General features: G+C 63.2%; 113 protein-coding genes, 1 tRNA gene and 1 pseudogene (1 of these 115 cut by a window edge). 35 read left to right on the top strand and 80 right to left on the bottom strand.

Features of this window, described 5'->3' with window-relative positions; genetic code table 11:
• Window positions 1–166: 166 nt before the first annotated feature.
• Window positions 167–2,230: a sodium:solute symporter family protein gene (locus tag ACS7SF_RS16260; RefSeq protein WP_439890713.1), complete on the bottom strand. Its 2,064-nt coding sequence runs from the start codon at window positions 2,228–2,230 to the stop codon at window positions 167–169.
• Between the two features lie 15 nt (window positions 2,231–2,245).
• Complete coding sequence (gene acs / locus ACS7SF_RS16255; protein ID WP_439890712.1) at window positions 2,246–4,228, bottom strand: acetate--CoA ligase; 1,983 nt, start codon at window positions 4,226–4,228, stop codon at window positions 2,246–2,248.
• 216 nt (window positions 4,229–4,444) lie between these two features.
• Between acs and ACS7SF_RS16250 the strand changes: the two genes are divergently transcribed.
• The 5 genes from ACS7SF_RS16250 (at window position 4,445) to murI (ending at window position 9,182) form a co-directional block, all read left to right on the top strand.
• Window positions 4,445–5,404 (top strand): DMT family transporter, encoded by a 960-nt coding sequence (locus ACS7SF_RS16250; RefSeq protein WP_439890711.1) that lies wholly within the window; start codon window positions 4,445–4,447, stop codon window positions 5,402–5,404.
• A 9-nt stretch (window positions 5,405–5,413) separates the two neighbouring features.
• Complete coding sequence (locus ACS7SF_RS16245; RefSeq protein ID WP_439890710.1) at window positions 5,414–5,962, top strand: hypothetical protein; 549 nt, start codon at window positions 5,414–5,416, stop codon at window positions 5,960–5,962.
• Window positions 5,963–6,068: 106 nt separating this feature from the next.
• The gene (locus tag ACS7SF_RS16240; protein WP_439890709.1) at window positions 6,069–6,608 is read left to right on the top strand and encodes a TIGR00645 family protein; all 540 of its coding nucleotides are present in this window, start codon (window positions 6,069–6,071) and stop codon (window positions 6,606–6,608) included.
• Window positions 6,609–6,799: 191 nt separating this feature from the next.
• Complete coding sequence (locus ACS7SF_RS16235; protein ID WP_296223172.1) at window positions 6,800–8,323, top strand: fumarate hydratase; 1,524 nt, start codon at window positions 6,800–6,802, stop codon at window positions 8,321–8,323.
• A 7-nt stretch (window positions 8,324–8,330) separates the two neighbouring features.
• Entirely contained in the window at window positions 8,331–9,182 is an 852-nt protein-coding gene (murI, locus tag ACS7SF_RS16230; RefSeq protein WP_439890708.1) for a glutamate racemase, read from the top strand.
• A 40-nt stretch (window positions 9,183–9,222) separates the two neighbouring features.
• On the opposite strand, the gene ACS7SF_RS16225 is transcribed toward murI, so the two are convergent.
• Together ACS7SF_RS16225 and ACS7SF_RS16220 are read right to left on the bottom strand one after the other, a co-directional pair.
• Entirely contained in the window at window positions 9,223–10,500 is a 1,278-nt protein-coding gene (locus ACS7SF_RS16225) for a dicarboxylate/amino acid:cation symporter (RefSeq protein WP_439890707.1), read from the bottom strand.
• A gap of 347 nt (window positions 10,501–10,847) precedes the next feature.
• Window positions 10,848–13,175: an AAA family ATPase gene (locus ACS7SF_RS16220; RefSeq protein ID WP_439890706.1), complete on the bottom strand. Its 2,328-nt coding sequence runs from the start codon at window positions 13,173–13,175 to the stop codon at window positions 10,848–10,850.
• Between the two features lie 509 nt (window positions 13,176–13,684).
• Between ACS7SF_RS16220 and ACS7SF_RS16215 the strand changes: the two genes are divergently transcribed.
• The 5 genes from ACS7SF_RS16215 (at window position 13,685) to hemP (ending at window position 18,111) form a co-directional block, all read left to right on the top strand.
• Window positions 13,685–14,344, top strand: a complete 660-nt coding sequence (locus ACS7SF_RS16215; RefSeq protein ID WP_439890705.1) for a TonB family protein — start codon at window positions 13,685–13,687, stop codon at window positions 14,342–14,344.
• A 33-nt stretch (window positions 14,345–14,377) separates the two neighbouring features.
• Window positions 14,378–15,106 (top strand): MotA/TolQ/ExbB proton channel family protein, encoded by a 729-nt coding sequence (locus tag ACS7SF_RS16210; protein ID WP_439890704.1) that lies wholly within the window; start codon window positions 14,378–14,380, stop codon window positions 15,104–15,106.
• Window positions 15,107–15,115: 9 nt separating this feature from the next.
• On the top strand, window positions 15,116–15,529 hold the full coding sequence (locus ACS7SF_RS16205) for an ExbD/TolR family protein (RefSeq protein ID WP_426398081.1): 414 nt from the start codon (window positions 15,116–15,118) through the stop codon (window positions 15,527–15,529).
• Between the two features lie 152 nt (window positions 15,530–15,681).
• Entirely contained in the window at window positions 15,682–17,697 is a 2,016-nt protein-coding gene (locus ACS7SF_RS16200; protein WP_439890703.1) for a BCCT family transporter, read from the top strand.
• Between the two features lie 153 nt (window positions 17,698–17,850).
• A complete protein-coding gene (gene hemP / locus ACS7SF_RS16195; protein ID WP_426398077.1) occupies window positions 17,851–18,111 on the top strand; it encodes a hemin uptake protein HemP in 261 nt (86 codons plus the stop codon).
• Window positions 18,112–18,356: 245 nt separating this feature from the next.
• On the opposite strand, the gene ACS7SF_RS16190 is transcribed toward hemP, so the two are convergent.
• The 5 genes from ACS7SF_RS16190 to ACS7SF_RS16170 form a co-directional block, all read right to left on the bottom strand.
• A complete protein-coding gene (locus ACS7SF_RS16190) occupies window positions 18,357–18,770 on the bottom strand; it encodes a GlcG/HbpS family heme-binding protein (RefSeq protein ID WP_439890702.1) in 414 nt (137 codons plus the stop codon).
• Between the two features lie 264 nt (window positions 18,771–19,034).
• Entirely contained in the window at window positions 19,035–19,304 is a 270-nt protein-coding gene (locus tag ACS7SF_RS16185; protein WP_439890701.1) for a hypothetical protein, read from the bottom strand.
• 244 nt (window positions 19,305–19,548) lie between these two features.
• Entirely contained in the window at window positions 19,549–19,893 is a 345-nt protein-coding gene (locus ACS7SF_RS16180; protein WP_439890700.1) for a hypothetical protein, read from the bottom strand.
• A 148-nt stretch (window positions 19,894–20,041) separates the two neighbouring features.
• The gene (locus tag ACS7SF_RS16175; RefSeq protein WP_439890699.1) at window positions 20,042–20,281 is read right to left on the bottom strand and encodes a hypothetical protein; all 240 of its coding nucleotides are present in this window, start codon (window positions 20,279–20,281) and stop codon (window positions 20,042–20,044) included.
• A gap of 264 nt (window positions 20,282–20,545) precedes the next feature.
• Entirely contained in the window at window positions 20,546–21,043 is a 498-nt protein-coding gene (locus ACS7SF_RS16170; protein WP_439890698.1) for a phasin family protein, read from the bottom strand.
• A 190-nt stretch (window positions 21,044–21,233) separates the two neighbouring features.
• Here ACS7SF_RS16170 and ACS7SF_RS16165 point away from each other — a divergent pair, with 190 nt between their 5' ends.
• From ACS7SF_RS16165 to ACS7SF_RS16150, 4 genes are all read left to right on the top strand, one after another.
• Window positions 21,234–21,653, top strand: a complete 420-nt coding sequence (locus tag ACS7SF_RS16165) for a PRC-barrel domain-containing protein (protein WP_439890697.1) — start codon at window positions 21,234–21,236, stop codon at window positions 21,651–21,653.
• 140 nt (window positions 21,654–21,793) lie between these two features.
• On the top strand, window positions 21,794–21,994 hold the full coding sequence (locus ACS7SF_RS16160) for a glycine zipper 2TM domain-containing protein (protein WP_439890696.1): 201 nt from the start codon (window positions 21,794–21,796) through the stop codon (window positions 21,992–21,994).
• Window positions 21,995–22,156: 162 nt separating this feature from the next.
• Window positions 22,157–23,119, top strand: coding sequence for a nodulation factor ABC transporter ATP-binding protein NodI (gene nodI, locus ACS7SF_RS16155; protein WP_439890695.1), 963 nt, complete (start codon window positions 22,157–22,159; stop codon window positions 23,117–23,119).
• A gap of 22 nt (window positions 23,120–23,141) precedes the next feature.
• Window positions 23,142–23,963, top strand: coding sequence for an ABC transporter permease (locus ACS7SF_RS16150; RefSeq protein WP_439890694.1), 822 nt, complete (start codon window positions 23,142–23,144; stop codon window positions 23,961–23,963).
• Window positions 23,964–24,030: 67 nt separating this feature from the next.
• Here ACS7SF_RS16150 and purF read toward each other — a convergent pair whose 3' ends face one another.
• From purF to ACS7SF_RS16035, 23 genes are all read right to left on the bottom strand, one after another.
• Window positions 24,031–25,566, bottom strand: coding sequence for an amidophosphoribosyltransferase (gene purF / locus ACS7SF_RS16145; protein WP_439892781.1), 1,536 nt, complete (start codon window positions 25,564–25,566; stop codon window positions 24,031–24,033).
• 104 nt (window positions 25,567–25,670) lie between these two features.
• Entirely contained in the window at window positions 25,671–26,168 is a 498-nt protein-coding gene (locus tag ACS7SF_RS16140) for a CvpA family protein (RefSeq protein WP_426398061.1), read from the bottom strand.
• Between the two features lie 81 nt (window positions 26,169–26,249).
• Window positions 26,250–27,080, bottom strand: a complete 831-nt coding sequence (locus ACS7SF_RS16135) for an SPOR domain-containing protein (protein WP_439890693.1) — start codon at window positions 27,078–27,080, stop codon at window positions 26,250–26,252.
• Window positions 27,081–27,093: 13 nt separating this feature from the next.
• Window positions 27,094–28,392: a bifunctional tetrahydrofolate synthase/dihydrofolate synthase gene (gene folC / locus ACS7SF_RS16130; protein WP_439890692.1), complete on the bottom strand. Its 1,299-nt coding sequence runs from the start codon at window positions 28,390–28,392 to the stop codon at window positions 27,094–27,096.
• A 93-nt stretch (window positions 28,393–28,485) separates the two neighbouring features.
• On the bottom strand, window positions 28,486–29,358 hold the full coding sequence (accD, locus tag ACS7SF_RS16125; RefSeq protein WP_426398056.1) for an acetyl-CoA carboxylase, carboxyltransferase subunit beta: 873 nt from the start codon (window positions 29,356–29,358) through the stop codon (window positions 28,486–28,488).
• Between the two features lie 30 nt (window positions 29,359–29,388).
• Window positions 29,389–30,186: a tryptophan synthase subunit alpha gene (gene trpA / locus ACS7SF_RS16120; protein WP_439890691.1), complete on the bottom strand. Its 798-nt coding sequence runs from the start codon at window positions 30,184–30,186 to the stop codon at window positions 29,389–29,391.
• A gap of 14 nt (window positions 30,187–30,200) precedes the next feature.
• Window positions 30,201–31,022 (bottom strand): DNA-methyltransferase, encoded by an 822-nt coding sequence (locus tag ACS7SF_RS16115; protein WP_439890690.1) that lies wholly within the window; start codon window positions 31,020–31,022, stop codon window positions 30,201–30,203.
• A gap of 15 nt (window positions 31,023–31,037) precedes the next feature.
• A complete protein-coding gene (gene trpB, locus ACS7SF_RS16110; RefSeq protein WP_439890689.1) occupies window positions 31,038–32,231 on the bottom strand; it encodes a tryptophan synthase subunit beta in 1,194 nt (397 codons plus the stop codon).
• Window positions 32,232–32,325: 94 nt separating this feature from the next.
• A complete protein-coding gene (locus ACS7SF_RS16105; protein ID WP_439890688.1) occupies window positions 32,326–33,027 on the bottom strand; it encodes a phosphoribosylanthranilate isomerase in 702 nt (233 codons plus the stop codon).
• A gap of 8 nt (window positions 33,028–33,035) precedes the next feature.
• On the bottom strand, window positions 33,036–33,869 hold the full coding sequence (truA, locus tag ACS7SF_RS16100) for a tRNA pseudouridine(38-40) synthase TruA (protein ID WP_439890687.1): 834 nt from the start codon (window positions 33,867–33,869) through the stop codon (window positions 33,036–33,038).
• A gap of 102 nt (window positions 33,870–33,971) precedes the next feature.
• Window positions 33,972–36,869: a FimV/HubP family polar landmark-like protein TapV gene (tapV, locus tag ACS7SF_RS16095; protein WP_439890686.1), complete on the bottom strand. Its 2,898-nt coding sequence runs from the start codon at window positions 36,867–36,869 to the stop codon at window positions 33,972–33,974.
• Between the two features lie 400 nt (window positions 36,870–37,269).
• Window positions 37,270–38,373 carry an aspartate-semialdehyde dehydrogenase gene (gene asd, locus ACS7SF_RS16090; RefSeq protein ID WP_439890685.1) on the bottom strand — a complete coding sequence of 368 codons (1,104 nt, stop codon included), beginning with the start codon at window positions 38,371–38,373 and terminating at the stop codon, window positions 37,270–37,272.
• An 81-nt stretch (window positions 38,374–38,454) separates the two neighbouring features.
• Window positions 38,455–38,622, bottom strand: coding sequence for a hypothetical protein (locus ACS7SF_RS16085; protein ID WP_426398041.1), 168 nt, complete (start codon window positions 38,620–38,622; stop codon window positions 38,455–38,457).
• Window positions 38,623–38,701: 79 nt separating this feature from the next.
• On the bottom strand, window positions 38,702–39,772 hold the full coding sequence (leuB, locus tag ACS7SF_RS16080) for a 3-isopropylmalate dehydrogenase (protein ID WP_439890684.1): 1,071 nt from the start codon (window positions 39,770–39,772) through the stop codon (window positions 38,702–38,704).
• A 29-nt stretch (window positions 39,773–39,801) separates the two neighbouring features.
• Window positions 39,802–40,452: a 3-isopropylmalate dehydratase small subunit gene (gene leuD / locus ACS7SF_RS16075; protein ID WP_439890683.1), complete on the bottom strand. Its 651-nt coding sequence runs from the start codon at window positions 40,450–40,452 to the stop codon at window positions 39,802–39,804.
• A gap of 25 nt (window positions 40,453–40,477) precedes the next feature.
• Window positions 40,478–41,887, bottom strand: a complete 1,410-nt coding sequence (leuC, locus tag ACS7SF_RS16070) for a 3-isopropylmalate dehydratase large subunit (protein ID WP_439890682.1) — start codon at window positions 41,885–41,887, stop codon at window positions 40,478–40,480.
• A 211-nt stretch (window positions 41,888–42,098) separates the two neighbouring features.
• Window positions 42,099–43,400 carry a citrate synthase gene (gene gltA, locus ACS7SF_RS16065; RefSeq protein ID WP_439890681.1) on the bottom strand — a complete coding sequence of 434 codons (1,302 nt, stop codon included), beginning with the start codon at window positions 43,398–43,400 and terminating at the stop codon, window positions 42,099–42,101.
• Window positions 43,401–43,538: 138 nt separating this feature from the next.
• Complete coding sequence (locus ACS7SF_RS16060; protein ID WP_426398033.1) at window positions 43,539–43,826, bottom strand: succinate dehydrogenase assembly factor 2; 288 nt, start codon at window positions 43,824–43,826, stop codon at window positions 43,539–43,541.
• Window positions 43,827–43,896: 70 nt separating this feature from the next.
• On the bottom strand, window positions 43,897–44,598 hold the full coding sequence (locus tag ACS7SF_RS16055) for a succinate dehydrogenase iron-sulfur subunit (RefSeq protein WP_426398032.1): 702 nt from the start codon (window positions 44,596–44,598) through the stop codon (window positions 43,897–43,899).
• 18 nt (window positions 44,599–44,616) lie between these two features.
• Complete coding sequence (sdhA, locus tag ACS7SF_RS16050; protein WP_439890680.1) at window positions 44,617–46,395, bottom strand: succinate dehydrogenase flavoprotein subunit; 1,779 nt, start codon at window positions 46,393–46,395, stop codon at window positions 44,617–44,619.
• Window positions 46,396–46,398: 3 nt separating this feature from the next.
• On the bottom strand, window positions 46,399–46,764 hold the full coding sequence (gene sdhD / locus ACS7SF_RS16045) for a succinate dehydrogenase, hydrophobic membrane anchor protein (RefSeq protein WP_426398028.1): 366 nt from the start codon (window positions 46,762–46,764) through the stop codon (window positions 46,399–46,401).
• Window positions 46,765–46,774: 10 nt separating this feature from the next.
• On the bottom strand, window positions 46,775–47,185 hold the full coding sequence (sdhC, locus tag ACS7SF_RS16040) for a succinate dehydrogenase, cytochrome b556 subunit (protein ID WP_439890679.1): 411 nt from the start codon (window positions 47,183–47,185) through the stop codon (window positions 46,775–46,777).
• Window positions 47,186–47,444: 259 nt separating this feature from the next.
• Window positions 47,445–48,257: a GntR family transcriptional regulator gene (locus ACS7SF_RS16035; protein WP_439890678.1), complete on the bottom strand. Its 813-nt coding sequence runs from the start codon at window positions 48,255–48,257 to the stop codon at window positions 47,445–47,447.
• A gap of 366 nt (window positions 48,258–48,623) precedes the next feature.
• Here ACS7SF_RS16035 and ACS7SF_RS16030 point away from each other — a divergent pair, with 366 nt between their 5' ends.
• The 9 genes and pseudogenes from ACS7SF_RS16030 to ACS7SF_RS15990 all read left to right on the top strand — a co-directional run bounded on the left by ACS7SF_RS16030 (window position 48,624) and on the right by ACS7SF_RS15990 (window position 59,132).
• Window positions 48,624–49,610 (top strand): malate dehydrogenase, encoded by a 987-nt coding sequence (locus ACS7SF_RS16030; protein WP_439890677.1) that lies wholly within the window; start codon window positions 48,624–48,626, stop codon window positions 49,608–49,610.
• A gap of 87 nt (window positions 49,611–49,697) precedes the next feature.
• A pseudogene (locus tag ACS7SF_RS16025) lies at window positions 49,698–50,679 on the top strand (HpcH/HpaI aldolase/citrate lyase family protein).
• A 263-nt stretch (window positions 50,680–50,942) separates the two neighbouring features.
• On the top strand, window positions 50,943–51,494 hold the full coding sequence (locus ACS7SF_RS16020; RefSeq protein WP_439890676.1) for a hypothetical protein: 552 nt from the start codon (window positions 50,943–50,945) through the stop codon (window positions 51,492–51,494).
• Window positions 51,495–51,529: 35 nt separating this feature from the next.
• Window positions 51,530–51,844: a hypothetical protein gene (locus ACS7SF_RS16015; protein WP_439890675.1), complete on the top strand. Its 315-nt coding sequence runs from the start codon at window positions 51,530–51,532 to the stop codon at window positions 51,842–51,844.
• Window positions 51,845–51,906: 62 nt separating this feature from the next.
• On the top strand, window positions 51,907–54,612 hold the full coding sequence (acnA, locus tag ACS7SF_RS16010) for an aconitate hydratase AcnA (RefSeq protein WP_439890674.1): 2,706 nt from the start codon (window positions 51,907–51,909) through the stop codon (window positions 54,610–54,612).
• 195 nt (window positions 54,613–54,807) lie between these two features.
• The gene (locus ACS7SF_RS16005) at window positions 54,808–55,104 is read left to right on the top strand and encodes a hypothetical protein (protein WP_439890673.1); all 297 of its coding nucleotides are present in this window, start codon (window positions 54,808–54,810) and stop codon (window positions 55,102–55,104) included.
• A gap of 83 nt (window positions 55,105–55,187) precedes the next feature.
• Window positions 55,188–56,399 (top strand): DUF2863 family protein, encoded by a 1,212-nt coding sequence (locus tag ACS7SF_RS16000; protein ID WP_439890672.1) that lies wholly within the window; start codon window positions 55,188–55,190, stop codon window positions 56,397–56,399.
• 160 nt (window positions 56,400–56,559) lie between these two features.
• The gene (locus tag ACS7SF_RS15995) at window positions 56,560–58,155 is read left to right on the top strand and encodes an ABC transporter substrate-binding protein (protein ID WP_439890671.1); all 1,596 of its coding nucleotides are present in this window, start codon (window positions 56,560–56,562) and stop codon (window positions 58,153–58,155) included.
• A 152-nt stretch (window positions 58,156–58,307) separates the two neighbouring features.
• Complete coding sequence (locus tag ACS7SF_RS15990) at window positions 58,308–59,132, top strand: BspC domain-containing protein (RefSeq protein WP_439890670.1); 825 nt, start codon at window positions 58,308–58,310, stop codon at window positions 59,130–59,132.
• A 60-nt stretch (window positions 59,133–59,192) separates the two neighbouring features.
• Here ACS7SF_RS15990 and ACS7SF_RS15985 read toward each other — a convergent pair whose 3' ends face one another.
• Entirely contained in the window at window positions 59,193–60,338 is a 1,146-nt protein-coding gene (locus ACS7SF_RS15985; RefSeq protein WP_439890669.1) for a M14 family metallopeptidase, read from the bottom strand.
• Window positions 60,339–60,352: 14 nt separating this feature from the next.
• Entirely contained in the window at window positions 60,353–61,126 is a 774-nt protein-coding gene (gene yaaA / locus ACS7SF_RS15980; protein ID WP_439890668.1) for a peroxide stress protein YaaA, read from the bottom strand.
• 37 nt (window positions 61,127–61,163) lie between these two features.
• Between yaaA and ACS7SF_RS15975 the strand changes: the two genes are divergently transcribed.
• Both ACS7SF_RS15975 and ACS7SF_RS15970 read left to right on the top strand, forming a co-directional pair.
• A complete protein-coding gene (locus tag ACS7SF_RS15975; RefSeq protein ID WP_439890667.1) occupies window positions 61,164–61,676 on the top strand; it encodes a putative toxin-antitoxin system toxin component, PIN family in 513 nt (170 codons plus the stop codon).
• A 12-nt stretch (window positions 61,677–61,688) separates the two neighbouring features.
• Complete coding sequence (locus tag ACS7SF_RS15970; RefSeq protein WP_439890666.1) at window positions 61,689–62,873, top strand: pyridoxal phosphate-dependent aminotransferase; 1,185 nt, start codon at window positions 61,689–61,691, stop codon at window positions 62,871–62,873.
• 189 nt (window positions 62,874–63,062) lie between these two features.
• Here ACS7SF_RS15970 and lysA read toward each other — a convergent pair whose 3' ends face one another.
• A complete protein-coding gene (lysA, locus tag ACS7SF_RS15965; RefSeq protein WP_439892780.1) occupies window positions 63,063–64,307 on the bottom strand; it encodes a diaminopimelate decarboxylase in 1,245 nt (414 codons plus the stop codon).
• Between the two features lie 103 nt (window positions 64,308–64,410).
• On the opposite strand from lysA, the gene ACS7SF_RS15960 reads away from it, so the two are divergent.
• Window positions 64,411–65,361 carry a LysR family transcriptional regulator gene (locus tag ACS7SF_RS15960; RefSeq protein WP_439890665.1) on the top strand — a complete coding sequence of 317 codons (951 nt, stop codon included), beginning with the start codon at window positions 64,411–64,413 and terminating at the stop codon, window positions 65,359–65,361.
• 188 nt (window positions 65,362–65,549) lie between these two features.
• On the opposite strand, the gene ACS7SF_RS15955 is transcribed toward ACS7SF_RS15960, so the two are convergent.
• Window positions 65,550–66,203, bottom strand: a complete 654-nt coding sequence (locus ACS7SF_RS15955) for a glutathione S-transferase (RefSeq protein WP_439890664.1) — start codon at window positions 66,201–66,203, stop codon at window positions 65,550–65,552.
• Window positions 66,204–66,325: 122 nt separating this feature from the next.
• On the opposite strand from ACS7SF_RS15955, the gene ACS7SF_RS15950 reads away from it, so the two are divergent.
• Genes ACS7SF_RS15950 through ACS7SF_RS15935 form a run of 4 tightly spaced genes read left to right on the top strand, consistent with a single transcriptional unit; the run spans window position 66,326 to window position 70,514 of the window.
• Window positions 66,326–67,834: a 3-hydroxyacyl-CoA dehydrogenase gene (locus tag ACS7SF_RS15950; RefSeq protein WP_439890663.1), complete on the top strand. Its 1,509-nt coding sequence runs from the start codon at window positions 66,326–66,328 to the stop codon at window positions 67,832–67,834.
• Between the two features lie 29 nt (window positions 67,835–67,863).
• Window positions 67,864–68,643, top strand: a complete 780-nt coding sequence (locus ACS7SF_RS15945) for an oxepin-CoA hydrolase, alternative type (protein ID WP_439890662.1) — start codon at window positions 67,864–67,866, stop codon at window positions 68,641–68,643.
• A 12-nt stretch (window positions 68,644–68,655) separates the two neighbouring features.
• Window positions 68,656–69,390 (top strand): histidine phosphatase family protein, encoded by a 735-nt coding sequence (locus tag ACS7SF_RS15940; RefSeq protein WP_439890661.1) that lies wholly within the window; start codon window positions 68,656–68,658, stop codon window positions 69,388–69,390.
• 38 nt (window positions 69,391–69,428) lie between these two features.
• Window positions 69,429–70,514: a phosphotransferase gene (locus ACS7SF_RS15935; RefSeq protein ID WP_439890660.1), complete on the top strand. Its 1,086-nt coding sequence runs from the start codon at window positions 69,429–69,431 to the stop codon at window positions 70,512–70,514.
• Window positions 70,515–70,523: 9 nt separating this feature from the next.
• Here ACS7SF_RS15935 and ACS7SF_RS15930 read toward each other — a convergent pair whose 3' ends face one another.
• A complete protein-coding gene (locus tag ACS7SF_RS15930; RefSeq protein WP_439890659.1) occupies window positions 70,524–70,928 on the bottom strand; it encodes a glyoxalase in 405 nt (134 codons plus the stop codon).
• Entirely contained in the window at window positions 70,925–71,629 is a 705-nt protein-coding gene (locus ACS7SF_RS15925) for an SDR family oxidoreductase (RefSeq protein ID WP_439890658.1), read from the bottom strand. The genes ACS7SF_RS15930 and ACS7SF_RS15925 overlap by 4 nt, the downstream gene beginning before the upstream one ends.
• Before the next feature lie 119 nt (window positions 71,630–71,748).
• Here ACS7SF_RS15925 and ACS7SF_RS15920 point away from each other — a divergent pair, with 119 nt between their 5' ends.
• The gene (locus tag ACS7SF_RS15920; RefSeq protein WP_439890657.1) at window positions 71,749–72,717 is read left to right on the top strand and encodes a LysR family transcriptional regulator; all 969 of its coding nucleotides are present in this window, start codon (window positions 71,749–71,751) and stop codon (window positions 72,715–72,717) included.
• Here ACS7SF_RS15920 and ACS7SF_RS15915 read toward each other — a convergent pair.
• On the bottom strand, window positions 72,645–73,592 hold the full coding sequence (locus tag ACS7SF_RS15915) for a LysR family transcriptional regulator (RefSeq protein WP_426397987.1): 948 nt from the start codon (window positions 73,590–73,592) through the stop codon (window positions 72,645–72,647). The two genes, ACS7SF_RS15920 and ACS7SF_RS15915, sit on opposite strands and share 73 nt — an antisense overlap.
• A gap of 67 nt (window positions 73,593–73,659) precedes the next feature.
• Between ACS7SF_RS15915 and ACS7SF_RS15910 the strand changes: the two genes are divergently transcribed.
• From ACS7SF_RS15910 to ACS7SF_RS15895, 4 genes are all read left to right on the top strand, one after another.
• Window positions 73,660–74,112, top strand: a complete 453-nt coding sequence (locus ACS7SF_RS15910) for a PaaI family thioesterase (protein WP_439890656.1) — start codon at window positions 73,660–73,662, stop codon at window positions 74,110–74,112.
• A gap of 26 nt (window positions 74,113–74,138) precedes the next feature.
• A complete protein-coding gene (locus ACS7SF_RS15905) occupies window positions 74,139–75,398 on the top strand; it encodes an acyl-CoA dehydrogenase family protein (protein WP_439890655.1) in 1,260 nt (419 codons plus the stop codon).
• A 139-nt stretch (window positions 75,399–75,537) separates the two neighbouring features.
• Window positions 75,538–76,230, top strand: coding sequence for a glutathione S-transferase N-terminal domain-containing protein (locus ACS7SF_RS15900; RefSeq protein ID WP_439890654.1), 693 nt, complete (start codon window positions 75,538–75,540; stop codon window positions 76,228–76,230).
• A gap of 120 nt (window positions 76,231–76,350) precedes the next feature.
• Window positions 76,351–77,010 (top strand): methyltransferase family protein, encoded by a 660-nt coding sequence (locus tag ACS7SF_RS15895; protein WP_439890653.1) that lies wholly within the window; start codon window positions 76,351–76,353, stop codon window positions 77,008–77,010.
• A gap of 13 nt (window positions 77,011–77,023) precedes the next feature.
• Here the strand turns inward: ACS7SF_RS15895 and ACS7SF_RS15890 are convergent, their stop codons facing one another.
• The 41 genes from ACS7SF_RS15890 to pnp all read right to left on the bottom strand — a co-directional run.
• Entirely contained in the window at window positions 77,024–77,332 is a 309-nt protein-coding gene (locus ACS7SF_RS15890; protein WP_426397980.1) for a hypothetical protein, read from the bottom strand.
• A 74-nt stretch (window positions 77,333–77,406) separates the two neighbouring features.
• Window positions 77,407–78,027, bottom strand: coding sequence for an urease accessory protein UreG (gene ureG / locus ACS7SF_RS15885; RefSeq protein ID WP_439890652.1), 621 nt, complete (start codon window positions 78,025–78,027; stop codon window positions 77,407–77,409).
• Window positions 78,028–78,038: 11 nt separating this feature from the next.
• The gene (locus ACS7SF_RS15880) at window positions 78,039–78,728 is read right to left on the bottom strand and encodes an urease accessory protein UreF (protein WP_439892779.1); all 690 of its coding nucleotides are present in this window, start codon (window positions 78,726–78,728) and stop codon (window positions 78,039–78,041) included.
• Window positions 78,721–79,371, bottom strand: coding sequence for an urease accessory protein UreE (gene ureE, locus ACS7SF_RS15875; RefSeq protein WP_439890651.1), 651 nt, complete (start codon window positions 79,369–79,371; stop codon window positions 78,721–78,723). The genes ACS7SF_RS15880 and ureE overlap by 8 nt, the downstream gene beginning before the upstream one ends.
• Window positions 79,372–79,999: 628 nt before the next feature.
• Entirely contained in the window at window positions 80,000–81,718 is a 1,719-nt protein-coding gene (gene ureC / locus ACS7SF_RS15870) for an urease subunit alpha (protein WP_439890650.1), read from the bottom strand.
• A gap of 22 nt (window positions 81,719–81,740) precedes the next feature.
• Entirely contained in the window at window positions 81,741–82,046 is a 306-nt protein-coding gene (locus tag ACS7SF_RS15865) for an urease subunit beta (RefSeq protein ID WP_439890649.1), read from the bottom strand.
• Between the two features lie 15 nt (window positions 82,047–82,061).
• The gene (locus ACS7SF_RS15860; RefSeq protein ID WP_439890648.1) at window positions 82,062–82,679 is read right to left on the bottom strand and encodes a HupE/UreJ family protein; all 618 of its coding nucleotides are present in this window, start codon (window positions 82,677–82,679) and stop codon (window positions 82,062–82,064) included.
• 24 nt (window positions 82,680–82,703) lie between these two features.
• Complete coding sequence (gene ureA, locus ACS7SF_RS15855; protein WP_045787191.1) at window positions 82,704–83,006, bottom strand: urease subunit gamma; 303 nt, start codon at window positions 83,004–83,006, stop codon at window positions 82,704–82,706.
• Window positions 83,007–83,058: 52 nt separating this feature from the next.
• A complete protein-coding gene (locus tag ACS7SF_RS15850; RefSeq protein ID WP_439890647.1) occupies window positions 83,059–83,946 on the bottom strand; it encodes an urease accessory protein UreD in 888 nt (295 codons plus the stop codon).
• Between the two features lie 99 nt (window positions 83,947–84,045).
• Window positions 84,046–84,738 carry an urea ABC transporter ATP-binding subunit UrtE gene (gene urtE, locus ACS7SF_RS15845; protein WP_439890646.1) on the bottom strand — a complete coding sequence of 231 codons (693 nt, stop codon included), beginning with the start codon at window positions 84,736–84,738 and terminating at the stop codon, window positions 84,046–84,048.
• A gap of 11 nt (window positions 84,739–84,749) precedes the next feature.
• Complete coding sequence (gene urtD, locus ACS7SF_RS15840; protein ID WP_439890645.1) at window positions 84,750–85,601, bottom strand: urea ABC transporter ATP-binding protein UrtD; 852 nt, start codon at window positions 85,599–85,601, stop codon at window positions 84,750–84,752.
• On the bottom strand, window positions 85,598–86,782 hold the full coding sequence (urtC, locus tag ACS7SF_RS15835) for an urea ABC transporter permease subunit UrtC (RefSeq protein WP_439890644.1): 1,185 nt from the start codon (window positions 86,780–86,782) through the stop codon (window positions 85,598–85,600). Before urtC ends, urtD begins: the two co-directional genes overlap by 4 nt.
• Window positions 86,783–86,785: 3 nt before the next feature.
• A complete protein-coding gene (gene urtB, locus ACS7SF_RS15830) occupies window positions 86,786–88,438 on the bottom strand; it encodes an urea ABC transporter permease subunit UrtB (protein WP_439890643.1) in 1,653 nt (550 codons plus the stop codon).
• A 101-nt stretch (window positions 88,439–88,539) separates the two neighbouring features.
• On the bottom strand, window positions 88,540–89,796 hold the full coding sequence (gene urtA / locus ACS7SF_RS15825; protein ID WP_439890642.1) for an urea ABC transporter substrate-binding protein: 1,257 nt from the start codon (window positions 89,794–89,796) through the stop codon (window positions 88,540–88,542).
• 253 nt (window positions 89,797–90,049) lie between these two features.
• Window positions 90,050–90,529: a MaoC family dehydratase gene (locus ACS7SF_RS15820; protein ID WP_439890641.1), complete on the bottom strand. Its 480-nt coding sequence runs from the start codon at window positions 90,527–90,529 to the stop codon at window positions 90,050–90,052.
• A gap of 47 nt (window positions 90,530–90,576) precedes the next feature.
• Entirely contained in the window at window positions 90,577–91,047 is a 471-nt protein-coding gene (locus tag ACS7SF_RS15815; RefSeq protein ID WP_439890640.1) for a MaoC family dehydratase, read from the bottom strand.
• Window positions 91,048–91,111: 64 nt separating this feature from the next.
• A complete protein-coding gene (locus tag ACS7SF_RS15810) occupies window positions 91,112–92,242 on the bottom strand; it encodes an acyl-CoA dehydrogenase family protein (protein ID WP_439890639.1) in 1,131 nt (376 codons plus the stop codon).
• A 25-nt stretch (window positions 92,243–92,267) separates the two neighbouring features.
• Window positions 92,268–93,464 (bottom strand): acyl-CoA dehydrogenase family protein, encoded by a 1,197-nt coding sequence (locus ACS7SF_RS15805; protein WP_439890638.1) that lies wholly within the window; start codon window positions 93,462–93,464, stop codon window positions 92,268–92,270.
• An 85-nt stretch (window positions 93,465–93,549) separates the two neighbouring features.
• Window positions 93,550–94,011 carry a DUF1178 family protein gene (locus ACS7SF_RS15800; protein WP_439890637.1) on the bottom strand — a complete coding sequence of 154 codons (462 nt, stop codon included), beginning with the start codon at window positions 94,009–94,011 and terminating at the stop codon, window positions 93,550–93,552.
• A 136-nt stretch (window positions 94,012–94,147) separates the two neighbouring features.
• Window positions 94,148–94,777 (bottom strand): NUDIX domain-containing protein, encoded by a 630-nt coding sequence (locus tag ACS7SF_RS15795; RefSeq protein WP_439890636.1) that lies wholly within the window; start codon window positions 94,775–94,777, stop codon window positions 94,148–94,150.
• A 44-nt stretch (window positions 94,778–94,821) separates the two neighbouring features.
• The gene (locus ACS7SF_RS15790) at window positions 94,822–95,136 is read right to left on the bottom strand and encodes a DUF2818 family protein (protein ID WP_439892778.1); all 315 of its coding nucleotides are present in this window, start codon (window positions 95,134–95,136) and stop codon (window positions 94,822–94,824) included.
• A gap of 24 nt (window positions 95,137–95,160) precedes the next feature.
• Window positions 95,161–96,636 (bottom strand): NADH-quinone oxidoreductase subunit NuoN, encoded by a 1,476-nt coding sequence (nuoN, locus tag ACS7SF_RS15785; protein WP_439890635.1) that lies wholly within the window; start codon window positions 96,634–96,636, stop codon window positions 95,161–95,163.
• A 16-nt stretch (window positions 96,637–96,652) separates the two neighbouring features.
• Window positions 96,653–98,119 carry an NADH-quinone oxidoreductase subunit M gene (locus ACS7SF_RS15780; RefSeq protein ID WP_439890634.1) on the bottom strand — a complete coding sequence of 489 codons (1,467 nt, stop codon included), beginning with the start codon at window positions 98,117–98,119 and terminating at the stop codon, window positions 96,653–96,655.
• A gap of 12 nt (window positions 98,120–98,131) precedes the next feature.
• A complete protein-coding gene (nuoL, locus tag ACS7SF_RS15775) occupies window positions 98,132–100,192 on the bottom strand; it encodes an NADH-quinone oxidoreductase subunit L (protein WP_439890633.1) in 2,061 nt (686 codons plus the stop codon).
• A gap of 28 nt (window positions 100,193–100,220) precedes the next feature.
• Window positions 100,221–100,532 carry an NADH-quinone oxidoreductase subunit NuoK gene (gene nuoK, locus ACS7SF_RS15770; protein ID WP_021194982.1) on the bottom strand — a complete coding sequence of 104 codons (312 nt, stop codon included), beginning with the start codon at window positions 100,530–100,532 and terminating at the stop codon, window positions 100,221–100,223.
• Window positions 100,533–100,549: 17 nt separating this feature from the next.
• Entirely contained in the window at window positions 100,550–101,182 is a 633-nt protein-coding gene (locus tag ACS7SF_RS15765; protein WP_439890632.1) for an NADH-quinone oxidoreductase subunit J, read from the bottom strand.
• 146 nt (window positions 101,183–101,328) lie between these two features.
• Window positions 101,329–101,820 (bottom strand): NADH-quinone oxidoreductase subunit NuoI, encoded by a 492-nt coding sequence (gene nuoI, locus ACS7SF_RS15760; protein WP_003261939.1) that lies wholly within the window; start codon window positions 101,818–101,820, stop codon window positions 101,329–101,331.
• A 20-nt stretch (window positions 101,821–101,840) separates the two neighbouring features.
• A complete protein-coding gene (nuoH, locus tag ACS7SF_RS15755; protein WP_439890631.1) occupies window positions 101,841–102,905 on the bottom strand; it encodes an NADH-quinone oxidoreductase subunit NuoH in 1,065 nt (354 codons plus the stop codon).
• Window positions 102,906–102,913: 8 nt separating this feature from the next.
• On the bottom strand, window positions 102,914–105,265 hold the full coding sequence (nuoG, locus tag ACS7SF_RS15750; RefSeq protein ID WP_439890630.1) for an NADH-quinone oxidoreductase subunit NuoG: 2,352 nt from the start codon (window positions 105,263–105,265) through the stop codon (window positions 102,914–102,916).
• Between the two features lie 12 nt (window positions 105,266–105,277).
• Entirely contained in the window at window positions 105,278–106,573 is a 1,296-nt protein-coding gene (gene nuoF / locus ACS7SF_RS15745; protein WP_021194986.1) for an NADH-quinone oxidoreductase subunit NuoF, read from the bottom strand.
• Window positions 106,574–107,074: an NADH-quinone oxidoreductase subunit NuoE gene (gene nuoE, locus ACS7SF_RS15740; protein WP_426397925.1), complete on the bottom strand. Its 501-nt coding sequence runs from the start codon at window positions 107,072–107,074 to the stop codon at window positions 106,574–106,576.
• Between the two features lie 115 nt (window positions 107,075–107,189).
• The gene (locus tag ACS7SF_RS15735; RefSeq protein WP_426397923.1) at window positions 107,190–108,443 is read right to left on the bottom strand and encodes an NADH-quinone oxidoreductase subunit D; all 1,254 of its coding nucleotides are present in this window, start codon (window positions 108,441–108,443) and stop codon (window positions 107,190–107,192) included.
• Between the two features lie 13 nt (window positions 108,444–108,456).
• A complete protein-coding gene (locus ACS7SF_RS15730; protein ID WP_439890629.1) occupies window positions 108,457–109,059 on the bottom strand; it encodes an NADH-quinone oxidoreductase subunit C in 603 nt (200 codons plus the stop codon).
• A gap of 1 nt (window position 109,060) precedes the next feature.
• Window positions 109,061–109,543, bottom strand: a complete 483-nt coding sequence (locus ACS7SF_RS15725; protein ID WP_004630808.1) for a NuoB/complex I 20 kDa subunit family protein — start codon at window positions 109,541–109,543, stop codon at window positions 109,061–109,063.
• Between the two features lie 6 nt (window positions 109,544–109,549).
• Window positions 109,550–109,909, bottom strand: coding sequence for an NADH-quinone oxidoreductase subunit A (locus ACS7SF_RS15720; protein WP_426397919.1), 360 nt, complete (start codon window positions 109,907–109,909; stop codon window positions 109,550–109,552).
• Window positions 109,910–110,075: 166 nt separating this feature from the next.
• A tRNA-Leu gene (locus ACS7SF_RS15715) sits at window positions 110,076–110,160 on the bottom strand.
• A gap of 179 nt (window positions 110,161–110,339) precedes the next feature.
• Window positions 110,340–110,699: a preprotein translocase subunit SecG gene (gene secG, locus ACS7SF_RS15710; RefSeq protein ID WP_439890628.1), complete on the bottom strand. Its 360-nt coding sequence runs from the start codon at window positions 110,697–110,699 to the stop codon at window positions 110,340–110,342.
• Window positions 110,700–110,764: 65 nt separating this feature from the next.
• Window positions 110,765–111,511 (bottom strand): triose-phosphate isomerase, encoded by a 747-nt coding sequence (gene tpiA / locus ACS7SF_RS15705; protein WP_439890627.1) that lies wholly within the window; start codon window positions 111,509–111,511, stop codon window positions 110,765–110,767.
• Window positions 111,512–111,591: 80 nt separating this feature from the next.
• Window positions 111,592–112,596: an NAD(P)H-quinone oxidoreductase gene (locus tag ACS7SF_RS15700; RefSeq protein WP_439890626.1), complete on the bottom strand. Its 1,005-nt coding sequence runs from the start codon at window positions 112,594–112,596 to the stop codon at window positions 111,592–111,594.
• A 20-nt stretch (window positions 112,597–112,616) separates the two neighbouring features.
• A complete protein-coding gene (locus ACS7SF_RS15695) occupies window positions 112,617–113,564 on the bottom strand; it encodes an HAD family hydrolase (RefSeq protein WP_439890625.1) in 948 nt (315 codons plus the stop codon).
• 91 nt (window positions 113,565–113,655) lie between these two features.
• Window positions 113,656–113,711, bottom strand: partial view of a polyribonucleotide nucleotidyltransferase gene (gene pnp / locus ACS7SF_RS15690; protein WP_439890624.1) — the end only. The gene runs 2,119 nt beyond the window's last position; only the last 56 of its 2,175 coding nucleotides appear in the window; its start codon lies beyond the right edge, outside the window; its stop codon occupies window positions 113,656–113,658.

The raw sequence follows: 113,711 nt of genomic DNA, 5'->3' as shown, positions 1-113,711 counted from the left end.
AGGAGAACGCGTTGTCATGTGTAAATCCTAAGCCAGCAGCGGGCCACCGCGAGTTTATGGGCCGCTCCGAAGCTGCCGTTCTCGACCGGCAGCAAATGGCCAAACTCGGCCCATCGGTCCGCCCTTGGGTTCTTCCCCGGGAATCGGCGATGAACCGTCTTTTTTCCTAGACCGGATCGCGGATGTAGCCGACCAGCTTGTCGACCACCGGCCGATTCGGCTTGGTGAGCAGGCTAACGACGATGGCGGCAGCAAACCCGGCGGGCACGCCAAACGCGCCCGAGGCGATCGGGTCCACACCAAACCACGGCTGGCCAAGCACGCCCGTCATGCGCGTGAAGAACGGATAGTTGGCGATGATGTAGTACACGCTCACCGCCAAGCCGCTCACCATGCCCGCAATGGCGCCGGCGCGGTTGGTGCGCTTCCAGAACACCCCCAGCACCAGCACGGGAAAGAAGCACGACGCCGCCAATGAGAACGCCGCCCCCACCAGGAACAGGATGTTGCCCGGCTTCAACGACGTCACATAGGCCGCGAGCAACGCCACGCCCAGCAGTACGACCTTGGCACTCGTCACGCGCCGCTGATGGCTGGCCGTGTTGTCGATCATGTGGAAGTACACGTCATGCGACAGCGCGTTGGCGATGGTCAGCAGCAGGCCGTCGGCGGTGGACAGCGCAGCCGCCAGCGCCCCTGCCGCAATCAACCCAGAGATCACATAGGGCAGTCCGGCGATCTCCGGTGCCGCCAGCACAACCATGTCTGGCTGCATCATCACCTCGGCCCATTGCACGATGCCGTCGCCATTGATGTCGTGCAGTGCAAACACAGGTGGATCGACCTTGCGCCAGGGCACGATCCATTGCGGCAAATCCGCGAATGGCGCGCCCACCAGATGCTGCAACAAGTCGAGCTTGACCAACGCCGCCAACGCCGGCGCCGAGACGTAGAGCAGCGCGACGAAGAACAACGTCCAACTGACGGAATTGCGTGTCTCGCGCACCGACGGCGTGGTGTGAAAGCGCGTGAGGATGTGCGGCAGACTCGCTGTGCCCACCATCAGGCAGAACACCAGCAGGACGAAGTTCAGCCGCTCGGTGCCGCGCTCGTTTTCCGAGGTGGAGGGAAACGGCTCGGCCGAGGGTGGCGGCAGTTGACTCCGCGCCAGCGCGTCTTCACGTTGCTGATTCCACACCATCGACGCGGTTGCGGCATCGGCGGGAAAGTCTTCCCGGGCCCGCTCCAGCGCCTTGATTTCGCGCAGCGGCGCGTTGCGCTCGCGGGCGAGCTTCAGTTGCGTGTTTAGCGCCTCGCGCGCTTCCACAAACGACTGCGGCAGTTGCGCAATGCGCTCTTGCAGCGCGCGGGCTTCGTTCAGGAAGTGGTCACGCACGCGCTGTTCAGCCGGGTCATGGGCAATGCGCTGCTCCTCCTTCTGAATCTGCAGCAGCAGGCGACCCGTCGAGAGCTGCGGCAACGGATCGTGATACCGCTGCCAGCCGATCAGCCCCACCACGCCCAGAAACGACACGATCATGATGATGTACTGCGCCACCTGGGTCCACGTGACGGCGCGCATGCCCCCCAGGAACGAGCACACCAGAATGCCCGCCAGCCCGAAGAACACCCCCACCGAAAACTCCACGCCGATAAAGCGCGTGACCACCAGCCCCACACCCTGAATCTGCGCGACGAGGTAGACGAACGAGCACAGCGTTGCGCCCAGCACGGCAATGCCGCGCACCACGGAGCTGCCGCCACGCTCCCCATTGCCATAGCGCGTGGCGAGGAAGTCCGGCACCGTGTAGCCGCCGAATTTGCGCAGATAGGGTGCGAGCAGAAACGCCACGAGGCAATAGCCGCCTGTCCAGCCCATCACGTAGGCCAAGCCTTCATAGCCGGAAGCGAATACGATGCCGGCCAAGCCGATGAACGACGCAGCGCTCATCCAGTCCGCCGCGGTGGCCATGCCGTTGAAGAACGCCGGCACGCGGCGCCCGGCCACGTAGTACTCGGTCAGATCGGCCGTGCGGCAGATCAACCCGATACACGCATAGATGGCGATGGTGACGAACAGGAACACATAGCCCAGCCACACGCCGGGCCCGCGTACGCGCTCAATCGCCCCCATCATGACGATGAAGAGCAGCAGCCCTACGGTGTAGAGCCCGTAATAGAGAAACAGCCGCTTGCGAAAGCGGCTGTCTTGTTGTGGATCCGAAGCCAAGATGGGCGGCCCGTGTTAGCGCGCGTCCTTCAGCTGATCCAGGATCGCCGGGTTCTCCAGCGTGGACGTGTCTTGCGTGATGTCCTCGCCCTTGGCCAGCGAGCGCAGCAACCGGCGCATGATCTTGCCCGAGCGCGTCTTGGGCAGGTTGTCGCCAAAGCGGATGTCCTTCGGCTTGGCGATCGGGCCGATCTCCTTGCCCACCCAGTTGCGCAGTTCGGTGGCGATCTGCTTGGCTTCATCGCCCTCGGGACGCGAGCGCTTGAGCACCACGAATGCGCAGATGGCCTCGCCGGTCATGTCATCGGGGCGGCCCACCACGGCAGCCTCGGCCACCAGCGGGTTCGCCACCAGTGCCGATTCGATCTCCATCGTGCCCATGCGGTGGCCCGACACGTTCAGCACATCATCGATGCGGCCCATGATGGTGAAGTAGCCGGTGTCCTTGTCGCGGATCGAACCATCGCCCGCCAGGTACAGCTTGCCGCCCAGCTCTTCCGGGAAGTAGCTCTTCTTGAAGCGCTCCGGGTCACCCCAGATGGTGCGGATCATCGACGGCCACGGGCGCTTGACGACCAGGATGCCGCCCTGCCCGTTCGGCACATCCTGGCCGGTTTCATCGACGATGGCGGCCATGATGCCCGGCAGCGGCAGCGTGCACGAGCCCGGCACCAGCGGCGTAGCGCCCGGCAGCGGCGTGATCATGTGGCCGCCGGTTTCGGTCTGCCAGAACGTGTCGACGATCGGGCAACGGCCGCCGCCCACGTTCGTGTGGTACCACATCCAGGCTTCCGGGTTGATCGGCTCGCCCACGGTGCCGAGCAGGCGCAGGCTGGAAAGATCGTATTGCTTCGGGTGGATCTTTTCGTCGGCTTCAGCGGCCTTGATCAACGAGCGGATTGCCGTCGGCGCGGTGTAGAACGTGTTGACCTTGTGGCGCTGGATCATGTCCCAGAAGCGGCCGGCGTTCGGGTACGTCGGCACGCCTTCGAACACCACTTGCGTGGCACCAGCCGCCAGCGGCCCATACGTGATGTAGCTATGCCCCGTGACCCAGCCGATGTCGGCCGTGCACCAGAAGACATCGTCGGGCTTGAGGTCGAAGGTCCACTGCATGGTCAGCAGCGTCCACAGCAGGTAGCCGCCCGTGCTGTGCTGCACGCCCTTCGGCTTGCCGGTCGAACCCGAGGTGTAGAGGATGAACAGCGGGTGTTCCGCGCTGACCGGCGTGACTTCACAGGTGTCAGGCTGGCCCGCTTCGACCTCGTCCATCGCGCGGTCGCGGCCTTCCACCCAGTTCACGTTGCCGTTGGTGCGGCGATAGACGATCACGTGCTTGACCGCCTCGGTGCCTTCCATGGCCAGGGCTTCATCGGCGATGGCCTTGAGCGGCAACGCCTTGCCGCCGCGCATTTGTTCATCGGCGGTGATGAGCGCCACGGCGCCCACGTCGACGATGCGCTCCTGCAGCGATTTGGCCGAGAACCCGCCGAACACCACCGAGTGCGTCGCCCCGATGCGCGCACAGGCCTGCATGGCAACGATGCCTTCAATCGACATCGGCATGTAGATCACCACACGGTCGCCCTTCTTGATGCCCAGGGCCTTCAGGCCGTTGGCGAAGCGGCAGACGCGTGCGTGCAGTTCGCGGTAGGTGACGCGCGAGACCTTGGCGTCGTCGGTTTCGAAAATGATGGCGACCTTGTCGGCGTTGCCGTTCTCAAGGTTGCGCTCGAGGCAGTTGTACGAGGCGTTGATCTCGCCGTCTTCAAACCACTTGTAGAACGGTGCGTTGGATTCATCCAGCACCTTGGTAAAGGGCTTGTGCCACACGAGGTGCTCGTGTGCCAGGCGTGCCCAGAAGCCCTCGTAGTCTTGTTCGGCCTCCGCGCACAGGGCACGGTATGCATCCATGCCGGCGATGTTTGCCTGTTTGACAAAGGACGCGGGTGGGTCAAAAACGCGCGTTTCCTGCAGGACAGATTCAATGCCAGCCATGATGTCTCCTGATAGCGATGTCTGTGATCGTTTTGCGGCGAATCTAAGCGGCTGACCTGACTCCAGCCTTACGTATTCTGACGCCGCGCTTGGACCACGATTGGACACGAAGGGCATTACTATAATGCGTCACTTCGTCTGACGGCTCGCATCGCAGTGCAGCATGACCGGCCCGAGAGCCGCGCCGCGCGCCGTTTTCCACCCCATTCATTCATCGTGTCCATCCACGCCCTCTTCCTGATTGCTGCCATGGCATTGGTGGGCAGCAACGTCGGTTTCGGCAAATCGATTGTTGCCGTCATGCCGGTGATGCTGTTTGCGCTGCTGCGGTTTTTGATCGCCATCGCATGCATGGCGCCGTGGTACAAGCCCACCCGCATGCGCCGCGTGACGCGCACCGAGTGGACCAACCTCTTCCTGCAGGCGTTCTTCGGCACGTTCGGTTTTACGCTGCTGATGCTCAACGGCGTCAAGCTGACGTCGGCGCTGGCAGCCGGCATCATCACCAGCACGATTCCGGCCACGGTGGCGCTGCTGTCGTGGCTGGTGCTGCGCGAAAAGCCGTCGCGGCGGACCTTTGTGTCGGTCGTGCTGGCGGTGGCGGGCGTAGCCATCCTGAACGCTTATCGTGGCGGCGAATCCTCCGGCGCGGCACCCGCAGATGCATCACAAGCGCTGCTCGGCAATGCGCTGGTCATGGGCGCAGTGCTGTGCGAATCGATCTACGTGATCCTCTCGCGGCGCCTCACGCAAACGCTGCCTGCCATCGAGATCTGCGCGTACACGCATTTGATCGGTGGCCTGCTGATGCTGCCGCTGGGGCTGGTGCCGCTGCTGACGTTCGATGTGTCGAGCGTACCGGCATCCATCTGGGGCTTGGTGATCTGGTATGCGCTATCGGCGAGCATCTTTTCGTTCTGGCTGTGGATGAAGGGCATCCGCCACGTGCCGGCACATCTGGCGGGTGTGTTCACTTCCGTGCTGCCGATTGCGGCGGCCACGTACGGCGTCGTCGCACTGGGCGAGACGCCTGGCTGGCCGCATGCCGTGGCACTGGCGTGCGTGGTGGTCGGCATTCTGGTCGCTAGTTGGCCCGCACGCCAGCGCCAGCCGGTGCGCCGTGGGCGCGTCGTCGATCCGCTGGACCCGCTCGACCCTTCGCTTGATCACGAATAACAACGCTGCATGAAACGCTACTTTCGCCTTCGCAATCTGCGCATCTTCGGCGCGCCGGTCTATGTCCACTGGACGGTCCTGGCCGGCTCGGCAGTGCTGCTAGCGCTCTCATTCAAAACACCGTTCACCGCGCTGGCCACCCTGTGTTCGTACCTCAGCATGATCCTGTTGCATGAGGCCGGACATGCGTACTTGGCGCGACGGGCCAGCGCCCGCGTTGAAGCAATCCACCTCGGCCTCTTTCACGGCCTGTGCGTGTACGAAGCACCGCCACGCGAACGGGACATCTACGTGATTGCCTGGGGCGGTGCGCTGGCGCAGTTGGCCGTGGCCCTGCCCTTGATCCTGCTGGCCAACGTCACGCCCATCGTGCGCTGGCCGGTCCTGGGTGAAGTGGTGCTGTACCTCGGTTATGTCAGCCTGTTCTGGGCCATCGTCAACCTGATCCCGGCGCCCGGCCTGGATGGTGAGTACGCGTGGCGCCTGCTGCGCTGGCCCGGCAAATGGCGCTCGGGCACCAAACCCGCGCGTGCCCGGCATCTGCGCCGCGTGAAATAGCGCGCACGGGCCGCAAACGTAGGCAGATCCTAAGCCGGCCCGCATCGTCCTGACGCCACAAGCCGCTACAATCGCGCGGTTTTTCGTCCACCGCCCTTTCTGTCACATGAAGTCGCCCATCGCTCCGCTGCGCCCGATTCCGCGCCTGATCTTCTTTTCCCGCTGGCTGCAATTGCCGTTGTATCTGGGGCTGATCGTCGCCCAGGCGGCGTATGTGTACCTGTTCGTCGTCGAGGTGTGGCACCTGGTTTCGCATTTGAGCGACATGGACGAAACCAAGATCATGCTCGCCGTGCTGGGGCTGATCGACGTGGTCATGATCTCCAACCTGCTAATCATGGTGGTCATTGGCGGGTACGACATCTTCGTGTCCAAGCTCGGTATCGAGGGGCATGAGGATGAGCCCGAGTGGCTCGACCACGTCAACGCAGGCGTGCTGAAGGTGAAGCTCTCGATGGCGCTGATCAGCATCTCGTCGATCCACCTGCTCAAGACGTTTATCGACGCCGGCCAGAAAGACACGCATACGATCCTGTGGCAGGTGGCGATTCACCTGGCCTTCCTGGTATCTGCGCTGGTGATGGCCTGGGTGGACAAGATCGTTTCGCACGCCCACCCGCACGACGAGACCGCCGAGGCACATTGACGTAGCACGTTGTCGGCGCGCCGATTCCGACGAATCCGCTCGGACAATCCGCGCCCGACATTGGGTGTATGATCTGCGGCTGTTCTGAACCGGCGGCGCCCGCTGCCGGTGCACCGCGCAAATGTGCAGACCACTGCGCCTCTGCCGCATCCAGCACCCGGTTTCTCATTCCTACATCGTTGGTCCCCACCATGACCGTCATTCGTCAAGAAGACCTCATCCAGAGCGTCGCCGACGCGCTGCAGTACATCAGCTACTACCACCCGATGGACTACATCACTGCTCTGGGCCGCGCCTATGAGCAGGAGCAGAGCCCGGCAGCCAAGGATGCCATCGCGCAGATCCTGACCAACAGCCGCATGTGCGCAGAGGGCAAGCGCCCGATCTGCCAGGACACCGGCATCGTCACCGTGTTCCTGAAGGTGGGCATGAACGTGCGCTGGGACGGCGCCACGATGAGCCTGGAAGACATGGTCAACGAAGGCGTGCGCCGCGCGTACAACGACGTCGACAACAAGCTGCGCGCCAGCGTGCTGGCTGACCCGGCCGGCAAGCGCACCAACACGAAGGACAACACCCCGGCCGTGATCAACATGTCGATCGTGCCGGGCGATACGGTGGACGTGATCGTTGCAGCCAAGGGCGGCGGCTCGGAAGCCAAGTCGAAGTTCGTGATGCTGAATCCGTCGGATTCGATCGTTGATTGGGTGCTCAAGACCGTGCCGACCATGGGCGCCGGCTGGTGCCCGCCGGGCATGCTGGGCATCGGCATTGGCGGCACGGCAGAAAAGGCCATGCTGCTGGCCAAGGAAGCCCTGATGGAGCCGATCGACATTCAAGACCTGATCGCCCGTGGCCCGAGCAACCGCGCAGAAGAACTACGCATCGAGCTGTACGAGAAGGTCAACGCGCTGGGCATCGGCGCGCAGGGCCTGGGCGGCCTGGCCACCGTGCTCGACGTGAAGATCCTCGACTACCCGACGCACGCGGCCAACCTGCCTGTGGCGATGATCCCGAACTGCGCAGCAACCCGCCACGCGCACTTCACGCTGGACGGCAGCGGCGTTGCCAAGCTGGAAGCACCGGACCTGTCGCAATGGCCGAAGGTCGAGTGGGCACCGAACACCGAAACGTCGAAGCGCGTCGATCTGAACGCGCTCACGCCGGAAGAAGTGGCCTCGTGGAAGCCGGGCCAGACGCTGCTGCTCAACGGCAAGATGCTCACCGGCCGCGACGCCGCGCACAAGCGCATCGCCGACATGCTGGCCAAGGGCGAGAAGCTGCCGATCGACTTCACCAACCGCGTGATCTACTACGTCGGCCCGGTCGATCCGGTGCGCGATGAAGTGGTTGGCCCGGCAGGCCCGACCACCGCCACCCGCATGGACAAGTTCACCGAAACGATGCTCGCCCAGACGGGCCTGATCGCCATGGTGGGCAAGGCCGAGCGCGGCCCGGTCGCCATTGAATCCATCAAGAAGCACAAGTCGGCTTACCTGATGGCCGTGGGCGGCGCGGCCTACTTGGTGTCGAAGGCCATCCGCGGCTCGAAGGTGCTGGCGTTCGAAGACCTGGGCATGGAAGCCATCTACGAATTCGACGTGAAGGACATGCCTGTCACCGTCGCCGTGGATAGCTCGGGGACGTCGGTCCACAAGACTGGCCCGGCGGAATGGCAAGCGAAGATCGGCAAGATCCCCGTCGCTGCTGCTTGATTCTCCGATGACGACACGCGCGCAGGCACCGGTCGGGGTCTTCGACTCCGGCCTCGGAGGCCTCTCCGTCCTGCGCGCGATTCGCGCCGAATTGCCGGCCGAATCGCTTCTCTATCTGGCGGACTCCCGCCATGCCCCATACGGGGAAAAATCTCCCGAAGTCATTGCCGATCGCACGCTGCGTGTGTGCGAGTGGCTGGTCGACCAAGGCTGCAAGGCGCTGGTGATCGCGTGCAACACGGCCACGGCACAAGCCGTGCATGTGCTGCGTGAAAAGCTGGCGGTGCCGGTGATTGGCGTCGAGCCGGGCCTGAAGCCGGCAGTCGCCATCTCGAAGAGCCGCGTGGTGGGTGTGCTCGCAACCGAAAGCACACTGCGCAGCGAGAAATTTGCACGCCTGTTGGCAGCCGTCTCTGGCGATTGCACGGTGCTGAGCCAGCCCGGCTACGGCCTTGTCCCCCTGATTGAGCGCGGCGAGACGTACTCCCCCGCCGTGCTGGAACTGCTGCAGGCCTATCTGCAGCCGATGCTCGATGCCGGCGCCGACACGCTGGTCCACGGCTGTACGCACTACCCGTTTCTGGAAGACGCCATCCGCGAGATTGCGGGCGATCGGCTGACGCTGATCGATACCGGCCATGCCGTTGCACGGCATCTCGGCCGTACGCTGGCCGCCGCGCAATTGCAGGCCACAGGCAACGCCGCGTCACCGCGCTTCATGAGCACCGGCGATGTGCTGCCGCTGCAAGCCATGGTGGCTGCCTTGCTGGGCGAGGCGCCCATGGCGCAGCACGTGGACATTGGCGACGCGCCGCTCAGCCCTGCTACGACCTCACTCGCTGCTTCGCAAGCTGAATAAAAAAACGCCACCTGGGTAGGTGGCGTTTTTACTTTGGGTTTCAGCCGAGGTTCGGCTGCGCGGCAGGCTCAGCCACTTCGGCTTCGCTATCCTCTTCAGCCGGCTCGTACTTCGCCACCACGGCAGTGGCCAGGCTATTGCCGATCACGTTGGTGGCCGTGCGGCCCATGTCGAAGAACTGGTCGATACCGATGATCAGCAGCAGACCGGCTTCGGGCAGGTGGAACATCGGCAGCGTGGCCGCCACCACCACCAGCGAAGCACGTGCCACGCCAGCCATGCCTTTGCTCGTGAGCATCAGCACCAGCAGCAGCGTGACTTGCTGCGTAAAGCTCATCTGGATGTTGTAGGCCTGGGCGATGAACATCACCGCAAACGCCTGGTACATCATCGAGCCATCGAGGTTGAACGAATACCCCAGCGGCAGCACGAAGCTTGCCACACGCTTGGGCACGCCAAACTTCTCCAGCGCTTCCATCGTCTTCGGGTAGGCCGATTCACTGCTGGCCGTGGCAAACGCCAGCATGGTCGGTTCACGAATCAAGCCCAGCAAACGACCGAGCGAACGACCCAGCAGCACATAGCCGACGAAGAATAGGATCGCCCACAGCAGCGCCAGGCCCAGGTAGAACTCGCCGATCAGCTTGCCGTACGTCCAAAGCACACCCACGCCTTCCACCGTGATGGCCGCAGCCATGGCGGCGAACACGCCCAGCGGCGCGAAGCGCATGACGTAGTCGGTAATGCGGAACATCAGCTTGGTCAGCTCTTCCAGGCCACGGCCGATCACGCTTTCCATCGGGTTCTTCATCGTCGACAGCGCAGCGCCGAAGAACAGCGAGAACACCAGGATCTGCAGGATTTCGTTGGTGGCCATCGCCTCCACGATGCTGCGCGGGAACACGTGCGTGATGAAGGCCTTGAGGGTGAAGTCACCCGTCTTCAGGCCCGACGTGGCGGCAGCATCGGGCAGCGGCAGGTTCATGTGCACGCCCGGCTGGAAGAAGTTGACCAGCACCATGCCCAGCGCCAGCGACGTGGCCGATGCGCACACAAACCAGATCATCGCGCGCAGGCCGACACGGCCGACCGCGTTGCCACCGCTCATGCTCGCCAGGCCCGTCACCAGGGTCGAGAACACCAGCGGCGCAATGATCATCTTGATCATGCGCAGGAAGATGTCCGTGATGATGCTGAAGTACGAAGCGATGTCCTTGGCCGCCGCAGCGTCCTTGGCGTATTCGTGGCAGCCCCAGCCGACGGCAATGCCCAGCACCATGGCAATGCCAATGTGGGAGGTCAGACGTTTGGTGTTCAAGACTTTCTCCAAGGAATACCCGTGGCCGGAGGGCGGCACAGGCAGGCGCGGATCTTATGGGGACCAGGGCGGCCCAATTTCGTCACGCTTTGTAAAAAGCGACGATATTAGACAAGCGGATGGCCATCGTTATGTCGATGTTGCATAGCACCATGCAATTTCTGCATACATTGACGCGCGGCCATCAACCGCCTGCTGCAATGCCGCACGGGGCTTGGAACGACACGGAATCGACGGGAAAATTGAGGCGCGCGCAATGTCGTGGCAGAGCATCTGCCAAGCGCTTTTGTCGACACATGGAATGCGACGCCCAGGCCACTGTGACCCTTGTGGCTGGGCAATCGCAATCAGCGCGGCGGCGTGAATCCGATCGACCGCCGCTCACGCAGCTCCGGCTTGATCGAATGCTCCTGCCGCAGTTGCGCCAGAAACGCCTCGGGGTCCAGCGCCTCGCCTAGCAGCACGGATTGCTGCTTCACCACCGCAAAGTCCCCCGGCGTGAGCATGTCGAGCGAGGCAAGGATCTCGCGCCACACCGGTTTGAGCGCGTCGGCGTTCCCGCCCAGCGCTTCGGTAATGAACATCTGCTCGCGCTGCGGCCGCATCAGGGGTTTGAAGCGGATCTTGAACGCAAAGCGCCGTAGCGCGGCCTCGTCAATGCGGTCAAACAGGTTCGTGGTGCAAACGAAGATGCCGTCAAAGCGCTCCATGCCCTGCAGCATCTCGTTGACTTCCGACACCTCGTAGTTGCGCACGGCGGCCTGGCGGCTCTGCATGAAGCTATCGGCCTCGTCGAGCAGCAGCAACGCCCGCTCCTCTTCTGCACGCGAGAACATCGCGGCAATCTGCTGCTCGGTTTCACCCACGTACTTGCTCATCAGGTCGGACGCACGCTTGATCATCAGCGGTACGTCGAGCTGGCTGGCGATGTGTTCGGCCAGCACCGTCTTGCCCGTGCCCGGTGGGCCGTAGAAGCACAGCGTGCCGCGCTTGCGGGCGCGCAGCGCATCGATGATGCGGTCGACAGAGAACCGCGTCTCCACGTTCAGGTAATCGAGCTTGTATTCGGTGACGACGCGGTGTGCCTGCACGTCTGGGCGCAGGCCCATGGCCTGGTCCGCATGGTCAAGCTGGCGCACGATGAGCGATTCGGCAGACTCCTCCATTGCCGGCTGCGTCAGGCGAGCGAAGCGCGCCGCGGAGTCGATCTGCGCGGGCGTGAGTGTCTTGCGCGCCGCCAGCTTGGCCATGAATGCATCCGACACATCCAGCCCCTCCAGATGCTTGCGGATGATGCTCTCGCGCACCGTCGGCGGCGGCACCTTGAGTTCCAGATGGAACTGGAAGCGGCGCAGATACGCCGGATCGATCTGGCGGATGGAGTTCGACACCCAGATCACCGGCACCGGATTCTGCTCCAGCGTCTGGTTGACCCACGCCTTGCCGTTGACCGAGCCGCGCGGCTCTTCGTGGCCAAACAGGCTCATCAACTCGCGCGTCGGGCCGGGGAACACATCCTCCACTTCATCGAACAACAGCACCGCGCCGGGCCGCCCGCGCAGGAAGGCTTGCGACACCTGCAGCGAGCGATAGCGGTCTTTGCCGGTGAGGCTGTTGCCGTCCTTGTCGAGGCAATCCACTTCATACAGTTCGCAGCCGGCATCGCGCGCCAGCACGCGTGCGAGTTCGGTTTTGCCGGTACCGGGTGCACCGTAGAGCAGGATGTTCACGCCCATTGCGCGCGTCTGCGAGGCGTTCTCCAGCAGCGCGGTCAGATAACGCGCGTCGGTTTCAACGTGCGGATAGTCGGATTGCGAGAGCGTGGTCGGCGGTGCCGGGCGCGTGAAGACCGCCATCATGTCCGCTTCGGTGGGGTAATCGCCCAGCAGCACGTGCAGGAGGCGGTCGGAGATGCGCATCAGATCGCCCAGGTCGGTGACGCTGTTCTCCGGCAGCGGCGGCTCGATCAGGCCCAACGTTTCCAGCCGCGAGCCGGGCCGCAAGGAGGCCGCCACCTCGGCGGTGCTCGCGCCAGCCAGACCCGCCAGCAATTGGAATGCCTCTTGGCTGTGCGCGACCTTGCAATCGACCATCACCGCGCGCAGGTCGCGCTTGTACTTCACCAGCGAGGCAAACAGCAGCAGCGCGCGCTCGTGCGGCGGCAGGCCCAGCACGCGCGCCAGCATGTCGATATTGCCGACCAGCAGCACACGCTCGTTGGAGAGCCGCTCGCCCAGCGCATCGCACGAGGCACCGAAGACGGTGAACATGTCCTTGGCGTGGTGCTTGACGTACTCGTCCAGGTAATAGAACAGCGAGCTCTCGTCGAAGGCGCTGCTCCACTGGCCGTGGCGGTCCATGAAGGTGGGGAGGTCCAGCTTGCCGACCGCGCGCCAGCCCGGCATGTCGGCACAGCGCGCAGCCAGGAAGCGCTGCAGACGCTGGATGACCGTCACTGGCCAGATCAACTCCAGCGCGCAGACGGTGAGGATGTCGTTGATATTCGTGCGCAGATTGAAGCGCAAGCCCATCGCGCAGACGGTACGCAGCGCGAATTGCGCGCACATGGAATCCAGTGACGATAGCAGCGATTGCGGCTGCCTTCCGCCGGTGGGGACGAACGTCCCGTCGTCATCGCCGTCGGCGCCGTCCAGGCTGAGGTTGGCTTCGTCCATGGTCGCCCCCTGTTCCCACTTCCCCGTTCACGGTTGGCCGGCCGGTCACCGTGTTTGAATGTGTTTCATCCTAGCGCGTTCGCGCACACAGCGTACCCGGGTGATCCCCGTGTTTTGCAAATTGCGCGCCTGCACCTGCCGCGCGCGCAAGCCGCCTGGGCAACCGCTTCTCCGCCATCCGCCATCTGGACGGCGGCCACACCCCACGAATGAGAGGGAATCCTTACAAATAGGAATCATTATCATTTATACTTTGCCAATCGGCACAATAGGCTGACCCTGGGGTTAGGCTGACTTATCGCAACACGGTTGCATATTGCAGGCCTACAATACCTGTCATGCTGGCGGCGATCCCGCTGGCTCCAACGCTAGGCGCCATGGAACTGCTCCTCAGTCTGCTCATCAGCATCGGGGTGTCATTGATCGTCTTTGGCAAGCGCTGAAGCCTTCGTCCTGCTGCATACCTTGCTGCGTCGCCAACTTTTTCCGCTTTCGATTCCCGGTCGTTGATGATTCACCCTCGTACTCTCAAGATCCTGGTGGTCGTGCTGCTGTTGCACGCGGGCGTGCTGATGCTGATCCAGCTGGGCCTGATCCAACCGCCGCTGAGCAAGGAAGAACCGCCTGAACTGCAGGTGAACCTGATTCCCGCCGCCCAGCCCGAGCCCATCAAACAGCCCGAGCCACCCAAGCAGCCGCCGGTCAAGCAGGAGGCGCCCAAGCAGGTCAACATCGTCAAGCCGGTGCCGCAACCCAAGCCGACACCCATGCCGACGCCTGCGCTGCCGCCGTCTAACAACGCACCCGTCGTGCCCGCCGCACCGCCTGCTCCGCCGACGCCACCGGCTGAACCCGCGCCCGCGCCGGCTCCGGTGTCGTCGGGCCCGATCAGTGTTGGCATCAACGATATCCAATGCAGCGATCCGCAACCGGTCTATCCGTCGATGTCGCAGAAGATGGGTGAGGAAGGCCGCGCCATGGTTAAGCTCTCCATTGGCACGGGTGGCGAAGTCACCAACGTGGCGCTCACATCGCCCTCGGGCTCCCCTCGCCTGGACCGCGCAGCCATGGAAGCCGCACGCTCCATCAAGTGCACCCCATACAAGCAGAACGGCCATGCCGTGCCCGTGGTGGCCAGCAAGCCGTACGTTTTCAAGCTCGATAATTAACCCGATCCGTCTCTCGAAATCAGGACTTCCATCATGCAGGAACTCGGTCTTTCCCATCTCTGGACACAAGGCGACATCGTGACGCGCGCCACGGCGATTCTGCTGCTGCTCATGTCGCTCGCTTCGTGGATCGTCATCCTCACCAAGGCGTGGGACATCGTGCGCCTGAAGACGATGGCGCAAGGCGCCGAAAAGCGCTTCTGGCACTCGGATGATTTCGACCACGCCATGCAGACGCTCGGCAATCCGAAGGACAACCCCTTCTACACGCTCGCGCAGACGGGCCGCGAAGCCGCGCAGCACCATCGCGCCAGCCAGCCACAACTGCACGATGTGATGGACATCTCCGACTGGCTCACGCGTTCGCTCAAGAGCGCAATTGACGAGTCCGTCGGTCAGATGCAATCGGGCCTGGCGGTGCTGGCATCCGTGGGCTCGACTGCACCGTTCGTCGGGCTGTTCGGCACGGTGTGGGGCATCTATCACGCGCTGCTGGGTATCGGCGCGGTGGGCGTGCCGACCATCGACAAGGTGGCCGGCCCCGTGGGCGAATCGCTGATCATGACGGCCTTCGGCCTGGCCGTGGCCATTCCGGCCGTGCTCGGCTACAACGCGCTCACGCGCGGCAACAAGGCCATCATCGCCAAGCTCAACCGCTTTGCGCACGACCTGCACGCCTACTTCGTGACCGGTGCTCGCCTGCGCCCGGGTGCCGCACGCGATGAAGCCGGTGTGCGCCTGGCCGCAGTCAAGCCGCAATAAGGAACGGCCATGGCTTTCGGTTCTTTCGACAACGACGACGAGGTGATGAGCGAGATCAACATGACGCCGCTGGTCGACGTCATGCTGGTGCTGCTGATCATCTTCATCATCACCATTCCGGTGATCAACCACGCGGTGAAGATCGACCTGCCGCGCGCCTCCAACAAACCCGACGACGCCAAGCCGCAAAGCGTGAACGTGGAGATCGACGCGCAAGGCCAGGTGTTCTGGAACAACCAGCCGGTCGATGAGGCCACGCTGCAAGCCGACATTGAAAAGGCCGCGCAGCAACAGCCGCAGCCGGAAATGCATCTGCGTGCCGACCGTAGCGTGCGCTACGAGCGCGTGGCACAGGTGATGGCCGCGATCCAGCGTGGCGGCCTGGCGCGGATCGGCTTCGTGACGGAGCCCCAACGTAACTAAGGCAACGGACGCCGCATCACCCTCCGCCCCGAAACCCCCGTCTCCGTACGGGGGTTTGTCGTTTCTGGCACCGTAGATTTGCAATGGGGATGGGCTACTTGTACTTTTGTGACCATCTCCTTACTCCTGCGACAGGATCGTCCAACGCGCGCATGTCCCATTCCTCTTCCAACTCTGCCGTCGCCGCACGACGCACGACCCTTGTGCCTCAAGTGGTCGTGCCGGCATTAGGCGTTCTTGTCTTGCTGCTCGTGCTCTGCACCGTCCGCCCTGAACTGGCGGGCAACGTCTTCGGCATCGCCCAGCGCTGGGTGACCGGACGTTTCGACTGGTTCTACATGCTGGCCGTCACGGGCTTCCTGGGCTTCCTCGTCATCGTGGCGGCCAGCCGCTTCGGCGACATCCGCCTGGGGCCCGATGAGGCGGAACCCGAGTTCAGCTTCGTCTCCTGGACGGCGATGCTGTTTGCGGCCGGCATGGGCATCGGCCTGATGTACTTCGGCGTGGGCGAGCCCATGCAGCACTACCTGCAGCCGCCGACCGCCACGCCGCAAACCGCCCTCGCCGCACGCGAGGCCATGCTCACCACGTTCTTCCACTGGGGCCTGCATGCGTGGGCGATCTACGGTGTGATGGGGTTGGCTCTGGCGTATTTCGCATTCCGCTACAACCTGCCGTTGACCATGCGCTCGGGCCTGTATCCGCTGCTGCGTGAGCGCATCAATGGTGCGCTTGGCCATGGCGTGGATGCCTTCGCCTTGATCGGCACCATCGCCGGCATTGCAACGACACTCGGCTACGGCGTCCTGCAGCTTGGTGCCGGCCTGCATCAGGTGGGCGGCTGGCAGACCGATTCGGATACCTTCCGCGTGGCACTGATCTGCGCCGTGGTGGTGCTCGCCGGCATCTCGGCAGCGTCGGGGCTGGGCAATGGCGTGCGGCGGCTCTCGGAGCTGAACCTCACGCTGGCCTTCCTGCTGCTGGCCTTCGTCATCATCGCGGGGCCCACGGTGTTCGTGCTGCAGGCCTTCAGCGAGAACGTCGGCAACTACATCGCCAACCTCGTCAGCCTGTCGTTCCGCACGTTTGCCTATACCCCGGCCAACTCGGCGGACTGGTTCGGCGGCTGGACGATCCAGTACTGGGCATGGTGGGTGTCGTGGTCGCCGTTCGTGGGGATGTTCATTGCGCGCATTTCGCGCGGTCGCACGGTGCGGCAGTTCGTGATCGGCGTGCTGATCGTCCCGACGGTGTTCAACCTGCTGTGGATGACGGCTTTCGGCAACAGCGCCATCTGGCTCGACGCACACCAAGCCGCGGGCGGCCTCGCACAGACCGCCACCAACGTCGACGCGCTGCTGTTCCGCTTCTTCGATTTCTTCCCCGGCACCACGGCGCTGTCGTGGCTGGCGATCGTGCTGATTGCCGTGTTCTTCGTCACCTCGGCCGATTCGGGTGCGTTCGTGATCGACACGATCGCCTCACGCGGCGCCGTGCAATCGCCGGTATGGCAGCGGTTGTTCTGGGCGGCCGTACTTGGGGCCACGGCGGCCATCCTGATGCTGGCCGGTGGGCTGAAGGCGCTGCAGGCGATGACGCTGGTGGCCGCCCTGCCGGTGGCCGTCATCATGGTGCTGCTGTGCTATGGGCTGTGGCGCGGCATGTCAGCCGACCGCGCACACTATTCGCGGGAACTAGCCCCCGCAACGTCATTCTGGAGCGGCCAGCGCTGGCGGCAACGCCTTGCGCAGATGGTGAGCCCATCGACCCAAGCCGACGTGCGTATCTTCCTCGCCAAGCAGGTGCGGCCGGCCATGAACGATGTGGTCAACGAATTGAGCCGGCGCGGCATCAGGGCACACGTGCTCGACACCGACGACAGCGTGCGCTTGGTCATCCCAGACCCATCGGATCGGGACTTCGTCTACGGCGTGCGCAACGCAAGCAAGCCGCTGCCCGTGGCCACCCCCAGCCAGGCCGCCGAGCCGGAAGCCGCGCAGGTCTACGAGCCCGTCACCTTCTTTGAAGACGGCCGCGAGGGCTACGACATCGAATACCTGCGCGGCGAAGAGATCATCGCCGACATCCTGCGCCACTACGAGCGCTATCGCGCCCAACGCGCCGACGAGCGCACCAGCCTGCTGCGCGAGGCGCCGGGCCACACCTGATGCACGACCGGGCCACGCGCCCGGTTTTTGTTGGCGAGCAGCGATCAGCACATCGTCAGTCGCAACTTGAAATGATAACGATTCTCATTTATTCTGGGAGACATTCGCTGAAGACCCTTATCAGTCCACGCTTTTACGCCCATCAGGCCCGCCATGAATACTGCCGAACACCCAGACGCAGGACGCACCATCACCCGCCGCCGCCAGATCATCGTGGCCCGCAAACGGCCGGTGTCCGCTGATGCAGCACCGACAACCCCATCCACCGAACCCGCTGCCGTGACGATCGGCGACACGCGGGTCATGACTTCCGAACAACTCTTTGCGGGCCAGAACGCCGTAGCAATTCATCACAACGGCGCGGTGTACACCCTGCGCGTGACCCGCTTCGGCAAGCTGATCCTGACCAAGTAAGCCGCACCACGTACCGACTTTTGTGGGGACGTCTCTCAGGAGACATTCGGCCGTAGCCAGCCTGTCGTCATTCGCGTGGGCAGAGACCAGACCCCTCTGCCAGACAACCGCCAGCCAAGCCGCTCTTTCGCATCCACGTGCGGTCCAAGCAAAAGGGCGCGACCTGCGCCGCGCCCTTCCCTGCTACTTGTCTGATCCGCCTGATCTGCCGGCATTGGCAGATTGCGACGATTGCGATTCGCGCCTCAGCAGATCACGTGCACCGAGGCGATGCCCGCCTTGGCGATCTGCACATCCTCCGCCGATTTCACACCTGACACGCCCACCGCGCCGGCACACACGCCTTCCACCAGAATAGGCACACCGCCTTCCAACATGCCCTGCAAATGCGGCGCGGACAGGAACGACGTGCGGCCGTTGTTGATGATGTCTTCGTAGACCTTCGATTCACGGCGGCCCAACGCGGCCGTCTTCGCCTTTTCCGGCGCGATGTACGACGAAATGACCGCGCAGCCGTCCATGCGGCGCAGCCCCATGAGGTGGCCGCCATCGTCCACCACGGCGATCGTCACGGCCCATTGATGCGCACGCGCTTCTTTCTCGGCGGCATCCAGGATCTTGGTGACATCGTCCTGGCACAGGCAGGGCTTGGTTTTCATGACGTTCTCCTTTGTCGTGGTGATGCAAATGCGCGAGTGCCGCGCGAAGCGAAAGTATGCCACCGTCATGGGTCGCGACCGTAGCGTAATCCTGGCCTTGTAACGCAACTGAGCCGATACATTCCTGCGTCTTCAGTATCGTCGTGCACGCGCCGCTTTCCAGCCTTTCTTGTTGCTCACGTTAACACCCCACGCATCGATTGAAGATGCACAAAGAAAAAGCCCGGGTATCGCCCGGGCTTGATGTTGCGATGCGGCAGCGCGTCAGGCGCCGTCGGTATAGGTGTCTCGACGGTCAACGCGAGCGCCGTCCGTATACGGGTCTGGGCTGCCCACCTTGGCGCCATCGGTGTATGGGTCGGCACGGCCCACCTTCGCGCCGTCGGTGTAAGGGTCAGCGCGGCTGACCTTATGCGCATCCGGGTACGGGTCGATCGAACCCGCGTGCGCGACCGCCGCACCGAGCGCCAACGCCAAGCCGCCCACTGCAGCGGCCAGGGTGCGTATTGCAAAGCGTTGCGTGATGACTTGCATGAGGACTCCTTCGATCATGGCACTGCGAACATGACGCGCGCCGGCGCGAGGCTGGCGCACGTGCCCACATCGTTTTCATGCGGACGTCATATCGACCGTGCAAGCATGCCGACGTTGCGGCGCCGCGCCGGTTTGTCGCGGGGAAAGACGGCGGCTTGCCATCCTCTTCCACGCAGATGCCGTGCCAAGGGACGCAGGCAAAGAAAAAGGCTCCCGAAGGAGCCTCTCTTGAAGAAGCAGCCGCTTAACGCCAGTGGCCCCAGCGGCGACCGTCATACCAGCGATAACGCGGTCCCCATCGATACCACCCAGCACCCACCACTACGGGCGGCGGCCCATAGTAGTACGCAGGGGCCGGCTCGTAATACGCGGGCGGGGGCGGCGGATAGTACGCCGGGGGCGGAGGCGGATAGTACGCCGCCGGCGGGGGCGGGTAATACACCGGGGCCGGCGCCACATACACCGGCGCCACTGGCACACCAAAACCAATGCCGACGCTCACGTGCGCCGACGCCACTTGCGGCACAGCCAGCACTGCCAGCGCGGCTGCACCTGCCACCAACAGCCCATTGCGTCGAATCATGTTCATCACCTGCAGCTTGATGCACTGGCTAGAGGGGTGGGCCAGCGCCGATTACGGGTATCTGTATTGTATTCAGCGCGACTGACACAGGTGATACTGCACATACGACTTGGTAACAGGACGTAACGGCACCACGAGGTGCGCTAGCGATACGTCACCCCAGCGCGGGGCTGCAATCCAGCTCTCCTGCGGCGATCATCGTTTCCGCATAGGCGCGGGCGGCCTCGAGCGCGATGCTCGCGCTCGGATAGGTGTTGACGGATTCGCGCACCGTGGTACGCGGCAGCAGCGTCAGGCCGTCGCTGACGCGCGTAATGGTCACTTCCGCGCGCCAGGCGTTGGGGGAGAGTTCGTAGGCTGACACTTCGATCTTGCAATCGTCTCGGAAAGTCATGCGTCCTCCGCTTCGTACTGAGGCGCCAAGGCCACACGCGTCAATGCACGAACAGCCAGATCAGCAGCAACACGAACGCGGGGACACCCAATAGCCACGCGATGAGATAGGGCATGGTCGCCTCCTACATGTGGGTGGGCCATGTAGAAAGCGTACAAAGACGCGCACGGACGTCGTATCCATGCGCGTCCGCATCGCCCTGTAGGAAGGGACCGAAATCGCTGTCGGCCCGCTACCGACGGGGCTACCCCGTGCGGGGGAGCCTCAACGTGCGGACTCGGCCTTGACCGCTACGTCACTTGCCTCGGAAACCGCCTCTTCCGCCGCTTCTGCAGTGGCGACTTCCAAGCCCACCGTGGCCTTCAGAAACTTCACCGCAAGCTCGGCCCCGGGGGGCGCAGCATCGGCGAGGTTCTCGGCGACAAAGCCCCACTGACGGCGAACCTCGTCGCCATGACGTTGCAGCGTACGGGTGATGCTGTTCTGCGTCTGTACGCCGATTTCCACAAAATTGCGCGTGTAGCCAGAGACCCGCTCGCCAGCGGGCTGCAGGTAACGCGCCTGTGCGGTCCACCACTGGCTGGGGTCTTGTGCGCTCACGGCGTCTTGCAGGCACTGCTCGGTCTCGCCAAAGCCAGCCTTGAATGCCTGGAGGTTGAGCCCGATCAAGCGATTCACGCCGTCGACGGTTTCTTCGGTCACGGCCAGCCACGCTTCGAGCTGGGATCGGTGCAGGATGCCGAGTTGCTCCAGAGTCATCATGTCGGGTTCTCCCGGGTGAGGTCGGTGGTTGCGTCCGGCATCTGCCGGCGTTTCAGTGTAGCCGTGGGCGCAGCCGATTTCTTTGACCTCCCCCATTTGTCCTACAGGTCTTTCGGAAGCGTTCACCTTAGGCACGCCAGCGGTGCGCAATACAGTGAGATGCATACCTTTGCCATCCAATGGAGCCACGATGAAAAGACTCACTGGACTCACTGCCGCCCTCGTCGCTACGGCTGTACTTGCCGCCACGCCGCCGGTTTTCGCACAGGTTGCGGGCCACGCCGCCTTGGGCGTGTCCGTGACGGAACTCGACGCGATCATCAAGGGCGTGAGCGTGAAGAAACAGGTGCTCGGCAAGCCGGTCTACAACGAGGCCAATCAGAAAGTCGGCAACGTGCAGGACTTGATCGTGACGCCGGAAAACGCGGTGTCGTTTGCGATTGTCGGCGCCGGTGGGTTCGTTGGCGTGGGCCGCCACGACGTGGCCATCCCCGTGAATCAATTCACTTATGACCAAGGCAAGATCACGCTGCCCGGCGCCACCAAGGATGCCATCAAGGCGCTGCCGGAATTCCGCTACGAGCGCCAGGAAAAACCCGCCAAGACGTGATCGAAAAGCGCGGAACTTTGCTGCGGAAAGCCGGTTCGCAAGTGTCGGAATCGGCTGACAGATTTTTCAGGCAGCGGTCTCTGCACATGCTCGCCCACGCGACCTTCAATAGAGATACAGCAACGACACAAGGAGTGTGTATGCGTGCCTTCGTATCCTTGATTCTGGCGGCCGCGTTGGCATCCGTCAGCGGATGCGCGGACATGACGCCCAAGCAGCGTAATACCGCACTCGGGGCGGCCGCAGGTGGTGTCGCCGGGGCGGCCATCTGGGGCGGTCCGGGCGCCACGCTGGGTGGTGCTGCACTGGGTGGCGTGATCGGTAACGCCGTCACCAAGTAACGCGCCGCAACCGCAGCGAAGGGTTGCTGCACGGCAGGGCCAGGCAGAGTTGCCTGGCCCTTTTTGTTTTTATTGCGTGAGCGCAGCCGCCGCATATGCATATTCCCCTCATACGCGTATGCCGATGCCGGCGCATAATCGGCGTTTTGCAACGGAGGCACTGTGCGATACGAGCAAGAGGGCTTTGGCGTGAGCAGCACACCGATCCTGAGCGTCGAAGGCCTGCGCAAACGTTATGGCGACCAGACCGTCGTCGATAACCTCAGCTTCAACGTACGCCGCGGCCAATGCTTCGGGCTGCTCGGCCCCAACGGCGCTGGCAAGACGACCACCCTGCGCATGCTGCTCGGGATGACAATGCCCGATGCCGGCGCCGTGCAACTTTGCGGCGATGCGGTTCCAGAATTTGCACACCGTGCGCGCATGCGCGTGGGTGTAGTGCCGCAGTTCGACAACCTCGATCCGGATTTTTCCGTGTCGGAAAACCTGCGCATCTTCGGGCGCTACTTTGGCCTGTCTGCCGCCGTCATCCGCGAACGCATCCCCAGCCTGCTGGAATTCGCCCGGCTCGAGCAAAAAGCCGATGCGCCGGTGCGCGCCCTCTCCGGCGGCATGAAACGTCGGCTGACCGTGGCCCGCGCGCTCATCAACGATCCGGACATCCTCGTCATGGATGAGCCCACCACAGGGCTGGATCCGCAGGCACGCCACCTGATCTGGGAGCGCCTGCGCTCGCTGCTGGCCGCCGGCAAGACCATTCTGCTGACCACGCACTTCATGGAAGAAGCCGAGCGCCTGTGTAACGAGCTTTGCGTGATCGACAACGGCCGCAAGATCGCGCAAGGCAAGCCGCACGAGCTCATCGCGCGCGAGATCGGCTGCGATGTGGTCGAGGTCTACGGCGACGATCTCAACGCGCTGCGTACGCTGCTGAGCCCCATGGCTGAGCGCGTGGAAACCAGCGGCGAAACCCTCTTCTGCTATGCGCGCGATCCGCAACCACTGGTGGCGGCCCTGCGCGCGCAGACGGAAATGCACACCATGCCCGGCCTGCGCTATCTGCACCGCCCGGCCAATCTCGAAGACGTGTTCCTCCGCCTGACCGGCCGCGAGATGCGTGACTAAGCGCGACTGAGGCACCCTCACTATGTCCACAGAAATCACACTCGCCACCGCGAAGCAGCGCGCATATCCCCAACCGCTGCTGCCGCTCAACTTTCGCAACTGGCAATACGTCTGGATGCGCAACTTCATGGTGTGGCGCAAGCTGGCCATCCCATCGATGGCCGGCAACCTGGCGGACCCGATGATCTACCTGTTCGGCCTCGGGCTCGGCCTGGGCCTGCTGGTCGGCCATGTGGATGGCGTGTCGTACATCGCCTTTCTGGCCGCCGGCACCGTCGCATCCAGCACGATGATGTCGGCGAGCTTCGAGGCAATGTATTCGGCGTTCTCGCGCATGCATGTGCAGCGCACGTGGGAAGCAATCCTGTATGCGCCGCTGAGCCTGGGCGACGTGGTCCTCGGCGAGCTGTTCTGGGCGGCCAGCAAATCCGTGCTGTCAGGCTTGGCGATCATGCTGGTGGCCGGTGCGCTCGGCTATGCATCGATGCCGCAGGCGCTGCTCGCCCTACCCGTCATCGTGCTCACCGGTTTCACCTTCGCTTGCCTGGCGATGAACATGACGGCGCTCGCGCCCAACTACGACTTCTTCATGTTCTACCAGACGCTGGTGATCACGCCGATGATGCTGCTCTCTGGCGTGTTCTTTCCGCTGTCGCAACTGCCGCCGCCTGTACGCGCCATCACAAGCGTGCTGCCGCTGCCGCATGCGGTTGAGCTGATTCGCCCATTGATGCTCGGCCGCACGCCAGACAACATCCTGCTGCATCTCGGTGTGCTCCTGCTCTACGCCGTCGGCGCGCTGTGGCTGTGCCTGTGGCTCTTGCGCCGCCGCATGCTCAAGTAAGCCCCGCCATCCGCCCAACAAAAAGCCCGTCACGAAGACGGGCTTTTTGTTGGCGATGAAGAACGATTTACTCGTTCACGGCCGAGCGCTGCAGATGCAGTTGCGTGCGCGGATCATCGTTCTGCGCATTCTCACGATCGGCCTTGGCCGAGTTGTTGCGCGCCGCTTCCAGACGATCGAGATACGCCTCGTCGATGTCGCCCGTCACGTACTTGCCGTCAAAGCACGACGCGTCGAAGTCCTTGAGCGCCGGGTTGACGTCGCGCACGGCGCGCTTCATGTCTTCCACGTCCTGGTACACGAGCTGGTCTGCGCCGATGATCTTGGCGATCTCGTCGTGCGTGCGGCCGTAGGCCACCAGTTCGCCGCGCGTCGGCATGTCGATACCGTACACGTTCGGGAACTTCACCGGCGGCGCGGCCGAAGCGAAGATCACCTTCTTCGCGCCCGCATCACGGGCCATCTGCACGATCTCCGATGACGTCGTGCCGCGCACGATGGAGTCATCGACGATCAGCACGTTCTTGCCCTTGAATTCGATCGCCATGGCGTTGAGCTTCTGACGCACAGACTTCTTGCGCACCGCCTGGCCCGGCATGATGAAGGTGCGGCCGACGTAGCGGTTCTTGAAGAAGCCCTCGCGGTACGGCACGCCCAGGTGGTTGGCCACCTGCATGGCTGCCGGACGCGACGAGTCGGGAATCGGCATCACCACGTCGATCGGGTCGCTCACCTCACGCTTGATCTTCTCGGCCAGGTAATCGCCCATGCGCAGGCGCGCGTCGTACACCGACACGCCATCCATGCGCGAATCCGGGCGGGCCAGATACACGTATTCGAAGATGCACGGCGTGAGCACCGGGTTCTTCGCGCATTGCTTGGTGTGCAGCTTGCCTTCGAGGTCGATGAAGATCGCTTCGCCAGGCGCCACGTCGCGCTCGAACTTGAAGCCGATACCCTCCAGCGCCACCGATTCGGAGGCGACCATGTATTCGATCTTGCCGTCCGGCGTTTCCTGGCTGCCCAACGCCAGCGGGCGGATACCGAACGGATCACGCACGGCCAGCACGCCGTAGCCGGAGATCTCGGCTGCGATGGCGTACGAGCCGCGCACACGGCGGTGCAGGCCTTCCACGGCGGTGAAGATGGAATCGCGGTCCAGCGGGATATCGTTGCTGGCGCGTTGCAACTCGTCGGCCAGCACGTTCAGCAGCACTTCGGAATCGGACTGCGTGTTGATGTGGCGGCGGTCGCGCCGGAACATCTCTTCACGCAGTTGATCGGAGTTCGTCAGGTTGCCGTTGTGCGCCAGCACGATGCCGAACGGTGCGTTGACGTAGAACGGCTGGGCTTCTTCCTCGCTGGAAGAACCGGCAGTCGGATAACGCACCTGGCCGATGCCGCTCGTGCCCGGCAGGCCGCGCATATTGCGCGTGCGGAACACGTCGCGCACCATGCCATTGGCCTTGTGCATGTAGAAGGTGCTGCCGGCTGCGGTGGCAATGCCTGCCGCGTCCTGCCCCCGGTGCTGCAGGAGCAGCAGGCTGTCATAGATCAGCTGATTGACAGGCGTGGAGGAAACCACGCCAACGATACCGCACATGTCGATCTCCAGCGAGAACGTATTGGTGGCGCCCACACCCGTTGCAGGCGCCTGGAAAACTTCGCAAATCGTCTAGCTTGTGGCCAGACGCCTCGAATCAAGCATCAATAGTGGACGTATTTCGCGACGTCCGGCGGCAGCAGCGGCTTGGCCGCCTGCGCTGCCTGCTCCGCATAGGGCCGCGTAATCGCATCACGCCAGAACGGCTGCTCCGGCAGGCTGGTAAAGCCCGCCACCGTCATCAGCACCAGGATGATGACGCCGCCGCGCGCCAGCCCGAACACCATGCCCAGCCCGCGATCCGCCGGTTTGAGGCCCGCACTGGACAGCACCGCCGACAGCAGCGCGCCCACCAGCGACGTCGCAATCACCGTCACGATAAACAGTAGGACGAAACCCAAAACCGTGCGCGCCACCGGCCCACCCGGCAGCGACTCGGGCATCCACCCTGCCGCCACGCCCGAAAACGAATACGCCACCCACGCCGCAAACAACCAGCCCAGCAGTGCCAGCACCTCGCGGATCAGCCCCCGAAACAGCCCGACCAACGCCGACGTGACGACGATGAACAGCACGCCGTAATCAAAAAAAGTCGGTTGCATCAGGCAGCAGCTGGAGTTGGCTTGGGACGGGGCTTGCGCAGCGGATCAGCGTGTCTGGCGTGTGCGCTGCGTGCCACATGGTTATTGCTGAACGAGTTTAGGTGTCAGACCGATCTGCTCGGCGCGCTTCTGCGCCGCTTCCGCCGACGCGCGGTCATTGAACGGCCCCGCACGCAGCAGCGCCAGATCACCCTTCTCGGGCACCTTTTTGTGTTCGATAAAGCCGGGAATCTTGTCGGCCTTCAACTTGGCGAGCCAGTTGCTTGCGCGTTTTTCGTCTGCGAATGCGCCAATCAGCAGGATGAACTTGCCGTCCTTGGCCTCGGTGCTCGGCGTGGCGGCTTGCTGAGTCGGTTGCGCCGGCTTGGCGGCTGGTTTTGTTTCGGCAGGCGGCGTCGGCTTGGCGGCAGGCGCGCTCGAAGCAGGCGCGGCGGTACTGGGCGCCGGAGCGTCGTTCGCGGCGACCACTTCCTCGCCTTGATCCAGCGCTTGCGCCGGGTCGCCGGATGCCCCGGCCGCGCGCGACGTGGCGCGGCGGCTGGCCACCTTTGGCTCATCGCCGCGGGCCTTGGCGCCTCGATCGACAGGCTGATCTTGAATCTGCACGGCCACCGCGTCTGTGACGGGGCGCGGCTTGGCGTCAAACACGAGCGGCAGCACAATCACGGCTGCCCCCACCAACACCAGCGCGCCAATCAGGCGGCGGCGTGCGCGTTGCTTCTGGGGGAGTTCGGGATCCAGGCCATCGTCGTCATCGTCTGTGCGACGCGACGCGCGGCTGCGGCCGTTCGACGATGCGCGGGAACCACGCACCGCATCGCGGGCCACATCGGCGGCACTACCTGCGGCAGCGCCGCGTGAGCGTTCGCCTTCAGCGTTCTTGCGGGAGGAGAAGATGGAAAACAGTCCCATGAGGGCCCCGGGTTTAGTGCGCGCGACGCTTGCGCTCCGCCAGCACGCCGGCAACGGTGTAGAACGATCCGAAGACCACGATTCTATCATCCTCAGTCGCCCGCTCCATGGCGTTGCGATAGGCTGTGGCGGGATCGCTGAATGTGTTCACGCTCGATTCCTTGCCCGCGTGGAAGCCGGCATCGGTCAGTGCTTGCTCCAGGCGCGTGGCACTGGCTGCGCGTGGCGTCGGCAGGTCGGTCAGGCACCAGTGGTCGACCTTGTCGAGCATGTGGCCGAGCACACCGGCGATGTCCTTGTCCTGCATCGCGCCAAACACCGCGTAGGTGTAACGGTAGAAGCCCATGTTCTCGAGGTTCTGGCCCAGCGCCGCCGCCGCGTGCGGGTTATGCGCCACGTCCAGAATGACCGACGGGCGGCCCGGCAGCACCTGAAAGCGCCCCGGTAGTTCCACGTGCGACAAGCCCAGACGCACATCCTGCGCCGAGACCGGCAGCCGATCGCGCACCGACTCCAGCGCTGCCAACGCCGCCGACGCATTCAGCAACTGATTGGCCCCGCGCAGCGCCGGATAGCCGAGACTCGGCCACCGCCGCCCTCGTCCGCTGAAACCCCACTGCTGCTTGTCACCCTGGAAGTTGAAGTCGCGGCCGATCAGCCAAAGGTCCGCGCCAATGGCTTCAGCCTGCTTAACCAGAGAGATGGGCGGCACCGGATCGGAGCAGATCGCCGGCTTGCCCGCGCGGAAGATGCCGGCTTTTTCGAAGCCGATCGCTTCGCGCGTGTCGCCCAGATAGGACATGTGATCCAGATCGACGCTGGTGATGATCGCGCAATCGGTATCGACGATGTTGACCGCATCCAGCCGGCCACCCAGACCGACCTCAAGGACCACCGCATCGAGCCCCGCGTTGGCGAACAGATGCATGATCGCCAGCGTGGTGAATTCGAAATACGTCAGGCTGACGGGCTCAGGGAAGCTGCAACGCGCGCGCTCCACCGCTTCGAAATGCGGCAGCAGCATCGCATCGGAGGCGATCTCGCCATTCACGCGAGCGCGCTCATTGAAATCGATCAGGTGCGGCGAGGTATGGCAGCCAACCTTGTAACCGGCGGCCAGCAGGATCGCCTCCAGCATCGCGCAAGTCGAACCCTTGCCGTTGGTGCCACCCACAGTAAAGACGACGGATTTCAGTTCCAGACCCAGCGCATCGCGCACGCGGCTGATGCGAGCCAGGCCCATGTCGATGCCGACCGGATGCGCAGTTTCGAGGTGGGCCAGCCAGTCGGGCAGATTGTCGAATGTAGGCATGCGAAATGTGTGGCGCGGCTTGTGTGAAACTTGCTGCGCAAAAACAAGAAGCGCGGACTCTCGCCCGCGCTTCGGTTCAACAGGTGGAGCGCATCAGGCCAGTGCGTCGGCCGGTTGTTTCTGCAGGAGCGCCAGCAGTTCAGCGATCTCGCGGCGCATGTTGCGGCGGTCGACAATCATGTCGATGGCACCCTTCTGCAGCAGGAACTCGGCGCGCTGGAAGCCTTCCGGCAGCTTCTCGCGCACGGTCTGCTCGATCACGCGCGGGCCGGCAAAGCCGATTAGCGCCTTCGGCTCGGCGATCACCACGTCGCCCATGAAGGCGAAGCTGGCGGACACACCACCCATGGTCGGATCGGTCAGCACGCTGATGAACGGCAGCTTGGCTTCGGCCAGTTTCTGGATCATCGCGGTGGTCTTGGCCATCTGCATGAGCGACAGCAGGCTTTCCTGCATCCGCGCACCGCCCGTGGCCGACACGCAGATGAACGGCACCTTCTGCTCCAGCGCCGTCTGCGCGCCGCGCGTGAAGCGCTCGCCCACCACGGAGCCCATCGAGCCGCCCATGAATTCGAACTCGAAGCAGGCCACCACCACCGGCAGCGCGTGGATCGCACCGCCCATCACGACCATGGCGTCGGTTTCACCCGTGTCGTCCATGGCCGCCTTGATGCGGTCGGGGTACTTCTTGCTGTCCTTGAACTTGAGCGCGTCGACCGGGACGATCTCCTGGCCCATCTCGTAGCGGCCTTCGGCGTCCAGCAGCGCGTCCAGACGGGCGCGCGCGCCGATGCGCATGTGGTGGTCGCACTTCGGGCAGACGTGCAGGTTCGCTTCGATGTCGGTGCGATACAGCACCGACTCGCAAGACGGGCATTTGATCCACAGGCCTTCCGGAATGCCTTTACGTTGCGACGGATCGGTCTGTTGGATCTTGGGCGGAAGCAGTTTGTCCAGCCAGCTCATGCGTGCTCCTTGAATGCAGTGTCGCCGAGATTAGGCGTCGAGCGCCTGGCGAATCTCCGCGATGAAATCAGTCAAGTATTGTACCGCGTGTTCGCGGGGTGCCTCTTCAAGCAATTGCACAATGCGGGATCCGATGACCACAGCATCCGCCACACCGCTGATCGCACGTGCCGTTGCCGCATCACGAATACCGAAACCGACACCCACCGGCAGCCTGGCGTGCTGGCGGATTTGCGGGATACGCGCGGCCACGGCGTCCAGGTCGATGGTGGCGGCGCCGGTCACGCCCTTGAGCGACACGTAGTAGATGTAGCCGCTTGCCACGCGGGCGATCTGGGCGATGCGCGCATCGGTGGAGGTGGGTGCCAGCAGGAAGATCGGATCGATACCGGCTTCGCGCATGGTCTTGGCGAAGCCCTCGCACTCCTCGGGGGGGTAATCAACCACCAACACGCCGTCTACGCCGGCTTCCGACGCTGCCTTGGCAAAGGCGGCGACGCCCATGCGTTCGATCGGGTTGGCGTAGCCCATCAGCACCACGGGCGTGGTCGTATCGGTGGTGCGAAACGCGCGCACGTATTCCAGCACGGTGCGCAGGCCCACCTTGTTGGCCAATGCGCGCTCGGAAGCACGCTGGATGACCGGGCCATCGGCCATCGGGTCGGAAAACGGCACGCCCAGCTCGATGACGTTGGCGCCGCCCTTGACCAGAGCGTGCATCAGGTCAACGGTCATCTCGGGATACGGGTCGCCCGCCGTGATGAACGGAATCAGGCCCTTGCGGCCCTGTGCGGACAACTGCGCGAAAGTTTGAGCGATGCGGGACATAAGAGGATCAGGTTTCAGGCGACCTTGATGGTCTCAGGCGCCTGCGAATCAGTCGGTTGGGCGTTAGCGGCAGCGGCGGCGTGCACGGCGGCCACGCGCTCGCGCGCCACGCGGCAGTAATCGGCATTGATCTCGAAGCCGGCGAAGCGGCGGCCAAGGCGCGCACATGCCGCGGCCGTCGTGCCGCTACCCAGGAATGGGTCCAGCACCAGACCGCCCGGCGGGCAGCTTGCGAGGATCATGCGCTCCACCAGCTCCAGCGGCTTCTGCGTCGGGTGCTCGGCGCGCTCCGGGTCTTGCCGGTGCAGGCGCGACACGCTCCAGACGTCCTTCGGGTTGTAGCCGACTTCCAGCCACTTCTTGCCCTCGAAACGCTTGCGGCTGCGCGCTTTCTTCGTCTCGGCGTCGTACGGAATGCGCACGGCGTCGACATCGAAGTAGTAATCGCGCGAGGCCGCAAAGAAGCCGATGTTGTCGTGCACCGACGAGAACTTGCGCGTGCTGCCGCCCATACTGGGCACGCGGCGGTCCCAGATGATCTCGTTGATCATCGTCAGGCGCTGCTTGAGCATCACGAACAGTTCCGGCGCGTATTGCCACGTGCAGAACAGGTAGAGCGAACCGTTGCGCGCCAGCTTTGGCCGTATCGCATCGATCCAGCGTTCGGACCACGCAAGGTAGGCGTCGCCCGACAGCTTGTCGGAGTCGTTGCCGTAGTCCTTGCCCAGCCCGTACGGCGGATCGGCGATGACGAGGTCCACACTGCCATCGGCCAGATGCCCGACCCCGGTGATGCAGTCCTCGTTGAAGATGCCGTCGATGGCGCGCTCGGTCATGCGTGTGCTACTGCCTTAGAGGGTGATGCCGGAGAATTCGGCGACGGTATGCATGTCCTTATCGCCGCGGCCCGAGAGGTTCACCAGCAGGATCTTGTCCTTCGGCAACGTCGGCGCGAGCTTGCACGCATAGGCCAACGCGTGGCTCGATTCCAGCGCGGGAATGATGCCCTCCATGCGGCACAGATCGTGGAAGGCCTGCAGCGCTTCCTTGTCGGTGATCGGGACGTACTCCGCGCGGTGCGCGTCCTTCAACCAGGCGTGTTCAGGACCCACGCCCGGGTAATCCAGGCCTGCCGAGATCGAATGCGTCTCGATGATCTGGCCGTCGTCATCCTGCAGCAGGTACGTGCGGTTGCCGTGCAGCACGCCCGGCGAGCCGCCCGTGAGCGATGCGGCATGGCGCCCCGTCTCGATGCCCTCGCCCGCCGCTTCCACGCCGATCAGCTTTACGTCGGCATGGTCGATGTACGGATAGAAGATGCCCATGGCGTTGGAGCCGCCGCCCACGCAGGCGATCACGGCGTCCGGCTGGCGGCCGATCATCTCGGGCATCTGCACCTTGCACTCTTCGCCGATCACGGCCTGGAAGTCGCGCACCATCATCGGATACGGGTGCGGACCGGCCACCGTGCCGATGATGTAGAACGTATCGGCCACGTTGGTGACCCAGTCGCGCATCGCTTCGTTCAGCGCGTCCTTGAGCGTGCGCGAGCCCGATTCCACCGGCACCACGGTCGCGCCCAGCAGCTTCATCCGGTAGACGTTGGCGGCCTGGCGGCGCACGTCTTCGCTGCCCATGTAGACGACGCATTCCATGCCGTAACGCGCGGCAATGGTGGCCGTGGCCACGCCGTGCTGGCCAGCGCCGGTTTCGGCAATCACGCGCGGCTTGCCCATGCGGCGTGCCAGCAGCGCCTGGCCGATGACGTTGTTCACCTTGTGCGCGCCGGTGTGGTTCAGGTCTTCGCGCTTGAGGTAGATCTGCGCGCCGCCGCAGTGCTCGGTCAGACGGCGGGCGTGATAGATGGGCGACGGACGGCCGACGAAATGCTTCAGCTCGTACTCGTATTCCTTGATGAACTCGGGATCGTGCTGGTAGCGCGCATAGGCGTCGCGCAGTTCGTCCAGCGCGTGGGACAGCGTTTCTGCAACGAAGGTGCCGCCGTAGGGGCCGAAATGGCCGTGGGCGTCGGGCAGGTTGTACATGGCAATCTCTCATGTCGTCCGCTGGGGCCTCGTTGAGGACCATCCAGCGAAGATATTCAGGAAGGCACGACCCGCAAGAAGCCGGCGATATCGCTCAGGCCTGAACCGACGCGCCCAGGGCAGCATCGGCCTCGCGGACCGCACGCACGAATGCGGTCATGCGGGCGTGGTCTTTCACGCCCCGTGCGGCCTCGATTCCGCTGCTGACATCGACAGCGTAGGGCCGCACGCGCTCAATCGCGCCAGCGACGTTTTGCGCGCTCAACCCACCACTCAAAACGAGCCGAGGAGCGGCGCTTGGGGTTGGCGAGGATGGCGATTGCGGGAGCCATTGCGGGGGAATCAGGGTCCAGTCGAAGACGTGGCCGCCGCCGCCATACCCCTCAACAAATGCGTCGAGCAGCAGGCCTTGGGCAGCGGCAAACCGATCGGCGAATTCTACCAAATCGGCCCCGGGCTGAACACGCAGGGCCCGCAGCCAGGGCAGCCCGACCTTGTCGGCGATTTCCGCGCATTGCTCCGGGGTTTCATCCCCATGGAACTGGAGCAGCGTCAGCGGCACTTGGTCGAGTACGCGAGCCACGTCGTCGGCACTGGCGTTGACGAACAAGCCCGTCACCGTGACAAACGGCCCGGCGCGGCGGGCCAATTCAGCCGCGCGGTCAATGGCGACATAGCGCGGGCTGGGCGGATAGAACACCAGCCCGACGGCGTCAGCGCCCAGCGCGACGGCGTGGTCGACGTCGGCCGGTTGCGTGAGGCCACACAGTTTGATGCGGGTTCGGTGGAGCGACATGGCGGATTTCAAAGCCCGGCGTGCTCGTCGAACACGCCGCGGAACAGGCTGGACGATGCCGACGCGGTCAATGCGGCCGGCAACTGGAATGCGTCAGGATAGCCGACCTCGGCCAGGTACAGCCCATCCGGCATGAACGTCGGGGCGGCGGCTATACGGCTGCGGGCGGCCAGCACATCGGCCATCCACGACGCCGGCTGGCGGCCACGCCCGATCGCCACCAGGCACCCCATGATGTTGCGCACCATGTGATGCAGAAACGCGCTGCCGCGAATGCGCACGAACACCCATTCGCCCTCGCCTCGCACCTCCATCGAATACATCGTCTTGACGGGCGATTTGGCCTGACATTCCGCGGCGCGGAAAGACGAGAAATCATGCTCGCCGACCAGCACCTGCGCGGCTTCGTGCATGGCTGCCACGTCAAGCGACTGGCCGGGTGGCAGCATGACGTAGCCGGCCTTGCCATCCAGCAGCGGCGCGCGCGTGGGCCCGAACGTGAGTGCGTAGTAGTACGTGCGGCGATGCGCGGAGAAGCGTGCATGGAAATCGTCCGGCATCGCCTGCGCCCAGCGCACAGCAACGGTCGACGGAAGAAACGCATTTGTGCCGCGCACCCACGAGAACGGCTCGCGCACGAGGTCGGTATCGAGGTGGACCACCTGGCCCAGCGCGTGCACGCCGGCATCCGTACGGCCAGCGACAGTAGTCAGCAGCGATACACCCGCAAACTGGCGCAAGGCCGCTTCCAGCACGTCTTGCACGGTGTTGCCGTGCGGCTGCGATTGCCACCCCGAAAACGCGGCCCCGTCGTACTGGATGCCAAGCGCGATGCGCGTCATGCCTTGTGAATCCTCATGCAAAAGGGAAAAGAAAAACGCCGGCAGGATACCACCCTGCCGGCGTTGTCGATCGCGCGGGGCGACCGTATAGCGTGCTGCGCGTTAGCCGATCTGGCGCATCAAGGCTTGCGCCTCTGCGTGGAACGATGGATCGCCCAGGTCCAGCACTTCCTGCAGCAACTCGCGTGCACCTTCCTTGTCGCCGATCTCGATGTAGGCCTTGGCCAGATCGAACTTGATCTGCAGATCGCGCACGCCGTCGGCACCGTGCTCGCCGGACAGCGTGTGCGGCAGGTTGGTGTCCAGGCGGATGGCCGATTGCGGCTCGTCGTTGATCTCGTGCGCCGGCTCGGCGTGATGCGCTTCTTCTTCGAAGTGCATCGGCGCTTGCGACGGATCGGTCGGCTGGGCCCACGACGGCAGGCTTTCTTCAGCAGCGGCTGCAGGTGCGGCCGGAGCAGCTTCTGCGGCAGGCGGCGTCGGGTTCAGGTCCAGCGACAGATCCGACAAGTCCATATGCAGCGGCGGCGCCGACACCGGCTGATAAGCCTCGCCGGCATGCGCGTTGAACTGCGGCAGCTCAGCAGCCGGCTCGGCATGCTTGAAGACGTCCGCAGCCTCGTCCGGTGCGGTAATCGGCTCGCCCGCGACCGGCGCCGGGAATGACTCCAGCGGCAGTTCGAGATCGGCCAACTGCGGGGCCTTGGTCGACGGAGCCGACGGGTCCAGGTCCGGGGACAGCGTGGTCCAGTCGTCTGCACGGCGGGTGGTCTCACCCGTCACGGTCGGCTGGAACGCTTCAGCTGCGGCCACGGCGCCAACACCCGCCAGTGCGGCTGCAGCAGCGGCCGTACCAGCATGATCGTGCGCGGCGGGCGCCTCAGCGGCCGGATGTGCATCACCCTGCACCGTCAGATAAAGCGGATTGGCAGGGTCAAACTTGCGGCCCATGGCTGCGGCTTCTGCCCATTCCGACGAGCCCGCACCCACCTGCGCCAGCATTTCTTCTGCAACGGTCTGGAAGCCGTGTGCGTCCTGGCGGTTTGCGTAAATTTCCATCAACTTCAAGCGAATAGCTTGGCGCTCTGGGTGTTGCTCCAGCGCCTCGCGCAAGATTTCCTCGGCCTGCACGTCGCGGCCATAGGCGATATAGACATCGGCCTCTGCGATCGGGTCGACTTCGTTGCTCTCGTTGCCGCCGCCGATGCGGAAATCCGCACCGAACACGCTGTGCTGCGAAGTATCAACGCTCTGCCCGCCCGCTGCGCCGAACAACGAGTTGGCGCCGGCCATCACGGTGCTTTCCTGAGACAGCAGGCTGTCTTGGAAGCCATGTGCCTGTTCCGGCTTCTGTTGGCGGCGGCGAACAACGGCCAGCGCGCCCAGACCAGCGACCAACAGGCCACCCAGGCCCAGCGCCATCGGGTTACCCAGCAGCGACGAGAAGAACGACTCTTCTTCGATCGGCGGCTGCGGCGCCACGACGACCGGCGCCTTCTTCGGCGCAGCGGCCGGAGCGGATGCCGCGGCCACCGGTGCGCTGGCAGCCGCTTGCGGGGCCGACGCCGTAGCGACAGGCGTCGAAGCCGATGCAGCTTCCGGCGAGGATGCTGCTGCGGTTGTCGACGAAGCCGGCGCAGCAGCAGCCGTTTCTGTCGGAGCCGTAGACGGTTGAGCTGGTGCTGGTGCCGGAGCAGCAGCGGACGGCGCAGGTGCCGGTGCATTGGCCGCAGCCACTGCCGGTGCAGCCGTCGAAGGTGCCGCGCCTGCTGCCGGCTTGGCCGCGTTCGCAGCCTTGGCCAGTTCGGCGTTCTTCAACTCCACCAGGCGCTGCATGTCGGCGAGGTTCTTCTCCAACTGTGCAACGCGCGATTCCATGTCCTTGAGGGCGCGCTCCTTGGCAACGAGCTCCTCGTCACGTGCGGCGGCGTTGGCCTTGCCGGTGCGATCCGCCTTCGACAAACGCAGTTCGTCGCGCCCGCTCGCGGCCGGCGTAGCCTGATCCTGCACACGCGCCGAAACGCTGCCGCTCTGCTGGCGAGCCGAATCAGTATCCGTGGCAGCGTTGGCTTCTGCTGCCGTTGCCAAGCGATTGCGGTAACCGGCAAAACCGGACGTCTGCGCAACCACCTCGCGGCGGGCTTCGCGCGGCGACGTTTTCTGCGCCTCTGCCTGCGACGGCACCTTCAGCACCGAACCGGTACGCAGGCGATTGATGTTGCCGCCAATGAACGCGTTCGGGTTATTGCGGTACAGCGCCAGCAACATCTGGTCGAGCGACACGGCGTCCTGGCCTTGTGCGGCCGTCGATGCGACGTCGTACAGGCTGTCGCCGCGCTGCACGGTATACGAACCGCCTGGGGCTGCATTCGGTGCGGCCGCTGCTGCGGCAGGTGCAGCCTGCTGCGGACGTGCTGCCTGGCGAGCCGGACGTGCCGGCGCTGCAGCCGCCGGAGCCGGCGCTTGGGATTGCGTCGCGGGCGAAGAAGCGGTTTCTGCTGCGCCCGGCGTGGTGGCCTGCACCACCGGCGTCGGCGCAAAGTTCTGCGGGCTGTTGCGGGAGCCGACCGGATCCAGCAGGAACGTGTAGGCGCGCGAAACGTGGCCGCTCGCCCAGTTCAAATCCACCAGAACATCGACAAACGGCTCAGCGACCGGCTGGGTGGAGCGCAGGCGCACCACGTAATTGCCGTCCGACTGTCGCACCAAGGAGGCGCGCAGCGAAGACACGATCGGGTTATATGTCAGGCCGGCACGCGCGTAAGCGTCGGGAGCAGCCAGTTTGGCAACCAGGTTCTGCGCCTCTTCCGCCGTCACGCCGGTCAGGTCGATATCGGCCTGCAGCGGCTGGCCGAGGCTGGAACGCACGTGCAGCGCGCCGAAGCCGGCCGCCTGCGCAGCGGGCTGGATCAGCAGCAGACTCGCCGCGGCAAACGCGACGGCCGACCAGCTAGGACTGCGATGGGACGATTCTCTCCGGCGGTATTGGCTCACCCTCACCTTCGACTCCGTTATCTTGTAATGTGCAAACGAACTTAACATCAACGAGTTAGCGCAGCAAGTTCACTCAAAAGGTGAAAAGCTGGGATAAGAACCGCCGTCAATTTTTATCAAAACGACACAATTGGCGAGATTCTGAAGCACCCGACGTACCCCCCGGATTGCGCGTGCCTCAACGTGGCGCTAACTCTTCCCCGTATCCGTCCACCCCACGAACGGGGGGACAGTTTCCATGCGGTAATTCTGGCCGCTATTGTGTACCAACGTTACAAGCCGTGGGCATTCAGATGGCACAACGCCGCGCAGGCCGCGCGGCGTTGGTCCAAAAAGCCCACTTTCTGTTGTCAGCTTGCAACGACAAGCGCCGAAGCGCGCCTCGACAACGAAAGCAAACCCAACATCACTTGCCCAGCAGGATGCGCAGCGTACGACGCAGCGGCTCGGCAGCGCCCCACAGAAGTTGATCGCCGATCACGAAGGCGCTCACATATTCCGGGCCCATGTTCAGCTTGCGCACGCGGCCCACGCCAATCTGCAGGCCACCGGTGATGGACGCCGGCGTCAGTTCCTTCTCGGTGATGCTGCGTTCGTTCGGCACCCACTTCACCCACGGGCTACCCGAGCGGATGATCTGCTCGATCTCTTCGAGCGGCAGGTCGCGCTTGAGCTTGAGCGTCAGGCCCAGGCTGTGGCAGCGCATCGCGCCAATTCGCACGCACAGGCCATCGACCGGAATCGTCTGTGCCGTGCCCAGGATCTTGTTGACCTCCGCCTGGCCCTTCCACTCTTCCTTCGACTGGCCGTTGTCGAGCTGCTTGTCGATCCAAGGGATCAGACCGCCCGCCAGCGGCGCCGGGAAGAACTCGGTCGGCACGTCTTCGCGGATGGTCTTGGCGACCTTGCGATCGATGTCCAGGATGGCGGACGCCGGGTTGGCCAGTTCATCGGCCACTGCACCGTGGATCACGCCCATGCCCTTGAGCAGTTCGCGCATGTGGTTGGCACCGCCGCCCGAAGCGGCCTGGTAGGTCATCGAGCTGACCCACTCGACCAGGCCTTCGCGGAACAGGCCGCCCACGCCCATCAGCAGGATCGAGTTCGTGCAGTTGCCGCCGATGAAATTCTTGGTGCCGGCCGCCACCGCGTTCTTGATAAGCGACAGGTTGACCGGGTCCAGCACGATCACGGCGTCGTCTTCCATGCGCAGCGTCGATGCAGCGTCGATCCAGTAGCCATTCCAGCCGGCAGCACGCAGCTTCGGGAAGACTTCAGTCGTGTAGTCACCGCCCTGGCACGTGATGATCGTGTCGCAGGCCTTCAGGGCTTCGATGTCGTTGGCGTCGGCCAGGGGCGCATCCGTCTTGGCGAACGCGGGCGCCTTGCCACCGGCGTTGCTGGTGCTGAAAAACACCGTGTCGATCAGGTCGAAATCCTTCTCTTCCTGCATGCGCTGCATCAGCACACTGCCGACCATGCCGCGCCAACCGACGAGACCTACCTTCATGATTGTGAACCTCTAGTGATTTTCCCCGCCTCGGTCGCCCGGCGTGACTGCGCGGGGAAGGCGAACAGGCACGACGGACGATCAGGAGATCGTTTTTTTGGTAATCGTTTTGATGGTCGTGCGAATCTCGACAGGCGTGATGCGAGCGCGAACGGCAGTGCCCTTGGCGGCGATCGCCAGGGTACCGAGAATGCCGAAGAGAAGCGCGGTCGAGATCATCTGCAAAAATATACACGATTTGGCGGACACACAACGCACCGCAACATGCGCCCGCTCAAAAAACGACGATTGCGGCGCCTCAAGTGACGGCGCCGCAACGCATTAAGATTTACAGCGCGGCCACCACAGCCTCGCCCATCTCAACCGTGCCGACCTGCTTGCAGCCCGGCGTCAGGATGTCGCCGGTACGGTAGCCCTGGGCCAGCACCTTCTTGACGGCATTTTCGATACGGTCGGCTTGCTCGGCCTTGCCCAGCGAGTAGCGCAGCATCATCGCCGCCGACAGGATCGTCGCCAGCGGGTTGGCAATGCCCTTGCCCGCGATGTCGGGGGCCGAACCGTGCGACGGCTCGTACAGGCCCTTGTTGTTCGCATCCAGCGACGCCGACGGCAGCATGCCGATCGAGCCCGTCAGCATGGCGGCCTCGTCCGAGAGAATGTCACCGAACATGTTGCCGGTGACGATCACGTCGAAGTTCTTCGGCGCCTTGACCAGCTGCATGGCCGCGTTGTCGACGTACATGTGCGACAGCTCGACTTCCGGATATTCCTTGTGCACATCGGTGACGATGTCCTTCCAGAACTGGAAGGTCTCGAGCACGTTGGCCTTGTCGACGCTGCACAGCTTCTTGCCGCGCTTGGCAGCGGCTTGGAAAGCGACGTGCGCGATGCGGCGGATTTCCGGCTCGCTGTAGCGCATGGTGTCGAAGCCTTCGCGCGCACCGGCGAACAGGCCATCCGGTGCAGCACGCACGCCGCGCGGCTGACCGAAGTAGATGTCGCCGGTCAGTTCGCGCACGATCAGGATGTCGAGGCCACCCACGATTTCAGGCTTCAGGCTCGATGCACCTGCCAGTTCCGGATAGCAGATCGCCGGGCGGAAGTTGGCAAACAGCTGCAGGTGCTTGCGCAGGCCCAGGATGGCCTGCTCGGGGCGCAGTTCGCGCGCCAGCGTGTCGTACTTCCAGTCACCCACGGCGCCGAACAGGATGGCGTCCGCCTCCTTGGCAAGCTTGAGCGTGTCTTCCGGCAGCGGATGGCCCTTGGCTTCGTAGCCGGCGCCGCCCACCGGCGCGAATTCCATCTCGAACGACTCGCCCAGCACCTTGAGCACTTTCACGGCCTCGGCGACGATTTCCTTACCGATGCCGTCACCCGGCAACACTGCAATCTTGGTCATGTGGTTGTCCTTGTTGTTCTGGTGTCAGCTCAGCCGACGAGCTTGTGTGCGAGCCACGGCATCTTGGCCAGGCGCTGCGCTTCGTAGGCTTTGATCTGGTCTGCGTAGCGCAGGGTCAGGCCGATGTCGTCGAAACCGTTGAGCAGGCAGTACTTGCGGAACGCCGTGATGTCGAACGGATAGGCCGTACCACCCGGCGTGACGACGACCTGCTTGTCCAGATCGACGGTCAGTTGATAGCCGGGGAACGCCAGCGTCTCGTTGAACAGGTGGTCGACTTGCGATTCCGTCAGCACGATCGGCAGCAGGCCGTTCTTGAAGCAGTTGTTGAAGAAGATGTCGGCAAAGCTCGGCGCGATGATGGCGCGGAAACCGTACTGCTGCAGCGCCCACGGTGCGTGCTCACGCGAGCTGCCGCAGCCGAAGTTCTTGCGCGCCAGCAGCACTGATGCGCCTTGGTAACGCGGCTGGTTCAGCACGAAGTCCGGGTTCAGCGGGCGCTTGCTGTTGTCTTGGCCGGGTTCACCGACGTCCTTGTAACGCCACTCGTCGAACAGGTTCGGGCCGAAACCCGTGCGCTTGATCGACTTGAGGAATTGCTTCGGGATGATGGCGTCGGTGTTGACGTTCTCGCGGTCGAGCGGGGCCACGAGGCCGGTGTGGATGGTGAATTGTTCCATGATCGTGTGTTCTCCTTCCTTCCGCTCAAGCGAGCTTGCGCACGTCGACGAAGTGACCTTCCAGCGCAGCCGCAGCGGCCATCGCCGGGCTCACCAGATGGGTGCGGCCACCCGCGCCCTGACGGCCCTCGAAGTTGCGGTTGGACGTGGATGCGCAGCGCTCGCCCGGGTCGAGGCGGTCGGCGTTCATTGCCAGGCACATCGAGCAGCCCGGTTCGCGCCACTCAAAGCCTGCGGCCTTGAAAATCTTGTCGAGCCCTTCGCGCTCGGCCTGCTCCTTCACGAGGCCAGAGCCCGGCACGACCATCGCCAGCTTCACGTTGGACGCAATGCGCTTGCCCAGTTTCTGCACGACCCACGCAGCAGCGCGCATGTCTTCGATGCGGCTGTTGGTGCACGAGCCGATGAACACCTTGTCGATGTTGATGTCGCTGATGGCAACGTTCGGCTGCAGGCCCATGTATTCGAGCGCACGCTCCATGGCATTGCGCTTGTTCGGGTCTTTTTCCTTTTCAGGATCCGGCACGCGGTCTTCAATGCTGACCACCATTTCCGGCGACGTGCCCCAGCTCACCTGCGGGCGGATCTCTTCGGCACGCAGCTCGACCACTTGGTCGAAATGGGCACCTTCATCGGAGTGCAGCGTGCGCCAGTACGTGACAGCCTGCTCCCACTCCACACCTTGCGGCGCGAACGGGCGACCCTTGATGTATTCGAGCGTAACGTCATCCACGGCGACCATGCCGGCGCGCGCGCCTGCCTCGATCGCCATATTGCACACCGTCATGCGCCCTTCCATCGACAGCGCGCGGATGGCCGAGCCGCCGAATTCCATGGCATAACCCGTGCCGCCTGCGGTGCCGATCTTGCCGATGATGGCGAGCACGATGTCCTTGGCGGTACAACCGCGCGGCAGCGTGCCTTCCACCTTCACGAGCATGTTCTTGCTCTTCTTGGCGAGCAGCGTCTGCGTGGCCAGCACATGCTCGACTTCCGACGTACCGATGCCGTGCGCCAGTGCGCCGAATGCGCCGTGCGTGCTGGTGTGCGAATCACCGCAGACCACCGTCATGCCCGGCAGCGTCGCGCCCTGCTCCGGCCCGATCACGTGCACGATGCCCTGACGCTTGTCATTCATCTTGAATTGCGTGATGCCGTAGCTGTCGCAGTTGGCATCGAGCGTGTCGACCTGCAGCTTGGAGACCGGATCGGCAATGCCATGCGAGCGGTCGGTGGTCGGCACGTTGTGGTCCGACACAGCCAGGTTGGCGCTGATGCGCCACACCGGACGCTGTGCAATCTTCAGGCCTTCAAACGCCTGCGGGCTCGTCACTTCGTGCAGCAATTGACGATCGATGTAGAGCACGGTCGTGCCGTCGTCTTCGGTATGAACGACGTGGTCGTCCCAGAGTTTGTCGTAGAGCGTCTTGGCCATGATGCGATCCGTGCACAACGCGCCATTGTTGGCGGCTGCGCGAGCAGTTTCGTGGGGAGTGATCGATTATGCCACCCGGTGCATTGCGGACCGGACGTGACTGACGAAAGGGGGTTTCGTCATTTCGCGAAAGCTCGCTCGGGCAATTTCCGGGCAACAAAAAACCCCGCCGGTTTCCCGAGCGGGGTTCTTGTGAAGCAGACAGCCTGGCTTAGCGCTTGTCGATCGACGGCACTTCGCGCAGGGCGGCGCCGTTGAACAGCTGGCGCGGACGGCCGATCTTGTATTCCGGATCGGTGATCATCTCTTCCCACTGTGCAATCCAGCCCACCGAGCGGGCCAGCGCGAAGATACAGGTGAACATCGACGACGGGATGCCCAGCGCGCGCTGCACGATACCCGAGTAGAAATCGACGTTCGGGTACAGCTTGCGGCTGACGAAGTACTCGTCTTCCAGCGCGATCTTTTCCAGTTCCATGGCGAGCTTGAACAGCGGGTCGTTGTGCAGGCCCAGTTCGTTCAGCACTTCATGGCAGGTTTCGCGCATCAGCTTGGCGCGCGGGTCGTAGTTCTTGTACACACGGTGGCCAAAGCCCATCAGGCGCACGCCGCTGTTCTTGTCCTTGACCTGCTTGATGAACTCCGGAACCTTGTCCACCGAGCCGATTTCTTCCAGCATGTTCAGCGCGGCCTCGTTCGCACCACCGTGCGCCGGGCCCCACAGGCAGGCGATACCGGCAGCGATGGCTGCGATCGGGTTCGTGCCCGACGAGCCCGCCAGACGCACCGTCGACGTCGACGCGTTCTGCTCGTGATCAGCGTGCAGGATGAAGATGCGGTCCAGCGCACGCTCCAGCACCGGGTTCACCTTGTAGTCTTCACACGGTGTGGCAAACATCATGCGCATGAAGTTGCCGGTGTACGACAGGTTGTTCTGCGGGTAGATCAGCGGCTGGCCGATGTTGTACTTGTATGCCATGGCCACCAGCGTCGGCAGCTTGGCGATCAGGCGGATCTGCGAGATCTCGCGCTCACGCGGGTCGTTGATGTTGGCAGCGTCCGGGTAGAACGCGCTCATTGCGCCGACCAGGCCCGTCAGCACAGCCATCGGGTGTGCGTCACGGCGGAAACCGCGCAGGAAGAACTGCATCTGCTCGTGCACCATCGTGTGATTCGTCACAACGTGGTCGAACTCTTCCTTCTGCTTGGCATTCGGCAGCTCGCCCTTGAGCAGCAGGTAGCAGATTTCCAGGAAGTCGCACTTACTGGCCAGATCGTCGATGGCGTAGCCGCGGTACAGCAGCTCACCCTTGTCGCCGTCGATGTAGGTGATCTTGGAATTGCACGACGCGGTCAACATGAAGCCGGGGTCGTACGTGAACTTGCCCGTCTGGCCGTACAGCTTGCGAATGTCGATCACGTCGGGCCCGACCGTGCCCTTGTAGATCGGCAACTCGACGCTGGGCGAGCCATCGGAAAACGATAGGGTGGCTTTCACTTCGGACGGCGTCATGTCGGTTTCCTTCTCTGCTGTTTATGAAAATGAAGTCGGGAGACTCCCGCCAGACGGATCGCGGGGTGCCCAGCGCGGCATTCGGGCGGCTGGACCCGCTGGATCGATTCGTCTTGCGGCAACCTCTCGTGCGCTGGTTCAGACCGAGCGCAGCAAGGTCAAGACGTGCTGGATGTGTGGCACGTCGAGCTCACCCTCCGGCTCCTTGCGTGCAAGCAGGAGGTCCATCAGGTCGTTGTCGGCCAACTCGAACAACTGCGAGAGTGCGGCAACGTCGTCATCCGACAGTTCCGTCTCGTAGCGGTTGAAGAAGCGCTCGACGATGATGTCGTTCTCAAGCAAACCGCGTCGTGCACGCCAGCGCAAACGCGCCCGCTTGTGCGGATCGGACTGGTGAGAGAACGTCGGAGTATTCACAGCAATCATGCTTCTTAAATGTGTGTCGCCGGAAAATGGCGCCGGCGACACACGATGCCAAAGTGCGCTGACTCGCGGCTTACACCGCGCGACGCACCATCAATTCCTTGATCTTGCCGATGGCCTTGGTCGGGTTCAGACCCTTCGGGCACACATCGACGCAGTTCATGATGGTGTGGCAGCGGAACAGGCGGTACGGATCTTCCAGGTTGTCCAGACGCTCGCTGGTGGCCTGGTCGCGGCTGTCAGCGATGAAACGATACGCCTGCAGCAGACCGGCCGGGCCGACGAACTTGTCCGGGTTCCACCAGAACGACGGGCACGACGTCGAGCAGCTCGCGCACAGAATGCACTCGTACAGGCCATCGAGTTCTTCACGCTCTTCCGGCGACTGCAGACGCTCCTTCTCGGGCGGCGGTTCGTCGTTGATCAGGTACGGCTTGATCGAGTGGTACTGGTTGAAGAACTGCGTCATGTCGACGATCAGGTCGCGCACGACAGGCAGGCCCGGCAGCGGACGCAGCACGATCTTCTCCGGCAGCTCACGCATGTTGGTCAGGCAGGCCAGACCATTCTTGCCGTTGATGTTCATGGCGTCCGAGCCGCACACGCCTTCTCGGCACGAACGACGGAACGCAATCGACTCGTCCAGCTTCTTCAGCTTGACCAGCGCGTCGAGCAGCATGCGCTCGTGACCATCGAGTTCCACTTCGTAGGTCTGCATGCGGGGCGCCGCGTCCTGATCCGGATCGTAGCGATAGACTTCAAAAATACGCTTCATTTTTGTGGGTCCTTCCGGTTAGAACGTACGGGCCTTGGGCGGCACGCTTTCTACCGTCAACGGCTTCATCGTCACAGGCTTGTATTCCAGACGATTGCCTTCGCTGTAGTACAGCGTGTGCTTCATCCAGTTTTCGTCGTCGCGGTTCGGGAAATCGCTGTGGGCGTGCGCACCACGCGATTCCTTGCGAGCCGCTGCCGACACCATCGTCGCTTTCGCCACTTCCACCAGGTTGGCCACTTCCAGCGCCTCAACGCGCGCGGTGTTGAACACCTTGGACTTGTCCTTCAGGTGGATGTTGGCGCCGCGCTCAGCCACTTCCATGATGCGCTGGACGCCTTCGTCCATCAGCGTCTGCGTGCGGAACACGCCAGCGTGCGACTGCATGTTGCGGCGGATGTCGTTGGCGACGTCCTGCGCGTACTCGCCCGAGGTCGACGAGTCCAGCTTGGCCAGGCGCTCCAGCGCACGGTCGGCGGCATCGGCCGGCAGCGGCTTGTGCTCGCGGTTTTTCAGGTTCTGCGCAATGATGTGGTTGCCCGCCGAACGGCCGAACACCACCAAGTCGAGCAGCGAGTTCGTGCCCAGGCGGTTGGCGCCGTGCACCGACACGCACGAGCATTCGCCGATTGCGTAGAAGCCGTTGATGACTTCGTTCGGGCTGCCGTTCTTCGGCACCACGACCTGGCCATGATAGTTCGTCGGAATACCGCCCATCTGATAGTGGATGGTCGGCACGACCGGGATCGGCTCCTTGATCGCGTCGACGTTGGCGAACTTCAGGCCGATTTCGCGGATCGACGGCAGGCGCTTCATGATGGTCTCGGCACCGACGTGGGTCAGGTCGAGCAACACGTAGTCGCCGTTCGGGCCGCAGCCACGACCTTCCTTGATTTCCTGGTCCATCGAGCGCGACACGAAGTCACGCGGCGCCAGATCCTTCAGCGTCGGTGCATAGCGCTCCATGAAGCGCTCGCCATCCTTGTTACGCAGGATGCCGCCTTCGCCGCGCACGCCTTCCGTGATCAGCACGCCCGCGCCGGCCACGCCGGTCGGGTGGAACTGCCAGAACTCCATGTCTTCCAGCGGCACGCCAGCGCGCGCTGCCATGCCCAGGCCATCACCGGTGTTGATGAAGGCGTTGGTGGAAGCGGCGTAGATACGGCCTGCACCGCCCGTGGCGAACAGCGTCGTCTTGCCTTCGAGGATGTAGACCTCGCCGGTTTCCATTTCCAGCGCGGTCACACCCAGCACGTCGCCTTCCTGATCGCGGATCAGGTCCAGCGCCATCCACTCGGTGAAGAAGTGGGTCTTGGCCTTGACGTTGCGCTGATACAGCGTGTGCAGCAGCGCGTGGCCGGTACGGTCAGCGGCGGCGCAGGCACGCTGCACCGGCTTCTCACCGTAGTTCGACGTGTGGCCACCGAACGGACGCTGATAGATCGTGCCGTCCGCATTGCGGTCGAACGGCATGCCGAAGTGTTCCAGTTCATAGACCACGTTCGGCGCCTGGCGGCACATGAACTCGATCGCATCCTGGTCGCCGAGCCAGTCGGAACCCTTGATGGTGTCGTAGAAGTGATAGTGCCAGTTGTCTTCGCTCATGTTGCCCAGCGAAGCACCGATACCACCCTGCGCCGCCACGGTGTGCGAGCGGGTGGGGAAAACCTTGGACAGCACGGCCACGGAGAGGCCGGCTTCAGCCAGCTGCAGCGATGCACGCATGCCCGAACCGCCCGCACCGACGATCACGACGTCGAATTTGCGGCGCGGCAGCCCAGTCTTGACTGCGACCATGTCTTAAACCCTCCAGAGAATCTGAGCTGCGTAGCCCGCACAACCGACGAGCCACAGAATCGTCAACACTTGCAGCGTCAAACGCACTGCCACGGGCTTCACGTAGTCCATCCAGATGTCACGCACGCCAATCCAGGCGTGATACGTGAGCGAGACGAACGCCAGGAACGTCAGCATCTTCATCCACTGGTTGGCGAACAGGCCAGCCCAGCTTTGGTACGAGGTGTCTTTCGACAGCAGGAACGAGACCAGCAGCACAACCGTGTAGACCGCCATGATCACGGCGGTGACGCGCTGCGCAAGGAAGTCCTTCAGGCCGTAGTGCGCGCCAACGACGAGGCGCTTGGGACCGATATTGTTATTTGCCATCAGACGCTCCTCAGAACAGGCCGAACAGCTTGGCGCCGAACACGACGGTCAGCAGCAGGCTGACGATCAGCACGCTGACGGCAGTCTTCGACGACGTGGTCTTGTCGATGCCGATATGCAGATCGAGGATCAGGTAACGGATGCCAGCACAGAAGTGGTGCAGGTACGCCCAGATGAGCGCAAGGACGACAACCTTGGCGAAGCCGTTGGACAGGATCGCCGAGAACTTGGCGAAACTGATTTCCGACGTGAGACTTTGTTCGAACAAATACAGCGCGAACGGAAGAAGAAGGAACATCAGCGCGCCGCTGGCACGGTGCAAGATGGATACCTTACCGGCCCAGGGCAAGCGGTAGCGGGCGAGATCGCCCAAACCGATGTTCCTGAATTCCGGCCTGGCTTTCTTGATGGCTTCTGCCATGGTCAGACCCCAATTGGCTAATCAACAAACAAAACAGCTTTGCACAAATCCGCGAGATTCTAGCGCGCTTTTGTTGCGCAGCGCACCAATAATTCCACTCGGCACGCTCCACTTTTGTGCTTTTCGCCCTCGCCTGCCAGTGGCGCGACGCGGGGGCGATTCTCCTCTCTACATCCGCTTCGTGACACGCAATACGTTGTTGCGCGCCGCACAAATCAATGCGCGACTGGGCCGCACGAATCAGGCCCAGCCCGCGTGATCAGCTCAGTTCGTTCTGATAGTAGTGCCGTGTCGTGACGTACAGGCCACGGCGGATCTCCACCGGCTTGTCGCCGAACGTGTGCGACACACGTTCCACCGACAGCAGCGGCGAACCTGCCGCCACCGACAGCAGCTCGGCCGTCGCCGCATCCGCCGCCACGGCGCGAAGGCGCTCTGTGGCACGTAGCATGCGCACGCCGAATTCCGTCTCGAAGAACGCGTACATCGGGCCCTTCCACTCGGTCAGCTTTTCCGCGGTCAAACCCTTGAAGCTCGCGCCCGGCAGCCAGATCTCTTCGAGCACCGTCGGCTCGTCAGAGAAAAACAGCACGCGGCGAATCTGCACCACGCTGTCTCCGGCCTTGAGCTCAAGCAGCCGCGCGATCTCGGCGGGTGCGCGCATGCGCTTGCACTCGAGCACACGGCTGCTCGGGTAGTGCTGCTCGCCCTGCTCTGGCATCAGACGCAAGAAACGGAACTGCACGCCCTCTTCGTAGTGCGTGGTGACGAACGTGCCCTTGCCCTGCCGGCGCGCGACGAGGTTTTCAGCGGCCAATTCGTCGATCGCCTTGCGCACGGTCCCCTGGCTGACCTTGTAGCGGGCCGCCAATTCCATTTCGCTGGGGATCATTTCGCCGGGCTTCCATTCGCCGGCTTGCAGGCTTTGCAGGATCAGCGTCTTGATCTGCTGATACAGCGGACTGAAGGTGGGTGAGCCCGCACCCGCACCTGCGGAGACAGGCGATACACCGCCCTCGCCGCCCGAAGACGGTGGCACAACTGCGGATTGAGGGTTGGGCGTACTCGACATAACCGCCGATTTCACCACAAAAGCGGCGAACCCGTCCAGCCCGTTTATAGAATGTCTTATGTCTTATATAAGACAGAAGATTGTTTGACTTTGAGGCAACGCCCGGCCTACACTCGCGCCGATTCCGGACGACGGGCCCGCACTTGCGGCGACCAGCACCAAGGTCAACCACAAGGGTGTTTCCACTTCGTCATGCGGACGCAGTAAACTGCGAGGCTCTTGCCGATTCTGAGCCGGCCGCTTACGAGGCGCCGACCGTTGCCGGCAATGCCTGCGAGGCTGCACCCACATCCCGCCGGGATGTCCGCCGCGCGCAGTGCGATCCGCCGCTTTTTTTGATACAGCACTACCGTTTGGAGAGTTCTCATGGCAAAAGCACCCATGCGCGTCGCAGTGACCGGCGCTGCTGGACAGATCGGTTACGCCCTGCTGTTCCGCATCGCCGCCGGCGAAATGCTGGGCAAGGATCAGCCCGTCATCCTGCAACTGCTGGAAATCCCGGATGAGAAGGCCCAGAAGGCGCTCAAGGGCGTGATGATGGAGATCGAAGACTGCGCATTCCCGCTGCTGGCCGGCATGGAAGCCCACTCCGATCCGATGACCGCGTTCAAGGATGTCGACGTGGCCCTGCTGGTGGGCGCCCGCCCCCGCGGCCCGGGCATGGAGCGCGCTGACCTGCTGTCGGCCAACGCCCAGATCTTCACGGCACAAGGCAAGGCACTGAACGCCGTTGCCAAGCGCGACGTCAAGGTGCTGGTGGTCGGCAACCCGGCCAACACCAACGCCTACATCGCCATGAAGTCGGCGCCGGACCTGCCGCGCGAGAACTTCACCGCCATGCTGCGCCTGGACCACAACCGTGCCCTGTCGCAGATCGCCGCCAAGACCGGCAAGCCGGTGGCGAGCATCGAGAAGCTGTTCGTGTGGGGCAACCATAGCCCAACGATGTACGCCGACTACCGCTACGCCACCATCGATGGCAAGAGCGTCAAGGACATGATCAACGACCCGGTGTGGAACAACGACGTGTTCCTGCCGACCGTTGGCAAGCGCGGCGCCGCCATCATCGAAGCGCGCGGCCTGTCGTCGGCTGCCTCGGCTGCCAACGCCGCCATCGACCACGTCCGTGACTGGGTGCTGGGCTCGAACGGCAAGATCGTCACGATGGGCATCCCGTCGAACGGCGAATACGGCATCCCGAAGGACGTGATGTTCGGGTTCCCGGTCACGACCGAGAACGGCAAGTACAAGATCGTCGAAGGCCTGGAAATCGACGAGTACAGCCAAGGCAAGATCAAGATCACGCTCGACGAGTTGCTGGGCGAGCAAGATGGCGTGAAGCACCTGCTGTAAGCGCATGATCTGAGAAAGAAACCGGAGCGGATCGGCAGCGAACCCTCCGGTTTTTTTGCATTCAAATTCCCCCACCGAGACAGCGCAGTGCACCCCACCGAGGTTTTGTTCCAGGACGATGCCATGCCGGCCCAGTTGCCGGTCTGCGACCACTATGCGGGCGCAGAAAAGCTGATGCGCAAGTCGCTCGCCCTGCAACAAGCCCTCGGGCCCGTCTTCGACATCACATTTGACTGCGAAGACGGCGCCGCCGTCGGCCAGGAACGCGCGCATGCCGAGCTGGCCGCCGCGCTCATCAACAGCGACGACAACCGCTTCAACCGCGTCGGCGTACGCATCCACGACCCGAGCCACGACGCGTGGACGCAGGATGTTCGACATCCTCGTAGGCCAGGCCGGCAGCCGGCTCGCCTACGTGACTGTGCCCAAGGTGCGCGACGTGGTGGAAGTCGCCCGCGTGACCGATCGCGTCAATCAGGCTGCACGCGCCGCCGGTATTGCACGGCATCTGCCGATCCACGTACTGATCGAAACACACGGCGCACTGGCGCAGGTGTTCGACATTGCATCGTTGGTGCAGGTGGAATGCCTGAGCTTCGGGCTGATGGATTTTGTCTCCGCGCACAACGGCGCGATTCCCGGAGCGGCGATGGGTTCGCCCGAACAGTTCGAGCACCCACTGGTCCGCCGCGCACTCACCGAGATTTCCGCGGCCTGCCACGCGCACGGCAAGGTGCCGTCGCACAACGTGAGCACGGATATCAAGCACCCCGAGCGGGCCGGCGCCGATGCCGCGCGCGCCCGGAACGAATTCGGCTATCTGCGCAAATGGAGCATCCATCCAGACCAGATCGCGCCCATTGTTTCGGCGTTCCGCCCTTCCCACGAAGAAGTGACACAGGCTGCGGCCATTCTTGCGGCGGCGCAGGACGCGTCATGGGGCCCGATCCAGCATGAAGGCCGGCTGCATGACCGCGCGAGTTATCGCTACTGGTGGGCCGTGCTGCAGCGTGCGCACACCACTGGTGTCGAACTCCCACCGGATACGGCGACTCGGTTCTTCGGATAAGAGGCGTTGCTCGTAACAGCAGACCTTGGCGAACCACCCCCACGAACAAGGAGCTCGGACGACTCGACCACGAGGCACATTGCCCAGGAATCCGCGCTGTACATGGCATGACACCTCCGTTTGGCGGATCGGTTGCATCGCCGTGTAACAGAACGTTGGGCGCGGCGTACAAATCGGTCAAAATACCGGCCGGTGTGCGCCGAACCCTGGCATTCCGGCCCCGGGCGGCCGCCTCCCCTGATTCAGTCTTACGGAAGGAAACTATGAACAAGTTCATCGCGGGCGCCTGTGCCGGCGTTCTCTCGCTTGCAACTGCGCAATACGCAACTGCCCAGACCACGACCAACGCCAAGCCGGCCGCCAAGAAAAAGGCCCCGGCCAAGAGGACCTCCAAGAAGGGCGCCCCCGTTGCCGCCGCCAAGCCGGAAGGCGTGCAGTGGAAGTGCGAACTGGGCAATGAGCTGTACATCGCCGGCGACATGACGCGCGACCAGATCGTCAAGCTGCACTGGAAGGGCAAGAACTACGACCTGCCCCGCCAACTGACCCGTACCGGCGCAGACCGCTACTTTGATCAGAAGACCGGCTTCGACCTGGTTGTCATCCCGGCCAAGGCCATGCTGTTCGACCGCAACGAAGGCCATCGTCTGGCCGACGAGTGCCAGACCGCCGAAATGGCAGCCGGCGCTCCGGCCCCGACGCAAGCCGGCGCCCTGCGCGCTCCGGCAGGTCTGCCGCTGATGCTGCAGGACAACGCTGCCCCGGCTCCGGCGCCCGCTCCTACGCCGGACGCTGCGCAGCCCGCGAAGCAATAACGCAACATCACGCGAGAAGCCCCGAGGAAACGTCCATGTCAGCGCTGGCTGCGAATCCCCATCTGGAACCACGGCATGGCGGTCCATGCGTGGCCGGTGCGGGCGCGCTGGCGGATGGGCGCCTCGGGCGATCCGCATCTCGGAGGCCGCCCGTCAGCCATTTGGCGGCCTTCGATGACCCAGATACCGTCATGCACGCGTCAACGTGGGTGCATGACCGGCAGTGCATCAGGAATCATCACGACACCCCAGAACACCAGATCGCTCACGCGCTCACCGTCCAGCCGAAGGACGGCAAGGTGTTCAAGGAAATCGTGCAGCAGTTGGTTTGTAGTGATTGGATTGGTTGATTTGACGTCTCTGCAACGGGTGCCCCGGCGCCCCGCGCATCCTTAAGCCTTGGAGTCATGCCATGCCCCACAACCTGAAAAAAACACTCAAGGAATTCAAGATCAACGGCGGCCAGACCGGCAACTTCTATTCCCTGCCGCAACTGGGCAAGGAACTGGGCGTGGCGATCGAGCGCCTGCCGGTGTCGATCCGGATCGTGCTGGAATCCGTGCTGCGCAACTGCGACGGCAAGAAGGTGACCGAAGAGCACGTCGAGCAACTGGCCAACTGGAAGCCGAACGCCGAGCGCGTTGACGAAATCCCGTTCGTGGTCGCCCGCGTGGTGCTGCAGGACTTTACCGGCGTGCCGCTGCTGGCTGACCTGGCCGCCATGCGCAACGTGGCCGAGCGCATGGGCAAGAACCCCAAGAAGATCGAGCCACTGGTGCCGGTCAACCTGGTGGTGGACCACTCGGTCCAAGTCGACCACTTCCGCGAGAAGAAGGCGCTGGACCTGAACATGCAACTGGAATTCTCGCGCAACAACGAGCGCTACCAGTTCATGAAGTGGGGCATGCAGGCATTCGACACGTTTGGCGTGGTGCAGCCAGGCTTCGGCATCGTCCACCAGGTCAACCTGGAATACCTGGCACGCGGCGTCCATAAGAAAGACGGCGTGTACTACCCGGATACGCTGGTCGGCACCGACAGCCACACCACCATGATCAACGGGATCGGCGTGGTGGGCTGGGGCGTGGGCGGCATCGAAGCCGAAGCTGGCATGCTCGGCCAGCCGGTGTACTTCCTGACGCCGGACGTGGTGGGCGTGGAACTGAAGGGCCGCCTGCGCGAAGGCTGCACGGCCACTGACCTGGTGCTCACCATCACCGAAATGCTGCGCAAGGAAAAGGTCGTCGGCAAGTTCGTCGAATTCTTCGGCGAAGGCACGGCCAGCCTGTCCCTGCCCGACCGCGCGACCATCGGCAACATGGCACCGGAATACGGTGCAACGATGGGCTTCTTCCCGGTGGACGAGAAGACCATCGACTACTTCAAGGGCACGGGCCGCACGCAGGAAGAAATCGCTGCGTTCGAAGGCTACTTCAAGGCGCAAAAGCTGTTCGGCATCCCCAAGGCTGGCGAGATCGACTACACCAAGACGCTGACGCTGGATCTGGGCACGGTGGCGCCGTCGCTGGCAGGTCCGAAGCGCCCGCAAGACCGTATCGAAATCGGCAACGTGAAGTCGACGTTCTCGTCGCTATTCTCCAAGCCGGTGGCCGAGAACGGCTTCAACAAGAACGCCGAAGACCTCGACAAGACCTTCACGACGACCAACGGCGTGAACGTGAAGAGCGGCGATGTGCTGATCGCGGCCATCACCTCGTGCACGAACACCTCGAACCCGAGCGTGCTGCTGGCGGCCGGCCTGCTGGCCAAGAAGGCCGTGGAGGCTGGCCTGGAAGTCGCACCGCACATAAAGACCTCGCTCGCCCCGGGCAGCCGCGTGGTGACGAAGTACCTGGAGGCTGCGGGCCTGCTGCCCTACCTCGAGAAGCTGGGCTTTGGCGTAACGGCGTACGGCTGCACGACCTGCATCGGCAACGCCGGTGACCTGACGCCGGAACTGAACGAAGCCATCGTGAAGAACGACATCGTGGCGGCGGCCGTGCTGTCGGGCAACCGCAACTTTGAGGCGCGTATTCACCCGAACATCCGCGCCAACTTCCTGGCCTCGCCGCCGCTGGTCGTGGCTTACGCGATTGCCGGCAACGTGACGCGTGACCTGATGACCGAGCCGGTCGGCAAGGGCAAGAAGGGTCAGGACGTGTACCTGGGCGACATCTGGCCGAGCTCGGAAGAGATCGCCAAGCTGATGAAGTTCGCCATGAACGCCGACACGTTCCGTACGAACTACGAGCAGGTCAAGAAGCCGTCCAAGCTGTGGGCCAACGTCAAGGGCACGAAGGGTCAGGTCTACGATTGGCCGAAGTCGACGTACATCGCCGAGCCGCCGTTCTTCGAAGGCTTTGGCATGACGCCGGCCGCTGCCTCGGCATCGGTTTCGGGCGCACGTGCTTTGGGCGTGTTTGGCGATTCCGTGACCACCGACCACATCTCCCCGGCTGGGTCGATCAAGGAAACGTCGCCGGCCGGCAAGTACCTGCTGGCCAACGGCGTGCTCAAGGCCGACTTCAACAGCTACGGCTCGCGCCGCGGCAACCACGAGGTGATGATGCGCGGCACGTTCGCCAACGTGCGCATCAAGAACCTGATGATCCCGCCGAAGGCCGACGGCTCGCGCGTGGAAGGCGGCGAGACGCTGTTCCAGCCGAGCGGCGAGCAGATGTCGATCTACGACGCCGCCATGAAGTACATCGCCGAAGGCACGCCGACGGTCGTGTTTGGCGGCGAAGAGTACGGCACGGGCAGCTCGCGTGACTGGGCGGCCAAGGGCACGCAGTTGCTGGGCGTGAAGGCCGTGATCGCACGCAGCTTCGAGCGTATCCACCGTTCGAACCTGGTCGGCATGGGCGTCCTGCCGCTGCAGTTCAAGGGCAACGACTCGGTGCAATCGCTGGGCATCGTGGGCGACGAAACCTTCGACATCGAAGGCCTGGAAGGCGAAATCAAGCCGCAACAGGACGTCACCCTGGTAATCAAGCGCGCCAACGGCGAGACCACGCGCGCCGAAGTGCTGCTGCGCATCGACACGCCGATCGAAGTCGACTACTACAAGCACGGCGGCATCCTGCCGTTCGTGCTGCGTCAGCTGCTGGCTGCCTAAGCCGCCGCTGCGCTGTCGACCGGAAGCCGGCTCTTCGGAGCCGGCTTTTTTATGGCTGCCGAATCAAACAACGTGACGAGACCCCAACCGACGCGCAGCCTTTGGTAGAGTGTGTGCCGATTAGGCCGCGTGGCGGAGCGCTCGCCCATCGCCCGGTCCATCTTCAATCGCCCCATCCGCAGGAGCCTCGCACCCATGGCCAAAGTGGTTCTCGCCCTACTCGTCGTGGCGGCTGCCGTGTTCTACATCCTGTTCAAGGCGCCGCAGATCGATGCCCAGGCGCCGGCAGCGACCTTGCCAGCCAACGCCATAAGCGCCGCCGCTGCGCCCGTGCCGCCGCCTCCGCCAATGGAGACGGCCGCTTCTGCCGTCGCGCCGACTGCTCACGCAAGCGCACCGGCAGCATCGGAGCCCGCCGCAGTACAGGCACCAGCAACACCTACGGCGAGTGGCGTTGCCGCCGAAGCCTCGGCGCCTGCGGCGAAACCCTAGCGCCTTCGCCGAGAAAGCGGCACACGAAAGCGACCAAGGGTAAAATAACGCCCCTTCTTTCCAATCGACCGGTACGGCACAGCATGGCAGGATTCCGCTCCAAGGCCCCCCAACGTCTTTCCCCCGATGCAGAACGGCTTGTTGCCGATGCGCTGGCGCTTGATGCGTCGGGCAGCCGCATCGAAGACGTCTACTGGGAACAACGGCTGTCCGAACGTCTTTCGCGGCTGCTGAAGAACGGCAGCCAGACCGCGCTCGACGCCGCGCTCGACCACCTCTTCAAGCACAACGAAGAGGCCTCCGACGTGCTGGCCGAACAGGCCGAAACGCTGGCCGAATCGGCGGTGCTTAGCTCGGGCGGCGTTGAATACGATGCGTTGCTGATTGCGGCACCCATCCTGGCGCACACGCGCTACATGATCCCCTCGGGCACCATCAAGCCTGAACTCGCGCAGACGCTGCAGGTGCATCTGCAGGCGCACGTGATGGCGTCCAACGCACGCGTGGCGTTGGCACCGTACCTGTACAGCATCGACCAGCTGCCGCGCACGCACTCCGACACCTTCGCGCTCACGCACAAGCTGGCGGCGTACGCGCTGTCTGGCCAGCCGCCCAAGATGGATTTGCGCGACATGCCCGAGACTGCACCCATCCTCGCCGACCCGCGTTACCTCGTGGCCATCGTCGTGGCCCAGCACGGCCAGGCGCTGTTCCGCTGGCAGGAGGACGCCAAGGAGCATCACGCCGAACGCTCCGCCTGCCTGGAGCAATGGCGCGAGCAGGTCACCCCAACCATCTCCACGCTGATGCCCGGTTGCGAGTTCGACCTGCTGCTGCCGGACGCCTTCTTCCTGTCGTGCCGCGAATCCGACAAGCAGATCCGCCCGCTCACTGTGCGCGCTGCCGTGAACTATCTGCAGGGCGCGCTGGACATGCCGGCCAACCGCTTCGGCGCCATCATCGGCGCCTTCGGCGAAGAGCAAATCGAGGAATATCGCGTGGCCTTTACGGTGCGTGGCGAGAAAGACCTCATCTACGGCATCGTCTGGCCCGTCTATGGCCGCGATGGCGGCGCCACGGATGTCACCGCAGAAGGCGAGCCTGGCAGCCCGCTGGAGCAGATCTGCGACGAACTGCGCGCCTGCGGCATTGAAGACATCTTCCGCCACGGCCAGCTCTTCGAGCCGGAGTACTGCGAAGACTGCGGCGCCCCGCTTTATGCGGACCGCGCGGCAGAAATCGTCCACGCCGAGATGCCCGAAGACGCGCCGACACAGCAGCCGCTGTTCCACTGAGCATCGCGCGACAGCGCAAGCCACCTTCGGGTGGCTTTTTTATTGCTCGGTCATCGCGCATATTGATGGTTGCTTTGCATCGTACGTGCCCAGGCAGCCTGCGGCACAATGGCGGTCTTCCGCCACATGGCATCACCGACCGAACTCCAGGAGCCCCCCGATGACAACGCGTCCCCTCTTTGGTGGTCCGATTCGCGCCTTGATTCGCAGCATGGCTGCATGTGCGCTGGCTGCGGCAGCCTCCGTGCCGATGGCCGCGCACGCCGACGACCTCCGCATCGGCCTGTCTGCCGACGTCACGTCGATGGACCCGCAATGGAACAACGCCGGCCCCAACAACGCCATGGCGCTGCACATCTTCGAGTCGCTGGTCTTCCTCGACAAGAATGGCCGCTACACGCCGGGCCTGGCCACCTCGTGGAAGGCCATCGACCCCAACACGTGGGAGATCAAGCTGCGCCCCAACGTCAAATGGAGCGACGGCACGCCCTTCACCGGCGAAGACGTAAAGGCATCGATCGAGCGCCCGGCACGGCTGACCAACAGCCCCGGCCCGTTCACGAGCTACACGAAGTCGATCACCGAGGTACAGATCGTCGATCCACTCACGGTGCGGCTGAAGGTGTCGATCCCGAACTACGCGAGCATTCCCAACGACCTGAACAGCTTGCCGATCATCCCGAAGAAGGTGGCGGACGCATCGCAAGCGGACTTTGATGCCGGCAAGGCAATGATCGGCACGGGCCCGTTCGTGTTCGACCACTTCACACGCGGCCAGGAAATCGTGCTGAAGAAAAACCCGGGCTACTGGGGCCGTGCCCCGCAGTGGGACAAGGTCACCTTCAAGATCATCACCGACAACGCCGCGCGCACGGCTGCCCTGCTTTCGGGTGATGTAGACGTCGTGGAGGCCGTGCCAGCCGCCGACGTGCCGCGCATCAAGCAGAACCCGAAGTTCCACCTCGAGCAGCAGGTGTCCTGGCGCACGATCTTCTGGCAGATGGACCAGAGCCGCGATGTGTCGCCGTTCATCACGGACAAGGCCGGCAAGCCGCTTGCCAAGAATCCGTTCAAGGACCGCCGCGTGCGTGAAGCCCTGGCATTGGCCATCAACCGTGATGCGATCGTCAGCCGCGTGCTGGAAGGCCAGGGCGTGGTGGCATCGAGCATCGTGTCCCCGCAGATCTTCGGGCATCCAGGCGGCAAGATTGGCTATGACCCGGATCGCGCGAAGAAACTGCTTGCCGAGGCGGGCTACCCGAACGGCTTCGGGCTCACGCTGCACGCCACCAACAACCGCTACCTGAACGACGCACAAGTCGCGCAGACCACCGCGCAACTGCTCACGCGCATCGGCATCCAGACCAAGGTGGAAACACTGCCGGTGGCCGCGTACTTCTCACGCGCGCGCCAGGGTGAGTTCTCGTTCATGATGCTGGGCTGGGGCTCGGTGGCAGCCGACGTAGCGCTGCGCAGCATCCTCGGCACACCCAACGCAGAAACCGGCTACGGCACCTGGAACTGGGGCCGCTACAGCAACCCGCAGCTGGACAAGCTGGTGCAGACGTCGCTCTCCACGGTATCGAGCGATCAGGCGCATGAGCAGGCCGCCAAGACTGCTGCACGCTTCGCACAGACTGACTACGCGATCATTCCCTCGCATCACCAACTCGCCACGTGGGCCATGCGCAAGGGCATCCGCTACGAAGCGCGGACAGACGAATGGTCGCTCGCGCATCTGTTCACCAAGCAATGATGATGGGTTCGTAATCTCGTAACGTCAGGTCGTAACGCCCTGTTACAGCAAAATCGCCGGAAGTTCCGCATTGGGGTAACTAGCAGGAACTTTCGGCGCAGGCTTTCCTCTATCATGGCGTTTTTCCACGCCGACACCCTGTAACACTCGTGATGTTGCGACCCAAACTACTTTGTCTCGGCGTCGTTGCGCTGCTGGCCGCCTGCTCCAACTTGCAGACCCAACCGACCGATGCGTCGGCCCCGGCCACCACCACAACGCCGAGCACGCCGGCCGCGCAAGCCAAGCCGGCCATCCAGCCTGTACCGTCCACCCCGCCCATCGTCTTCGGTTCGGCCGATGCCAGCGGCAATACCACGGTCAACCTGCCGTCCAAGGACAAGATGAGCTTGTCCGAATACCGCGCACAAACCCGTGACCGCCTGATCCAATCGGAAGGTGCCCGCCCCGACGTGGCCGACTGCGCCGCGCATGCGAGCTGGATCATTCCGCGCTCCACCAATTTTGATCAGTTCCGCCTGCCGACCGGCGCCCTGTCCAACGACCAGGCCAAGGTCGAGCCGTGGGACTCGCGCTTCTCGTCCAGCAAGCAAGGCGCGGTCAAGGTCTCGAGCGTGGTCAGCTTCAATGCCGCCGTGCACAAGCGCGGCACGGGCAACGACCAGTGGGAGCCGGTGCGCGTGCGCTGCGGCTATGACGAAGGGATGATGTTGGCGTACGAACTGCTCGACGCCAACGGCCAGCCGTTTGCCGCACCGGCCGCAGCCTCGTCTTCATCGACCGTGCGCACCCACTGCCGCCGCGGCCACCGTTGCACGACCACTGCCGTGCACGGCAAGGGCACTGCCAAGGGCAAGGCCACGGCTAAATCCGCCAAGGCAACCAAGGGCACCAGCACCGCCAAGACCAAGTCGGCCTCGACCGGCAAATCCACCGCCAAGTCGACGGCCAAGAAAAAGAAGTCGACTAGCCAATAAGACAAACGCGCCGCCAGAAACCTGAGCGGCGCGTTGTCGTTATGGCTTCTGCGTGATGGCTTAGCCGAGGTATTCCAGGATCGCCTGCAGCATGGCCGCACCCAAAGCGGCGCTGCGGGCGCCGTCCCAGCCCACGCGTGCGTCGGGCAAGTTGGCGTTGTCTTTGAACGGCATTTCCAGCGTCAACGACAGGCAACCATACGTGTGACCGATGTACTTTGAGGCGAGTTTGAGCGCGTCTTCGTTGTACTTGCTGGCCTCGTAGCCGTATTGCGTTTGGAAATCCGGTGAGGCGCGCAGGAAGGCCGCAACAAAGCGATCCTGATCGGCACGCTGCGCATCGGTAAAGCCCGGCAGCATTTCGCTGCCTGCCACGAACACGTAGGGCAGCGCCTCATCGCCGTGGATATCGAAGAACAGGTCGACGCCGGTCTGCTCGATGGCCTGGCGCACGCACAGCACCTCGGGGCTGCGCTGGGCGTCGGGCTCCATCCATTCGCGGTTCAGGTTGGCGCCAGCGGCGTTGGTGCGCAGGTTGCCCAGCGACGAGCCATCCGGGTTCATGTTCGGCACGATGTGGAAGACGGCGCGCTCGGCGAGCACGCGGCCGATCGGATCGCCGCTCCATACGCCCTGGTGCGTCAGGCGTGCGAGCAAGCCTTCGACGAACCATTCGGCCATCGTCTCGCCCGGATGCTGGCGGGCGATGATCCACACGTTCTTCTTGCCGGGGCCGGGTTCGCCGACGGTGATGCTGGTCATGTCGCGACCTTGCACCGTTTGCCCCAGACGCTGCGTGCGCACGCCAGGCTGTGTCTGCGCGGCAGCCACGAGCGACAGATGGCGCTCGTCCGAATACGGCTCGAAGTAGGCAAACCAGATGCTGTCGTGCTCGGGTGTCACCTCGAGGGTCATCGTCTTGCCGTCGTAGCGCGTCGGCACGCGGAACCAGTGCTCGCGATCGTACGAGGCGACGGCCTGGTAGTCCTTCCAACCGGCGGGGTACGTGCATTCGCCGGCGTTTTCCAGCGCCAGCTTGCACGCCTGCCCCTGCACGCCTTGCAGGCGGAAGTGGAACCACTGCATGAAGTCAGCATGCGAATCACGTCGGATGCGCAGGCGGATGGCGTCCGCTCGAGTGGCCTCGACGATCTCGATGGCGCCGCTGTCGAATGCGCTGGAAATATGCGGTTGGGTGGCAGTCATGTCGGCTCCTGTCTTCAGATGAGCTTGCGGCGGAAAACCCAGCGCTCGTCGTCGGAATCGGCCGCGACAAACGCGTAACCGTCAACATCGAACGCCTTGAGTTTGCGCGGATCGGTAATGCGGTGCTCGATCGCGTAACGCGCCATCAGCCCGCGCGCGCGCTTGGCGTAGAACGAGATGATCTTGTATTGCCCATTCTTCCAATCTTCGAAGATGGGCGTGACGATGCGCGCCTTGAGCACCTTGGGGCGCACGACTTTGAAATACTCTTCCGACGCGAGGTTGACGAGCACCGGGTCATCGTCCTGCTTGAAGAGCTTGTTTAGCGCCAACGTCACTTCGTCGCCCCAGAAGGCGTAGAGGTCCTTGCCGTGCGGGTTGACCAGGCGCGTGCCCATTTCCAGGCGGTACGGCTGCATCCAGTCGAGCGGGCGCAGTACCCCGTACAGGCCCGACAAAATCCGCAGATGCTTCTGCGCGAACTGCAGATCGTCGGCCGACAGCGAATTCGCATCGAGCCCGCCGTAGACGTCGCCATCGAAGGCCAGCGCGGCCTGCTTGCTGTTCTCGGCGGTGAATTCAGGGGACCAATCGCCGTAGCGTGTCGCGTTCAACACTGCCAACGGGTCGGAAATCTTCATCAGCGTGCCGATCTGGGCCGGCGACAGCTTGCGAAGCACGTCGATGAGTTCTGCGGAGCGCACGATGAAATCGGGCAGCGTGTGGGTCTTGGTGCGCGGCGGCGTATCGTAGTCGAGCGACTTGGCCGGCGAGAGGACGATGATCATGTCAGAATCGCGGTTCACAAGTCTGGAATTGTATCGAATGGCGGACGCTGCTGCCCCGGCCCAAACCCCAGCGCCACGCGTGGTGCTGGACTCCAACATCTGGGTCGACATCCTCATCTTTGACGACGCCGTTGCGCGCCCGATCCGCACCGCGCTGGAAACGGGCCGGCTGGATGCCATCATCAGCCCTGCGTGCCGCGAAGAGCTCCGCCGCGTGCTGGACTATCCGCAGTTCGCGCACTACGCCGTCGATGCGCAAGCGGCGCTGGCCTGGGTCGATCGCGTAACCCGCTCGGTGGCCGATCCCGCAGAGCCAACACCGGCCGCCCGCGCGCAAGGCGAAACCTTCGTCCCGCGCTGCAAGGACCGCGACGACCAGAAATTCCTGGCGCTGGCCGATGCCGCCGGCGTGGCCTATCTCGTCTCCAAGGACAAGGCCGTGCTCAAGCTCAAACGCCGCATGGCCAAGTATTGCGACGTGGCGGTGCTGCCGCCCAAGCAGTTCGTCGCGCTGGTCCAGTTGGAAAGTACTTCCACCATTCAAGCCTGAAGCCGTTTCATCATGACCACTGCCGCTCTGTCCGCTGACTCGCTCGCGCCCATCGCTCCGCCGCCCTCGCGGCTGCCCAACGTTGGCACCACCATCTTCACCGTGATGTCGGCGCTGGCAGCAGAGAAACAGGCCGTCAACCTCGGCCAGGGCTTTCCGGATTTCGATTGCGACCCGCGCATTGTCGATGCGGTGTCCGACGCCATGCGCGCGGGCCTGAACCAGTACCCGCCGATGACCGGCGTACCCGCACTGCGCCGAGCCATCGCCGCGAAAGTCGCCACGCTCTACGGCCACACGTACGACGCCGATCGCGAAATCACCATCACCGCCGGCGCCACACAGGCGCTGTTGACCACCGTTCTGTGCTGCGTACACCCGGGCGATGAAGTGATCGTCTTCGAGCCGACGTACGACAGCTACATCCCGTCGATCGAGCTGGCCGGCGGCAAGGTCGTGCCGATCACGCTGAACGCACCGGACTTCCGCATCCCGTTCGACAAGCTGGCCGCCGCCATCACACCGCGCACGCGCCTGATCATGCTCAACACGCCGCACAATCCGACGGGCACCGTCTGGCACGCGGACGACATGCAGAAGCTGGCCGAGATCCTCGCGCCGACGAACGTGCTGCTGCTCTCCGACGAGGTGTACGAGCACATGGTGTACGACGGCGTGCCGCATGCGTCGGTCGCGCGCATTCCCGAGCTGGCGCGGCGCGCCTTTGTGGTGTCGAGCTTCGGTAAGACGTATCACGTGACGGGCTGGAAGGTCGGCTACGTGGCCGCGCCCGCTGCGCTGATGGCGGAGTTCCGCAAGGTGCACCAGTTCAACGTGTTCACCGTCAACACGCCGGTGCAGCACGGACTGGCGAACTTCATGGCCGATCCGCGACCGTATCTGGAGTTGCCCGCGTTCTACCAGCACAAGCGCGACCTGTTCCGCGCGGGGCTGGAGAAGACGCGCTTCAAGCTGCTGCCTTGCCAGGGCACGTACTTCCAGTGCGTGGACTACAGCGCCATCTCCGACCTGCCCGAGGCAGAATTCGCCAAGTGGCTGACGAGCGAAATTGGCGTGGCGGCGATCCCCGTGTCGGCGTTCTATTCGCAACCGCACGAATCGGGCGTGGTGCGCTTTTGCTTCGCCAAGAAAGACGAAACGCTCCAACTGGCGCTGGAGCGTTTGTCGAAGGTGTAAGACCGGAGCCGATTAGCGCTTACCCCTCCTCCGCGATTGGGTCCGGACACACATCGATATCTGAAACTGTACGGTCAGCTTTAGTGCAGAGTTGGAGCTGTATCTCCATCTCCAGCAGTTGCCCGAAAAGTATGGATCGACGCAGCGTACCTATCGCAATGTGACCGCAGTCGAAGAGACAGCGATCGGTCAGCAGTTCTCCAAAGACAACAGATCATCAATGGTTTGCCTGCGACGAATTAGTCTGCATTTCGTGCCCTCGCACAGAACTTCAGGAGCAAGCGGTCTACTGTTGTAGTTCGATGACATCGACGCACCATAGGCTCCGACATCGTGGAATACCAAGAGGTCACCAACTAGTGGCTCAGGAAAATCTCGGTCTTCAATCATGCCGCGGCTGTCCTGCGTAAACACATCGCCGGCCTCACACAGCGGCCCAGCCACTGCAAATGTACCAACCGACCGAGTCATGGCCGCATCTGAGCCATCAGCGGGCAACACAGAGATTTCATGATAGCTGCCGTACATTGACGGGCGCACCAAATCGTTGAACCCCGCATCCACCAGTACGAAATGATGTTCCGGCGTCTGCTTGATCGCATGAACCGAGGCAACTAGAAGGCCAGCCTCAGCCAAGAGAAACCGACCGGGCTCAATTTCGAGCCGAACTGTATGGCCAAGGTGACGTTCAACCTCGCGACGCGCATGGTTCCATAGCTGGAAATAGTGGGTGGCATCCACGCCAGCATCCCCTTGGCGATACGGAACTGAGAGCCCCCCGCCGGCAGAGATCGCGTGGAAATCACAGTCGATCTGCTTTGCTACTTCGACCAGGGCTCCACAGACTTGTGCGAGATGGGCATAGTCCACCCCAGACCCGATGTGCATGTGCAAGCCTTCGAGACGCAATCCATGTTTTCGGATCAGCGCAATTGCCTTTGCCACGTCGGTATGCCAGATACCGTGCTTACTGTGCGGGCCACCGGTGTTCGTCTTGTTGCTGTGACCGTGTCCAAAGCCGGGATTCACGCGTATCCATACCGAATGCCCCGGCGCATTGGCGCCCAGATACTCGAGCATATGCAGTGAACCAACGTTGACGCTAATGCCATGTCGCAGGACTAGCGCCAGTGTTTCCTTGTCCATCACATCAGCGGTAAACGCCACACCAGGCGGATCACTTCGAGCATCGAAGCCGGCCACCAGACTGCGTTCGATCTCCCCCGCTGAAACTGCGTCTACGACAACCCCAAGCTCACGCATGAGCTTGAGTATGTGAACGTTCGAGTTGGCTTTCTGTGCATAGCGAATGACATCAAACTGCCGCAGCAGCTCGACTCGCTCACGAATCGTTTCGCTGCTGTATATCCAAAGAGGTGAACCATATTCGTTCACCAAGTCGCGTACGGGGATGTTCGAGTCTAGCGCTGCCATATACCAGCCATGATGGTCACTGTAGGTTTGATCATGCCGCGATTCGCCGCGTAGGTAAAATATCGAAATGTCGTCACTCCATTCATTTCTGATATAGCCGGCCATGTCACTCACACACAGGCACGTGGACGTTTTTCGGGCGCTGATGACGGCTGGAAGCGTGACAAAGGCTGCGGAGCTTCTTTTCACCTCGCAGCCCACGGTAAGTCGGGAACTCGCTCGTATCGAGCAAGTCGTCGGGTTCAAACTTTTTGACCGGAGCAACGGAAGGCTCAGGCCTACCGCTGCGGCACTGACACTATTTGATGAGGTCAAGCAGTTCTACGTTGGCCTTGAGCGCGTAGCTTCCACGGCGGCACATTTACGTGCTTTCAAGGGTGGCGGACTTTCTGTACTGACGCTGCCGATGTTCTTGCAGACCTTGCTCCCAGGTGCATGCCAACGGCTCTTTGCCGGGCGATCGGATGCCACACTGACAATTGAAGCGCAGGAATCCCCGTTTCTCGAAGAATGGCTCTGCGCACAGCGCTTCGATCTTGGTTTAACCGAACAGAGCAAGGCCCTGCCAGGCACTCGACTGGAGCCACTTCTTGAGATTGACGAAGTTTGTGTCTTGCACGATGGACACCCTTTGCTGGCCAAACGAAAGATCGCCCTTTCGGATTTTTCAGGAGCCAATTTCATCAGCCTCTCACCAGCTGATCCCTATCGCCTGCTGTGGGATGAGGCATTCGCTCGGCAAGGTGTCGTTCGTAACCTATTAATCGAAGCGCCAACTGCAGCCGCAGTTTGCAGCTTGGTTCAGAAGCGATTGGGAATCGCGATTGTGAATCCTCTCACCGCCATGGAGTTCGTCCCGCTGGGGCTTCATGTTCGGCCATTGAGGACGTCGTTTCCTTTTCGCGTCAATCTGCTGCGTGCGGAACACCGACCGGCGAATCACCTCGTTGAACCCTTCACTCGTGCGCTTCGCGAAGAGGTCACCTTGGTTGCCGCTTCGCTAAAGAGAATCACTTCGGTGTCATCAACACAACCTCGAACGCTCAAGGTGTAGCTGGGCATGAGCCAATTTGGTATGTCATCAGTACACGACGCTGTACGCCTGCGGGGAGATTGCTCGCATTGACCTGCCCCGCGATTAGTACGCTGACGACGTGGAGTGCATTTAAACCACGTCAAAACGAAACGCTCCAGTTGGCGCTGGAGCGTTTGTCGAAGGTGAAGGTGTAAGACCGGAGCCGATTAGCGCTTGCTTGCGTAGTGCGCCAGCATCTGCTCCAGGTTCGCCTTGCTGTCTGCCCTCGTTTTCTGGACGTTGGGGTTCTCCGCCATCGCGGCCAGGTAAGGCTTGACGCCCTCGACCTGCGCCAGCAGGTCTTCACCGTAGATGATCTTGGTGGCCGAGCTCACCAGCGGGAAGTGCACGATGGCCGCGCAGTCCGCAATGGTGAACGTGTCGCCCGCCACGTACGGCGCGAACTTGAACAGCTTGGCCGCCGCCGGGATGTTCTTCTGCAACTGCTCGCGCGTTTTCGCTTTCAGGTTGTCGCTGATCTTGCCGCCGAAGAACGCTTCGGGAAACAGCTGGCGCGCCACCAACTCCAGGTGCAGCTCCAGGAAGGTCACCACCTCCCGCACCTTGGCCGCCTGGAACGGGTCGGCCGGAATGAGCGGGTGTTCCGGATAGCGCGCCTCAAGATAGTCGACGATGACCTGCGATTCGCACATGCCGCGATCGCCATCCTTCAGGTACGGCACCTTGTGCAGCGGCGAGATTTCGCCGTCGGTCTGGTCGGGCCAGCGCAGCGACTCTTCAAACGGAAGGCCCTTCTCCATTAGCGCGAGCTTGACCTTGTTGTAGTAGTTGCTCGCGGCAAAACCGTATAGCGTCAGCATGAAGCACTCTCTCCTTGGGTGGCGCTGTGTGATGGAAGCGCCCATTATGGTTGGCGCGGATGCCTAAAATCGCACGCTCGTGCTATTTTAGCCAGACTTCTTTCGATCGAAGCGGATTTCATATGCAGACTATCGGGATTGTAGGGGCCGGCGCCATGGGCCGCGGCATTGCACAGATCGCGGCCCAGGCGGGCTTGCGCGTCAAGCTGTTCGACGCCAACCCGCAAGCCGGGGAAGCGGCGCGCACCGCACTGGCCGATACGCTCGCCAAGCTGGCCGCCAAAGGCAAGCTGACCCAGGAGGATGCCGACGCGACTGTCGCGCGACTGATCCCGGCAGGTGCCCTTTCCGATCTGGCCGACTGCGATCTCGTTGTCGAGGCCATCGTCGAAAAGCTGGAGGTCAAGCGCGACCTCTTCCGCCAGCTCGAAGACATCGTCCGCGCCGACGCGATCCTGGCGTCGAATACGTCGTCGCTGTCGATCACAGCGATTGCAGCCACCTGCAAGCACCCCGAGCGCGTGGCGGGCTTCCACTTCTTCAATCCGGTACCGCTGATGAAGGTGGTGGAGGTGATCGACGGCCTGCGCAGCGCGCCTGCCACCGGCGATGCCCTGGCCGCACTCGCCAAGCGCATGGGCCACACGGCTGTGCGCTGCATCGACATGCCGGGCTTCATCGTCAACCACGCCGGGCGCGGCATGAACACCGAAGGGCTGCGCGTGGCGCAGGAAAGCGTAGCCGCCTATGCCGATATCGACGCCATCATGCGCGAGCAAGCGGGCTTCCGCATGGGGCCGTTCGAGTTGATGGACCTGACGGGGCTGGACGTTTCGCACCCGGTGATGGAATCGGTCTACCGCCAGTTCTACGACGAGCCGCGCTACCGCCCCTCACAAATCACCGCCGTGCGCTTTGCCGGCGGCATCCTGGGCCGCAAGACGGGCGAAGGGTTCTATCGCTACCCCGAAGGCCAGAAGCAGGTGCCCGCTGAAGCGCCTGGGCCGACCGCTCGCCCATCGTCCGTATGGATCAGCCGCGCGCACGAAGCCGGTCACGCCGCTGCGCAGCGTCTGCTGCTCGATCTCGGGGTCACGCCGGAAGCAGGCTCGAAGCCTTCCGCTGATGCGCTCATCATCGTCACGCCGCGCGGGCTGGATGCGACGGCGTGCGTGGCTGCCGAAGGGCTCGACGCACGCCACACCGTGGCGCTCGACACGCTCTATCCGTTTGCCGCCACCAAGCGCCGCACGCTGATGACCACGCCCGCCACTGACGCCGCCTATCGCGATGCCGCGCATGGCCTGCTCGCATCGGATGGCGTGCCGGTGACGGTGATTCGCGATTCGGGCGGCTTCGTTGCCCAACGCATCGTCGCGTGCATCGTCAACATCGCGTGCGACATCGCGCAGCAGCGCATCGCCACACCGACAGACATCGACCTCGCTGTTACGTTGGGACTGGGCTACCCCCAGGGACCGTTGGCGTTGGGCGACACGCTAGGCACGAACGCCATTCTCGAAGTGCTGCAGAACCTGTACACGCTCTATGGTGACCCGCGTTATCGCCCGAGCCCGTGGCTGTTGCGTCGTGCTCGTCTGGGTATGTCGCTGCTGACGCTGGACACCTGAACCCATCCCTCCGACACGAGGCCATTGCCATGACCGCGCAACTGCTCTCCCAACGCATCGGCTCCACGCTGGTGCTCACGTTGTCCAACCCCGACGCACGCAACGCACTGGACCCGGTGATGTACACCGCGTCGATGGAGGCCCTGGACCGCGCCGCCAACGACAGCGAGATCCGCGCCGTCATCTTCACCGGCGCCGGCAACGCGTTCTGCGCCGGCGGCAACCTGAACCGCCTGCTGGAAAACCGCAGCAAGCCGAAGAGCGTGCAGGAAGACGGCATCGACGCGCTCAACCATTGGATCGAGACGATCCGCACGTTTCCCAAGCCGGTGATTGCGGCTGTGGAAGGCCCGGCAGCGGGCGCCGGTTTCTCGCTGGTGCTGGCGTGCGACTTTGCGATTGCCGCGTCGGACGCGAAGTTCGTGATGGCGTATGTGAACGTAGCGCTCACGCCGGACGGCGGCGGCTCATGGCATATCGCGCGCTTCCTCCCTCGCCCGCTGGCCAGCGAAATCATCATGCTCGGCAAGCCTGTCGGCGCGGAACGGCTGGCACACTTTGGCCTCATCAACGAAGTCGTCAAACCCGGTGAGGCACTGGACCACGCGCTGGCACTCACGGAAAAACTCGCCGCGCAGTCGCCGCACGCGGTGGGCCGCATCAAGGGCCTGATCGCCAATGCGGAAGACGCCTCGCTGCACGATCACCTGAAGGCCGAGCAGCACAGCTTTGTCGAAGCGCTGCACCACGCCGATGGCAACGAAGGCATCTCGGCCTTCCTGCAGAAGCGCAAACCCCAGTACCGCTGATCGCGCAATCGCATGGTTCCCTTTCCCACACCCAAGCGCCGGCGCGTCTACCTGATGCGTCACGGCGCCGTGACGTACTTCGACGAAACCGGCCGCCCCGTTCCCTCACCCGAGAACGTGCCGCTCAACGAACTCGGCCGCAGCCAGACCACCGCTGCAGGCAAGATCTTTGCCGCCGAGAACATCGTCTTTGACCGCGTGATCGTCAGCGGCCTGCCGCGCACGGTGGAAACCGCGCAACGCGTGCTGGCCGAGATGCCTGCGATGCAGGAGCGCGGCATCACGCTCGAACACTGGCCCGAGCTGCAGGAGATTCGCGGCGGCAAGCTGGCGGAGATTCCCGAGCATGAACTCGCGCAAGCCTTCATCGGCGCGTTTGAAGGCACGGTGCGCGAAGACCGCCGCTTCCTGAACGGCGAGAGCATCGGCGAATTCCTCGACCGCGTGATTCCGGCCATTGCACGCCTGCGCGCCCTGCCCGACTGGGACACCGTGCTGCTCGTGCTACACGGCGGCACCAACCGCGCGATCCTCTCGCACGCCATCACCGGCGGGGAGCGCGTGTTCTTCGGCAGCCTCGCACAGACCGCCGGCTGCATCAACGTGCTCGATGTCGGCGACGCCCCGACCGACTGGGTGCTGCGCATGAGCAATTTCTCGCCGCCCTCGCCCACGCATCTCGGCTCACGGCTGACGACAATGGAGGTGCTGCTGCAGGAATACCTCCGCCATCGCCAGCCGACCTGAACTTTCCACGACACACAACAAGATTCGGAGACACACCCATGGCACAGACGGAGCAGGATTTCTCGGCATTCGAAGGCACGCGCCCGGTGGCGGAACAGCAGAAGTTCGACATCGATGCGATGGAAGCGTGGATGCGCGAACACGTGGAAGGCTTTGCCGGCCCGCTCAGCGTGGAGCAGTTCAAGGGCGGCCAGTCGAATCCGACGTTCAAGCTGATCACACCATCGCGTACGTATGTGATGCGCGCGAAACCGGGGCCGAAGGCGAAGCTGCTGCCGTCTGCGCACGCCATCGAACGCGAATACCGCGTGATGGATGCGCTCGCCAAAACCGACGTGCCTGTCGCCAAAATGTATGCGCTCTGCGAAGACGAAGCCGTGATCGGCCGCGCCTTCTACATCATGGAGTTCGTGCAGGGCCGCGTGCTGTGGGACCAGGCCCTGCCCGGCATGGCGCCCGCCGAGCGCACCGCCATCTACGACGAGATGAATCGCGTCATCTCCGCGCTGCACACGGTGGACTACGCCGCCATCGGCCTGGCGGATTACGGCAAGCCCGGCAACTACTTCGCGCGTCAGATCGAGCGCTGGAGCAAGCAGTACAAGCTGTCGGAAACCGAATCGATTCCGGCGATGGACAACCTGATCGAATGGCTGCCCAAGCACGTGCCGCAAGAGGCCGAGGAAGTCACCAGCATCGTCCACGGCGACTACCGGCTCGACAACCTGATCTTCCATCCGACCGAGCCGCGCGTGCTGGCCATCCTCGACTGGGAGCTGTCGACGCTGGGCCACCCGCTGGCCGACTTCAGCTACCACTGCATGAGCTGGCACATCGAGCCGGGGCAGTTCCGCGGCGTGGCGGGGTTGGACTTCAAGGCGCTAGGCATTCCCACCGAAGCCGAGTACATCCGCCAATACGAAGAACGCACCGGCCGCCGCATCACGGGGGACTGGAACTTCTACCTCGCCTACAACATGTTCCGCATTGCCGGCATCCTGCAGGGGATCATGAAGCGCGTGGTGGACGGCACGGCGTCTTCGGCGCAGGCGCTGGAAGCGGGCAAGCGCGCCCGCCCGATGGCCGAGCTGGGCTGGAAATACGCCCAGCAGGCCGGCGCCTGATTCAGCGGTTCATTCGTACTCGCGCGCTGCTTCCAACGGACCGGACAGCGGCGCTTCCAGCTCCAGCACCACCCCGCCCGGCAACTGCACAAAGATCTGTGCGGCAGGCCGCGCGGGGTGTTTTCTTACGTGGTGCTGCATGCCACTTTCACGCACCGCCGCCAGCACGTCGGCCGCATCCTTCTTGGTGCGGAATGCGATGTGCGAAAACACCAGCTCGGGGACGTCGCCTTCCTTGTCCACGAGATGCACCAGCGCATCGTCGTTCTGGTACAGCCAGGTGCCGGGAAACGGAAACGCCGGACGAGGCCCCGGCTTCCAGCCGAGCACATCGGCGAAGAGTTTCAGGATGGGCGCATCACCGCTCACGTGAAAGTTCACATGGTCGAATGTCCAATCGCTGTCGGATGTCATAGCAAACCGCCTCCTTCAATGTCGATGATGGCGCCGGTCATGAAGCCGTTGGTCATGGCCAGCAGATAGCCTTGGGCGAGGTCGTCCGGCGTGCCGACGCGGCCGACCGGCAGCCCGCTGCCGATGCGCGCGAGCATAGCTTGGCGATCGGCCGGCGCGCCCCACACCTCGGTGTCGACGACGCCGGGGCTGACCACGTTGACGCGGCGTGGCGCCAGTTCCTTGGCGAGATTCTTGGCCGCCGCTTCCACGGCGGCGTTGATCGAGCCACGCAGCAACCCGGTCGCCGTTGCCTTGCGCGAGAGCAGACCCGACGTGAGCGTAATCGACGCGCGCTCCGCCAGATGCGGCAACGCAGCCTGCACGGCCATCAGCGCGGCAAACAGCTTGGTGCCGAAGCCCTGTTCCAGGTCAGCACGTTGCAGCAACGCGAACGGCGGTGGGCTCGTGCGCGAGCCGATGGTGATGATGAGATGGTCGATCTGGCCGCCGGCCGCTGCCTGCGCCAAGGCGCTCGATAGCGCTGCAGTGTCGTTCGCGTCCACGGCTATCCCATCGAGACCGCCCTCCGTCTTGGCCGATCGGCCCAGCACCGTCACGCGTGCGCCTGCCGCCAAGGCTGCTCGTGCCACCGCCTGCCCAATGCCCGCCGTGCCACCCAACACCACCACCGACTGGTCCTGCAAGGTCTTCGAAGTCATGCCAACGCTCCTTTGAAAAGAAGAAAGAAAAACCGTCCATCGATTGGGGCCATTCTTTCATCAAACAAGAACGAGACAATCTGGCTATGCTTTGATGATTCTCCAAATCCGCTTTGACAATGATCGCCCTCGACGACCTCCGCCTGCTGGTGCGCATTGCTGACGCCGGCAATCTGTCCGCCGCCGCACGCCAACTCGGCTGGCTGCCCGCCACGGCCAGCGCCGCACTCAAGCGTGTAGAGACTGAACTCGGCGCGCGCCTGTTCGAGCGCACCACACGCAGCATGCGCCCCACCGAGGCCGGCCAGCGTTATCTAGGGTATGCAAGGCAAGCGCTGGAGGCGCTGGACGAAGGTGCCGAAAGCCTCGGCCAGGATCGCACCGAACTGTCCGGCCCCATCCGGATCGCGGCCACATCCGACCTGGGCCGGCACATCCTCCGCCCATGGCTGGATGCGTTCTGCGACGAACATCCCGGCGTGCGCATCACGCTGGTGCTGGGCGACCGGCTGGCCGACCTGATGCGCGAAGACCTCGACTTCGCGCTGCGCTATGGGAATCTGCAGGATTCGGCACTGGTGCGGCGGCCGCTGGCGTCGCATCCGCGCGTGATCGTCGGCGCGCCGTCGTACTTCAAGCAGCATGGCCGCCCCGCGCACCCCAGCGATCTGGCCGACCACCGTTGCCTGATCCTCCTGCGCAATGGCGAGCCCGTCACGCGCTGGCAGCTCACGCATGCGAGCAGCCCCGCCCCCATCGACGTGCGCGGCGATTTCCAATGCGATGACGGTGCCGTCGTGCGCGACTGGGCCGTCGCCGGACGCGGCTTGGCGTTCAAGTCATGGCTGGATGTCGCGCAGGATGTGTTCGCGGGCCGGTTGGAACTCGCGCTGCCCGCCTGGAGCCACGCGCCGACACCGCTTCAACTCATCAGCCTGGCGCGGCGCCATCGCCCCGCGCGGCTGACGGCTTGCGCGGACTTTCTCGCCGCGCGCTTTGCCGAGTTCAGTGCGCGTTATCCGTTCCCGTCAGCAAAGGCGGCGGCAGCGTCGTCCAAAGCCACCTCCGCCATCGCGGCGAACACGTGATCGCGCAGCCAGCGGCTGGCGGCATCCTGGTCGCTGTTGGTATGCCAGTACAGATACAACTCCAGCGGCTGCACGTTGAATGGCAGCGGCAGCATCACGTTGCCATACGGCTCGTTGGCGATGCGCGCGTAACGAATCGGCAGCGTGGCCAGCAAGTCGGTGCAGCTCACCACGCGGCAGGCAGCGGGGTAATGCTGGCAACGTAGCCGTACGCGCCGCTCATGCCCCAGCCGGCGCAACTCCACATCTTCCAACCCCGCCCCGCGGCGCCGCGATGACACCTGCACGTGCTCGCACGCCAGGTAGCGCTCCAGCGTCAACGGCCCGTTTGCGATGGGGTGACCAGGGCGCGCCAGCACCACCATCGGATCACTCAGCAGCGGGGCATGGCGGATGGCCGGCGACGTCGGCAGCAGGATGTCCGCCGCCGCGTCGATGGTCCCGGCCAGCAACTCGGCTTCCAGCTGGCGGCGGTCGCCACGCGCGGTCGTCACGTCGATACGCGGCGCCTCCTTGGCGATGGCGGCCATGAGCGGCGGCAGCAGTGTCGCCTCCAGCGCATCGCGCATCGACAGCGTGAAGCGGCGCTCGCTCGTGGCCGGGTCAAAGCGTGTGCCCTCGCGCAAGGTGCGCTCGAACCCCCGCAGTGCCGTCCGCACCTCGGCGATGAGCGTGCGGGCCAGCGGCGTCGGCACCATGCCCTGCCCGCGCCGCTCGAACAGCGCATCGTCAAACAGCTCCCGCAGCCGCCCCAGCGCGTGGCTGACGGCCGGTTGGGTCAGGTTGAGCGTGCGCGCAGCCGCCGTGATCCCACCTTCCGTGTAGATGGCATCGAAGACAACGAACAGGTTCAGGTCCACCCGGGAGATATGCATAGCGTTGATGAACGGCAATCCACGAAATTCATTTTTCTTATTGTAGGCGAAGGCTTATGCTGGCCGCATGACAAGTGACCCGACCGCGCTCACCGTACCGACCGGCTTTGAAAAGCTGGTCAAGCCGAGCCCCTTCCTGACGATGCTGGGGCCGGTCTACGCACGTGCGATGGGGCCAAATGCGGGCACATCCATGGTGATGGGCTTTCATGTGCTGGAGCACCACCTGAACCGGCGCGGCATCCTGCACGGCGGCGTGGTGGCCTCGCTGGCCGATGCGGCGCTGGGTTACTGCCTGGCCGAACCCGGCGACGGCACAGGCGGCGCGATCGCCATGTCCACCGCCAGCCTCACCGTGGATTTCATCGCCTCAGCAGGTATTGGCGACTGGATCGAGATCACCCCGGAAGGGTTGCGCACCGGCAGCAAGCTGGCTTTTGCGCAAGCCCTCTTCCACCGTGGCGACCGCTTGATTGCCCGCGCGAGCGCCGTGTTTGCCGTACTGAGCGGCCCCGCCTGAACGATTCGACTTTCGGAGGAGACACCATGAATTTCGACTACACGCCCAAGGTCAAGGAGATGCAGGAACGCCTGCTCGCCTTCTTCGACCAGCACATCTACCCGAACGAGCATCGCTTCCATGAAGAGGTCGAAGCCAATCGCCGGGCCGGCAACGCGTGGATCCCCACCAAGGTCATCGAAGAACTCAAGCCGCTGGCACGCAAGGCCGGGCTGTGGAACCTGTTCCTGCCGCGTTCGCCGCGCGCACCGGAAGGCCTGTCGAACCTCGAATACGCCCCACTGTGCGAAATCATGGGCCGCGTGCCCTGGGCGCCCGAAGTGTTCAACTGCTCCGCGCCGGACACAGGCAACATGGAAACGCTGGAGCGCTACGCATCCGAAGAACTGAAAGACCGCTGGCTGGAGCCGCTGCTGCGCGGCGAGATCCGCTCGGCCTTCCTGATGACCGAGCCGGCCGTGGCCTCGTCGGACGCCACCAACATCGAATGCCGCATCGAACGCCAGGGCGATGAGTACGTCATCAACGGCCGCAAGTGGTGGTCGTCGGGCGCCGGCGACCCGCGCTGCGCCGTCTACATCGTCATGGGCAAGACCAACCCGGACGCTGGCCGCCACGAGCAGCAATCGATGATCGTGGTGCCGGCCGATGCGCCGGGTATCACCGTCATGCGCCCGCTAAGCGTGTTCGGTTACGACGACGCGCCGCACGGCCACATGGAAGTCGACCTCAAGAACGTGCGCGTGCCGGTCGGCAACATCCTGCTGGGTGAAGGCCGCGGCTTCGAGATCGCGCAAGGCCGCCTGGGCCCGGGCCGTATCCACCACTGCATGCGCAGCATCGGCGTGGCCGAGCGCGCGTTGGAACTGATGTGCAAGCGCTTGAGCTCGCGCATCGCATTCGGCAAGGCCATCGCGCAGCACAGCGTCTGGCACGAGCGCATTGCCGAGGCGCGCTGCATGATTGAACAGGCTCGCCTGCTCACGCTCAAGGCCGCGTACATGATGGACACCGTCGGCAACAAGGTCGCCAAGGCGGAGATTGCGATGATCAAGGTCGTGGCCCCGAACATCGCCTGCCAGATCGTCGATTGGGCGATCCAGGCGCACGGCGGCGGCGGCGTGTCGGGCGACTTCCCGCTCGCGTCAGCCTACGCGCACCAGCGCACGCTGCGCTTGGCCGATGGCCCGGACGAAGTGCACCGCGCGGCCATTGCCAAGCTGGAACTCGCCAAGCACCTGCATCTGAAGGACGTTGCCGATATGCCGGTCACGCGCGGCGCCTGATTACCGCACGCGAGAAAGATCACTCCTTGACCCCGCCCCGAGCGGGGATTTTTTTGCCTGCGCGCGTCGTCTGCGCGTTTTGGCGTTCTGTGCTTGAATGACCGGCTCTCTCCCCCTCTCGTTCAGGAGCACGCAAGTCATGATCGACGTCTATAGCTGGGCCACGCCCAACGGGCACAAAGTGCACATCATGCTGGAGGAATGCGGGCTGCCTTACCGCGTTCACGGCATCAACATCGGTGCCGGCGACCAGTTCAAGCCCGACTTCCTCAAGATCAGCCCCAACAACAAGATCCCGGCCATCGTCGATCAGGATGGCCCGGACGGCAAACCCATCTCGCTGTTCGAATCGGGCGCGATCCTGCTGTACCTCGCCGGCAAGACGGGCAAGTTCCTGCCCGACGATGTGCGCGGCAAGTACGAAGTGCTGCAGTGGCTGATGTTCCAGATGGGCGGCGTCGGCCCGATGCTCGGCCAGACGCACCACTTCCGCATCTACGCGCCCGAGAAGATCGAGTACGCGATCAACCGCTACAGCAACGAAGCCAAGCGCCTGTATGGCGTGATCGACAAGCGCCTGGGCGAATCGAAATTCCTCGGCGGCGCGGATTACTCCATCGCCGACATCGCCACGTGGCCATGGCTGCGCAGCTGGAAGAACCAGGGCATCGAGCTGTCGGATTATCCGAAGCTGCAGCGCTGGTTTGAGGCCATTGAAGAACGCCCCGCCGTGCAGCGCGCGGTGAAGGTGCTGGCCAAGGAACGCCCCGCCGTGCAGGACGACAAGGCGAAGGAGATCCTGTTTGGCGCGACGCAGTACGAGCGTCGTTGATTCGCCCGTCTTGCTCCAGGAAACAGGCCGCGTGATGCGGCCTTTTCTTTTGGGAGCCGTCAATGCGCGCGCCTTTCTGGCCGCCTACACTGGCCTCACACCTGTTCTTGCGTGAATGCCATGGCAGCGTCTCCCAAGCTCGGCCTCGCGGCCATTGTTTCCGTAGCCGGTTATCTCGGTCTCGCAGCCTTGGGCTGGGGCGGTGTGGGCTCGCTGCTCGCGCATCCTGCTCGGGTCGCGCTTGTCGTGGTGACGGTGCTGCTGACCATCGCGGCGCTGTTTGCAGGCGGCAACCTCAGCGCAGGGGAACGGGAAGACCGATCCAATCGGTGGGTGCTGCCGGTGTTCGGCGTGATCGGCTTGGCGAGTGCATGGCTGCCCGCCTACACCGACCGGCATGACCTCTGGTGCATCGACGGCGATGCCGTGCGGTGGCTGGGCGTCGTGCTCTATGCCGCTGGTGGCGCGCTGCGGCTGTGGCCTGTGTATGTACTGGGGAATCGGTTCAGCGGGCTGGTGGCGATTCAACCCGGCCATACGCTAGTGACGAGCGGCATCTATCGGTATGTGCGCAACCCGAGCTACCTGGGGTTGCTGGTGACCACGCTGGGGTGGGGGCTAGGTTTCCGCGCACTGGCCGGCGTGGTGCTGACGCTGCTGCTCATTCCCCCGCTGATAGCCCGCATGCACGCCGAAGAAGCGCTGCTGCACTCGCAGTTTGGCGCGGAGTACGACGCATATCGCGCCCGGACCTGGCGGTTGATTCCTTGGCTCTATTAGATTGGCTTCGCGCTCAGCCCTGCCCGCCTAAAGCGAAGCACTGCACATCCGGTGCGGTATAGGGCGTTGGATACGGCGACCTCGGCCCCACCTCCAACCGCATCGGTTGTAGCGCCAGCACCTCGGCTTCATTGCGCTCGCGCGTGGTGAGTGCCGGACCCGGCGGGTTGGGCGGCGCCAGGGGCTGGTTGACGGCGCAACGCACCGGCTTGCCGTCATGCAGCCGCACATCCATGGTGTAAGACGGCCCAGATGGCAGCGGTGTACACGCCACGGCACTCCACACCAGTCCCGTCAGCACGATCCAGAGACGCGAGCCCATTCGGCACCTCCAAACTTTGCGCACACCGTACGGTTTGACTCGCCCTGTCACCGCGAGTGCCGACATCGCACGCTTCAGGCGGCCAGCATTCCCTGCTGCTCAATGAAGCGGATCACCGCATCCAGCCCACCCTGCGCCCGCAGATTGCACATCACAAACGGGCGATCCCCGCGCATCTTGCGCGTGTCGCTCTCCATCACCTCCAGATTGGCGCCAACGTACGGCGCCAGGTCCGTCTTGTTGATAATGAGCAGATCCGACTTGGTGATGCCCGGTCCACCCTTGCGCGGGATCTTCTCCCCACCTGCCACGTCGATCACGTAAATCGTCAGGTCCGACAGCTCGGGGCTGAACGTGGCAGCGAGGTTGTCGCCACCGGATTCGATGAAGACAACATCCGCATCCGGAAACTTGGCCAGCATGCGATTCACCGCTTCCAGGTTGATCGACGCATCTTCGCGAATGGCGGTGTGTGGGCAACCGCCCGTCTCCACGCCCATGATGCGATCGGCCGGCAGCGCACCGGAGATCGTCAGCAAGCGCTGGTCTTCCTTGGTGTAAATGTCGTTGGTGATCGCCACGAGGTCGTAGCGCTCGCGCATGGCCTTGCAGAGCATCTCCAGCAGCGTGGTCTTGCCGGAGCCCACCGGGCCGCCCACGCCAACACGCAGGGCAGGAAGTTTCTTGGTACGCATGATGGTCAGATTCAGGATCGAAAGAGTCTTGAGTATTGCGCTTCATGGCGGGCTGACAACACGCCAAGCCCAGGTGAAAACGTTGACAGTTCAGGCGGATGACACGCCGCGCGTCGCGTGGCTTCTTCCACCGCGCGTGCCACCGCTGCATGCAAACCGAACAGGATGCGTTGCCCTGCCGCCTGCCCGAGCGGCACGGCCTTCACCGCCGCCGCCATCTGGTTTTCCACCCACGCAAAGCAGTACGCCGTCACGCCATCGTGCGGATCGACATTCAGCGCGGCAGCCGCCGCCGCAAAGGCCGTCGGAAACGTCACCGATGCATGTGCCGACAACGCGGCACGCAAGGCATCGTCGCCCCAGCCCATCTGCTGGATCAGGCGATTGAGCGACCAGCCCATCTGCGAAGTTTCCAGCCGCAGCTCGCGCGTTTCACGCGTGGCGAGAAACCACGCATCGCGCTCGGCCACGGCATCGAAGCGGCCGGCTTGCCAGTCGGCAAATTGCAGCAGCCACAGCGGTGCCTCGCACGCGGCGAGCACGTCGAGGCCTTCGGCAATCCACTGCGCGGCCGACGCCTCATCGGCCACGTGCCGCACGTCCACCGCCGCCTCCAGCCCTTGCGAATAGCTGAACGCGCCCACCGGCAGCGCCGGGGATGCGAGGTGCAGCAAGGCGGTCAGTTGGGCAACGCTAGTCATGGTGATGGTGGTGATGACCGCAGCCGGGGCCGTGCACGTGACCATGGCTGTGATCATGATCGTGTGCGTGATCGTGGCCATGAGCGTGGCTGTGATCGTGGTCGTGCGAATGACCGTGGTCGTGCCCGTGATGCTCGTTGTACAGCGCCTGCGCTGCGGCGTAGTCCTCTTCGAACGTCGCATCGTGGCCATGGCGATGGCCGCCGCCGTACGCACCCGCTTCGGGCTCGAACGGCGCTTCCACGTGCGCGACGGTCACGCCCAGGCGCACGAGCATGTCTTCGAGCACCGGATCGGCTTCGAGCTGCAGCGCGTCGGCGCTCACTTGCACGGGCGTGTGGCGATTGCCGAGGTGGTAGGCGGCGCGCATCAGGGCGAGGCGGTTCTCGCTGGTGACGCGCAGCACTTGCTCGGGCGCGGCCTGCACTTCCACCAGCGTGCCGTCTTCGGCTACCAGCACATCGCCGCCGCGCATGACGGTGCCACGTGGCAGGACGACGGCGACCTCGCGGCCATCGTCCAGCGTCGCGCGTAGGCGGCTGCGGCTGCGCTCCAGAAACGGCAGTACCAGCTTGGGCGCGCGCTTGACCAGCACGGAGGCCAGGCCGTGTGGCGCAGGGAGGTGTTTGGTGATGGAAAGCATGGTCAGTATTCGTTCATGATTTAGCGCGGGTGGTCCATTCCTTGTTTCATCCCCTGCCGGGGCTGACTCACTTTCTTTGTCTTGCCAAAGAAAGTAAGCAAAGAAAGGCGCGCCCGAGATGGCGACCCCCTCCTTGAATTTCTGTCGCAGGGAGGGGAAGGGAAAAACTCGCTTCGCTCAAACAGTTTCCCTTCCTTTTTCCTCCCTGCAACAGAAATTCAAGGCGCCATCTAGGGCAGTGAACAGCAAACAATCTCCTGCTCGTGCACCACTCCGTATTGCAGATCAACTCTCGTACTACAAAGCTCGCATTGCGCACACGCACTGCTATGCACGCATCACGCGAGCTTTGGCACCCACACACGTTCCGCGACGGTTTGGCCTTTGACGTTCCTGCCCTTGATGGCGCCTTGAATTTTCGTAAGCGGGCGGAAAAAAGGCCGGGAACTGTCTGAGCGCAGCGAGTTTTCCCGGCCTCCGCCCGGTTACGCAAATTCAAGGAGGCTTTCGCCATCTCGGGCGCGCATTTCTTTGGTTACTTTCTTTGGGCAAGACCAAAGAAAGTGACTCAGCCCCGGCAGGGGATGAAACAAGGGATGGACCACCAAGGCCCATCCCAAGCAAATCCTTAAAACAAAAAGTACCGCTGCGCCATCGGCAACACCTCAGCCGGCTCGCAAGTCAGCACAACACCATCCGCCACCACCTGATAAGTCTCCGGATCAACAGTAATGTCAGGCTGCCAGTCGTTATGAATCATGTCCGCCTTGGTGACAGTTCGCGTGCCCTTGACCACGGCGGTGGTCTTAGCCAACCCATACTGTTCCGCCACGCCAGCCGCAGCCGCTGACTGCGACAGAAAGCTCAACGAAGACCGGCCCAGCGCCCCACCCGCCGACCCAAACATCGGCCGATAGTGAACAGGCTGCGGCGTCGGAATCGACGCATTCGCATCGCCCATCGCAGCAGAAGCAATCATCCCGCCCTTCAAGATCAGGCTTGGCTTCACGCCAAAGAACGCCGGCTTCCACAGCACCAAGTCCGCCCACTTACCGACTTCGACCGAGCCGACTTCATGCGCAATGCCATGCGTGAGCGCCGGGTTGATCGTGTACTTGGCCACGTAGCGCTTGACGCGGAAGTTGTCATGCCCGCCGCGCGCATCGTTCGGGTCCCCCGCCAGCTTGCCGCGCTGCACCTTCATCTTGTGCGCGGTCTGCCAAGTGCGCAGCACCACTTCGCCCACGCGGCCCATCGCCTGCGAGTCGCTGGAGAGCATCGAGAACGCGCCCAGGTCGTGCAGGATGTCTTCCGCAGCAATCGTCTCGCGGCGGATACGGCTCTCGGCAAAGGCAATGTCTTCAGCAATGGACGCATCGAGGTGATGGCACACCATCAGCATGTCGAGATGCTCGTCCAGCGTGTTGACGGTGAACGGCCGCGTCGGGTTGGTCGACGACGGCAGCACGTTCGACTCACCGCACACGCGGATGATGTCCGGCGCGTGGCCGCCACCGGCGCCTTCTGTGTGATACGTGTGGATCGTGCGGCCTTTGAATGCGGCGACGGTCGCTTCCACAAAGCCCGATTCGTTCAACGTATCGGTGTGGATGGCGACCTGCGTGTCCGTGTCGTCCGCCACGCCCAGGCAGCAGTCGATGGCGGCGGGCGTGGAGCCCCAGTCCTCATGCAGCTTCAGGCCGATGGCGCCGGCGTCGACCTGCTCGCGCAGCGCGCCCGGCAGGCTGCCGTTGCCTTTGCCCAGGAAGCCGATGTTCATCGGATACGCATCGGCGGCTTGCAGCATGCGCTGCATGTACCACGGGCCCGGCGTGCAGGTGGTGGCATACGTGCCGGTGGCAGGGCCGGTGCCGCCGCCGATCATGGTCGTCACACCGCTGTTGAGCGCTTCGTCAATCTGCTGCGGGCAGATGAAGTGGATGTGCGTGTCCACACCGCCAGCCGTGACGATCATGCCCTCGCCCGCGATGATCTCGGTGCCCGGACCGATGACGATGGTTACGCCAGGCTGGATGTCCGGGTTGCCCGCCTTGCCGATCGCCGAGATGCGGCCGTGTTTCAGGCCAATGTCGGCCTTGACGATGCCCCAGTGGTCGATGATCAGCGCGTTGGTGATAACGGTGTCGGCGCAGTCTTTCGATTCGCGCTGGCTCTGGCCCATGCCGTCGCGGATGACCTTGCCGCCGCCGAATTTCACTTCTTCGCCGTAGAGGGTGAAGTCGCGTTCGACTTCGACGATGAGGTCGGTGTCGGCCAGGCGGAGGCGGTCCCCCGTGGTCGGGCCGAACATCTCCGCGTAGGCGCGGCGATCAATCTTGAGTGTCATGTCCGTTCCTTCTGCGTGAACTTCAGAGCTTGCCCATCACACGGCCGGCAAAGCCGTAGACCACCCGGTCACCGGACAGCGCCACGAGTTCAACCGTGCGCTCCTGCCCCGGCTCGAAGCGCACGGCGGTGCCGGCGGCGATGTTGAGCCGGTAGCCACGCGTGGCCTCGCGGTCAAAGCGCAGCGCGTCGTTTACCTCATAGAAGTGGTAGTGCGAGCCGATCTGCACGGGGCGGTCGCCGGTGTTGGCCACCGTGACCGTCAGCGTGGGCCGGCCGACGTTCAATTCCAAGTCGCCGTCTTGCGGCAGGAGTTCGCCGGGGATCATGGTGTGCCCTTTGCGTTAGATGGCGGCAGCCAGCAGGCTCGCGCCGTACAGCGCCACGCCCACGCCCGACAGGCGCGCCAGCCACGCCAGACGCGGCTTGAGTGCAAACCCTGCGCCAATGCCAGCGGTATGCAGCAGCGCCGTCGCCACGGCAAAACCGCCGACGAAGTACGGGAACATGGCCTGTGCTCCAGCCGGGAATTCCGTGCCGTGCGCATAGCCGTGGAACAGCGCGAACGCGCCGCACAGCAGTGCGCCGCCCCACGTCGGCAGTTGCGCGCGCGCGGCGATCAGCAGGCCGAACACCAGCAGCGATGCGGCGATCATCGGCTCGACCATCGGCAGCGCCATGCCGCCTGCGCCGAGCAGTGCGCCCATGACCATCAACGCAACAAAGGCGACCGGCGCCCACAGCGCATCCCGCACGGAGCGCGATGCAAGCGCACTCCACACGCCGACGGCCACCATCGCCAACAGGTGGTCGGCGCCCGTGAGCGGGTGCAGGAACCCGGCGAGCAGGCTGCCCTCCGCCGTGTGACCGGGGTGCCCCGGGTGGGCGAAGGCGATGGAGGCGCCAAACGTAAGCGCGATGGCCGCAGCGGGCCGGACGAAGCGAGACAGGAGTTGGGTCATGGCAGAACTCTTCGTAGAGGGCGTTTAAACAATCGGGTGGTGGACGGTGACCAGCTTGGTGCCGTCCGGGAATGTGGCTTCGACTTGGATATCGGGAATCATCTCGGCCACGCCGTCCATCACGTCATTGCGTGTGAGGAGCGTGGTGCCGTAGTGCATCAACTCGGCCACGGTGCGGCCGTCACGCGCGCCTTCCATGATGGCGGCGCTGATGAAGGCGACGGCTTCCGGGTAGTTGAGCTTGAGGCCGCGGCCCTTGCGGCGCTCGGCCAGCAAGGCGGCGGTGAAGATCAACAGCTTGTCTTTTTCGCGCGGGGTCAGTTCCACGAGGGGCTCTCTTCGGTGAGGTTCTTTGGAGTTTCCGTTGAACGACGCAGGGTCACGTCGCCCAAAGGCGCAGCGGACGGCCCGCTACGCCGTGCATCGGTTCGCGCAACGCAAGCCATGTCCGTGATAGCAACGCACGTGCATCTTCGGGCCGGCGTGCGAGCACGCGCAGCAGCAAAACGTTTGGCAATCCAGGCGCATCCTGCGTGAGACACGTCACGCCAGCGCGCAGGGTGTCGTTGTACGGCAGGTGTTCGGCCATCGTTTCTGCCAGGGCCTCGGTGGCGCCCTCACCTACCGCCCACAGCGTACCGACGACGTGGAAGCCGGCCATGCCCGTGGTCGCGTTCAACATGGGCGATTGCGCATCGAATGCGGCGGACTCGATCCACAGCGGTTGCCCGTTGCAGCGCAGTTCGGTTCGCATGGCGATGTGGCCTTCGGCCCACGACTCGCCGGCAGCGTGGCGGCCGAGCATGGTGGTGTCCCAGCCAATGGCCGTCGCCCCAGGTGCCAGGTCCAACGTCAGATCGATGATCGGGCACGCTTGGTTGAAGACGATGTTCTCCTGCGGCAGCCAATCGAGCCGCGCACCGTCATCCACGCGGATGGCGACGCGCTGCGTGGCCGTGCGGCCGAGCGACTTGTACCATTTGGTCGCGCCCGGCGTGGTCAGCACGGCATGCGCATCGGCACCCAGCTCGATGTCGATATCGAGCACATCGCCGCCGGCAATACCTGCTGGCGGATGCAGCATGACGACGTGGCAGATGCCTTCGCCTTCCGGGTACAGCGCCTTCTGCACACGCAGCGGCCCCTGGTGGCGGCACGCTGCCAGCACAGTCCGCTCGCCACGCCGCGCAAATGCCAAACGCAGGGAGGCTTCCCAGGACGCGAACGCGGCGGCCTGCGGCGGAAGTGGAAAATCGGGATGGCGCATCAGGCGTGCAGCACGGCGACTAGGAATTTTCTCATCATAGCCAGATGCCACCGCTTCCGCACACCCTGCATTCGACTTTTTTCGCAGCGCGGCGGTGCATCAAACGGCCACCAGATCACGCACACCGTCGGCTTCCATGTTGGCGCCATCGCCCTGGGCGACGACCTCGCCGCGGCTCATGACGACGTAGCGGTCGGCGATGCTGCGGGCGAAGTCGTAATACTGCTCGACCAGCAGCACCGACATGCCGAATTCATCGACCAACCGGCGCAGCGTGCGGCCGATCTCCTGAATGATCGACGGCTGGATGCCTTCAGTCGGCTCGTCGAGGATCAGCAGGCGCGGCTCGCTCATCAGCGCGCGGCCAATCGCCAGTTGCTGCTGCTGGCCGCCGGACAGATCACCGCCGCGCCGGCCCTTCATCTCCTTGAGCACAGGGAACAATTCGTAGATCGAATCCGGCACCTTGGATGGCGCACGCTTGGCCGCCGCACCAATCAGCAGGTTCTCTTCCACCGTCAGGCGCGGGAAAATCTCGCGGCCCTGCGGCACATAGGCGAGGCCCTGCGAGACGCGCTCATACGCGGGCAGCTTCTGGATCGCACGCCCTTCCCAATCGACGGTGCCGCTGGCGGTGGGCACCACGCCCATCAGGCACTTGAGCAGCGTCGTCTTGCCGACGCCGTTGCGGCCGAGCAGCGTGGTCAGCTTGCCCGTGGGCACCTCAAAGCTGACGTTGCGCAGGATATGGCTGCCGCCGTAGAACTGGTTCAGTTGAGCAATGGTCAGCATCGCATGTGTCCTTAACGCCCCAAGTACGATTCAATGACGCGCTCATCACGCTTGACGGCATCGAGCGTGCCTTCCGCCAGGACACTGCCTTCGGCCAGCACGGTCACGCGGCCTGTATCCCCCGCCAGCGCGGCGACGAACTCCATGTCGTGCTCCACCACCATGATCGAGCACGAGCCGCGCAGGCCGTTGAGCAGCGCGGCGAGCTGCATCGTCTCTTCGTCCGTCATGCCAGCGACAGGCTCGTCGAGCAGCAGCAGTTGCGGCTGTTGCATCAGCAGCATGCCGATCTCCAGCCGCTGCTTTTGCCCATGCGAGAGCAAACCGGCGGGCCGATACGCCTCCGCTTCCAGATGGATGCGGCCAAGCGTTTCTTCGATGCGCTGGCGGCCGTCGTTCAGCAGGCGCGCGCGCAGCGACACCCACCAGCGCTTGTCAGCCTTCATCGCCAGCTCCAGGTTTTCCCACACGGTGTGCTGCTCGAACACCGTGGGCTTCTGAAACTTGCGGCCGATGCCGATCTGCGCGATACGCGGCTCGGTCAGGCGCAGCAGGTCGATGCTCTGACCGAGGAAGACGCGACCTGTGACATCGGCATTGCGCGGCCCGGTCTTGCCGGTGATCACGTCCATCATCGTGGTCTTGCCCGCGCCGTTGGGGCCGATGATGCAGCGCAGCTCGCCGTGATCGATCGACAGCGTGAGCGCGTTCAGCGCGCGGAAGCCGCCAAAGCGCACGGTCACGTCTTCGAGATACAGGATGGCGCCGTGCGAGACGTCGATCTTGTCCGGCTCGACCAGATGGCCCATGCCGGTGGCAGTGCCTGTCTCCGCACGGTCAGGGAGTTCGGTAAACGTGCTCATGCGTGGTCTCCGGCGGGCGGTGCGGCTTTGGCGATGGGCTCGGCGGGCGCTTCCGCAAGGAGGACGTTCTCGCGCCGCAGTTGCCGGCGCAGCGTGCGCAGGCCCAGCACGCCGTTCGGTAGATACAGCGTCACCAGCACGAAGATCGCGCCCAGCACGAACAGCCAGTATTCCGGCACCCACGCCGTCAGCAACGTCTTAGCACCGTTGACGAGGAACGCGCCGATGATCGGGCCGATCAACGTGCCACGCCCACCGACGGCCACCCACACGGCCATTTCGATCGAGTTGCCCGGTGACATCTCGCCCGGATTGATGATGCCGACCTGCGGCACGTACAGCGCACCTGCGATGCCGCACAGCACCGCCGAGAACGTCCACACGAAGAGCTTGTAGCCGAGCGGGTTGTAGCCGGAGAACATCACGCGCGCCTCGGCATCCCGGATGGCCGTGACCACGCGCCCAAACTTGGACGTGACGATCGCGCGGCAGGCAATGAAGGCCAGCACCAGCGCAATAAACGTCGCGACAAACAGCACCGTACGCGTCGGCAACGCCCAAACCTGAAAGCCGAGGATGCGCTTGAAATCGGTAAAGCCGTTGTTGCCACCAAAGCCTGTTTCGTTGCGGAAGAACAGCAGCATGGCCGCATACGTCATCGCCTGCGTGATGATCGACAGGTACACGCCCTTCACCCGCGAGCGGAACGCAAAGAAGCCGAACAGCCACGCCAGCACACCGGGCACGAGAATCACCAGCAGCATCGCCCAGGCGAAGTGCTCGGTGCCATGCCAGAACCAGGGCAGTTCCTTCCAGTCGAGGAAGACCATGAAGTCCGGCAGGTCGCTCTTGTAGACGCCCTCGCGGCCGATGGAGCGCATGAGGTACATGCCCATCGCATAACCGCCCAGTGCGAAGAACAGCCCATGGCCGAGGCTGAGGATGCCGCAGTAGCCCCACACCAAGTCGAGCGCCAGCGCCGCCAGCGCGTAGCACATGATCTTGCCGACCAGCGTGAGCGCATACGCCGACAGATGCAGCGGGCTGCCCTCCGGCACCAGCAGCGCACACACCGGCGCCCCGATGCAGACGATGAGCGAGATCAGCACCAGCGCCGACCACCCGCGCCGCGACAGCAGCGGCATGCGCGGCGGAATATCGAGAGAGAACTTGGTCGTCATGGATCAGGCCTCCGCGCTGCGGCCCTTGAGGGCGAACAGACCCTGCGGACGCTTCTGGATGAACAGCACGATCAGCACCAGCACGATGATCTTCGCCAGCACCGCGCCATAGAACGGCTCGATGAACTTGTTGATGAGCCCCAGCCCGAACGCGCCGATGATGGTGCCGGCCAACTGCCCCACCCCACCCAGCACCACGGCCATGAACGAGTCGATGATGTAGCTCTGGCCGAGATCGGGCCCGACGTTGCCGATCTGCGAGAGCGCGCAGCCGCCCAGCCCTGCAATGCCCGCACCGAAGGCGAAGGCGTAGCTATCCACCTTCCAGGTGCGTACGCCTACGCAGGCAGCCATCGTGCGGTTCTGCGTGGTGGCACGCACGAACAGGCCCAGGCGCGTGCGGTTGAGCACCGCCCACGCAATCGCCACCACCGCCAGCGCAAACAGCAGAATCACCAACCGGTTGTACGGCAGGATCAAGCCGGGATACAGCGCAATGCCGCCGCTCATCCAGCTCGGGTTGGCGACCTCCACGTTCTGCGCGCCGAAGATCGAGCGCACGGCTTGCATCAGCAGCAGGCTAATCCCGAAGGTGGCGAGCAGTGTTTCCAGCGGGCGGCCATACAGGTGACGCAGCACGAGCCGCTCCAGCGCAAAGCCCACCACGGCTGCGGCCAGGAACGCCGCCGGCAGCGCCGCCGGCAGATACCAGTCGAATGCATTCGGGAAGTGGTTGCGGAAAATTGTCTGCACCACGTAGGTCGCATACGCGCCGATCATCAAAAACTCGCCGTGCGCCATATTGATGACGCCGATCAGGCCGTAGGTGATCGCCAGCCCCAGGGCTGCGAGCAGCAGCACCGAGCCGAGGCTCAGGCCAGCGAACAGGTTGCCAACCAATTCGGCCTTGCGCTGTTGCGCAGACAGGCTATCGAGTGCCTGTTGCGCAGCGGTGCGCAGTTCGTTATCAGCGCCGCTGTCTTTGGCGAGCAGCGGCAGCAGGCGTTGGCGCGTTTGCGGGTCGGTGTCGTTGGCGAGCAGCTTGAGCGCTTCGAGCTTTTCGGCATGCGTGCCATCGTCGAGCGCGAGGTTGGCCCACAGCAAATCGAGCTTGGCGCGCAAGGCCGCGTCGGTCTCGTGCTTGCGCGCGGCATCGACGATCGGACGCGACGCGGTCTCGGTATGCGCCAGCAGCGTATCGATGGCCTGCGCGCGCACGGCGCGGTCCGGCGATTGCAGCACGAAGCCACTCGCCGCGCTGTCCACTTGCGCACGCAGGGCGTTGTTCAGGGTGAGGGATTGCAGATCGTCCGGCTTGACGGTGACGGGCTTGCCGGAAATGGCATCGAGGTATGTCTCGCCGTCCTGACGCACCATGCCGGCAGCGGGGGCAAAGAACAGCGCGTCGTTCTGCAGGGCTTGCAGGATCGGGCCGGCCTGCTCAGGAGGCGCGGCGGCCAGCGCGTTGAGCGTCTTCACCTTGGCGTCGAAGTCGTCTTCGGCCAGGGGCTTGAGATCGGCCTGGCTGAGTGGGATAGGGAGTTGTCCGGCAGCCCACACAGATTCAGCAGGCACCGCAGCCAGACAGAAAGCGCACAGCAGTGCGGCCAGGGAATGAGGCAGGGAATGAGACAACCAGCGGGACAAGCGCATCATGGCAATCCGATGCGTGGCGACCGGTGTTGAGGCCGGTGCGCCACGTCGTGCAGCGTCATTCAAAAGACCGGCTGCGCTGCATGCGCCGCCGGTCCGCCTGATCACTTCACTTCGTCAGGCTTGCCTTCGTTACCCGCGATGTACGGGCTCCACGGCTTGGCGCGAATGACCGTCGGCGTCTTCCACACCACGTTGAACTGGCCATCGCCCTTCACCTCACCGATCATCACCGGCTTGCTGAGGTGGTGGTTATTGTTCATCACCAGCGTGTAGCCCGACGGTGCCTTGAACTGCTGGCCGTACATGGCCTTGCGCACCTTGTCCACGTCGGTGGAGCCGGCCTTCTCGACAGCCTGCTTCCACATCATGATGCCGACGTAGGTCGCTTCCATCGGGTCGTTGGTGACGCGCTTGTCACCGCCCGGCAGGTTGTTGGCCTTCACCCACGCGGCCCACTTCTTCTTGAAGCTTTCATTGACCGGGTTCTTGACCGACATGAAGTAGTTCCATGCCGCCAGATGGCCGACCAGCGGCTTGGTGTCGATGCCGCGCAGCTCTTCTTCACCCACCGAGAACGCCACCACCGGCACGTCCTTCGCCTTCAGGCCCGCGTTGCCGAGTTCCTTGTAGAACGGCACGTTCGAGTCGCCATTGATGGTCAACACCACGGCCGTCTTGCCACCCTGTGCAAACTTCTTGATGTTCGCAACGATGGTCTGATAGTCGCTATGACCAAACGGCGTGTAGACCTCTTCGATGTCGCTGTCCTTCACACCCTTGCTGTGCAGGAACGCGCGCAGGATCTTGTTGGTCGTGCGCGGGTACACGTAGTCGGTACCCAGCAGGAAGAAGCGCTTGGCGCCGCCGCCTTCCTTGCTCATCAGGTATTCCACCGCGGGAATGGCTTGCTGGTTGGGCGCCGCACCCGTGTAGAAGACGTTCTTCGACATCTCTTCGCCTTCGTACTGCACCGGATAGAACAGCAGACCGTTCAGCTCTTCATACACCGGCAGCACGGATTTGCGCGACACCGACGTCCAGCAGCCGAACGTCACCGCCACCTTGTCTTGCGTGAGCAGGCCGCGCGCCTTCTCGGCAAACAGCGGCCAGTTCGAGGCCGGGTCCACCACCACCGGCTCGAGCTTGCGGCCGAGCACGCCGCCGCTCTTGTTGATCTCGTCGATGGTCATCAGCGCCACGTCTTTGAGCGACGTTTCGGAGATGGCCATGGTGCCCGACAGCGAATGCAGGACCCCGACCTTGATCGGCTCTTTTGCCTGGGCAAACGCAAAATTGGACACGGACAACAGCGTTGCTGCGGCAACTGCCGACAGCTTCAACAGCTCACGACGTTTCATTGCGGCTCCTTGGGTTATTGGGTGGCAAGAACGACTCCCGGTGCCGAAAGTGCAACTACCGTGCCATCACATTTCGCTCATGGAATGGGAAAACCGCGCCAAAACGGTGCCAAAACCGCGCCAAGGAAGCGCATTTGCGTTCCGTGATGCGCGCGCTTGGGGCACACGCAAACAAGCACAAAACAAGCGGAGCGCAAGCAGAAAAGCAAAGGCCGGCATTGCGCCGGCCCTTTCAGTTGGATGCGGAAAGCGCTCAGGAATAGCGCCGCGAGATCGACTCCGCCACGCAAACGGGGCGCTCCTGCCCCTCGCGCTCGATGGTCACCGCCCACGTCAGTTGCGCGCCAACCAGTGCGGGAGCATTCGGCAGCGATGGCAGGGTTTCCAGCTCCAGCAGTGTCACGCGTGCACGCACGCGGCTGCCCACCGGCACCGGCGCCGTGAAGCGGACTTTGTTCAAGCCGTAGTTCACACCCATCTTCACATCCGGCATCGCCAGCGCGTTCTGCATCAGCATCGGCAGCAGCGAGAGCGTCAAGAAACCATGCGCCACCGGCGCACCAAACGGGGATTCCCGCTTGGCGCGCTCCACATTGACGTGGATCCACTGATGATCGCCCGTGGCTTCGGCAAACAGGTTGACCTGCTGCTGCGTGATCTCGGTCCAGTCGCTCACTGCGACTTCCTGGCCGACCAGTCCTTTCAGTGCATCGAGCGACTCGATGGTGCGCATCTGCGTTGTCTCCTTGTTGTTGTTCGATGGCTTGCCAGGCAAGCGCGTCAAGCTTGCGGGCGTCGTCCGAACATGCCCATGCCGGTGAGCGTGCAGACCAATTCACCGTGCTGGTTGTGGGCTTCCCAGCGGTTCTTTGCCACACCGCGATCCGGCTTGGACTGCGACGGCTTGATCTCCACACAGGTGGTCGACACCGACAGCGTATCGCCCGGATACACCGGTTTGAGCCAGCGGATTTCATCCACGCCCGGCGACCCCATGCTCGACGCCTTGCTGAGGAAACCCGTCACCATCAGCCGCATCATGATCGAGCACGTCATCCAACCGCTCGAGATGATGCCGCCATAGATGCTGTGCTTGGCGGCTTCGGCGTCGATGTGGAAGGGCTGCGGATCGTACTGGCGTGCAAACGTCAGGATCTCTTCTTCGGTGACGGTGTACGTGCCCACCTGCAGCGTGCGGCCGACTTCGAAATCGTCGAAATAGAACTCGTATGGAAGCGTTGCCTGCGTCATGTCGTGCTCTCCAAATGACAACGCCCCGCACGCATCGGAATGGGCGGGGCGCTAAGTGTTGCGCTTAGGCTGCCTTCTGGAAACCGGGCAGCGATGCGAAGCGCGCAAGATGATGATCCACATCGCCGAGCGTTGTGTTGATCATCGTGAGCCGCTTGAACATGTGCGCGGCGGGCAGTTCGTTCGTCACGCCCATGCCGCCGTGCAGCTGCACCGCCTCCTGGCCAACGTCACGCGCGGCTTGTCCCACGCGCGCCTTGGCCGCCGACACGTAGCGGCGGCGCGCTTCCACATCGCCATCTTCAAAATGCGCAGCCGCCAGATACGTAATCGAACGCGCTTGCTCACCGTGGATGAACATGTTGACCATGCGATGCTGCAGCGCCTGGAAGCGCGCGATCGGCACGCCAAACTGCTGGCGCGTCTTGGTGTACTCCAGCGTTGCCGCATTCAACGCATCGATCAGGCCAACGGCTTCAGCGCACAGCATGACGCAGCCCAGATCGGCCACGGCGTCGATGACTTCCCATGCGTCGCCCGCCTTGCCCAGCAGCGTGGCGGGTGCGTTGTCGAAGCGGATGTCAGCGGCATGCAGGTTGTCGATCGTGCGGTAGTCCTTGACCGTCACACCTGCGGCATCGCGGTCGACCACAAACAGCGAGAGGCCCGACGTATCGCGCGCCTCACCACCTGTACGCGCGGACACGATCAGCTTGTCGGCCTGCGCGCCATGCACCACCACCGCCTTGGCGCCGGTGAGCGTCCAGCCACTGCCTTGCTGCGTCGCACGCGTCGTCACGTTAAAGAGTTCGTAGCGCGATTGCGGCTCGCCGAAAGCGATTGCCAGCTTGACGGCACCGCTGGCCACTTCCTCCAGCAGCGCATCCTGACCACCCGCTAGCTTGAGCGCCTGCGCGCCCAGCACGGTCGCTTGATACGGCTCCACCACCAAGCCGCGGCCCAGCTCCTGCATTACCACCAGCAAGTCCATCGCGCGGCCATCAAATCCGCCTTGCGCTTCCGGCACCGGCAGCGCGGTCAAACCCAGCTCAGCGATGCTGTCCCACGCGCTCTGCGACACGCCCTCGGGCGAGTACACGATCTTGTTACGCGCCTCGAAACCGTAGTCCTTGTCGATAAAGCGGCGCACCGCATCGGCCAGTTGCTTCTGTTCGTCGGTGAACGAGAAATCCATTGTTGTCTCCGTTATCCGTTGCTCGTTAGACGCCCAGAATCATCTGGCTGATGATGTTGCGCTGGATCTCGTTCGACCCGCCGTAGATCGAGGTCTTGCGATAGTTGAAGTAGTACGGTGCGAGCGGCGCGGCATCGTTATCGCCAGTGATGGCCTGCTGCGTTTCGCCTTCCAGGTAGCTCGGATCAAACGGCTGGGCATACGGCCCCACGGCCTCAACCATCAGCTCGGTCAGCATCTGCTGGATCTGCGTGCCCTTGATCTTGAGCAGTGACGCCTCGGGGCCCGGCCCCTTGCCAGCGTTTTCGCTCGACACCACGCGCAGCACGGTGATCTCCAGCGCCAACAGTTCGATCTCCAACGACGCCACCTTGGCACCGAACACCGGGTCCTGCAGCAGCGGCTTGCCGTTCTTCTGGTGCTGCAACGCGACGCGCTTGAGGAAGGCGAGTTCGCGCTTGGAGTTGCCCACGCGCGCAATGCCGGTGCGTTCATGGCCGAGCAAGTACTTGGCGTACGTCCAGCCGCGGTTCTCTTCGCCGATCAGGTTTTCGACCGGCACCTTCACGTTGTCGAAGAACACCTCGTTCACTTCGTGCTCTTCGTCGAGCATGATGATCGGCCGCACGGTAATGCCCGGCGTCTTCATGTCGATCAGCAGGAACGAAATGCCCTCTTGCTTCTTGGCTTCGGGATCGGTGCGAACGAGGCAGAAGATCATGTCGGCGTGCTGGCCGAGCGTGGTCCAGGTCTTCTGGCCGTTGACGATGTAGTGATCGCCCTCGCGCACCGCACGCGTCTTGACGGATGCGAGGTCGGAGCCCGAGCCCGGTTCCGAATAGCCCTGGCACCACCAGTCGGTGCAATCGACGATGCGCGGCAGGAAGTAGCGCTTCTGCGCCTCGTTGCCGTACTTCATGATCACGGGCGCGACCATGCTGACGCCGAACGGCAGCACGCCTGGTGCGCCAATCTGCGCGCACTCTTCGTCCCAGATGTGCTTTTGGATGGGGGACCAGCCGGTGCCGCCCCACTCGACCGGCCAGTGCGGCACCGACCAACCCTTGGCTGCCAGCGCCTTGTGCCAGCGAACGAAATCGTCGCGGTTGAGGCGACGGTGGTTCAACACCTTGTCTTGGATGTCCTTGGGCAGATTGGCCTGCAGCCAGCCGCGGACTTCCTGGCGGAACGCATCGTCGGCCGCCGAGTAATTCAGATCCATGCCTGTCTCCTTTGGTTGGCTCCCCGCTGCGGCAAATCAGCAGAGAACGTTCTTGTCGGACCGGCGCGGACCTGAATCGGGGCGACTAGTGCACGGGCTGCTTGAGCGCGTCGGGCACCAGCAGCGGCATCACGTCGATGCCTTCCTCTGCCAGCTCCTGCGCTTCTTCCCGAGAGGTGGTCCCGCGAATGCCCCGCTCTGGCGCCTCGTTGTAATGCATGCGGCGCGCCTCTTCTGCAAACCGTTCGCCGACATCCTCGGTGTTGGCCAGGATGTGGCGCACGGCCTTTAGATAGAGCTGTTGCAGGGCCACGGGCGCACCACCCTCGCCTTCGACCGCTTGGGCGGCGCTGCTCTTGGAGGCAACATCCGCTCGCGACGACGACAGGTTCAGGCGCGGCGCACTCGGCAAGCGCTCAACCTCGCTGTGCCCGCAAACCGGGCACGTCAACACCCCGCGTTCCTGCTGCGACTGCAAGTCGGCATCGGAGCCGAACCAGCCTTCGAAGCGGTGGTCATTGGCACAACGGAGGTCCAGCACTTTCATGATCGGTCCAGCGCATGGGGACGAGTGTATCCCCGATTCCAATATTTGTGAACGGTCGTGCTAATTTTTTCGCACGACCGTTCGCCATCGTACGTCAAACAAGAAATTAGCGGTCGGCGGCGAGGATTCAAGCGATTTAGGCGCCACCCGGTGTCCATGCGCCCGACAGGATTTTCTCTAGCCAGAACGTACCGATGATGGTCTTCACGTCAGAAATCTTCCCCTCGCGCACCCAGTCGATCAACTGGCCGGCGGGCGCGATGAAGGTCTCGAGGAACTCACCCTCATCGAGCTTCGCTTCGCCCTGCGTGAGATCGCGTGCAAGATAGATGTCGATGAACTCGGTGGAGTACGAGATGACCGGGTGGATGCGCGTGAGGTAATCCCAGCGTTCGGCGGTATAGCCGGTTTCCTCGATCAATTCGCGCTTGCCGCAGGCCAGTGCGCCTTCTTGCGGGTCCAGCTTGCCGGCGGGGAATTCGATCATCACCTGGCCGACGGGATAGCGGAACTGGCGCTCCATCAGCACGGTGCCATCGTCAAACAGCGGGATCATCATGACCGCGCCGGGATGGATCAGATATTCCCGGCTGGTGTTGCGGCCGTCCGGCAGGCGGACGATGTCCTGCTTCAGCGTGAGGAATTTGCCCTGATGCATCAACGCGGAGGCCACTTGGGTCTCGCGCAGGCCGGCGTCCTGATCGTCTTGATTGCAGGTGGCACCAGTCGATGCCGGGGATGCGTTAGGCGGTGTGGAGTCGGACATGGCGCTCTCTCATGCCGAGACAGCGGGAACCTGCCCGGCGGGAATTAACGGGAATCGCGGGGATGGCGAACCAGGTATTGCCACGTAAAGCCGGGAAACGCGAACACCAGCATCAGGCATGCGGTGATCGCGTAGAACTGCCAGCCTTGCGGGAAGGCATTGCCCTGGCTCGATTCGATGCCGAAACCGATCAGCCCCACCACGATGTACATGGCGATCAGTTCGGTGCCGCGCAACCAGAACGGCTTGCGCGGCCAACGCGCCGGCACCAGGGCCAGCACGCGTTGATTGACGAACGGCAGGTTGGCACAGATCAGTGCCAACACAATGACAAACAGGCCGCCCGCTGATGTGCCCATCATGTGCTCATCGTGCCACGCTGGTTACGAAGCCAGCGTCAGCCGGATCGCCTGGTAGCACATGGCCATCAGGCCGGCCGGGAAGATACCCAGCAGCAGTACCAGCACGCCATTGAGCGACAGCAGCGAGCGCAGGCCGAAGGTCGCTTCCACGGGGCCTTCGTCGGCCGGCGTGTCGAAGTACATGACCTTGACGACGCGCAGGTAGTAGAACGCACCCACCAGCGAGAACATCACCGCCACGATCGCCAGCCACGACATACCGGCATCCACCACCGCACCCAGCACCGACAGCTTGGCGTAGAAGCCAACGGTCGGCGGCAGGCCCGCCAGCGACATCATCATGAACAGCGTCAGCAGCGCAAACCACGGGCTCTTCTTCGACAAGCCCTTCAGGTCGGCAATCTCTTCAGCCTCGTAGCCCTTGCGCGACAGCAGCAGGATGATGCCGAAGGCGCCCAGCGTGGTCAGCACGTAGGTCACGGCGTAGAACATCGAGGCGCTGTAGGCCTGCGCCGTCAGGTCCGGCTTGCCAGAGCTCACGCCCGACAGCAGACCCAGCAGCAGAAAGCCCATGTGCGAAACCGTCGAATACCCCAGCAGACGCTTGAAGTTGGTTTGCACCACACCGGTGATGTTGCCGACAGCCAGCGACACAACCGCCAGCACGATCAGCATGTTCTGCCAGTCGAACGCCAGCGGCAGCATGCCTTCGACCAGGATACGCAGCGTCATCGCAAACGCGGCCAGCTTGGGCGCACCGGCGATCAGCAGCGTCACAGCCGTCGGCGAACCTTGATAGACGTCCGGCACCCACATGTGGAACGGCGCAACACCCAGCTTGAACGCGAGACCCGCCACCAGGAACACGACGCCAAACACCAGGATCGTCTTGTTGATGTTGCCGGTATTGATCTGGCGGAACACTTCACCCAGTTCGAGCGAGCCCGTTGCGCCGTACATCATCGACATACCGTACAACAGCAGACCCGAGGCCAGCGCGCCGAGAATGAAGTATTTCATCGCCGATTCCGACGACACGTTCGAGCGGCGGCGCAGCGCCACCAGCGTGTACGACGCCAGCGACAGCAATTCCAGACCCAGATACAGCGTCAGGAAGTTGTTACCGGTGATCATCACCACCTGCCCGCCCAGCGTGAACAGCGCGAACATGTAGAACTCGCCGTTGTACATGTCGCGGTCGGCCAGATACTTGCGCGTGTACACCAGCGTGACGAACAGCGCCAACGCGGCCGTCGCACACAGCACGTTGGCCATCGGATCGATCACGGCCAGGTTGCTGAACACGTAGTGCGTTTCACCGGTAGCCGCGTTGAGCGCGAACCACACGGTCAGCACCAGCGTGATCACCAGCGACACCGGATACGCGACGCTGGTGCGGTTGCGACCGCGTGCCAGGTCGATCCAGTTGACCGCACCAATACCGAGTGCGAGGAAGATGATCGGGGCGATAGCCGCCATGGATGAGGACGATTGCATGGTTTCTTCTCCCCGCTTACAGCTTGCTCTGTGCCACGTGGGTGAGGAGATTCACCACGGACGCGTGCATGACATCAGTGAAGGGCTTCGGATACAGGCCCATATACAGCGTGGCGATGGCCAGCACGCCCAGCATGAAGAACTCGCGGCAATTCAAATCCTTCAGCTCAGCCACGTGCTTGTGCGTCACATCGCCGAAGATCACGCGCTTGACCATCCACAGCGAATACGCTGCGCCGAAGATCAGCGCGGTGGCAGCCAGCAGGCCAATCCAGAAGTTGAACTTGACCGAACCCAGGATGACCATGAATTCGCCGACGAAGCCCGAGGTGGCCGGCAGACCGCAGTTGGCCATCGCAAAGAACACAGACAGCGCGGCAAACTTCGGCATCGTGTTGACCACACCGCCGTAATCGGCGATCTGGCGCGAGTGCACACGGTCATACAGCACACCGATGCACAGGAACATCGCGCCCGAGATGAAGCCGTGCGAGATCATCTGGACGATACCGCCCTCAACACCAATCTCGTTGAAGATGAAGAAGCCCAGCGTGACGAAGCCCATGTGCGCGATCGACGAATACGCGACCAGCTTCTTCATGTCGGCCTGTACCAGCGCCACCAGGCCGATGTAGATCACGGCAACCAGCGAGATCGCGATGATGAACGTCGACAGGCTGTGGCTCGCATCCGGCGCGATCGGCAGCGAGAACCGCAGGAAACCGTACGCACCCAGCTTCAGCATGATCGCGGCCAGAACCACGGAACCGCCGGTCGGCGCTTCCACGTGGGCGTCAGGCAGCCAAGTGTGCACCGGCCACATCGGCACCTTCACAGCAAACGCCATGAAGAAGGCAATGAACAGCAGGATCTGCTCGTTCATCGACAGCTTGAGCTGGTGCCACTGCAGGATCTCGAACGTGCCACTGTGGAAGTACAGGTACAGCAGCGCAACCAGCGTCAGCAGCGAGCCCAGCAGCGTGTACAGGAAGAACTTGATGGCCGCATACACGCGGTTCGGGCCGCCCCACACGCCGATGATGATGTACATCGGGATCAGCGTGGCTTCGAAGAACACGTAGAACAGCAGACCGTCGAGCGATGCGAACACGCCGATCATCAGACCCGACAGGATCAGGAACGCCGCCATGTACTGCGCCACACGCTCGGTGATCACTTCCCAGGCCGAGATCACCACGATCACCGTGATGAACGCCGTCAGCACCACGAACCACATCGAGATGCCGTCGACACCCAGGTAGTAGCTGATGTGGAAGCGCTCGATCCAGCTCGACTTCTCGACGAACTGCATTGCGGCCGTCGACTTATCGAAACGCGTGATCAGCGGCAGCGTGATCACGAAGCTGATCAGCGAGCCGATCAGCGACATCCAGCGGACATAACCGGGATTGCGGTCTGAGCCCGAGGCCAACACCAGCACGCCGAAGAAGATCGGCAGCCAGATCGCAAAAGACAGAACCATTTTTGTTATCCCTTATTTGCCCGCCAGGAACACGAAGTACGTCAGCAGCGCAACCGTGCCGACAATCATCGCGAACGCATAGTCATAGATGTAACCGGACTGGAGCAGACGCACGACGCTCGCAAACCAACCCACCAGACGGGCGCTGCCATTGACGATCACGCCGTCGATCACACCCTGATCGCCGCCCTTCCACAGGCCACGGCCAAACTTGACCGCACCATTGGCGAAGACGATCTCGTTGATCTTGTCCATGTAGTACTTGTTGTCCAGCAGCTTGTAGACGCCCGAGAAACGCTTGGCAATTGCTGCCGGAATATCCGGACGCTTCAGGTAGAAGAACCACGACAGCACCACACCGGCCGTCAGCAGGATGAACGGTGCCGACGTGAAGCCGTGCAGCGCCATCTGGACCCAGCCGTGGAAATCTTCGCTCAGCACCTTCATCGCTTCGTGGTTCTCGCTGTTGAAGATGACTTCCGAGAACACCACGCCGTGCTTGAAGAACTCGCCGAACAACATCGGCTGGATCGCCATGGCACCGACGATGACCGACGGGATCGCCAGCAGCACCAGCGGCAACGTCACCACCAATGGCGACTCATGCGGTTTCTGACCCGGAGCCAGGCCGTGATGATGGTCAGCGGTTTCTTCCTCGTCCACGTGATTGCCTTCGTGATGCGAGTGCTCCTTGCCGAAGCGCTCTTCGCCGTGGAACACTAGGAAGTACATGCGGAACGAGTAGAACGCCGTCACGAACACGCCGGCCAGCACCGCCCAGTAGGCAAACTCTGCGCCCGGCAGGTGCGACTCGCGCACGGCTTCGATGATCGAATCCTTCGAATAGAAACCCGAGAAGAACGGCGTACCGATCAGCGCCAGCGAACCCACCAGCGACGTCAGCCACGTGATCGGCATGTACTTGCGCAGGCCGCCCATGTTGCGCATGTCCTGATCGTGGTGCATGCCGATGATGACCGAGCCGGCACCGAGGAACAGCAGCGCTTTGAAGAACGCGTGCGTCATCAGGTGAAACACGGCCACTTGGTAAGCCGATGCGCCGAGCGCGACAGTCATATAGCCGAGCTGCGACAGCGTCGAATACGCCACCACGCGCTTGATGTCGGTCTGGATGATGCCCAGGAAGCCCATGAACAGCGCGGTGATGGCGCCGATGATCAGCACGAACGACAGCGCGGTGTCCGACAGTTCGAACAGCGGCGACATGCGCGCAACCATGAAGATGCCGGCGGTCACCATGGTGGCCGCGTGGATCAGCGCAGAAATCGGGGTCGGGCCTTCCATCGAGTCCGGCAGCCACACGTGCAGCGGGAACTGCGCCGACTTACCCATCGCGCCGATGAACAGGCAGATGCAAGCGACCGTCAGCATGTGCCAGTCGGTACCCGGGAAACCGATCGTCGCCAGGTTGTCGCGGGCGGCAAACACGTCGGCGTAGCTCAGGCTACCGCTGTAGGCCAGCAGCAGACCGATGCCGAGCACGAAGCCGAAGTCACCCACGCGGTTGACCAGGAACGCCTTCATGTTGGCGTAGATGGCCGTCGGGCGCTTGAACCAGAAACCGATCAGCAGGTAAGACACCAGGCCCACCGCTTCCCAGCCGAAGAACAGCTGCAGGAAGTTGTTGCTCATCACGAGCATCAACATCGAGAACGTGAACAGCGAGATGTACGCGAAGAAACGGTTGTAGCCGTCGTCCTCTGCCATGTAGCCGATGGTGTAGATGTGCACCATCAGCGAGACGAAGGTCACCACGCACATCATCATCGCCGTGAGCGAATCGATGAGGAAGCCGACTTCCATCTTCAGCGAGCCGACCGTCATCCATTCGTAGACGGTGCCGTTGTAACCGGCGCCGTTCAGAACGTCTGACAGCGTCAGCGCTGACAGCACGAAGGCGATCGCCACACCGAGAATGGTGACGCTGTGCGACGCCGCGCGGCCGATCTTTTCACCAAAGAACTTCGTGCCGAACAGCCCGGCGATCGCCGCGCCGGCCAGCGGCGCCAGCGGAATCGCCAGCAGCAGGTTGGGATTGAGCGTAGTAGCCATTGGAGCTTCTTATAAGTGGATACGCCGATCAGCCCTTCAGGCTGTCCAGGTCGTCAACGTTGATGGTGTCCAGATTACGGAACAGCACCACCAAGATGGCGAGACCAATCGCGGATTCCGCCGCGGCCACCGTCAGGATGAAAAACACGAACACTTGCCCCGCCAGGTCGCCCAGGTAATGGGAGAACGCGACGAAGTTCATGTTGACCGCCAGCAGCATCAGCTCGATCGCCATCAGCAGCACGATCACGTTCTTGCGGTTCAGGAAGATGCCGACGATGCTGATGGCAAACAGCACCGCGCCGAGCACGAGGTAATGGGCAAGGGATAGCGAGGACATATGGATTCTCCCGGGGCTCAGCTCTTCGATTCAGCCGAAGCTGCAGCAGCCGTCTTTTCCGCCGGCATCGAAACCAGGCGCACGCGGTCCTTGCGTTGCACGCGGATCTGCTCCGCCGGCTTCTGGCTCTTGTTGTCCTTGCGGCGGCGCAGGGTCAGCGCCACGGCAGCGACGATCGCCAGCAGCAGCACCACACCCGCCACTTCAAAGGCGTAGATGTAGTCGGTGTAGATGAGCTTGCCGAGCGCCTGGGTGTTCGGGCCGGTAAAGCCCTTCGGCAACTCCTGCACGGGTTGGGTGCGCCCCATGAACGTCTTGGTCAGCACGACGGCCATTTCCAGGATGATCACCACGCCGACAAACGCGGCCATGGGCACATACGTCCAGAAATCGCGTCGCAGATGCTCGATGTCGATATCGATCATCATCACCACGAACAGGAACAGCACCATCACCGCCCCCACGTAGACCAACACCAGCGTAATGGCGAGGAACTCTGCCTTGAGCAGCATCCAGATCGCCGCCGCGGTGAAGAACGAGAGCACGAGGAACAGCGCCGCGTGCACCGGGTTCTTCGCGGTGATGACCTTCAGCGCTGCGAGCACGAGCACGAGCGCGAAACTGTAGAAGATGATCGTCGTGATTTCCATGATCCTGGCGCGGGCCATTTGGCGGCACGCGCTTGTCCAAAGTCGAGGCAGCACCAGGCTGCCGCAACTGGTTGGCTCACGAGGAGCCGTTATCCAACCGGGATGTCAACTGCACCGCCCGCCAACTGCTCGGCGGACGGCTTGAATCAGCGGTACTTTGCGTCGGCCGCCTTGTTGGCCGCGATTTCCGGCTCGAAGCGGTCGCCCACGGCCAGCAGCATGTCCTTGGTGAAATACAGGTCGCCGCGCTTTTCACCGTGGTATTCCAGGATGTGCGTCTCGACGATGGCGTCCACCGGGCAAGCCTCTTCGCAGAAGCCGCAGAAAATGCACTTGGTCAGGTCGATGTCGTAGCGCGTGGTGCGGCGGGTGCCATCGTCACGCTGATCCGACTCGATCGTGATGGCCAGCGCCGGGCACACGGCTTCGCACAGTTTGCAGGCGATGCAGCGCTCTTCCCCGTTCGGATAGCGACGCAACGCGTGCAGACCGCGGAAACGCGGCGACAGCGGCGTCTTCTCTTCCGGGAAGAGCACGGTGATCTTGCGCGCAAACAGGTAGCGCCCGGTCAGCGCAAGCCCCTTGAAGAGTTCCTTCAGGAGCAGGCTGTTAAAGAATTCCTTGATGGCAAGCAACATGGTGGCTTCCTATTGTCCCGTTACTTCCAAATGTTCCACGGCGACACGATCCAGATGGCAACAACAACAAGCCAACCCACAGTGAGCGGAATGAAGATCTTCCAGCCCAAGCGCATGATCTGGTCATAGCGATAGCGCGGGAACGATGCGCGCAGCCAGATGAAGACCGACAGCAGCAGGAAGACCTTGATCAGCAGCCAGAAGAAACCCGGGATCCAGTTGAACACCGGCGCATCGATCGGCGAGGCCCAGCCGCCCAGGAACATCGTCGCCGTCATCGCCGAGATGACGATCATGTTGATGTACTCGGCCAGGAAGAACAGCGCGAACGCCATGCCCGAGTATTCGATCATGTGACCGGCCACGATTTCCGACTCGCCTTCCACCACGTCGAACGGATGGCGATTGGTTTCCGCCACGCCCGAGATGAAGTACACGCCGAACATCGGCAGCAGCGGCAGCCAGTTCCACGACAGGATGTTCACACCGTGGTTGGCGAAGAAACCGCGGTTCTGCGAGTTGACGATGTCCGACAGGTTCAGGCTGCCCGTCACCATCAGCACCGTCACCAGCGCAAAGCCCATGGCGATTTCGTACGAAATCATCTGTGCCGAGGCGCGCATCGCACCGAGGAACGCGTACTTGGAGTTCGATGCCCAACCGGCCAGGATCACGCCGTACACGCCCACCGAACTGATCGCCATCACATACAGCAAGCCGGCGTTGATGTTCGACACCACCGCTTCGGCCTGGAACGGCACCACCGCCCAGATCGCCACAGCCGGCATCAGCACCATCAGCGGCGCGATGATGTACATGCCGCGGCTGACCGCGCTCGGCACCATGACTTCCTTGAGCAGCAGCTTGAGCACGTCGGCAATCGGCTGCAGCAGGCCCAACGGGCCCACGCGGTTCGGGCCCAGACGCACGTGCATCCAGCCGATGAGCTTGCGCTCCCACAGGATCAGGTAAGCCACGCACAACAGCAGCGGCACGATGATGCAAACCGCACGCACCAGCGTCCAGATCAGCGGCCACCAGCCACCAAAGGTGGACGCGCCGAAAGAAGTAATCGACTCGATCATGTTGACCCTTACACCGTCGCCGCCAGCGCGGACGATTCAACCTTCTCAACGCTTACCGCACCGAACATCGCGCCCAACTGAGCCGAAGCTTCGGTTGCGGCCGGCACACGGATCACGCCAGATGCCAGCGATTTATCCAGCACTGCCGGCAGTACTACGCTGCCCTGCCCTTGCGTCACGCGAACGGCATCGCCGTTAGCCAGACCCAGTTGCGCGAACACGTCAGCCGACAGGCTTGCGCGAACCGCTGCTCGGGCTGCAGCAGTCAATTGCAGCGAACCTGCACGGCGCACGATCGGATCGGCGTGGTAGATGGGCACATCAGCCAGGCGTTCGACGCCAGCAGCGGCAGCAGCCGGAGCCGCAGTTTGCGCGGTCGTCACATTCGACAACCGCTCGGCAACCGGCTTCGCCAGCACCTCATCACGCACGACTTCGGACGTGTCGTAATCGAAACCCGATACGTTCAGCAGGTTGCCCAGCACGCGCAGCACCTTCCACGCCGGGCGCGAATCGCCCAGGCTGCGCACGACACCGTTGAAGCTCTGCGGCAGGCCTTCGCAGTTGACGAAGGTGCCCGAGGTTTCGGTGAACGGCGCGGTCGGCAGCAGCACGTCTGCGTATTCGAGCGCGGCGCGCGAGGCGAACGGCGACAGCACGACCACGGTGTCAGCCTGATCCAGCGCGGCACGCGCCTGCTTCGGATTGGCCGTATCAAACTCCGGCTCGGCGCCCAGCAACACGTAGGCGCGGCGCGGCTGTGCCAGCATCGCGCCAGCATCCAGGCCATTGCCTTGCGGCAGTGCACCGGCAATGTAGCCGCCCACCGTGTTCGCGGCTTCCGTCAGGAAGCCCAGCGTCGCGCCGGTCTGCTGCGCGACCCATTGGGCCAGCGCATGCAGTTGCGAGAATTGCGGATGGGCCACGGCAGCGTTGCCGAGGAACACAGCCTTGCGCTCGCCCGAAGCCAGGCTAGCAGCGATGCGCGTGGCAACGTCGCCCGCTTCGATACCGTCAGTACCAGCCGGACGCGCAGCGTTGTTGGCAGCGGCAATTGCCACGGCCACTTCGGCCAACAGCGACAGCCATTGCGACGGCGCGCCCAGCAGTTGCGTGGCCGGCATCAGCAGATCTTCGCCACCAGCACCGATCACGCTCAGTTGCGAGCCCTTCTTGCCGGCTTGACGCAGACGCGCAGCCAGCAGCGGGTGATCCTTGCGCAGGAAGGCGCCCACCACCAGCGTGCGCTGCAGCAGCGACACATCGGCGATCGGCATGCCCAGCCACGGCGCACCCGTCGGCTTGACCGAGAAATCCGACTGACGCAGACGGAAGTCGACGTTGTCGCTGCCGATACCACGCACCAGCTTTTGCAGCAAGAACAGCTCTTCCAGCGTGCTATGCGGGCTGGCCAGCGCACCGATCTGCTCGGCGCCATGGTCACGCTTGATGTTGTTCAGGCCGTTGGCCACGTATTCGAGCGCCGTGGTCCAGTCCACCGCCTTCCACTGGCCGCCTTGCTTGAGCATCGGCTGGGTCAGTCGGTCGTCGCTGTTCAGACCTTCGTAGGCAAAGCGGTCCTTGTCGGACAGCCAGCATTCGTTGATGGCTTCGTTGTCCAGCGGCAGCACGCGCATCACGCGCTGATTCTTGGTCTGGACAATCACGTTTGCACCCAGGCCATCGTGCGGCGACACCGACTTGCGGCGTGCCAATTCCCACGTACGAGCCGAGTAACGGAACGGCTTGCTGGTCAACGCACCAACCGGGCACAGGTCGATCATGTTGCCCGACAGCTCGGAATCAACAGTCTGTCCGACGAACGTGGTGATCTCAGAATGCTCACCGCGGTTGAGCATGCCCAGTTCCATCACGCCAGCGACTTCCTGGCCGAAGCGGACGCAACGCGTGCAGTGAATGCAGCGCGTCATCTCTTCCATGGAGATCAGCGGGCCCACATTCTTGTGGAACACCACACGCTTCTCTTCCTTGTAGCGCGATTCGGACTTGCCATAGCCGACCGCCAGATCCTGCAGTTGGCACTCGCCGCCCTGATCGCAGATCGGGCAATCCAGCGGGTGGTTGATCAGCAGAAATTCCATCACGGACTTCTGTGCCTTCACCGCCTTCTCGGAGTTGGTGAAGACCTTCATGCCCGCGGTAACTGGCGTGGCGCAGGCCGGCAGCGCCTTGGGCGCCTTCTCGACCTCGACCAGGCACATCCGGCAGTTGGCCGCGACCGACAGTTTGCGGTGATAGCAGAAGTGAGGAATGTAGGTGCCCGTCTGGCGAGCTGCCTCCATTACCAGGCTGCCTTCGGCAACCTCGACCTTCTTGCCATCGATTTCGATTTCAACCATGTTCTGCCACGCTTAAATGTAGGTGGGCACCATGCACTGCTTGTGTTCGACGTGATACGCGAACTCATCCCAGTAGTGCTTGAGCATGCCGCGGACCGGCATCGCGGCGGCATCGCCGAGCGCGCAGATGGTCCGGCCCATGATGTTTTCCGCCACGTTGTTCAGCAGGTCCAGGTCTTCCTGGCGGCCCTTGCCGTGCTCGATACGATCAACCACGCGGTACAGCCAGCCGGTGCCCTCACGGCACGGCGTGCACTGGCCGCACGACTCTTCGAAATAGAAGTACGACAGGCGCAGCAGCGACTTCACCATGCAGCGCGTTTCGTCCATCACGATCACGGCGCCCGAGCCCAGCATCGAGCCGGCCTTGGCGATCGAGTCGTAGTCCATGTCGGAGGCCATCATCAGGTCGGCCGGCACGACCGGCGCCGACGAACCACCCGGGATGACCGCCTTGAGCTTCTTACCACCGCGCATGCCGCCAGCCAGTTCCAGAAGCTTGGAGAACGGCGTGCCCAGCGGAATTTCGTAGTTGCCCGGACGCTCCACGTCGCCCGACACCGAGAAGATCTTCGAGCCGCCGTTGTTCGGTTTGCCCATCTTCAGGTAGTTGTCCGGACCGATCGACAGCAGGAACGGCACCGCGGCAAACGTCTCGGTGTTGTTGATCGTGGTCGGCTTGCCATACAGGCCGAAGCTGGCCGGGAACGGCGGCTTGAAGCGCGGCTGGCCCTTCTTGCCTTCCAGCGATTCGAGCAGCGCGGTTTCTTCGCCGCAGATATACGCACCATAGCCATGGTGCGCATGCAGCTGAAAGTTGAAGCCGGAGCCTAGGATGTTGTCACCCAGGAAGCCGGCAGCACGCGCTTCTTCAAGCGCCTGCTCAAAAATCTTGTACTCGTTCCAGATCTCGCCGTGGATGTAGTTGTAGCCCACGGTGATGCCCATCGCGTAGCCGCCGATGGCCATGCCTTCGATCAGCGCGTGCGGGTTGTAGCGAATGATGTCGCGATCTTTAAATGTGCCCGGCTCGCCTTCGTCCGTATTGCAGACCAGGTACTTCTGGCCTGGGAACTGGCGCGGCATGAAGCTCCACTTCAGGCCGGTCGGGAAGCCCGCACCGCCACGACCACGGAGGCCCGAGGCCTTCACGTCGGCGATGACTTGTTCAGGGGTGATCTTTTCCGTCAGGATGCGCTTGAGCTGCTGATAGCCGCCGCGCTTGACGTAGTCTTCGAGGTGCCAGTTGTCGCCGTTCAGGCCAGCGAGAATCAGCGGCTGGATGTGTCGATCGTGCAGGGAGGTCATTTACTTGCCTGCTCCGTTGGACGCCTTCGCCTGGAGATCGGCGATCAGCGCGTCGAGCTTCTCGTTGCTCATGAAGCTGCACATATTGGTGTTGTTGACGATCATGACCGGTGCGTCACCGCACGCGCCCATGCACTCGCCTTCCTTCAGCGTGAAGTTGCCGTCGGCGGTGGTCTCGTTGAAACCGATGCCCAGCTTCTTCTTCAGGTAGTCGGCAGCGCGCTCACCGCCCGACAGTGCGCACGGCAGGTTTGTGCACACCGACAGCTTGAAGCGGCCCACCGGCTTGGTGTCGTACATGTTGTAGAACGTCGCCACTTCCTCGACCCACACCGGCGGCATTTCGAGGTACTCGGCCACAAACTGCATGACTTCGGGCGAGACCCAGCCTTTCTCGCTCTGCGCGACCGCCAGCGCCGCCATCACGGCGGACTGCTTCTGGTCGGCGGGATATTTCGCGACCGCCCGGTCGATTTCCTTGAGAGCTTCTGCGGATAGCATGTTCGTTGCAATTGGTGCGGGACGCGGGGCGTATTGCCTGACTGCCTTACCCCGGCGTGCGTCCTCGTTTCACAGCCGCGCTTGCCAGCGCGTCAAACCGTTGTTTCCTGCCGGTTCAGCGATCGATCTCGCCAAACACGATGTCTTGCGTACCGATGATCGTCACAGCGTCGGCGATCATGTGGCCCTTGGCCATTTCATCGAGCGCAGCCAAGTGGACGAAGCCCGGTGCACGAATCTTCAGACGGTACGGCTTGTTGGCGCCGTCCGAGATCGCGTAGATGCCGAACTCGCCCTTCGGGTGCTCGACAGCGGCGTACGCCTCGCCTTCGGGCACGTGCATCCCTTCCGTGAAGAGCTTGAAGTGGTGAATCAGCTCTTCCATGTTGGTCTTCATGTCCACCCGCGACGGCGGCGCCACCTTGTGGTTATCGGTGATCACCGGACCCGGGTTCTTGCGCAGCCACTCAATGCACTGACGGATGATGCGATTGCTCTGGCGCATTTCTTCCACGCGCACCAGATAACGGTCGTAGCAATCGCCGTTCACGCCAACCGGGATATCGAAATCCATGCGGTCGTACACTTCATACGGCTGCTTCTTGCGTACGTCCCAGGCGATGCCCGAGCCACGCAGCATCGCGCCGGAGAAGCCCTTGTTGAGCGCACGCTCCGGGCTCACCACGCCAATGCCAACCAGACGCTGCTTCCAGATCCGGTTGTCGGTCAGCAGCGTTTCGTATTCGTCGACGTACTTCGGGAAACGATTGGTGAAGTCTTCGATGAAGTCCAGCAGCGAACCCGAGCGCGTTTCGTTCAGGGCGGCCAGGGCCTTCTCGTTGCGCACCTTGGATGCCTTGTATTGCGGCATCGTGTCAGGCAGATCGCGGTAGACGCCACCCGGACGGTAGTAAGCCGCGTGCATACGCGCACCCGACACCGCCTCATACATGTCGAACAGGTCTTCGCGCTCACGGAAGGCGTACAGGAACACCGCCATCGCGCCCACGTCCAGCGCGTGCGAACCGATCCACATCAGGTGGTTCATGATCCGCGTGATCTCGTCAAACATGACGCGGATGTACTGGGCGCGCAGCGGCACTTCGAGGCCCAGCAGGCGCTCGATGGCCATCACATAGGCATGCTCGTTGACCATCATCGACACGTAGTCGAGACGGTCCATGTACGGCACGCTCTGAATCCAGGTCTTCTGCTCAGCGAGCTTCTCGGTCGCGCGGTGCAGCAGACCGATGTGCGGATCCGCACGTTGGATGACTTCGCCGTCCAGCTCGAGCACTAGGCGCAGCACGCCGTGTGCGGCCGGGTGCTGCGGGCCGAAGTTCAGGGTGTAGTTCTTGATATCTGCCATGATCGGGCGCCCTTCAGTGCTTCAGACCACCGTATTGATCCTCGCGGATCACACGCGGCGTAATCTCGCGCGGCTCGATGGTCACCGGCTGGTAGACCACGCGACGCTGCACCGGGTCATAACGCATTTCAACGTAGCCCGAGACGGGGAAATCTTTACGGAACGGATGGCCGATGAAGCCGTAGTCGGTCAGGATGCGGCGCAGGTCCGGGTGACCTTCGAACACCAGGCCGTACAGGTCGAACGCTTCGCGCTCGAACCAGTCGGCGGAATTCCAGATCGTGGTCACAGACGACACGACCGGCAGGTCGTCGTCCGGTGCGAACACACGCACACGCACACGCCAGTTATTCGTGATCGACAGCAGATGCGACACGGCCGCAAAACGCGGGCCATTCCAGGCGCCGTCGCCGTAGTCGGCGTAGTCGACGCCGCACAGATCCATCAGCTGTTCGAACTTGAGCGACGCGTCATCGCGCAGCGTGCGCATGACGTTGAGGTAATCGGCAGACTTCACCACGAGGGTGAGTTCACCAACCGACTCGGTCAGGCTTTGAACGCGATCGCCCAGCGCCTTTTCCAGCGCGGCCTTCAGGGTGGCAAGCTTCTCAGTCATGTCAGGCCTTGCGCGCGATGGTGTTGGTGCGACGGATCTTGGCCTGCAGCTGGATGATGCCGTAGATCAGCGCTTCAGCCGTCGGCGGGCAGCCCGGCACGTACACGTCGACCGGCACGATGCGATCGCAGCCGCGCACGACAGAATACGAGTAGTGGTAGTAACCGCCGCCGTTGGCGCACGAGCCCATCGAGATGACCCAGCGCGGCTCGGCCATCTGGTCGTACACCTTGCGCAGCGCAGGTGCCATCTTGTTGCACAGCGTGCCGGCCACGATCATCACGTCGGACTGACGCGGCGACGGACGGAACACCACGCCAAAGCGGTCTAGGTCATAACGCGACGCGCCAGCGTGCATCATTTCCACGGCACAGCAGGCCAGGCCGAACGTCATCGGCCACAGCGACCCGGTACGGGTCCAGTTGATCAGCTTGTCAGCAGTTGTCGTGACAAAGCCTTCGTTGAGTACGCCTTCGATCGCCATTTCACATCACTCCCAATCGAGCGCGCCTTTTTTCCAGATGTAGACGAAGCCCACGAGAAACTCGAGCAAAAAGATGCCCATCGCAATGAACCCCGGCCAGCCAATGTCGCGCAACGCCACGCCCCACGGAAAGAGGAACGCGGTCTCCAGATCGAACAAGATGAACAGGATGGCGATGAGGTAATAGCGCACGTCGAACTTCATGCGCGCGTCTTCGAAGGCTTCGAAGCCGCACTCGTACGGCGAGAGCTTGTCAGGATCGGGATTATTCGGACCGAGAACTCGGCCGATAGCCATCAGAACGAGGCCAAGGCCCACACCGACGACGATGAACAGCAGAACGGGGAAATAGGCTTCGAGGTTCAAGGGACGCCCGCCTTTTTGAATGGTTGCAACAGCACTGCCCGCAGGCGGCGCCTTGTCGCCCCATCGAAGGCGCCGGGTCCGCAGCCTTACGACGTCTCGACTACACGTCGTCTTGCGGAGGGGCCTGCGCGGAACACTCCCGTTGAACAGACCCCGAAAATTTGATTGGTGCCGACGGCGAGACTCGAACTCGCACAGCTTTCGCCACTACCCCCTCAAGATAGCGTGTCTACCAATTTCACCACGTCGGCTGGGGGAAGAAACTTTATCAGGAAGCCAGATCAGGCCAAGGACCCTTGCTGTTTTCCGTATTGTTTCAAGCCTCACATTCTACCGCAAAGCGAAGCTTTTGTTCAATGCACAAAGAAAAATCTTATGCTTCGTGGCGCACCGAGGATCCCGGCAGTGCGCACACGATGATTACACCCAATTATTTCGGCACGGCCGGGCCGGAGGCCGCAGCAGGAGCGGCCGGCACCGATGCAGCAGGCACCGAAGCCGCGGGGGCCGTAGGCGCAACCGAACCCATCACACCCGCCGAAACGCTGCCCTTGTTAGTGCCGATGAGCGTAAGTGCCAGCGTGGCCACAAAGAACACGGTGGCCAGCACGGCCGTCGTGCGCGACAGGAAGTTAGCCGAGCCCGTAGCACCGAACAAGCTGCCCGATGCACCGGAGCCGAATGCCGCACCCACATCCGCGCCCTTACCGTGCTGCAACAGCACCAGGCCGATCACGCCAAGCGCGCTCAGAATTTGTGCCACCAGCAGCAGAGTCTTCAGAATTGCCATTTCGCTTCTCTCAATAATGTGTTGCAGCGGCACACACCCGGCATGCCACAACGTCGACCGACCGCTTAAGCGCGACCGATCGCCAGGAAATCTTCGGCCTTCAGCGATGCGCCGCCGATTAGGCCGCCATCGATGTCCGCCATTGCAAACAACTCGGCCGCGTTGTCCGGCTTCACGCTGCCGCCATACAGGATCGACAGACGCTGCGCCACACCAGCATCACGGCCAGCAACGCGCGCACGCAAGAACGCATGCACCGCCTGCGCCTGCTCGCTCGTCGCTGTCTTGCCGGTGCCGATCGCCCAGACCGGCTCGTAGGCGACGACGATACGGCCAAGCTGCTCGACCGACAGGGCTTCCAGCACAGCATCCAACTGACGACCGACCACCTGCTCCGTCTCCCCGGCTTCACGCTGGGCCAGCGTTTCGCCCACGCAGACGATCGGGGTGATGCCATGTTCCAGAGCACGCAGCGCTTTGGTCGCCACTTGGGCATCACTTTCGCCGTGGTACGTGCGGCGCTCGGAATGACCGACGATCGCGTAGCCGCAACCGAACTCCGATAGCATCGACGCCGCCACTTCGCCGGTGAAGGCTCCGCGCGTTTCGGCCGACACGTCTTGTGCGCCCCAGCCCACTACCGAACCTGTCAGCAGAGACTGGCACTGCGCCAGATATGGAAACGGCGCACATACCGCCAGCGTGGCGTTGGTTTTGCCTGCGGCCTTGATCTGCTCAAGCAGCGCGGCGTTGGCACTCAGACTGCCATGCAGCTTCCAGTTACCCACCACCAGCTTCGGTCTTGCGTTCACGTTTTTGCCCGGTCGACTGTCAAATAAACCCGGCATTCTACCGTGGCGACAAAAACAGGGTCAATTTTGGCGTCTTGGGATCAATCCCAAACCAACATGATCTTGCCGATGTGGGCGCTGGATTCCATCAGAGCGTGTGCCTGTGCGGCTCGCGCAGCCGGCATGACCTCGTGGATGACCGGCTTGATGCGACCCGATGCCAGCAACGGCCAGACCTTTTCATACAGGTTCGCCGCGATGGCGGCCTTGAACGCAACCGGACGCGGACGCAGCGTCGAACCCGTCAGCGTGATGCGTCGACGCAGGATGTCGCCCAATGGCACTTCGGCCTTGGCGCCCCCCAGCAGCGCGATCAGCACGATACGGCCGTCGTCAGCCGTGCAGGCGATCTCCCGCGCGACGTAGCTGCCGCCGACCATATCGAGTACCACGTCGGCGCCGCGGCCCGTCTCGGCTTTGACGATCTCGACGAAGTCTTCGGTCTTGTAGTTGATGGCGCGCGTGGCGCCCAGCTCGACGCAGGCGTCGCACTTGTCAGCGCTGCCCGCCGTGGCGAACACGCGATGGCCCAACGCAGACGCAATCTGGATCGCCGTGGTGCCAATGCCGCTGGAGCCACCCTGCACGAGCAGCGTTTCATCTGCACCATGCGCGCCACGCCCGAGCAGGCCGCGGTCAAACACGTTCGACCACACGGTGAAGTAGTTCTCGGGCAGCGCCGCGGCTTCGACATCTGACAGACCGGCCGGCACCGGCAGCACCTGCCCCAGCGACGCCGTACAGAATTCGGCATAGCCGCCACCCTGCACCAGCGCGCAAACGCGATCACCGATTTTCAAGCCGTAGCGATTGTCCGCGTGTGCCAGATCACCGCTGACGATTTCCCCCGCCACCTCCAGCCCTGGAATATCCGAAGCACCCGGCGGCACCGGATAGTTGCCCGTGCGCTGGAACACATCCGGCCGATTCACACCAGCCGCGCGCACGCGGATCAACACTTCGCCGGCCTTCGGCTCGGGCATCGGCCGCTCGCCGAGCTTCAGCACTTCGGGGCCACCGTATTCGGTAATTTCAATCGCTTTCATGGAATCGGATCGGGTGAGGGTTACGACGCAACGCGCTTCGGTTCGACAAAATGCTGCGGGATGCCGCGCGATGTCTCGCGCAAGATTTCATCCTTGCCGTGAACGATGGCGTCGGCGATCTTGCCGATATGCAATTTGAGCCACATCTCGGTCTGCGAACCAGCACGATAGTCAGCGGGACCAAAGCTATCGACACGGGCACTTGCACGCAAATTGTCGGCCTGCTCGAACGAGCGCGGGCTTTCGGGGTTGTAGACCGCATACGTGCGCCCACCGCCCTTGCGCGCCACCGAAAACGCGGGAATATCGCTCGGACCATCGGCCACGTAGATCATGTTGGCGAACGGCACGCGGCGCTCGTCTTCGGCAATCGACGAGTTCACATTGACCGCTTCGGGGTGCTTGTTGACGCCCTTGTTGATCTCGAACAGCGCACGCGTCTTGGTGGTGTTGTCGATGGCGTAGATGACTTCCGAGATGACCTGGCGGCCATTCGCATCAGGCGCTTCCAGGAATTCACAGCCCCACACGCCGTCGATGTACGGGGCAATGGGCGAGCCCTTGATCATCTCCGTCAGGCCAGTGCTGACGATGTAGTGCTCGAGCTTGATGTCGAAGGCTTGGTAGGCCGCGTTGTCACGCACCCACGCCTTGCTGCGCTCAAAAAAGTCCGTCACACCGGGGAAGAATTCGAGCTCCGCACCGAGTTCGCGCAACGCCGCGTTGTTGAGGCCGGCCATTCGACCATCGCGCACGTAGCGGAGCAGCACGTTCAAGTAGAACGTTTCGCGGTTGACCTTCTGGCCACGCGATTCGATTTCTTTTGAACCCGCCTCGACTTCATCCCAGAAGCCCTGTTCGGCGATGTTGAAGCGCTCGAACAGCGGCACTTGCATGTAACGCGGGATCAGCGTCTTGTCGAAATCCCAGACGACGGCGATGCGGTTTTGCTCGAAGAGGCGGCTCATGATGGGTCGCGGAAGAAGAACTCGCGACGCAGTGTAAACAAAAAAACGGCTGGACACTGTCCAGCCGTTTTTCCTAGCGAAAACCGCTCGCTTACTGCTGTTGTTGCTGCTGCTGTTGCGACACAGCCTCGCCCGCGCCCGGCGCTT

The organism is Ralstonia sp. 25C (assembly GCF_051904805.1).
Classification (GTDB): domain Bacteria; phylum Pseudomonadota; class Gammaproteobacteria; order Burkholderiales; family Burkholderiaceae; genus Ralstonia.
Note: the sequence above shows the minus strand (reverse complement) of the source record. Positions and strands in the feature narration are given on the sequence as shown.

Bases quoted from the DNA above. Each gene is read 5' to 3' on its own strand.
- ACS7SF_RS15925 (WP_439890658.1), bottom strand. From the start codon at position 71,629: ATGACTTCGAAGACCTTGCAGGACCAGTCGGTGGTGGTGTTGGGTGGC.
- gltA (WP_439890681.1), bottom strand. From the start codon at position 43,400: ATGACGCCGTCCGAAGTGAAAGCCACCCTATCGTTTTCCGATGGCTCG.
- ACS7SF_RS15910 (WP_439890656.1), top strand. From the start codon at position 73,660: ATGACAAGTGACCCGACCGCGCTCACCGTACCGACCGGCTTTGAAAAG.
- ACS7SF_RS15960 (WP_439890665.1), top strand. From the start codon at position 64,411: ATGTCACTCACACACAGGCACGTGGACGTTTTTCGGGCGCTGATGACG.
- ACS7SF_RS15955 (WP_439890664.1), bottom strand. From the start codon at position 66,203: ATGCTGACGCTATACGGTTTTGCCGCGAGCAACTACTACAACAAGGTC.
- ACS7SF_RS15995 (WP_439890671.1), top strand. From the start codon at position 56,560: ATGACAACGCGTCCCCTCTTTGGTGGTCCGATTCGCGCCTTGATTCGC.
- ureC (WP_439890650.1), bottom strand. From the start codon at position 81,718: ATGACACTCAAGATTGATCGCCGCGCCTACGCGGAGATGTTCGGCCCG.
- ACS7SF_RS15790 (WP_439892778.1), bottom strand. From the start codon at position 95,136: ATGGGCACATCAGCGGGCGGCCTGTTTGTCATTGTGTTGGCACTGATC.
- ACS7SF_RS15880 (WP_439892779.1), bottom strand. From the start codon at position 78,728: ATGACTAGCGTTGCCCAACTGACCGCCTTGCTGCACCTCGCATCCCCG.
- ACS7SF_RS16245 (WP_439890710.1), top strand. From the start codon at position 5,414: ATGAAACGCTACTTTCGCCTTCGCAATCTGCGCATCTTCGGCGCGCCG.
- ACS7SF_RS15735 (WP_426397923.1), bottom strand. From the start codon at position 108,443: ATGGCAGATATCAAGAACTACACCCTGAACTTCGGCCCGCAGCACCCG.
- ACS7SF_RS15700 (WP_439890626.1), bottom strand. From the start codon at position 112,596: ATGAAAGCGATTGAAATTACCGAATACGGTGGCCCCGAAGTGCTGAAG.
- urtD (WP_439890645.1), bottom strand. From the start codon at position 85,601: ATGAGCACGTTTACCGAACTCCCTGACCGTGCGGAGACAGGCACTGCC.
- urtB (WP_439890643.1), bottom strand. From the start codon at position 88,438: ATGATGCGCTTGTCCCGCTGGTTGTCTCATTCCCTGCCTCATTCCCTG.
- ACS7SF_RS15895 (WP_439890653.1), top strand. From the start codon at position 76,351: ATGGCAGCGTCTCCCAAGCTCGGCCTCGCGGCCATTGTTTCCGTAGCC.
- sdhC (WP_439890679.1), bottom strand. From the start codon at position 47,185: ATGGCAGAAGCCATCAAGAAAGCCAGGCCGGAATTCAGGAACATCGGT.
- nuoL (WP_439890633.1), bottom strand. From the start codon at position 100,192: ATGGCTACTACGCTCAATCCCAACCTGCTGCTGGCGATTCCGCTGGCG.
- ACS7SF_RS15800 (WP_439890637.1), bottom strand. From the start codon at position 94,011: ATGAAAGTGCTGGACCTCCGTTGTGCCAATGACCACCGCTTCGAAGGC.
- ACS7SF_RS15695 (WP_439890625.1), bottom strand. From the start codon at position 113,564: ATGAGCCGCCTCTTCGAGCAAAACCGCATCGCCGTCGTCTGGGATTTC.
- sdhD (WP_426398028.1), bottom strand. From the start codon at position 46,764: ATGGCAAATAACAATATCGGTCCCAAGCGCCTCGTCGTTGGCGCGCAC.
- ACS7SF_RS15940 (WP_439890661.1), top strand. From the start codon at position 68,656: ATGGTTCCCTTTCCCACACCCAAGCGCCGGCGCGTCTACCTGATGCGT.
- ACS7SF_RS16150 (WP_439890694.1), top strand. From the start codon at position 23,142: ATGTCCACAGAAATCACACTCGCCACCGCGAAGCAGCGCGCATATCCC.
- leuD (WP_439890683.1), bottom strand. From the start codon at position 40,452: ATGGAACAATTCACCATCCACACCGGCCTCGTGGCCCCGCTCGACCGC.
- ACS7SF_RS15905 (WP_439890655.1), top strand. From the start codon at position 74,139: ATGAATTTCGACTACACGCCCAAGGTCAAGGAGATGCAGGAACGCCTG.
- asd (WP_439890685.1), bottom strand. From the start codon at position 38,373: ATGAAGGTAGGTCTCGTCGGTTGGCGCGGCATGGTCGGCAGTGTGCTG.
- ACS7SF_RS16215 (WP_439890705.1), top strand. From the start codon at position 13,685: ATGATTCACCCTCGTACTCTCAAGATCCTGGTGGTCGTGCTGCTGTTG.
- lysA (WP_439892780.1), bottom strand. From the start codon at position 64,307: ATGGCAGCGCTAGACTCGAACATCCCCGTACGCGACTTGGTGAACGAA.
- acs (WP_439890712.1), bottom strand. From the start codon at position 4,228: ATGGCTGGCATTGAATCTGTCCTGCAGGAAACGCGCGTTTTTGACCCA.
- ACS7SF_RS15805 (WP_439890638.1), bottom strand. From the start codon at position 93,464: ATGGATCTGAATTACTCGGCGGCCGACGATGCGTTCCGCCAGGAAGTC.
- purF (WP_439892781.1), bottom strand. From the start codon at position 25,566: ATGTGCGGTATCGTTGGCGTGGTTTCCTCCACGCCTGTCAATCAGCTG.
- ACS7SF_RS15725 (WP_004630808.1), bottom strand. From the start codon at position 109,543: ATGGCGATCGAAGGCGTACTCAACGAAGGCTTTGTCACGACAACTGCT.
- ACS7SF_RS16235 (WP_296223172.1), top strand. From the start codon at position 6,800: ATGACCGTCATTCGTCAAGAAGACCTCATCCAGAGCGTCGCCGACGCG.
- ACS7SF_RS15820 (WP_439890641.1), bottom strand. From the start codon at position 90,529: ATGCGCACCATCGAGTCGCTCGATGCACTGAAAGGACTGGTCGGCCAG.
- trpB (WP_439890689.1), bottom strand. From the start codon at position 32,231: ATGTACAACCTGCCCGACGCCCACGGCCATTTCGGCCCCTACGGCGGC.
- ACS7SF_RS15915 (WP_426397987.1), bottom strand. From the start codon at position 73,592: ATGCATATCTCCCGGGTGGACCTGAACCTGTTCGTTGTCTTCGATGCC.
- ACS7SF_RS15985 (WP_439890669.1), bottom strand. From the start codon at position 60,338: ATGACTGCCACCCAACCGCATATTTCCAGCGCATTCGACAGCGGCGCC.
- ACS7SF_RS16175 (WP_439890699.1), bottom strand. From the start codon at position 20,281: ATGACTTTCCGAGACGATTGCAAGATCGAAGTGTCAGCCTACGAACTC.
- ACS7SF_RS15945 (WP_439890662.1), top strand. From the start codon at position 67,864: ATGACCGCGCAACTGCTCTCCCAACGCATCGGCTCCACGCTGGTGCTC.
- nuoH (WP_439890631.1), bottom strand. From the start codon at position 102,905: ATGATCGAGTCGATTACTTCTTTCGGCGCGTCCACCTTTGGTGGCTGG.
- ACS7SF_RS15990 (WP_439890670.1), top strand. From the start codon at position 58,308: ATGTTGCGACCCAAACTACTTTGTCTCGGCGTCGTTGCGCTGCTGGCC.
- ACS7SF_RS15890 (WP_426397980.1), bottom strand. From the start codon at position 77,332: ATGGGCTCGCGTCTCTGGATCGTGCTGACGGGACTGGTGTGGAGTGCC.
- leuB (WP_439890684.1), bottom strand. From the start codon at position 39,772: ATGACCAAGATTGCAGTGTTGCCGGGTGACGGCATCGGTAAGGAAATC.
- ACS7SF_RS15900 (WP_439890654.1), top strand. From the start codon at position 75,538: ATGATCGACGTCTATAGCTGGGCCACGCCCAACGGGCACAAAGTGCAC.
- ACS7SF_RS16240 (WP_439890709.1), top strand. From the start codon at position 6,069: ATGAAGTCGCCCATCGCTCCGCTGCGCCCGATTCCGCGCCTGATCTTC.
- ACS7SF_RS16170 (WP_439890698.1), bottom strand. From the start codon at position 21,043: ATGATGACTCTGGAGCAACTCGGCATCCTGCACCGATCCCAGCTCGAA.
- urtC (WP_439890644.1), bottom strand. From the start codon at position 86,782: ATGACGACCAAGTTCTCTCTCGATATTCCGCCGCGCATGCCGCTGCTG.
- ACS7SF_RS15780 (WP_439890634.1), bottom strand. From the start codon at position 98,119: ATGGTTCTGTCTTTTGCGATCTGGCTGCCGATCTTCTTCGGCGTGCTG.
- ACS7SF_RS16000 (WP_439890672.1), top strand. From the start codon at position 55,188: ATGGCAGGATTCCGCTCCAAGGCCCCCCAACGTCTTTCCCCCGATGCA.
- leuC (WP_439890682.1), bottom strand. From the start codon at position 41,887: ATGGCCAAGACGCTCTACGACAAACTCTGGGACGACCACGTCGTTCAT.
- folC (WP_439890692.1), bottom strand. From the start codon at position 28,392: ATGCCTACATTCGACAATCTGCCCGACTGGCTGGCCCACCTCGAAACT.
- ACS7SF_RS16030 (WP_439890677.1), top strand. From the start codon at position 48,624: ATGGCAAAAGCACCCATGCGCGTCGCAGTGACCGGCGCTGCTGGACAG.
- acnA (WP_439890674.1), top strand. From the start codon at position 51,907: ATGCCCCACAACCTGAAAAAAACACTCAAGGAATTCAAGATCAACGGC.
- ACS7SF_RS16115 (WP_439890690.1), bottom strand. From the start codon at position 31,022: ATGACCGAGCGCGCCATCGACGGCATCTTCAACGAGGACTGCATCACC.
- ACS7SF_RS16060 (WP_426398033.1), bottom strand. From the start codon at position 43,826: ATGATTGCTGTGAATACTCCGACGTTCTCTCACCAGTCCGATCCGCAC.
- trpA (WP_439890691.1), bottom strand. From the start codon at position 30,186: ATGTCCCGCATCGCTCAAACTTTCGCGCAGTTGTCCGCACAGGGCCGC.
- urtE (WP_439890646.1), bottom strand. From the start codon at position 84,738: ATGCTGACCATTGCTCAACTGAACCAGTTCTACGGCGGCAGCCATATC.
- ACS7SF_RS16180 (WP_439890700.1), bottom strand. From the start codon at position 19,893: ATGAACATGATTCGACGCAATGGGCTGTTGGTGGCAGGTGCAGCCGCG.
- ACS7SF_RS16135 (WP_439890693.1), bottom strand. From the start codon at position 27,080: ATGGGACTGTTTTCCATCTTCTCCTCCCGCAAGAACGCTGAAGGCGAA.
- ACS7SF_RS15730 (WP_439890629.1), bottom strand. From the start codon at position 109,059: ATGACTGAGAAGCTTGCCACCCTGAAGGCCGCGCTGGAAAAGGCGCTG.
- secG (WP_439890628.1), bottom strand. From the start codon at position 110,699: ATGGCAATTCTGAAGACTCTGCTGCTGGTGGCACAAATTCTGAGCGCG.
- ACS7SF_RS16035 (WP_439890678.1), bottom strand. From the start codon at position 48,257: ATGTCGAGTACGCCCAACCCTCAATCCGCAGTTGTGCCACCGTCTTCG.
- urtA (WP_439890642.1), bottom strand. From the start codon at position 89,796: ATGAAACGTCGTGAGCTGTTGAAGCTGTCGGCAGTTGCCGCAGCAACG.
- ACS7SF_RS16015 (WP_439890675.1), top strand. From the start codon at position 51,530: ATGTCAGCGCTGGCTGCGAATCCCCATCTGGAACCACGGCATGGCGGT.
- ureE (WP_439890651.1), bottom strand. From the start codon at position 79,371: ATGCTTTCCATCACCAAACACCTCCCTGCGCCACACGGCCTGGCCTCC.
- ACS7SF_RS16140 (WP_426398061.1), bottom strand. From the start codon at position 26,168: ATGCAACCGACTTTTTTTGATTACGGCGTGCTGTTCATCGTCGTCACG.
- hemP (WP_426398077.1), top strand. From the start codon at position 17,851: ATGAATACTGCCGAACACCCAGACGCAGGACGCACCATCACCCGCCGC.
- ureG (WP_439890652.1), bottom strand. From the start codon at position 78,027: ATGCGTACCAAGAAACTTCCTGCCCTGCGTGTTGGCGTGGGCGGCCCG.
- sdhA (WP_439890680.1), bottom strand. From the start codon at position 46,395: ATGGTCGCAGTCAAGACTGGGCTGCCGCGCCGCAAATTCGACGTCGTG.
- ACS7SF_RS15860 (WP_439890648.1), bottom strand. From the start codon at position 82,679: ATGACCCAACTCCTGTCTCGCTTCGTCCGGCCCGCTGCGGCCATCGCG.
- yaaA (WP_439890668.1), bottom strand. From the start codon at position 61,126: ATGATCATCGTCCTCTCGCCGGCCAAGTCGCTCGACTACGATACGCCG.
- ACS7SF_RS15815 (WP_439890640.1), bottom strand. From the start codon at position 91,047: ATGACGCAGGCAACGCTTCCATACGAGTTCTATTTCGACGATTTCGAA.
- nuoK (WP_021194982.1), bottom strand. From the start codon at position 100,532: ATGTCCTCGCTATCCCTTGCCCATTACCTCGTGCTCGGCGCGGTGCTG.
- murI (WP_439890708.1), top strand. From the start codon at position 8,331: ATGACGACACGCGCGCAGGCACCGGTCGGGGTCTTCGACTCCGGCCTC.
- ACS7SF_RS16020 (WP_439890676.1), top strand. From the start codon at position 50,943: ATGAACAAGTTCATCGCGGGCGCCTGTGCCGGCGTTCTCTCGCTTGCA.
- accD (WP_426398056.1), bottom strand. From the start codon at position 29,358: ATGAGCTGGCTGGACAAACTGCTTCCGCCCAAGATCCAACAGACCGAT.
- ACS7SF_RS16205 (WP_426398081.1), top strand. From the start codon at position 15,116: ATGGCTTTCGGTTCTTTCGACAACGACGACGAGGTGATGAGCGAGATC.
- ACS7SF_RS15765 (WP_439890632.1), bottom strand. From the start codon at position 101,182: ATGGAAATCACGACGATCATCTTCTACAGTTTCGCGCTCGTGCTCGTG.
- ACS7SF_RS16165 (WP_439890697.1), top strand. From the start codon at position 21,234: ATGAAAAGACTCACTGGACTCACTGCCGCCCTCGTCGCTACGGCTGTA.
- nuoF (WP_021194986.1), bottom strand. From the start codon at position 106,573: ATGACCTCCCTGCACGATCGACACATCCAGCCGCTGATTCTCGCTGGC.
- ACS7SF_RS15970 (WP_439890666.1), top strand. From the start codon at position 61,689: ATGACCACTGCCGCTCTGTCCGCTGACTCGCTCGCGCCCATCGCTCCG.
- ACS7SF_RS15975 (WP_439890667.1), top strand. From the start codon at position 61,164: ATGGCGGACGCTGCTGCCCCGGCCCAAACCCCAGCGCCACGCGTGGTG.
- ACS7SF_RS16160 (WP_439890696.1), top strand. From the start codon at position 21,794: ATGCGTGCCTTCGTATCCTTGATTCTGGCGGCCGCGTTGGCATCCGTC.
- nuoE (WP_426397925.1), bottom strand. From the start codon at position 107,074: ATGCTATCCGCAGAAGCTCTCAAGGAAATCGACCGGGCGGTCGCGAAA.
- ACS7SF_RS15865 (WP_439890649.1), bottom strand. From the start codon at position 82,046: ATGATCCCCGGCGAACTCCTGCCGCAAGACGGCGACTTGGAATTGAAC.
- ACS7SF_RS16185 (WP_439890701.1), bottom strand. From the start codon at position 19,304: ATGCAAGTCATCACGCAACGCTTTGCAATACGCACCCTGGCCGCTGCA.
- nuoI (WP_003261939.1), bottom strand. From the start codon at position 101,820: ATGTTGCTTGCCATCAAGGAATTCTTTAACAGCCTGCTCCTGAAGGAA.
- ACS7SF_RS15935 (WP_439890660.1), top strand. From the start codon at position 69,429: ATGGCACAGACGGAGCAGGATTTCTCGGCATTCGAAGGCACGCGCCCG.
- ACS7SF_RS16105 (WP_439890688.1), bottom strand. From the start codon at position 33,027: ATGTCGCTCCACCGAACCCGCATCAAACTGTGTGGCCTCACGCAACCG.
- ACS7SF_RS15795 (WP_439890636.1), bottom strand. From the start codon at position 94,777: ATGTCCGACTCCACACCGCCTAACGCATCCCCGGCATCGACTGGTGCC.
- nuoG (WP_439890630.1), bottom strand. From the start codon at position 105,265: ATGGTTGAAATCGAAATCGATGGCAAGAAGGTCGAGGTTGCCGAAGGC.
- truA (WP_439890687.1), bottom strand. From the start codon at position 33,869: ATGACGCGCATCGCGCTTGGCATCCAGTACGACGGGGCCGCGTTTTCG.
- ACS7SF_RS16220 (WP_439890706.1), bottom strand. From the start codon at position 13,175: ATGGACGAAGCCAACCTCAGCCTGGACGGCGCCGACGGCGATGACGAC.
- ACS7SF_RS15920 (WP_439890657.1), top strand. From the start codon at position 71,749: ATGATCGCCCTCGACGACCTCCGCCTGCTGGTGCGCATTGCTGACGCC.
- ACS7SF_RS15950 (WP_439890663.1), top strand. From the start codon at position 66,326: ATGCAGACTATCGGGATTGTAGGGGCCGGCGCCATGGGCCGCGGCATT.
- ACS7SF_RS16005 (WP_439890673.1), top strand. From the start codon at position 54,808: ATGGCCAAAGTGGTTCTCGCCCTACTCGTCGTGGCGGCTGCCGTGTTC.
- ACS7SF_RS16055 (WP_426398032.1), bottom strand. From the start codon at position 44,598: ATGAAGCGTATTTTTGAAGTCTATCGCTACGATCCGGATCAGGACGCG.
- ACS7SF_RS16210 (WP_439890704.1), top strand. From the start codon at position 14,378: ATGCAGGAACTCGGTCTTTCCCATCTCTGGACACAAGGCGACATCGTG.
- ACS7SF_RS15850 (WP_439890647.1), bottom strand. From the start codon at position 83,946: ATGCGCCATCCCGATTTTCCACTTCCGCCGCAGGCCGCCGCGTTCGCG.
- ACS7SF_RS15810 (WP_439890639.1), bottom strand. From the start codon at position 92,242: ATGGATTTCTCGTTCACCGACGAACAGAAGCAACTGGCCGATGCGGTG.
- ACS7SF_RS15930 (WP_439890659.1), bottom strand. From the start codon at position 70,928: ATGACATCCGACAGCGATTGGACATTCGACCATGTGAACTTTCACGTG.
- nuoN (WP_439890635.1), bottom strand. From the start codon at position 96,636: ATGCAATCGTCCTCATCCATGGCGGCTATCGCCCCGATCATCTTCCTC.
- ACS7SF_RS16190 (WP_439890702.1), bottom strand. From the start codon at position 18,770: ATGAAAACCAAGCCCTGCCTGTGCCAGGACGATGTCACCAAGATCCTG.
- ACS7SF_RS16200 (WP_439890703.1), top strand. From the start codon at position 15,682: ATGTCCCATTCCTCTTCCAACTCTGCCGTCGCCGCACGACGCACGACC.